The following is a 113,029-nucleotide window of genomic DNA, read 5'->3' on the forward strand; positions in this document are numbered from 1 at the left end:
CTGCTGGCGGCGATCGCGGGAAGCGGCGCGATGCTGATCGCGGCCAGGGGAATCCAGGGAGTGGGCGCCGCGATGGCCACGCCCATGACGCTCGCGATCATCAACTCCACCTACTTCGGCAGGCGGCGAGTGATCGGATTCGCGATCTGGGGCTCGATCATCGGCGGTATGGCCGCCATCGGACCGCTGGTCGGCGGCTGGCTGGTCACCGACTACGGCTGGCGCGCGGCGTTCTGGATCAACCTGCCCATCGGAGCGCTGGTCCTGCTCGGCGCACTGCGAATCCCCGCCTCCCGTGAGGATCGGGCCACCGGCCACGACCCACTGGGCATCGTGCTGATCGTGCTGGGCATGTTCTCCATCGTCTTCGGCCTCATCGAGGGGCAGAAGTACGGCTGGCTCACTCCCCTGCGGGCCGCCGAACTCTTCGGACTGCGGTTCGAGGAAGTCTCCCCCGTGCCCTTCGCGTTCGGCATCGGCATCCTGGCCATAGCCGTCTTCATCCTGCTGGAGCGGCGACGCAGGCGGGCCGGGCGTCCCGTGCTGATCGACCTGACGCTGTTCACCCTGCCCGGCTTCCGCTACGGCTCGATGACCGCGATGATCGTGGCGCTGGGCGAGTTCGGCGTGATCCTGGTGCTGCCGCTGTTCCTGCAGGCGGCGCTCGGGTACAGCGCGTTCACCGCCGGTCTCGTCATCGCCACCCTCGCCGTGGGCACCTTCCTCGCCGGCGGCGCGGTCCCCGCCCTGACCAGGAAGGTGAGTTCACGGACGGTCGTGCAGATCGGCCTCGCCCTGGAGGTCGTGGGCGCCATCGGCCTCGGCCTCTCCCTGGAGGCCGACATGAGCGTGTGGCGGATCGTGCCCTGGATGGTCGTCTACGGCTTCGGCATCGGCTTCGCCACGGCCCAGCTCACCAGCGTGCTGATGGCCGACGTACCCGCCCGGCAGGCGGGCCAGGCCTCCGGCTTGCAGAGCGCGATCCGCCAGGTCGGTGCGGGGCTGGGGGTCGCCATCCTGGGCGGCGTGCTGGTCACCGGACTCGGCTCGTCGGTCGAGAAGACCATGGCCTCCTACCCCGAGCAGGTCCGCACGAGCGTGGCGAACGCCGTGCGGGAGAGCGGTGGCGCGGCCATCCCGGGGCTGAGCGATCCTGCCGTCCACACGGCGGCGGTCGCGGGTGCCACCGAGGCGACCCGCAGGGTGCCGGTCATCACCGGGCTGATCCTGCTGGCCGGGCTCGGCTTCACGTTCCTGCTCCCGCGTACCGCCGCTCCCACCCGGGGCCGTGATGGCGCGGGCGGGGAAGAAGACGGGGAGAATGACCGTGACGGAGCGGGGACGCCCGAGCCGGACGGCGGAGGGCGCCGACAGGAGGTGTAGATGCCAAGGATCAGCGCGGCGACCGTCGCCGACCACCGAGCCAATCAGCACGCCGCCCTGCTGGAGGCGGCACGCGAGATCCTGGCCACGCGGGGTGTGCACGCGCTCACCCCGGCGGCGGTGGGTGCCCGGATCGGCCTGGCCCGATCGAGTGTCTACCGTTACTTCTCCTCCACCGCCGACATCCTCGCCCAGCTCACCGAGGAGGGCTTCCCCCGCTGGGCCGGCCGGCTGCGCGCCACCGTGGCGGCCCCCTCGCCCGGCGGATCGGCCACCCCACTCGACGAGCGGCTTCTGGCGTACGGCAGGGTCGCGCTGGAGTTCGTCGGCAGTACCGACTACGCGCTGGTCCCGGCGGTGCAGACGCTCGGACTGCCGGCCGAGTGCCTGACGCGACTGGAGGAGTTGCACGCGTCGCTCATCGAACCGCTCTGCGAGGTGCTCCGTGAGGCGGGATACGACCACCCCGCCCTGCGGGCCGAACTCGCCTGGGGCGTCCTGCGCGCAGGCACCCGACGCCTCGCCTCGGAGTCCTCCGGCGAGGCCGGCGCGAAGGACACGACCGAGATCATCGAGATCACCCTCGACATGTTCTGCCGGACCCTGCGCTGACCTTCCACTTCACCGGGTGCGCTCCAGCCCTGGTCCCGGTGGTCAGGCGAACAGGGCGCGGCCCCAGTAGTCGCCCGCGTCGCGCACGCCCGGCGGGCAGGCGAACAGGCCGCTGGAGACGTGCTTGATGTACTCGTTGAGGGAGTCCTTGCCCGCCAGGGAGCGCTGCACGGTGACGAACTGCCGGTGCGGGTCGCGCTGGTAGGCGATGAAGAACAGCCCGGCGTCCAGCCGGCCCAGCCCGTCGGAGCCGTCCACGTAGTTGTAGCCGCGGCGCAGGAGGCGGGCACCGCCGTTGTGGGACGGGTGCGCGAGCCGCACGTGGGCGTCGTCGAGGATGAGCGGATTACCGTCGGCGCCCTTCGCCTCGAAGTCGATGGCGTCGAACTCGTTCTTCCCGCCCAGTGGGGCGCCCTCGCCCTTGTCCCGGCCGAAGATCTGCTCCTGCTCGGCCAGCGGCGCCCGGTCCCAGGTCTCGATCATCATCCGGATCTTGCGGGTCACCAGGTAGCTGCCCCCGGTCATCCAGTCGGCGCCGTCGCCGGGGCCCACCCACAGCTGCTCCTTCAGCAGCTGCACGTCCTCCAGCTTGAGATTGGCCGTGCCGTCCTTGAACCCCATCAGGTTGCGCGGCGTCGCCTGCGCGCGCGAGGTCGACGAGGTGCGGCCGAAGCCGAGCTGGGACCAGCGCACCGAGACCCGGCCGAAGCCGATCCGCGCCAGGTTACGGATGGCGTGCACCGCCACCTGGGGGTCGTGCGCGCACGCCTGCACGCACAGGTCGCCACCGGAGATCTCCGGCAGCAACGCGTCACCGGGCAGGTGCGGCAGGTCGGCGAGCGCGGCCGGCCTGCGAGAGGCGAGCCCGAACCTGTCGTCGAACAGCGACCCGCCGAAGCCGACGGTGAGCGTCAGCCCGGAGGCGGGCAGGCCGAGCGCCTCGCCGGTGTCGTCGGGCGGCGCCTCGGGCTGGCCGCCGATCGCGCCGAACGTGCCCGCCTCCTGGCCCTGCGTCATCCGCGCCGCCGCGGCGGTCCACTCCTGCAGCAGCTCGGCCAGCTCCGCCTTCTTGTCGGTCGTCACGTCGAAGGAGACGAAGTGCAGCCGGTCCTGTGCCGGGGTGACGATGCCCGCCTGGTGCTCACCATAGAAGGGGACGGCGTCGGAGACGGCGGCGACCGTGGTGGGCGCCGGCTCGCCGCCGATCCCGCGTACCGCGACCACACCCGCGCCGGCGGCCGCCACACCGGCCGCCCCCATGCCGAACAGTTTCCTGCGGCTGATCCGCTCGCTCACCGAACCCCTCCTCTCATCTGGGACGATCGTTACTTCGCCACCACAGCGGCGATCTTGCTGATCGGTTCGGCGAGTGCGTTGATCGCGTCCGACAGCTTCTTGAGGTCGTCCTTGGACAGCTCGGTGTGCAGCTTCCAGCCGTCGCCCTTCCGGTGCGCGCCGAGCGCAGCCTCGGCCCCGGCGAACTTCTCGTCCAGCGTCTTCACCAGTTCCGGGGCGCGCTCCTCCAGGACGGGGCGGAGCGCCTGGACGGCGGCCTTGGAACCCTGCAGGTTGGCGTCGAAGTCCCACAGGTCGGTGTGCGAGTAGCGGTCTTCCTCACCGGTGATCTTCCCGGAGGCCACCTCGTCGAGCAGGCCCTTGGCGCCGTTGGCGAGCAGCACCGGCGACAGCTCGGCGGAGTTGGACTGCTCCACGATGGTCTTGATGTCGGCCATCAGCTTGTCGGCGATCGGGCCGTCCTCGCTGACGTCCTTCTTGACCCACAGGTCCTTCTCGATCCGGTGGAAGCCGGTCCACTCCTCCCCCTCGGCCACGTCGTTCTCCCGGGCGTCGATGGCCGGGTCGAGATCCCCGAAGATCTCCGCGACCGGTTCGATCCGCTCCCAGTAGGTGCGGGAGACCGGAAAGAGCGCCTTGGACTTCTCGATGTCCTCGGCCTTGACCGCGTCGACGAACTCCTGCGTCTTGACCAGCAGAGTGTCGCTCTGCGACTTGATGTAGCGCTTGTAGCTCGCGGTCGCCCCGGCGAGCTGGGCGTCGTCGCTGAGCGGCTTGTGCTCGCCGGTGACCTTGAGCGGGCCGCGGACGCCCTTGCCGACCATGCCCGGCTTGCAGGCGGTCTCGTAGCTGCCGGTCGGCAGCTCGACGATCACCTCGCGGGTGAGGCCCGGCACGATGTTCTCCACCTCGCCCATGACCCGGTCGCCGGGGGCGTACACATAGAACTCGGTCACCTTGGTGCCACCGTTGGTGATCGCGAACGTCGAGGTGCCCGCGGCCACCTCGGTGACCGCGACCTTGCACTCGGTGTCGGTGGCGGCCACCGCGATGGGGCCGCCCTTCTCCGGTGCGGCGGAGGTGCCCGCGCCCGGGGCTGCGGTGGGCTCGGCGGAGCAGGCCACGAGACCGGCGAGGGCGAGGACACCCGCGGCGACGGCAAGGGAAGTACGCATGATCGTCCTGTTCGGGAAGTCTCAGCCCGCGGGCTGCGGGTCGGTGGAGGGAGTGACGGTCGACGGGGTCGGGCGGTCGCGCCGCGGCCGCAGGAAGAGGATGAGCGTGGGCACCGCGTAGGCGGCCCAGGCCACCGTCTCCAGCACGCTCGGCTGCGGGGTGATGTTGAACATCCCGGACAGCAGGGCGCCGTACCAGGAGTCGGCGGGCAGCGCGCCGCTGATGTCGAAGGCGTAGGTGGACAGGCCCGGCAGGACACCGGCCTCCTGCAGGTCGTGCACGCCGTACTTGAGAATGCCGGCGGCGACCAGGATCAGCAGCAGGCCCGTCCAGGTGAAGAATTTGGACAGGTTGATCCGCATCGCGCTTCGGTAGATGGCCCAGCCCAGCGCGACCGCGGTGAGCAGGCCGAGGCTGATCCCGATCAGCGGGACGGCGGTGGCGGTCGCCCCCTGCACGGAGGCGAAGAACAGCAGCGCGGTCTCCAGGCCCTCACGTGCCACGGCGAGGAAGGCCATCACGACCACCGCGACCGCGCCGACCTCCAGGGCCTCGCTCAGCCTGGCGCGCAGGTCGCCGGAGATCGTCCGGGCGGCACCCCGCATCCAGAAGATCATCCAGGTGACGAACACGGTGGCGAGCAGCGAGGTGACCGCCTCGAACAACTCCTGCTGCCGGTATTCCAGATGGGCGACGGTGAAGGTGAGCAGCGCGCCGAACGCGACCGACAGGACGAGGGCGGCGCCGACCCCGGCCCACACGAGGGGCAGCCGGTCGCGCCGGTCGCTCTTGACGAGGAGCGCGACGAGCACGGAGACGACGAGCGTGGCCTCCAAGCCCTCGCGCAATCCGATGAGGTAGCTGGCGAACACCGTCACTCCATAGATGGGAAGCCTTACCTAAATTAGGGCAGGGCAACCTTACTCTTCGCAAGGAGGTGATTCCCACCGGGGGCCATAAGATATGAACGAGGCGGCGATATCGCGGTATGTGTGCGGTCAAGCACTCATACCGGCTCAGCACGTTCCGGGTGCGGTGGGTGAGCCACCCTCTCCTCCGGAAGGCGGCCCGGTCAGAGATATCCCCACTCGGCGCAGATCTCCCGGAGCTCCTCCGGAACCTCGTCCCGGGCGGGCAGCGGCCGGCCGGGCTGGACCCTGCCGGTTCTGATCTTGTCGCGCCAGTCTCCGATGCCCTTCACGAACTCTCCGTGCTCGTGGTCGCCGTAACGGACCATGCCCGGCTCGTAGTCGATCCCGAGGTGGGCGCAGACTCCGCGCATCTCCTTCTCGGGGGCGGCGACGACTCTCTCGTAGGTCAGGGTGAGCCCGTCGAGCCGCCGCCGCGCCTCGGTGAGGTAGCGCATGTACCGCAGGGTGTGCTGGATCGCCTCCTCCCAGGGGCGTTCCAGCGGATCGGCCTCGTGCCACGACAGGGCGATCGAGGCGGGATGGCGCATCAGGAAGATGTAGCGCGCGTCCGGCCAGCAGGTCGCGAGGCGACGATGGGCGAAGACGTTGCTGGGCGTCTTGTCGACGATGATCTGCTTGCCGCTTCCGGTCAGCTCACGGTGGAGCATGCGATCCCACAGCAGGTGCTCGATGTCGCTGGTGGAGAAGCCGAGCGTCTCCATCGCCTGCCGCAGTGGATCGGTGGTCAGCGTGACCGCCAGCCGTCGTACATGTAGTTCGTGCGGTGCGTGGATCCGGGAATGGCTGTTGAGCATGACCCGCAGCAGGGTGGAGCCCGACCTCACCGGCGACAGCACGAACACCGGCTCGCGCACCAGCCGGTCGAGCTTGGGATCGGCCGGTGGCCGGGGGACGTCGGCGGGTGGTTGTGGCGCCGGAGGCGGCGGTGCGACCTCCCGCCGCACCCTGCTGACGCTGTAGCCCGTCATCCCTTCAAGAGCCGTGTTGACCCTGGTCTTCCATCCCATGGTCGAGCACCGTAGTGACCCCAGGCGTCCGGAAAGTTAACGTGACCTGTGTGTTCACCGTGCCGGGTGGTGCGGTCGGCACCGCACCACCCAGCCGTCCTCAGGTGCGGAACGGACCGGTCACGCAGTAGGTGATCCCCCCGGAGGAGGAACCCGACGTGCCGCGCTGGGAGGAGAAGTACAGGCGATTGCCCGCGGGGGTGAAGGCCGGACCGGTGATTTCCGAGGATCCCTGACCGTTGACGCGCAGGAACGGGGAGACGGTGTCGTTGGGAGTGATCAGGCAGATCTCCATGTTGCCGCCGTCCTCGGCGACGTAGAGGTCACCGAAGGTCGAACCGGTGATGTTGTCCACGCCGGTCAGCGGCGCGGTGCCGGGGCTGACGAGGTTGTCGTCGTAGGCGAGTTCGTAGGTACCGGCGGCGACGTTGACCTGCCAGACCCTGTTGTCGCCCTTGGTGGTGAACCACACGGTGTCGTCCGCGTAGTGGCATCCTTCGCCGCCGTTGAAGGACTTCGATCCGGAGACCTGGCTGCGGGTCGCGGTCGGGGAACCATCGGGATCGGGAACGTTCGCCCAGGTGAAGGAGCCCGAGGTGGCCGAGCCCGCGCACAGCACCTGCAGCGTGCCTGAGGACAGGTCGCCCCAGACGGAGGGGACGAAGCGGTAGAACCGCCCGTTGCTCTCGTCCTCGGTGAGGTAGACGACCTTGCGGACCGGGTCGGCGGCGGCCGCCTCGTGTTTGAAGCGGCCCATGGCGGGACGCTGTGTCGCCGCGCCACCGAAGGGACGGGTCTCGTAGACGTAGCCTCGGTCGACCTCCTCACATGACAGCCAGGTGTTCCACGGTGTCGCGCCGCCCGCGCAGTTCTGCCGGGTGCCCGACAGGATCGAGGCGGCCGAGACGGCGTTGCCCGCCGCGTCGAAGCGGATCGCCGAGGCGCCGCCGCCGGGGTTGATCTCCGAGTTGGACACGTAGATCCAGCCGCTGCCGTCGGCGAAGCAGGCACCACCGTCGGGAGCGCTGTGCCAGGTGTAGGAGGTGCCGGGTACCACCTGGCCGGATCGGGCGACCACCCGGCTGGTGAACCCGGCGGGAAGCTGAATGCCGTTGGCGTCGGCGGCCAGCAGGGGACCATAGGGGCCTGTGGCGTTCTGGGCCGGGGCCGCGAGGGCTCCCTGCCAGAGGCTTCCGGTGAAGGCCAGGGTGCTCGTGCCGAGCACCGAGGCACGAAGGAATGTGCGGCGTTCCATCGACGAACCTCCAGGACGAGGATCAGCAGAACAACTTCCCGAGTGATCTCGACGGTAGGAGCACCGGTGAACGGCTACCCGTGAATCTGGTTAATGAATCATGGCCGACATATGCCGTTTAAAAGGGAAAGAGCGCAATATTCCCATGCAACTCATTCGTCTCGATGGACCCTAGGCCTGCCGGACGAACCCGCCGCAGGCCCGGTGGTTCACCCTCGGCGGGCGGCACGATGGTAGACGCCCGGGGTGATGCCGTAGTAGCGGACGAACCAGCGGGTCAGGTGGCTCTGGTCGGCGAAGCCGGTCTCCGCGGCGACGTCCGCGATCGGCAGGCCCCGAGACAGCAGCCCGCGAGCCGCGCGCAGGCGGACCTGCCGCTGGTACTCGCTCGGCGCCATCCCGTACGCCGCACGAAAGGCCCGATAGAGGGTGAACCTGCTGGATCCGGACAGGGCGGCGAGGGAGTCGGCGGTGTGGTCGGTCCGGTAGTCCTCCTCGAGCAGTTCCGCCGCGCGCCTCGCGAGGCCCGCCGTGCCCCGGCCTCCCGCCCGGAACCTCGGGCTTCTCGTGACGGGACCGCTGAGGGCCGCGCGGCGGACCAGGGCGGGGACGACCGCGTCCAGCAGCTCGTCCGCGACCAGGGCCGGGGCTCCGCCGAGGATCGCTGTGTGCAGACGGCCCAGCCCTCCTACGAGCACCGGGTCGTGGACGACCGGCTCTGCGAACAGCGGCAGCCCGACCGCGCGGTCCGCGACCCCGGCCAGCGCGGCGGAGACGAGCTCGGGGCCGATGTGCACGATCCGGTAGGTGAAACCCAGCTCGTCGGCCGCCCAGCCGTCGTGCGGGTCGTCCGGGTTGAACGCCATCACCATCCCCGGCGTGCTCGTGTGGCCCGCCCCCCGGCAGGTGAACGCCTGCCTGCCGTCGTCGGTGATCCCGAAGGAGTAGGTCTCGTGACTGTGCCGGTGGTAGGTGTGCCGCTCGAAGTGGGCGTGCATCGCCTCCAGCCCCAGCCGGGGCGAGCGCCAGTAGCGCGACCAGTCACCGGACATGGACCCATTCTCGCGCCGCACGAGCGTTCAAGCCCCGGCGAGGCGGTTGCGGCGATGCTGCCTGGCATGCGTTTCGACACGAAGATCGGCATTGTGGTGCGTGCGGACCTCGCCGTCTGGCAGAAGCTCAACGTCACCGCGTTCCTGGCCAGCGGTGTGGCGGGCGGCGGGCCCGAGGTGATGGGCGAACCGTACGTCGACGGGTCAGGCAACCGTTATCTGGCGATGTTCCGACAGCCCGTCCTGGTCTACGCCGCGGACGAACCCGGCCTCGCCGCGGCGCACGCCCGCGCGCTGGCACGCGGGCTGGAGGTGGCCCTGTACACGGAGGAACTGTTCAAGACCGACCACGACGAGGACAACCGGGCCGCGGTGCGCGCCGTGCCCTCCGACAGGCTTCGCCTGGTCGGGCTCGCGGTGCACGGGCCGCGCAACGGGGTCGACAAGGTGCTCAAGGGGCTCGCCCTGCACCCCTGAGCCAAGGCGGAGCCTCCGTCCACACCGCGAGCCCTCGCGGTGTGGACGGCACGGCCACGCGGATCCGGTCCACGGTCCGCCGCCGCGCGGCTCACCCGGTCAGGGCCTGGTGATCTGTGTGGGAGGTTTCCCCTCGGGCTTGGGAACACGGACGGTCTCGGAAGGCTTCTCCCCCATGTTGCGCGCGGTCAGGGTCGGATAGCAGTCGTAATAGCAGTAATAGCTGTCGCAGTAGCGTAGAAAGCAGATCCAGCGATCGTCACCCGTGTCCGAGCAGACCGCCGCCGGTGTGACCTGGGGCGACACGGCGGGCGACCCGGCGTGGGCGGCGGTCATGGGAAGCAGGCCGAACAGGCCGGTGCCGGCCAGAACCGCCCCTGCCAGGCCGATACCGGCACTGCGGATCAAGGTATTCATGACTCTCCCCGGTTACCTATGGAACACAACGCCACCAAAGGTAGTCAAATAAATACACAGAGTCACGTAGCCGCTCACCCTCGTGTCGGGACGCCCTTGAGACCGCAGGCCACATACGGGCGGTCACGACTCGGCTCCCTGGGGGACCTGCGCCGAGCGCCGGGCGATGGAGCGCACGATCTCCCCGGTGCGGACGGCGGTCATGGACAGCAGCGAGGAGGCGATCCCGTGGGTGCCCTCGGTCGCCCCCTGGAGGTAGACACCCCAGGTCCACCCGGGAGCGGTGGCGACCCGGTAGTCGCGCTCCACTCTCAGTTCGCCCTTCTCCCCCGTGAGGCAGTGCTCGCCCGCCTCGCCGAGCAGGTCTCGCGGGTCGCGCTCGCGGTAGCCGGTGGCGCAGACGACCGCGTCGGCCTCGATCGCGCTCACCTCGCCCGTGGGCAGGAAGCACACCCGGACGCGGGCGGTGTCGCCGTCGTCGTGCACACCGAGCAGGCGGGAGGCGTTCAGCATGCGCAGCCGCTGGACCCCGGCGACCTTCTCGGCGTAGGAGCGCCGGTAGAGCTCGTCGATGAGATCGAGGTCCACCACCGAGTAGTTGGTGTTGCGGGAGTAGGCGAGCAGCATGTGCTTCACCTCCTCGGGCGCGGTGAAGAAGTGGTCGACGGCCTGCGGGTCGAAGATGCGGTTGGCGAAGGGGCTGTCGTCGGCCGGCGAGTAGCCGTACCGGGTGAAGACCGCGCAGACCTCCGCCGACGGGTAGGTCCGGTGCAGGTGCTCGACGGCCTCGGCCGCGCTCTGCCCGGCACCGACCACGACAAACCGTGTGGGCTCGCGCCCGCCGAGGGTTTCGAGCCGGGTCAGCAGTTCCTCGGTGTGCCAGATCCGCTCGCCCTGCCGTACCCCTTCGGGGAGTACGGGGTCGAGTCCGACCGCGATCACGAGGTTGCGGGCCAGGCAGGTGTGCAGCTCGTCGCCGTGTTGCACGACGACCTCAAGGGTGTCGTCGTCGTGCGGACGCACCGCGACGACCTCGGAGTCGTAGCGCACCAGGCCGGCGAAGGAGGCCGCGGTCCACTCCAGGTAGTCGTGGAACTCCAGCCGGGTGGGGAACATGGTCTTGTGGTTGATGAAGTCGACCAGTCTCCCCTTCTCCTGGAGATAGGACAGAAAGGAGTGGGGGCTGGCGGGGTTGCGCAGGGTGACCAGGTCCTTGAGGAAGTGGACCTGCATCGTGGCGCCCTCGATGAGCATGTCGCGGTGCCAGCCGAACCTCGGCTGCCTCTCGAAGAAGACCGCGTTCACGCCGGAGCCGTACTCCTCCTCCAGGGCCACCGCGAGCGCGAGGTTGGAAGGGCCGAAACCGATGCCCACGACGTCATAGACCGGGCTCGACATGTTCGCCTCTCACGTGCTGAAGGGGTGGTCCCCCGCGGCCGGGACGGCGGCGGGGGCGGTGTGGAACGGGGGTGTTTCAGGCGGCGTCCGCGGCCTTGGCCGCCTTGGCGAGCTGGGGCACGACCTGGTCGATCACGTAGGGGACCGCGAGCGGCGTCGGTGTGCGCAGCGGCCAGAACGCCTTGAGGTCCAGCGGCACGTACGAGCCGCGCCTGACCACGTCGAGGCCGGCGAACAGCTTGCCGGCCTCGATCTTCCGCTGCGTGGCGGCGTCGTCGTTGTAGTGGCTGAGCAGCAGGTCGACGTCGAGGACCTTCACCTTCTCCATGCTCAGCTCGGCCGCGAAGCCCTCTCCGGGAAGCGCCTTGATCTCTTCGGGCAGCGCGAGCCCGAACTGGCCCAGCAGCTTGACGCTGATGTCGGTGTCGGACTTCATCACGCCGATGTTCCCCGAAGGGAAGACGCTGGTCAGCGCGAACTTCTTACCGGCCAGCTCGGGGTGGGCGGTCTTCACCGAGGCGATCTTCGCCTCGACGTCGGCGACGAGCCTCTCCCCCTCGTCCGTCCTGCCGACCGCCTTGGCGACCTGGCGGGCCACCGTCTGCCAGGAGTCCTCCGCGGGACCGGTCTCGTAGGCGGTGGTCGGCGCGAGCCGGGAGAGATTGGCGTACTCCTTGTCGATGTAGTAGTCGCCGCCCGCGAGGATCAGGTCGGGTTCGAGCGCGGCGATCTGCTCCAGCGAGAAGCCCGCCTCCCCGGCCTTCAGCAGCGTCGGCGCGGTGCCGGAGAGCTTCGGGGCGCTCCAGGGGGTGAGCCCGTCGTCCTGGATACCGGTGAGCTCCGCCATGGCGACGGGCTGCACGCCCAGGGCGAGCAGGGTGTCCTGGTCGGCCTCGCCGAGGGCGACGATGCGCTGGGGGGCGGATTCGATCGTGGTGGTTCCGAGTTTGTGCGTGATGGTGACCGGGAATCCGGGGGCGGCCTGGGCCGCGGGGGCGTTCGCGGCGGGCTGTCCGGCTCCGCCGCTCTCACCGGCGCACGCGCCCACCAGGCCGAGGCCGAGCAGCAGCGTTCCGGTCGCGGCCAGGCGGCGCATCGTGTCGCGCATGGGTATGGGTGTCCTTCCGAGGCCCGAGAGGGCACTAAGAGTTAGGTTAGCCTCGCCTAAGTTAACAAGCTTTGGCGATTGGGGGAAGCGCCTCATTCCAGGTGATTCAGGAGTTCCGCGACGGTCTGGGCCGTCATGAGCGTCGCGACCTTCACTCCGCCGCATCCCGGCTCCCGCCGGATGCGGCGCACCAACCCCATGACGAGCAGCGAGTGCCCGCCCAGGTCGAAGAAGTTGTCGTGCGGGCCGACCGCGTCCACCTCCAGGACCTCGGCGAACGCCCTGCACAGCATCGCCTCGCGGTCGTTGTCGCGCCGAGTCGCGCCACCGCCACCGTCGCCGTCGGCGCCGCCGTGTCCGTGGCCGGTGACCGTACGGGCCGTGAGCGTCACGGGCAGGTCGCTCAGACGCGTCCCGGGGTCGGCCGCGACGGTCTCCAGCACGCCGACGAGCGCCTCGATCATCGTGTCGATCGTGGCCCGGTCGAACAGGTCGGCCGAGTAGTCGACGACCAGATGGAGCCCCTCCCCCCTCTCCCGGAAGATGAAGTCGAGGTCGAACTTCGCCGCGGGCGGGCTGAAGAGCGCCTCCCGCTGCCGCAGCCCGGGAAAGCGCACGTCGCCCATCGACTGGTTCTCATAGCCGACCATCACCTGGAACAGCGGGTTGCGGCCGGGGACCCGAGGTGGCCGCAGGGCCTCGACGAGCACCTCGAACGGCAGGTCCTGGTTGGCGAGCCCGGCCAGGTCGGTGTCACGGACCCGGGCGAGCAGTTCGGCGAAGGAGGGGTCCCCCGAGGTGTCGGCGCGCAGTACGAGCGTGTTGACGAAGAAGCCGACCAAATCACCGGCCGCCTCGTCGGTACGACCCGCGACCGGGCTGCCCAGCGGGATGTCCTCCCCCGCTCCCGTGCGGTGCAACAGCGCGGCGACCGCGCTCTGGCAGACCATGAACATGCTCACCTGGGCATCGCGCGCCAGCTCGCGGAGCCGCCCGACCAGCGGAGGCGGCAGCCGCCTGGTCGTGGACCCGCCGCGCTGGCCGACGGTGGCGGGCCTGGGCCGGTCCACCGGCAGCGGGATCTCCTCCGGCATGCCCGCCAGGGCCCCGGTCCAGTAGGCGAGCTGGCGGGCGTGCGGGCTGCCCGGGTCGGCGGGGTCACCGAGCAGCTCACGCTGCCAGAGCGTGTAGTCGGCGTACTGCACGGCGGGCGGCTTCCACCCCGGCGTGCCGTCCGGCCCCTCGTCCGGCGCCCTTCCCTCCAGCCTCGCGGCGTAGGCGCGCGCCACATCCCTGGCGAACGGCCCGAACGACCACTCGTCGAACGCGATGTGATGGAAGACGGCGAGCAGTAGGTGCTCCTCCTCCCCGTCCGATTCCGCGGTTCCCCCGAACACCTCGGCCCTCGTGAGCTCTTCGGTTTCCGTGAACTCAGCGGACCTCGCGGCCTCCACAGCCTCCACGGCCTCGGCGGACCTCGCGGACCTCGCGGGAATGAGCGCGACTCGCAACGGGATCTCGGTGGCGAGGTCGAACGGCCGCGCGATCACCTCCTCGGGCGAGCAGGTGGTGATCTCCAAGACGGGACGCGCGGCCTCCGGCGGCAGGATCCGCTGGTAGGGCACCCCCTCGTGCTCGGCGAAGACGGTACGCAGGCTCTCGTGCCGCGCCGTCACGTCGCCGATCGCGGCACGCAGCGCGTCCACGTCCAGCTCGCCGCTCAGGTGCACGGCCAGCGGCAGGTGGTACGCCTCGCGCGGCCCGTCGTCCTCGCGCAGGATCTGGTCGAGCAGCCAGAGCCTGCGCTGCGCGTACGACAGCGGGACGCGCTCCGGCCGTTTTCCCGGCACCAGCGGGGGCCTGAGCGTGACACCGGCCCTGTCGTGCAGCCGGGTGGTCAGCTCGGCGACGTTCGGCGCCTCGAACAGGTCACGGATCGCGAGCTCGGCGCGCAGCACCGCGCGGACCCTGCCGACGAGCCGGGTCGCCAGCAGCGAGTGCCCGCCCAGGTCGAAGAAGTCGTCGTCCACGCCGACGCCGGGGACGTCGAGCACCTCGCCGAACAGGGTGCACAGCAGGTGTTCCACGGCGGTCCTGGCCGCGCGGCCCGACCCGCGCGGCCCCTGCCGGTCGGGGGCGGGCAGCGCCCGCCGGTCCAGCTTGCCGTTGACGGTGAGCGGCAGCGCGTCCAGCGTGACGACCGCGCTCGGCACCATGTAGCCGGGCAGCCGCCTCCTGAGTCCTTCGCGCACTCGCGCGGCGAGCGCCCCGTGGTCGCGGGCCGCCGCCGGGTTGTTCGCGTAGGACGCGGGCCCGCGCTCCGGGTCCGCGGGGAGAAAGGCGGCCCCTCCGCCGAAGACGGCGTCGTAGTGGCCGATCTCGTCCGACGGGGTGGTCACCACACCGGCATCGAGCGCGTACATCAGTTCGGGCTCGATCCCTCTCGGGGGGTCCTGGAGCAGCTCGCGCGCCTCCCGGTGCGGGGCGCCGCCCTCCAGCGCGCGCAGCGCGGCGAGTTCGGCCGAAAGCCTGGGGTCGGGGATGGCACGCACCCGCAGCGGCCCGGAGCGAGCGGCGAGGCGGGCCGTCAGGTCCTCCATCCCCGCCCAGTCCACGACCGTGGTCCCCGCGGGCGATGCGGGCGACGCGACCGGACGCGCACCGGTCCGCGGGTCGAGCGGTGCGCCGGTCCGCGCGGCGAAGTTCACGGCAAGGTTCACGGCAAGGTTCGCGGTGGGGTTCGCGGTGGGGTTCGCGGCGGGTGACTTCCAGAGGGTCACGTCGTAGCGGTGCCTGCTGAGCTCGTTGTGGTGGACGCCCCGCTTGGTGCGGATCTCCACCCGCGTGGCCAGGCCGAGGGCGGTGAAGAACGCGGGGTCGAGCAGGAGCTCCTTCTCCATCCGCACGGCCCGGTCGATCGCCGCCGTACCGACACCGGAACCGTCGTCGTCGCCCCGGCCGAGCCGGATCGCCGCGTGCAGGCAGCGCACCGACCGCAGGTCACGCACGTCGCCCACGAACAACGCGCCACCGGGGGCGAGCAGGTCCATCGCGGCGGCGATCACGTCGGCGAGGTATCCGGCGCTCGGGAAGTACTGGACCACGGAGTTGACGACGATCGTGTCGAAGTGGCCCGCGGGCAGGCCGGTGGTGTCGTGCGCGGCCTGGCAGCTCAGGCGTACCGGCGAGCCGGGGCCGAGGTCGGCCCGGAGCTTGGCGATGACGGGCGCCGCGAAGTCGGTGCCCCAGTACTCGTCGCAGCCGGGGGCGAGCCGCGACAGCAGCAGGCCGGTGCCGACGCCGATCTCCAGCACCCGCCGAGGGCCGAGGGCCTCGACACGGGCCACGGTGGTGTCACGCCACTCGCGCATGTGCTCCAGCGGGATCGGTGACCCGTCGTAGCTGCTGTCCCAGCCCGCGAAGTCCTCGGTGTGGACGGCGGTGCCGATCTCGGTGTACTCGGCGTCGTAGATCTGCCGCCACTCGGCCAGGTGCTCGCGCTCGGCGTCGGGCCGCGCGGCTCCGTCGGGCACCACGTAGCCGATGAGGCGCTTCACGCCGGGCACCTCGGTACCGACAGCGACAACGGCGGCCTGCCCCACACCCGGCTCGGCGGCGAGCGCGGTCTCGACCTCCTCCAGCTCGACCCGGTAACCGCGGATCTTCACCTGCTCGTCGGTACGGCCGAGGAAGTCGATGTTGCCGTCCCGGCGCACCCGTACGAGGTCTCCGGTGCGATACATCCGGCCGCCGCCGAACGGGTCGGCGACGAACCGCTCGGCGGTCAGGCCCGGCCGGTCGAGGTAGCCCCTGGCCAGACCCGCCCCGGAGATGTAGAGCTCTCCCGGCGTGCCGGGCGGTACCGGGCGCAGCCAGCCGTCGAGCACGTAGCCCCGGGTGTTCCAGATCGGCCTGCCGACCGTGGGGGTGGCGCTGTCCTCGGTCCCGCCGCCCAGCGTGTTGATGGTGTACTCGGTCGGGCCGTAGAGGTTGTAGCCCAGCACCCCCTCGGCCTCCGCGAGCCGGTCCCACACGGCGGCCGGGACGGCCTCGCCGCCCAGCAGCACGAGCGGCGGGCGGTGCTCGCCGTCCAGCAGCCCCTCCTCCAGGAGCTGCTGGGCGTAGGTCGGCGTCACGTTGACGACGTCGACGCGGTGACGCCGCAGGTATTCGGTGAGCGCCTCGGCGTCGCGCCGCAGCTCCTCGTCGCAGACGTGCACCTCGTGGCCCTCGATGAGCCAGAGGAGTTCCTCCCACGACATGTCGAAGGAGAACGACACGGTGTGCGCGATCCGCAGCCGCCGTCCGGCCGAGGCCACCACCGGGTCGAAGATGTTGGCCCGGTGGTTGAACTGCATGTTGGTCAGACCTCGGTAGGGGGTGACCACCCCCTTGGGACGTCCGGTCGACCCCGAGGTGTAGATCACATATGCCGGGTGCTCCAGCCGTCCCGGCGCGTCCCTGCCGAAGCCGGGCAGTTCCTCGTCCGTCAGCCCGGTGCCGGGCAGGCCCGCCAGCGTCTCCCGTACGGCGGGGTCGTCGAGCGGGATCGAGGCGCCGGGGTTCGCCAGCCCGGCGGCGATGTCGCGGTGCGAGACCAGGCAGACGGGGGCGGCGTCGGCCAGCATGAAGTCGAGCCGCTCGGCCGGGTAGTCCAACTCCAGGGGAAGGTAGGCGGCGCCCGTCTTGAGCACCGCGAACAGCGCGACGACCATCTCGGCGGAGCGGGGCAGGGCGAGGGCGACCACCCGTTCCGGGCCCGCGCCGTGCGCCTTCAGCAGCCGGGCGAGGCGGTTGGCGGCGGCGTCCAGCTCGGCGTAGGTGAGTCGCGTGTCCGGCTGGGAGACCAGGGCGAGCTCGTCCGGGGTGCGCGTGGCCTGCTCGGCGAGGAGTTCGGCGATGGTGAGGTCGGGGACGGACCGTTCGGCCTCGGCCCAGTCGCGGCGCAGCCGGTCGTGCTCGTCGGGCAGGAGCGGGTCGAGCCGGTGGCAGGGGGTGTCGGGTTCGGCGGCGACGGTCTCCAGGAGGCGTACGTACCGGTCGGTGAGACGCCTCGCCTCGGTCTCGGTGAAGGCGTCGCCCCGATACATGACCCGCAGGCCGGCGCCGGGCTCGACGACCATGGTGAGCGGGTAGTGGGTCGCGTCGCGCACCTGACGGCCGGTTACCCGCACGTCGCCGCCGGGGCCGAAGCCGCGTCCGGTGGGCATGCCGGGGAAGTTCTGGAACACGAAGAGGGTGTCGAAGAGGGTCCCGAGGCCCGCCACCCGCTGCACGTCGGCGAGCGCGACGTAGGAATGGTCGAACAGCTCCGAGGTGAACGTCTGCACCCGTTCCAGGACGGTGCGCAGCGGATCGGCCGCCGAGGCGCGCATCCGGACCGGGACGGTGTTGAACAGCAGGCCGACGACGGACTCGACGCCGTCGACGTCGGGGTGGCGGCCGGACACCGAGACGCCGAAGACCACGTCGTCGCGGCCGGTGAGCGCGGTCAGGAGCAGCCCCCAGGCGCTCTCGTACAGGGTGCCGAGGGTGAGGCCGGACTCGCGGGCGCGGGCGTCGAGCCGGGCGGCGAGGCCGTCGGGAAGCGCACGGTGGATCTCCCCCGCGGTGGTGAGGTCGGCGGGCCGGTCGATCAGGTCCGGCCGCAGCAGGGTCGGCTCGTCGAGCCCTTCGAGGGCACGGCCCCACGTCTTGATCGTGGCCTGCCGGTCCTGCCCGTTCACCCAGTCGAGGTAGGCGTGGAAGGGGGTCACGGGCCGGGCGCGCTCGGCGCCGGCGTCGGTGTAGAACTCCAGCAGCGAGGTGACGAGCAGGCCGCCCGACCAGCCGTCCAGCAGGATCAGCTCGGAGGTGAGCACCAGCCGGAAGTCGTCCTCGCCCACCCTGGCCAGCGCGAAGCGGATCAGCGGCGGCTCGCCGGGGACGAACGGCCGGGCGCGCTGGGCCTCGACGAACTCCTCCAGCGCCCGCTGGTCACCGGTCTCGGCGTAGGTCCAGTCGACCTCGAAGCGTTCGGGGACGAACTGCACGCTGCGGCCGCCGTCGGTGCGGAATCCGGCCCGCAGGTTGGGGAACTTCAGCAGCACCTCGCGCGCGGCTCCGGCCAGCCGGTCGGGATCGACCGGCCCCGCCAGGGTCACCACGGCCTGCTGGACGTAGATGTCGCGGTCCCCACCGGCCAGCATCAGGTGGAAGAGCAGTCCTTCCTGCAAAGGCGAGAGCGGCAGCTCGGCCCGCGCCCGCACCGGACCGTCCGCCACGACCTCGGCGGGCGGTCGGGAAAGGTCCGCGACCTTGGCCAGGGCCTCGACGGTACGCAGCCGGAAGACGTCACGGACGGCGAAGGGGAACCCGGCCCGGCGGGCACGTCCCACCAGCAGGGCCGCGCTGATGCTGTCGCCACCGGTGCGGAAGAAGTCGTCGTCGGCGTTGACGCCGTCCCGCCCGAGGGTCTCGGCGACGAGCCGGGCGACGGCGCGCTCGGTGCCGGTTCGCGGCGCCCTGCCCTCGCGGACGGCGGGCTCGGGCAGCGCGCGGCGGTCGAGCTTGCCGTTGGGAGTGCGCGGCAGCCGGTCGAGGCCGACGAGCACGGCGGGGACGAGGTGATCCGGCAGGATCTCTTCGAGCCGGAGCCGCAGCGCGTCGAGGTCGGGTTCGGAACCGGGGTCACCCACGACGTAGCCGACGAGGCGCGGCCCCGAGCGGGCCGCCACGGCCGCCTGGCGCACGCCGGGCTGTGCGGCGAGCACCGCCTCGACCTCTCCCGGTTCGACGCGGAAGCCTCGGATCTTGACCTGGTCGTCGGCCCGGCCCAGGAAGTCCAGGCCGCCGTCGCGGCGGCGGCGCACCCGGTCGCCGGTGCGGTAGAGCCGCGATCCCGGCGGGCCGAAGGGGCTGGCCACGAACCGCTCGGCGGTGCGGGCCGGGTCCTTGAGATACCCGCGCGCCAGGCCGTCCCCGGCGAGGTAGAGCTCACCGACCGCGACCTCGCGGAGCCCGGCGTCCAGGACGTACGCCACGGTGTTGGCGATCGGGACCAGTCCGCCGCCGCCCTCGGCGATCAGGCTGTCCCCGGCCGCCTCCGAGCAGCCGTACAGGTTGACCAGCCGGGCGGGGACCCGCCGGGCCAGGGTGGCGGGCAGCGCCTCGCCGCTGCTCACCCAGGTGGTCACCGAGCCGAGCCTCCCGCTCGGCGCGCTCTTCCCGGGCTCCCGATACTCCCGAGGCTCCTCGGCTTCTCCGACTTCCCCGTTGCGCGCGCTCTCCCCGGGCTCACCGTTTTCTCCGGGCCGTTCGTCGCGTGCGGCCTCCCCCGTCTTCTCCCTCTCCTCGTTCTCCATGAGCGCGGCCAGCAGGCTCGGCACGACCGTCACCAGGTTCACACCGTGGCGGTGGATCAGCTCGGCGAGGGCGACCGCGTCGGTGGCGGTGTCGTCGTCCGCGACGACGACGGTGTCGCCGGCGACGAGGCCGCCGAGCAGCTCGGTGCTGCCGTCGATGAAGGCCGGTGAGCTCTTGGCGACCCGCACGCCGACGGTGGCGAGGTCCGCACCCCAGGCGAGCCGGTTGGCCAGGGCCCGCTGGGTGCCGACGACGGCCTTCGGGGTCCCGGTGGACCCCGAGGTGAAGATCACGTACGCGGGGTGGTCGGGGAGGATCGGAGTCCTCGCGCGAGGCGGGGCGTCCGATGGTGGCTCGTCCACGCCGAGGACGAGCAGGGGCCCGGCGGTGTCGAGCATCAGGTCGATCCTGGAGCGCGGGTAGGTCGTGTCGATCGGCAGGTAGGCCGCGCCGGTCTTGAGCACGGCGAGCAGGGCGACGACGAACTCGGCCGAGCGGGGCAGCGCGATCGCGACGATCTCCTCGGGACCCGCCCCCGCCGCGGCGAGCCGGTCGGCGAGGGCCTCGGCGCGCTCGTCGAGCTCGGCGTAGCTGAGCGTGATCCCGCCGTCGCCACAGACATCACTGCGGACGTCACCGCAGACGACGGCGGTGGCGTGCGGGGTGCGCGCCACCTGCGCCTCGATCCGCTGGGCGACGGTGAGCGGGGCGAACTCGTCCACGGGGCCGGGTCCCGCGAGTGGCCCGAGCGGGGCGCGGAGCGACGACAGGCGCCGCGCCGGATCCTCGGTGACTCGGTCGAGCAGTTCGCCGAGGTCGGCGATCATGCCGGTGACGGTCTCGGCGTCGAAGAGGTCCGTGGCGTAGGCGACGAACCCCTCGATCAGTTCTTCGCCCTCGGCGAAGTAGACGTCCAGGTCGAACTTGACGCCGCCGGTCTCGGGAAGGAACGGTTCCGCGCGCACGCCGGGCAGCCGCAGCCGGACGTCCTCCAGCCGCTGATGGACGATCATCACCTGGAACAGCGGGCTGCGGGCGAGCGAGCGTTCGGGGGCGAGCCGCTCCACCACCTGCTCGAACGGCACGTCCGCGTTGGAGAACGCGGCCAGGTCGGTGCGGCGGACCCGCTCCAGGAGTTCGGTGAAGGTGGGGTCGCCGGTCAGGTCGGTGCGCAGCACGACGAGGTTGACGAACACGCCGACCAGGTCCGCGAGGTCCGCGTCGGTACGGCCCGCGACGGGCGAGCCGAGCGCCACGTCGTCGCCCGCTCCGGCCCGGTGCAGGAGCGCGGCGACGGCGGCGTGCAGGACCATGAAGACGCTGGTGCCGGTCTCCAGGGCGAGCCGTCGCGCCCCGGCCGAAGGCAGCCGGAACGGTACCAGCCCGCCCCGGTGGCTCGCCTCGGCGGGGCGGGGCCGGTCGGCAGGTGGCGTGCTCTCCTCGGGCAGCCCGCGCAGTGTCCGTTCCCAGAAGTCGAGCCGGTCCGCGGGAGCCGGGGACTCGTTCCGCCAGACGGCGTAGTCGGCGTACCGCACGGGCAGCGGCGCCCAGTCGGGCGCGGTGCCCGTCCTGCGGGCGGCGTAGGCGCGTGACAGGTCGGCGAGCAGCGGGGTGAACGACCACTCGTCGGCGGCGGCGTGGTGCTGGAGTATCACCAGCACGGACTCCTCGGCACCGACCCGCAGCAGGGTGGCCCGGATGGGCAGGTCGGTCCCGAGGTCGAAGACGTGCGAGGCGGCCCTCGTCTCGGCCGCGCGCACCCGTTCCTCCGGCCGGCCGCGCGCGTCCACCACGTCGAAGGCGACCTCGAAGGTGTCGAGGACGCGCTGGACCGGCAGCCCGTCGGGGCCCTCCTCCAGCAGGGTGCGCAGCGCCTCGTGCCGGGTGACGACGTCGGCGAACGCGGCGCGCAGCGCGTCGACGTCGACCGGCCCGTACAGGCGCAGGCCCAGCGGCAGCGCGTCGGCGGCCGAGGGGCCGCGCAGGCGTTCCTCGAACCAGAAGCCGCGCTGGGCGGGAGAGGCGGGCACGATCTCGGGCCTGCTCACGTCGCGGACCCTCGGCCGGGTCCCCCGTACCAGCCTGGGCGCGAGCGTGGCGACCGTGGGCGCCTCGAAGACGTCGGCGATGGTGAGCTCGGCGTCGAGCGCGGCGCGCACCCGCCCGGCGAGGCGGGTGGCCAGCAGGGAGTGGCCGCCCAGGGCGAAGAAGTCGTCGTCGATGCCCACGGTGCGCAGGCCGAGGGTCTCGGCGAAGACCGCGCACAGCGCCGCCTCTCGGTCGTCGCGCGGACCTCGGCTCGACACCCGCGCCTCGGGCGCGGGCAGCGCGGCCCGGTCGAGCTTGCCGTTGACGGTACGAGGCAGTGCCTCAAGCCGGACGATCGCCGAGGGAAGCATGTACTCGGGCAGCGTCTCGGCCGCCGTCGCCCGAAGGTCCGCCTCCTCGAGGTCATCGAGGTCTCCGTCCGGCACCACGTACGCGACGAGCCGCTTCTCGCCGGGCGCGTCCTCGCGGACCACGACGGCGGCCTGGACGACGCCGGGGTGGGCGGCGAGCACGGCCTGCACCTCGGCGGGCTCGATGCGGAACCCGCGGATCTTCACCTGGTCGTCGGTGCGTCCCAGGTATTCCAGCGATCCGTCGCGGCACCGGCGTGCCAGGTCGCCGGTGCGGTACATGCGCTCGCCCGGCGGGCCGAAGGGGTCGGCGAGGAAGCGTTCCGCGGTGAGGTCCGGCCTGCCCGCGTAGCCGCGCGCCAGCTGCGTCCCGGCGAGGTAGAGCTCGCCGGGGACACCGATCGGGGCGGGGCGCAGCGCGGCGTCCAGGACGTAGGCGCGGGTGTTGGGGAACGGCCTGCCGATCCCCGAGGACGGCAGCTCGGCGGAGGTCGCCCAGATCGTCGCCTCGGTCGGCCCGTACACGTTGACGGCCGACGCCGCCACCGCGCGGAGGGTGCCGGCGAGCGCCGCCGGAAGGGCCTCACCGCCGACGAGCACCCGCAGCCCGCGCAGCGCGGCCGGGTCCAGCGAGCCCAGCAGTGACGGGGTGCCCTGGACGATCGTCGCCCCGGTGAGCAGCGCGCCCAGCGCCGCCGGGTCACGCACGCTCTCGCGACCGGCGAGCACGACGGTCGCGCCGCTGATCAGCGGCACGTACAGCTCCAGCGCGGCGATGTCGAACGCGATCGTGGTCACCGCGACCAGCCGGTCGGCGGCGTCCAGGGCGAGACGCTCCCTCATGGTGAGCAGGAACGCGGTGAGCGCGGTGTGCGGGACGGCCACGCCCTTGGGCCGGCCGGTCGAACCCGAGGTGTAGATGACGTACGCCAGGTCGCCGCCTCGGACCGGATACGGCTCCTGGCCTGCGGTCGGCTCGGAGGATGTTCCGGGGGGCGCGTCGGGGAACGTGTCGTCCGGTGTCGGCGCCTCGGCGCGGGGGGCGGCGAGCACCGGGGGGACATGGGCGGGGCCGAGCGCGCCGCCCGGCGTCAGAGTCTCGGTTGTCAGCGTCTGGGGTGTCAGCGTCTCGGTTCCCCGTGGGATGAGGGCGGCCGTCTCCGGGGTCGCGATCGCGCAGAGCGGGGCGGCGTCCCGGATCATGTAGGCGATCCGGTCGGCCGGGTGGTCCAGGTCCAGCGGCAGGTAGGCGGCGCCGGACTTCAGCACGGCGAGCAGCGCGACCACCAGGTCGGGGGTGCGGGGCAGGGCCAGGGCGACGACCCGGCCGGGTCCCGCGCTGCGCTCGCGCAGCACCCGGGCGAGGGCCGAGGCCCGCAGGTCCAGCTCGGCGTAGGTGAGCGTGGCCCCGCCAGTGCCCTCGACGGCGACCGCGCCGGGAGTGCGGGCGGCCTGCTCCTCGAACAGGGAGGTCACCGTCGTGTCCTCGACGGGCCGCGCGGTGTCGTTCCACTCCTCCAGCAGGGCCGCCTCGGCCGCACCGAGCAGCTTCAGGTCGGCGATCCGCCGGTCCGGGCGGCTCACCGCGTCGCCGAGCAGCGTCTCCAGATGGCCGAGGAGCGCGTCGATGCGCTCGTCGTCGAACAGCTCGCGACGGAAGGTGGCCTCGACGGTCATCCCCCGGGGCCTGACGAATGCCTCCAGCGACAGGTCGAAGTGGGTGGTGCCGTTGTGGATGTGCGTCCAGCTCGTGGTGACGCCCGGTAGGTCCAGGTCACCGATCTCCTGAGCGAGAAAGAGCAGCATGGTGTCGAAGAACGGCGAGCCGCCGCGCCTGCGGGCGGGCCGCAGCTCCCGCACGATCGTGTCGTAGGGCAGTGTCCGGTGCGCGAACCCCTCGGTGCAGGTGTCGCGGACCCGGCGCAGGACCTCGCGGAAGGTGGGCGCGCCGGACAGGTCGGTGCGCAGCACGAGGGTGTTGCCGAAGTTCCCGGCCAGCCGCTCGATCTCGGTGTGCTCGCGGTTCATCACCGCCGAACCGATCGCGATGTCGGTCGCGCCGGTGTAGCGGTGCAGGAGCACGGCGTGGGCGGCGAGCATCACCATGTACGGGGTGAGGTTCTCCCCGGCGGCCAGTTTCCGCATGCCGTCGGTGACGGTGTCGTCGAAGCGGCGGGCCCTGCGTCCGCCGCGCTCGGAGGCGGTCGCGCCGCGCGGGCGGTCGGCGGGCAGGTCCAGGGGCGCGGGCGGCGGGTCGAGGCGCCGCCGCCAGTAGTCCATCTCCTCGGCCGGGTGCGGGCGGTTCTGCTCCCAGTCGGCGTAGTCGGGATAGTGGACGGTGAGCGTGGGCAGGCCGTCCGGCTCACCGGAGACGGCCGCGCGGTACAGGGCCGACAGGTCCCGTGAGAGCGAACCCCAGGTCATGCCGTCCCAGGCGATGTGGTGCACGACCAGGACCAGGGCGTAATCGTCGATGCCGAGCCTGAGCAGTTCGAGCCGGATCGGCCGCTCTGCGCGCAGGTCGAAGGGGAGCGCCGCGAGCCGCTCGGCGTACGCCTCGGCGTCGTCCTCCACGTGGTCAAGCACCGGCAGGTCGAGGGAGTCGTCGGCGAGGACGCACTGCATCGGCGTACCGTCGTCGTTCTCGTCGTAGACGGTGCGCAGCACGGCGTGCCTGCGCAGGAGCGCGCGCAGCGCCTCGCGGAGCGCCTCGGGGTCGAGCTCGCCCGACATGCGTACCAGCAGGCAGACGTTGTAGGCGGGGCTGGAGGGGAACGTCCGGTGGTGCAGCCACATGCTCTGCTGCGCGTACGACAGCGGGGCGGGGCCGTCACCGGCGCGTGGGGTGATCCGGTCTCTGCCGGGTCCGAGCCCCGCCTCGGTCATCATCCGCCGCATCAGTTCGCGCCGCTGCGCGACGTCCTGCCGCTGTTCCCGCACGCTCAACGTCCTTAGTGGCCGGGGGTCGGGCGCTCTGTCCCGCATCGCGACTTAGGTTAGCCTTGCCTCTTAAATCCACACAAGGTTAGCCTTACCTAAATTGCTGGAAGTTGTCCGGTTTCATAAAGGGGTGGGTTCCTTGTCCTCTGGTGTCCGCACGGATCAGACGCGCACGGAGATAGTCGTCGAGAGCGCGGCCGACCCGTTGCGCCTGGTCACCCACCTGGCCCGGTCCGGGCTGTTCGACCACTACGTCGTGTACGAGCGGCCGGGCCTGTGGACCTTCGCGGGCGGGGTGGCGGGTGAGGTGATCCTCGAACCCGGAGTCGTCCGCAGCCGCTGGCTGGACGCCCCCTCCCCGGCCTCCGCCGGCCCCGGGCACGCGCCGGACCCCCTGGACCCGCTGGACCCGTTGCACGCACTGGACCCGCTCGATCCGGTGGACCGGTTCGACGAGCCGTGGTCGGGCCGACCGGCCGCGGCGCTGGAGGCGGCGCTGCGGACCGCCCCGTGGCCGGTGTGGAACGCCTACGGCTGGATCGCGTTCGAGTTCGCCGCGCTCGCCCCGGCGGGCAGGCTCGCCCACCTGGTCGTGCCGCGCACCGAGGTGCGCGTCGAGGCGGGGCGCGCGCTGGTGGTGAGCGCGGACGCCGAGGAGGCCGAGCGGGTCGCCGAGCTGCTGTCCGGCCAGGTCGTCCCCGGATCGCCGTCGTCGCCGTCGCCGGTCGACGTACGCACCGGCGGCGACCTCTACAGGTCGCGGGTCGCCCAGGCGATCTCCGAGATCGACGCCGGGCTCTACGAGAAGGTCATCGTCTCCCGGCGGCTGCCGATCCCGTTCCCCGTCGACGTCGTCGCGACGTACGCGTGCGGCCGTGCCGCCAACACCCCGGCCCGCTCGTTCCTCCTCGACCTGGAAGGCTTCCAGGCCGCCGGGTTCAGTCCCGAGGTGCTGGCGAGCATCGACGGGCACGGCACGGTGACGACCCAGCCACTCGCCGGCACGCGCGCCTTCGGCCAAGGTGAGAACGTGGACTCGCGGACCCGCCGCGAGCTGGAGAACGACCCCAAGGAGATCTTCGAGCACGCGGTATCCGTACGCGCGTCGCAGGACGAGCTGTACCGGGTGTGCGTGCCCGGCACGGTCCGGGTCACCGGCTTCATGGCGGTGAAGGAACGCGGCAGCGTGCAGCACCTGGGATCAAGTGTCAGCGGTGAGCTGGCGCCCGGCCGCACCGGCTGGGACGCGCTCGACGCGCTGTTTCCCGGCGTGACCGCCTCCGGCATCCCCAAGCCGGCGGCCGTCGACGCGATCGCCAGACTTGAGGAGCCCCGAGGGCTCTACGCCGGAGCCGTCCTCGCTGTCTCACACGACGGGGCGATGGACGCCGCCCTGGTGCTGCGCGCCGTCTACAGCGAGAACGGCCGGGCCTGGCTGCGGGCCGGCGCCGGCATCGTGTCCGGTTCGACGCCGGAACGGGAGTACGAGGAGACCTGCGAGAAGCTCTCCAGCATCGCCCCGTACGTGGTCCCGCGCACCTGAGAAGCGGAGGAGCTCAGCGCAGGCTCGCGGCGAGCTCCTTCTTGCTGATCTTGCCGACCGGAGTGCGGGGGAACACCTCGACCGGCTCGACGCGGTCGGGCCACTTGTATCCGGCCACACCGCGCTCCCTGAGGAACCGCTTGATCTCCCTGAGGGTCGGCGCCTGGTCCCGCACGATCAGGAAGGCGCAGGTCCGCTCCCCCATCACCGGGTCCGGGATGCCGACCACCGCGACGTCGTGCACCGCCGGATGGGCGAGCAGGTGGTTCTCCAGCTCCTCCGCCGAGATCTTGTCACCGCCCCGGTTGATCTGGTCCTTGTCGCGGCCCTCCACGACGAGGTGTCCCGAGGGGAGCACCCGCACCAGGTCTCCGGTCCGGTAGAAGCCGTCGGCGGTGAAGGAGCGCGCGTTGTGCTCCGGTGCGCGGTAGTAGCCGCGCAGGGTGTACGGACCGCGGGTGAGCAGCTCCCCGACCTCGCCGGGGGCGACCTCCGCACCGTCGGAGTCGACCACGAGGATCTCGTCGGCCGGGGACAGCGGCCTGCCCTGCGTGGTGTCGACCAGCTCGCGGGGATCGTCCAGCCGGGTGTAGTTGAGCAACCCCTCGGCCATTCCGAACACCTGCTGCACCGCGCAACCCAGCACGTCGGGAACCCGCTCGGCCCGCTCGGCGGCGAACTTGGCCCCGCCCACCTGCAGCAGCCGGAGCGACGACAGGTCCTCCCGCGACCAGGATGCCGCCTCAAGCCAGAGCAGCGCGATGGGCGGCACCACCGCGCACACCGTCACCCGCTCCCGCTCGATGAGGGGGAACGCCTCGTCGGGTGACCCGGAGGGAGCGAGGACGACGGTGCCGCCCTTGGCGAACACCCCCAGCACCCCGGGGCAGGCGAGCGCGAAGTTGTGCGCGACCGGGAGCACCACGAGGTAGACGGTCTCGCGGGTGAAGCCGCAGACCTCGGCGCTCGCCTCCAGGTTGTAGACGTAGTCGCGGTGGGTGCGCGGGATCAGCTTCGGAAGTCCGGTGGTGCCGCCGGAGAGCAGGAACACCCCCACGTCGGCCGGATCCGGCCGCTCGTACGACACGGGTCCGGAGACGAGGCCGTGATCGGGGGCGGTGTCGCGACCGGGAGCTCGGTCGGAGTCAAGGGCGGAGCCACGGTCGAGGTCGGTGTCGAGGTCGGCGAGGGCGAGGAACTCCTGGGCGTCCCCGTCCACCACGACGTGCTCCACGGCCAGCGAGCGGGCCAGGTCACGGTAGTCGAATCCGCCGTGCGCGTCCGGGATGACATACGCCCTCGCCTCGCTCAGCTCGCACAGGTAACCGATCTCGCTGCTGCGGTGCGCGGGCAGGGCGAGCACCGGGGCGGCGCCGATCCGGACGAGGGCGAGAAAGACGACGACGAACGAGGTGGTGTTGGGCAACTGCACCACGACGCGGTCACCGCGCCGGATGCCCAGTCGCGCGAAACCCGCGGCGGTGCGCTCGGCCCGGCGGTCCAGCTCGGCGTAGGTGAGCCGCTCGTCCCCGGCCACGAGCGCGGTCCGCTCGGGGTCGCCCCCGTTCAGCACGTCACCGAGTGGCCGGTCGCTCCAGTAGCCCTCCGCCAGGTAGCGCGCCGCGACCTCCTGTGGCCAGGGGGTGAATCCCTCCACGGGTCACCTCCCCGCGATCTGGGCCACCGCGCCCGCGACCGGCTCGGCCGGGTCGCCGCCGAGCGCGACGACGTGGTTGGCTCCGTCCACGTGCACGACCTTGGGCCGGTGCGCCCGCACCTCCGCGTCGTCGAAGTTCCCGTACGAGATGATGATGACCAGGTGTCCGGGGTGGACCAGGTGGGCCGCCGCGCCGTTGACGCCGATCACCCCGCTGCCCGCCTCGCCGGTGATCGCGTAGGTGACCAGGCGGGCGCCGTTGTCGATGTCGACGACATGGACCTGCTCACCTTCGACGATGTCGGCGGCGGCCATCAGGTCGGCGTCGATCGTCAGGGAACCCACGTAGTGCAAATCCGCCTGGGTCACGGTGGCACGGTGGATTTTTCCGTTCATAAGGACCCGCTGCACTGGTCTGTCCTCTTTCCCTAAGGTCAACTAAGGTTAGCCTCACCTTATCCACTGTGTTCGGTGAGGAGAACCCCGAAGATGCTGCGCCGTCTGGCCATGGACATCAGCCCGCTCCGGACCAGCAGAGCCTTCCGCGACGTGTTCGTGGCGCGCACCGTGTCGGTCTTCGGGATCGGCATGCTGATGGTCGGGGTACCCGTGCAGGTCTACGCGATGACCGGATCGACCGTGCACGTCGGCGCGGTCTCCTCGGCCGAGGGCTTCGCGCTGCTCGCGGGATTCCTGTGGGGCGGCGTGCTCGCCGACCGGCACGACCGGCGCCGGTTGATGCTCCTCGCGCGCACCGCCGCCGGTATCGGCTTCGCGCTGCTGACGCTGAACGCCTTCCTGCCCTCCCCCTCGCTCGCGGCGATCTACGTGCTCGCCGCCTGGGACGGGCTCGCGACCGGCGTCAGCGTGACCGCGCTGCTCGCCGCGACCCCCGCCCTCGTTCCTCCCGACAAGCTGGTCGCGGCGGGCGCGCTCAACGCGCTGACCGTACGGCTCGGTTCGATGCTCTCCCCCGCGCTCGGCGGCCTGACCGTGTCGGCGTTCGGCGTCGGGTGGAACTACGCGGCAGCGGCCGTGGGAACGCTCGCCACCCTCGGCCTGCTGACGAGGTTGCCCGCGCTCAGACCGGCCGTCGAGGTCACGGAGAACCCGCTCAGAGCGATCGGCTCGGGGCTGCGGTTCGTGGCCTCGCACCGCGTGGTCGGCTCGCTCATGCTGCTCGGCCTGCTGTTCATGGTGGCGGGCGGTATCCCGGTGCTCATGCCCGCGTTCGCCACCCTGCGGCTGGGCGGCGGCCCGGCCACGATCGGCCTGCTCTACGCCGCGCCCGCCTGCGGCGCGGTGCTCGGCTCGGTCACCAGTGGCTGGGCCGGACGGTCACGTGCGCCGGGCAAGGCGCTGCTCGTCGCCTCGGTCTGCGGCTTCGCGCTGCTCGCCTGCCTCGGGCTCGCGACCCACCCGGCGCTCGCCGTCGCGATCCTCTTCGGGTACGGCCTCGTCGCGTCCGTCGAGGAGATCCTCCGCTACGGCCTCATCCAGGCGCACACCCCCGACGGTTACCTCGGACGGGTGAACGCCCTGTGGGCCGCCCAGGAGACCGGCGGCGAGGCCGTCGGCGCGCTCGGCGCGGGCGTCCTCGGCCGCTACCTCGCACCCGGCACCGCGATCGTCGTGTACGGCGCGGCCAGCGCCGCCCTCGCCCTCGGCCTCGCCCTCACGCTCACCGGCCTGCGCGGCGCGACCCTGAAGACCGACCCGCAGGACACCGAACCGGGAAAGGCCCGGTCCGGGGACGCCGAGCCGCGCCGGCCGGGGTGAGAACCGTCCAGGCAAAGGCACCGCGAAGAAACGACTGGAAAAACGACCGCTCTTGCCAGATCGTGAGAAGCGACAGCAAACCCCCCATGTCCCGTGCCGACGCAGGACCGCCGGTGACGCCCGCCCGACGAACCACGGCCCGGCCTCTGGGGGAAACCGCAGGAACGACGAGAGGAAGAACATGGCTCAGACGACCGCCGCCCTCCTGCTGCTCGTCGCCCTGACCGGCGGCACCGCACCGGCGCAGTCCGGCCTGACCCCGGCGGAAACGCCAACGGTCGCCCTCGCACCGGTTTCGGCCGCCGCCCCGGCGACGGGCGCCGTCGCGCGAGGGAGGGCCACCGGTCCGAACCTTCGAGCGTGTTACGACGGAAGGTGCAAGCTCACCATCTCGAAGGCGGTGCGGTTCCGGGTCAGCCCTCGATTCGGCGTCACCCGGCTGTCCGTCTCCTTCGGCCGGGATTTCGTGCGGGTGCGGGCCACCGGTCCCGGTGTCACCTCGCAGGCGGTGCTCGGCCTCCGTTCGACGGGGTCGGTCAACGGCATCGGCGTACGGGTGGTCTCGCTCTCCCGGAACAAGGCGGTGCTGAGGCTTTCCCCCGTCCGCTGACCGCGACGACCATCCCCTCCGCTCGCGAGCGGAGGGGATGGTCGCACCGGAGGCGCGGTCCCGGGCGACCGGCACCGGTTACCGCGCCCCCAGGCGGTCATATCTCGCCTGGGGGCGCGGACCGTCAGCCGGACTCCCTCACACCCAGGCGCTCGGTGAGCTCGTCCTCGGACATGTCCTCGACCATGAGCCAGATCTCGGCGACCGCCTCCAGCCTGCCGGGGACCTCCTCCATCTCGACGAACCGGCGGGCGACGCGCGACACGGTCCGCTCGGTGAACAGCGCCCGCAGCGGGAGCGAGGAGGCGTCGAGTGCCTCGCGCAGTCGTGCGATGACGGTGGTGGCCAGCACCGAGTCACCGCCGAGCGCGAAGATGTCGTCGTGCGCGCCGACCCTCGGCACGCCGAGCACCTCGCCGACGACCCGGGCGAGCACCCGTTCCAGCGCCGTGCCCGGCGCCGTGTAGGGCGTGCCAGTCTCCCATGCCGCCGCTGCGACGAGGGCGGCGAGCGCCTTGCGGTCCACCTTGTTGTTCGCGGTGAGCGGGAGCGCCGCCAGGGGCACCAGGAGGTCGGGAACCATGTGCGGGGGCAGCAGTTTTCGCACGTGGGCGAGCAGTTCCCGTGTCGCGCTCTCCTCGGGCCCCGCCTTTCCCTGCCCGGTCTTCTCCAGGCCCGCCCCTTCCCGCCCCGTCTCCTCCGTCCTTGCCTTCTCCTGCCCCGTCCTCCGCGGCTCCGCCTCCTGGTCCGCCTCCCCGGCGAGCACGACCGCGGCGGCCAGGCGCGAGTCGGCGAGGAACGCGACGGCGCGGCGCACCCGGGGGTGGCTCTCCAACGCGGTCTCGACCTCGCCGAGTTCGATCCGGAACCCGCGCACCTTCACCTGGTGGTCGCGCCGTCCCAGGAACTCCAGCGTGCCGTCGGGCCGGTAGCGGGCCATGTCCCCGGTCCGGTACCAGCGGATGCCCTCGTGGACGACGAACCGGTCGGCGGTGCGCTCGGCGTCGCCGCTGTAGCCGTCCGCGACCCCCGCGCCGCCGATCCACAGCTCGCCCTGCGCCCAGTCGGGGCGGTCACGCCCGGCCTCGTCGACGACCCGGCAGGCCACCCCACGCAACGGGACGCCGTACGGGACCGATGTCCAGTCCGCGGGCACCTCGCCGTCGACCTCGATCACGGTCGAGTGGATGGCGGTCTCCGTCGTACCGCCGAGCGCGACGAACCGTGCCCCCGGCGAGCGTTCCCGCAGCAGCGCGGGCAGGTGCGTGCCGACCCGGTCGCCGCCGAGCAGCACCAGCCGCAGGCTGGGCGCGGGGCCGGTGCGCAGCAGCATCTCCAGCACCGACGGCACGCAGTTCAGCACGGTCACCGACCACCGCTCGACCAGATCGGCCCAGCGAGTGGCGTCGCGACGGTCGTCCTCCAGCGGGATCGCCACGGCGCCGCCGGCCGACCACAGAGCGAACAGGTCGAACACCGACAGGTCGAAGTCGAGGGCCGACACGGCGAGCGACACGTCCGCCTCGCCGACCGAGAACCGCTCGACCAGATCGCCGATCGTGTTCATCGCGGCCCGGTGCGAGACCTCGACGCCCTTGGGCTCCCCGGTGGAGCCGGAGGTGAACAGCACGTAGCCGACCTGGTCGGGCGGGACGGGCACCGGCCCGTCCAGCGGCGCGGGGTGCGTCACGGCCGAGGTGAGCGAGACCACGACCCCGGCCGTCCTGAGGATCCTCTCCCGCCGGACGGCGGGCTGCCCCGTTCCGACGGGCACGTACGCGGCCCCGGCCGCCAGCACGCCGAGCACCGCCACGGCCTGGTCCGGCCCCTTGGGCAGCTCGACCGAGACCCGGTCACCCGGCCGCACCCCTCGCTCCACGAGATGGGCGGCGACGCGCAGGGCACGGTCGGCCAGCTCGCCGTACGTGAGCGTGCCGCCATCGCCACCGACGTCGTCGGCGCCACGAGTGCCGCCCGTGCCATCGCCGCCCCAGTGCAGCGCGGGGAGGCCGGGGGTGCGGCGCGCCCGCGCGAAGAACTCCTCGTGCAGCGTCCGCGCGGGCGGCGGCGGCTGGGCGTTGAGCTCGTGCCGCAGGCGCACCTGGTGCGGCGAGGCTCCGATGCGCAGCGGCTCGCTCCAGTCGGCGTCCGGCGCGCCCAGGCGGGTGATCGCCCCCGTGTAGGCGGCGAACATCGCGTCGGCGACGCCTTCGGGGAAGGCGGGGTCGCGTACGTCCCAGTTCAGCAGCAGTCCGCCGGAGACCTCGGTGACCTGGGCGTCCAGGAGCACCTGCGGCCCCTGCGAGATGATCCACCCCGGCTCTCCGAAGCTGCGCCGCGCCCGGTCGCCGAACAGCTCGCCGAGGTTGAGCGCGCTGGTGTAGACGATCGGCGCGAGCACCTGCTCGCCCCGCGACCTCGACAGGTCCCGCAGCACCTCCAGGCCGGAGTAGTCGCTGTGCTCACCGGCCGTGTGCATCAGCGTCTGAACCTCGCGGGCGCGCTCGGTGAACGGCAGTTCCCTCGACAGGTCGGCCTCAAGCAGGATGGAGCCGGTGAAGTCTCCGACCACGGCGTCCACGTCGGGGTGGATCGGCTCGCGGTGGAACAGCGGCAGGTTCAGCAGGAAGCGCGGGGTCGCCGACCAGGCGCCCATCACCTCGGCGAAGACGGCGGCGAGCGCCATCGCGGGGGTGACGCCCTCGCGGTGGGCGCGGGCGATGAGCCGCCGCCTGTCCTCGGGAGGCAGCCAGTGGTGCTTGCGGACGACGCGGTCGCCCGGTTGCGGCACGACCGGCAGCTCGGGTGGCCCGGACATCTCGCCGAGCCGCTCACCCCACCAGCGCCGGTCGCGGTCGCGTGCCTCGGCGCGCGGGTCGGCGGCGAGGTAGCGCGCGTAGCCGTAGCCGATCGGCGGCAGGTTCTCGCCCTCGTACAGCGCCGCGAGGTCGGCCAGCAGCGTGCGGTAGCTCATCGCGTCGGCGGCGACCATGTCGACGTCCAGATGCAGCCGCGTCGCGCCGGAAGGCAGCAGGCTCAGCCGCACGTCGAAGACCCGGCCCGTCTCGATGGGGAGCCGCTGGGTGGACATCTCGGCGCGCAGCCGTTCCAGCTTTTCTGCGGGATCCGGCACGGCGCGCAGGTCGTGCACCGTGACGGCGGGGCCCGGCCGCTCCGGCAGGATGCGCTGGGTTCCCTCGTCGGAGATCGCGACCCTTAGCATCGGATGCCGCTCGGCGAGTGCCACGACGGCCGCCTCCAACCGGGCGGGGTCGATCTCGCGGCCGTCGAGTTCCACGTAGAGGTGCGCGGCGACGGAGCCGAGCGACTGGCCGGAGTCCCGGCCGATCCAGTAGGCGTGCTGCATGAGCGCGAGAGGGAACGGCCCGTCAGGTTCCGCGTCCTCCCGTTCCGCGGCAGGGGCGGGAACGCCGTCGAGGGCGGCACCGGAGCCGAACCTGGAGCCGTAGCCGGACTCGATCCCGGAATCCGAAGCGGAACCGGCCTTGGTCCCGGGAGCGGACCCGGAAACAGACTCGGAAGCGGAGTTCGGGGACGGAAGCGGGTGCGGCGCGATGGCGCCGCGCTCGGCGAGCAGTTCCCACCACTCGGCCAGCGTGGGCCGCCGCGCGAGTTCGGCGAAGCCGACCTCGACTCCGAGGCGGCGCAGGCGGCCGGTCAGTCCCATCAGCTGGATCGAGTCCATGCCCAGCTCGATGAGATTGTCGTGTGCCTCCACCCGCTCTCCGAGCAGGTCCGTCAGCGAACGGCGCAGTTCTTCCCTGGTCAGCACGAAGCTCCCCTTAAGTCAGGTAAGGCTAACCTAATTTAGAGGCGTTCGGCCGTCAACGCGCGTCTCATCACGACTCGCGGATCCAGGACGCGCGGCCTCTCCGAGCGCCACGGCCCTCAGCACGCCGTCACCTCGAAACACCCGGCCGCTCACGCCCGTCCTCGCACTCCCTCGGTCGAGAGCAGCCAGACCAGATAGACGCCGCCGAGGACCCCGGTGACCACGCCGACCGGCACCGCGACCGGCAGGTGCAACGTCACCAGGTCGCTGAGCACGAGCAGCGTCGCGCCCATCAGCGCGGCCGGTACGAGCTGCGTACCGGGCTTGCGGGTGAGTCCGCGCGCCAGTTGCGGCGCGGCGAGCGCGACGAACGGGACCGGCCCCACCGCCGCGGTCGCCACCGCCACCAGCCCCACCCCGATCACCACGAGCGCGGCCCGCGTCCGCTGGACGGGCACGCCGAGCGCCTGGGCCGCGTCGTCCCCGAGCTCGCCCATGCGCAGCCGGCCCCCGAAGGCCAGCGCGGCCGGTACGAGGACGGCCATCGCCAGGGCGAGTGGCCACGCGTGCTGCCACCCCCTGCCGTTCAGGCTGCCGGTGAGCCAGAACGCCGCCTCGTACGCCTCGCGCAACTCGGCGCGGGTGACGAGATAGGCGTTGAACGCCTCGAGCATCGCGGCCGCGGCGACCCCGACCAGGACCAGCCGGTAACCGTGCACCCCGCCCCGGTAGGCGACCAGGTAGACGGCGAGCGCGGTCAGCACCGCGCCGAGAACGGAGCCGGCCGCGACGGCGACGGCGCCGCCACCGATGACCAGGATCTGCAGCAGCGCGCCGGTCGCCGACCCCGTCGTGAACCCGATGATGTCCGGGCTGCCCAGCGGGTTGCGCGTGATGCTCTGGAAGACGGCCCCGCTCAGGCCGAGCGCCGCGCCGGCGAGCAGGCCGGTGAGCGCCCTGGGCAGGCGCAACGTGAGCACGATGAACTCCGTGGCCCGCTCCCCCCGACCGGTCAGCGCCCCCACCACCTCGGCGGCGGAGACGGGAAAGTCACCGCTGCCGACCACCGCCACCGCCGTCCCCAGCGCGAGGGCCACCAGCGCGGCACACACCATGACGACGCGCGGCTCCCATCGCAGGGACATCGTCCCGACGCGCAGGACACGATTCGTGCTCACAGCTGCGGAACCCTTCCGCGACGGACCATCAGTGCCAGGAGGGGAGCGCCGAGGAACGCGGTGACGAGGCCCGTCTCCAGTTCGCCGGGCGCAGCGACCACGCGCCCCAGGACGTCGGCGGCGAGCATCAGCACCGGCGCCAGCAGCAGCGAGTACGGCAGCACCCAGCGCTGGTCGGGGCCGACCAGCGCCCTGACCATGAAGGGCACCGCCAGCCCGACGAACGCGATCGGGCCCACCGCCGCCGTGGCGGCACCGCACAGCACCACGATCGCGAGCGCCCCCAGCGCGCGGGTCCTGCCCGGCCTGGCACCCAGCGCGCGCCCGGCGTCCTCCCCCAGGGCGAGGGCGTTGAGCGGGCGCGCCAGGAGAAGCGCCAGCACCGTTCCCGCCAGCAGGAACGGGCCGATCCGCACGAAGAGGGCGAGGTCACGCCCGGACAGCGAGCCCACCTGCCAGAAGCGGAAGCCGTTGAAGCTGCGCGGGCTGAGCAGCATCATCCCCGCCGTCAGCGAGCTGAACACCGCGTTGATCCCGGCGCCCGCGAGGACGAGCCGCGCGGGTGTGGCGCCGGAACGGCCGCGCGCCCCGATCAGGTAGACGAGCAGCGCGGCTCCGGCGGCTCCGAGGAACGCCGCCCACACGTAGACGAGGACGTCGTCCACCCGGAAGAGGCCGATCACCGTCACGACCGCCACCGCGGCGCCGCCGTTGACACCGAGCAGTCCCGGCTCGGCCAGCGGGTTGCGGGTCAGCGCCTGCATGAGCGCGCCCGCCAGTCCGAGCGCCGCCCCGACGGCGACCCCGAGCAGGGTGCGCGGCAGCCGCAACTCCTGGATGATCAGCGCGTTCTCCGAGCCGTCCGGGGAGAACACTCCGGCCAATGCCTGGCCTGGCGGGATGTGCTTGGCGCCGATCACGATTCCGGCCAGCACGGCGAGCAGCAGCAGGCCGCCCAGCAGGAACAGACCGGCGAGCCTTTTGGCGAGGTACGCGCTCTTTACGGGATGAGGCACGCGATTAAAGTTAGCCTAACCTAACTCGGGTGGCGAGGGAAAGATCCCGCTCCCCGGGGAGCCCGGCCGGTGACCCGCGAGATCGTACGGCGGCGGCGCTGAGGACCCGCTGAGGATCCGCTGAGGACCTAGGTCCCTACAGGCGAGGTCGTGAGAGGACTACCATCCGAGGCATGATTCGCGTGTTCCTGGTCGACGATCACGAAGTGGTACGGCGGGGCGTGGCCGCGCTGCTGGAGTCCGAGGGCGACATCGAGGTGATCGGCGAGGCGGGGACCGCCGAGTCGGCGGTGGCCCGCATTCCGGCGCTGCGGCCCGACGTCGCCGTCCTGGACGTACGCCTGCCCGACGGCAACGGGGTGGACGTGTGCCGGGAGGTCCGCTCCAGGGTCCCGGATCTGGCCTGTCTGATGCTCACCTCCTTCGCCGACGACGACGCCCTGTTCAACGCGGTGATGGCGGGCGCGTCCGGCTACGTGCTCAAGCAGATCCACGGCTCGGATCTGGTGGGCGCCGTGCGTACGGTGGCGGGCGGCCAGTCGCTGCTCGACCCGCAGACGACCTCGGCCATGCTGGCGCGGCTGCGTGAGCAGGCCGCCCGCAAGGACCCCCTGGAGGCGCTGACGGACCAGGAGCGGCACATCCTGGAACTCATCGGCGAGGGCCTGACCAACCGGCAGATCGGCGAGCGGATGCACCTCGCCGAGAAGACCGTCAAGAACTACGTCTCCAACATGCTGTCCAAGCTCAGCATGGAGCGCCGCACTCAGGCGGCGGCCTTGTCGGCGCGGCTGAAGTCCCGCCGGCAGGATTGACAGGATCTCCGCCCGACGCCGAGGTCACCGGCCTCGGGCGGATCGTCACCGCTTCGGTCGTCGCCACCACTCCGGTCGCGCGGGACGCTCCACCCCGGCCGGGTGCCACGCCGTTCGGGTGTCTCGGTGACGAAGGACCCGCCGTGCGGGTTACCGGACGACCGCGAGGAGAGTGGTGGCGGCCGAGGTGAGGCCGAGGTCGCCGCGTGTGCCCGAGCGTCGTCGCGCCTCCTCGACGGTGATTCCCCGGCCGGCGAGACGCCAGAGCACATCCTGATCCATCGTGACGTGCGCGACGGGTTCGTCCACCGTGTCGCCAGGAGCCATCTGCCATCGACCGGCCTGTCGTGCGACAAACCAGACACCGCCCGCCGAGCCGGTGACGTCGAATCGCATGACCGTGCCCTCGGGACGGGTCTCGGCCCGCAGGGTGTGGGGCAGCGCGCGCAGGAACGTGTCGATGACGGGGCCCAGCAGATCCGGGTCGTCGGCGCCCGGGCGGGAGACGGCATCGCGTATCTGCTGCTGGTGGACCCAGAACTCCGTGTATTCGCGGGCGATGTCGAGCCAGGCGGGACTGGTCAGATCGGTGGCGGCCCAGGACACGTTCAGATCGGCGGGGGCGTCCAGGTCGCGGACCGACCACAGGGCGTCGAGCTCGGGGCCCAGGTGGGCCAGCAGCTCGATCATCACCTGCGGGCTGCATTGACGAAACGCCCGGACGAACTCCTCGTTGACACGTGCCAGGTAGGTGGGCAACGTCTCATCGTCGGCGAAAACGGCGCCGCGGTACCCGTCCCGACCACCCGAGAGCCGACGCAGGTAGTCGTTGAGAACGTGTCCGACGACGTCATGGACATTCCACCCCGGGCAGACCGTCGGCCGCTCCCAGTCCTGCGGATCCAGTGATCCGAGCAGGTCGAGCAGCGCGCGACGTTCGCGTGGGAACAGAGGCCGGGTGTCGATCACGGGACCGAAGATCGTCATGCCGTGACAGTGAACCGTCTCGGCACGACACCTGGCCACAGGTTTTCGCGCCGAGGGCTTCGAGTAGGTTCTCGGCCTCGTCGGGGGCGACCCCGTCGAGCACCGTACCGAGGTGGGCGGCGAGCGCCTCGGTCGCGCTCGCGCCGACGAACACGCCGCCGTCGGTCATGGGGAACGCGATCCCGGCCGCGTTCGCGTCGCCCGGTGCGGCCAGGTAGTCGCTCTCGACCACCCAGGAACGTTCCAACACCTCGTCCCTGCGGCGCGTCACCAGCCACCGGTTCGGCACGGCGGGCACCCGCGTCTTCCCGTCCTCCTGGACGAGCCGGGTCAGCGCGTCCGGAAGCGACCAGTGCAGGTGCACTCCCGGCCCGAGCAGGAAGTCCTGCCTCTCGAAGGGGTCCGGGAGGATCTCCTCGCTGATGTACGGGGTTCCCGGCCGGACGTCCCGTTTCGTCATGAGATCGACATACGGCAACCGGGTGAAATCCACCGGCTCGACGACTCCGACCTCGTCCTTCGAATAGAGCGCCGCCAGACGCACCGGAACCACGAGCACATCAGCCATTACGCCCCTCTCGCCCCACCATCAGACCGACCGCCACACAATAACGATATGTGCAACATTCCAGGAAGGCCGAATTTCGGGGCTGTAACACGGAGAGAGTTTATCCGCAATTACCGAGAAGCCTCATTCACCTATCCAACTCCGAGGACCTGAGCCCTCGACACGTCTCGCCACCTCCCTGAGCTGCATTGACAATTCAGCGTCGCCGATTTTTACGGATCCGCCATTCGCCGATCCACCCTCTACCCATTCATCCACTACAAAAGGGACGAAAGGCCGACCCGCCTTTTATTACCACTTTTTCCGCACGGCGTTACGCATCGCCCCGCGGTTCACCTTCGAGCCCGCCGCCCAGGGCATGACAAAGCCCTCACACCCCATTTCGCGAACGCGCCGGAAATCCCGGCGAACGAGGCGCACCCGCCCATGCGTCATCGACGCGCGCCCACCCCAAAGAGGCCGGAGGGGCACGGCGTCAATGCGTCAGGGCGAAAACGTCACCCGGCTCTCGACTCGTGCGACACCCCGAGGTGCGCGGGGATCGCCGGACTCGCCGGGATCGCCACCTCACGCCACTTCGAACCGGACGGTGCTTCCGTGCGTGGACCGATCCCCACCGTTTCGAGCGCCCTGCGATAGGCGTTCATCTGCTCCTCGGCCGCCCCGGCCCGGCCCCAGAGGTCACCGATCTCACGCCAGAGCCTGGCCGACTCCCGGTCGACGACGGGCGCCCCGGAGGCGCCCGGATCGGTGAGCAGCTCCTGCGCCTTCACCAGTGCCGGGCCCCCGTTTTTGGAGCGTGCCAGAGCCAGTTCGGCCAAAACCACGTGTGCCATCGCCGGCACCGTCCCCCGCACGTCGGCGAGCAGGCCGAGAGCCTGCTCGGCCAGACCGGTGGCGGCCTCCACGTCCCCGGAGCGCAGCCGCACGCGGGAGAGCACGACCAGGCCACGGGCGTGCTCGATCGTCCCGGCCGACAGGCGCGAGAGAATCTCGACCGCCGAGGCGGCGAACTCACCCGCCCGGTCGAGGTCGGCGTCCTCGGGACGCACGGCGGCGATCCATGCCCAGCGCATCGCGCTCTGGACGTGGCGGATGGCCATCCGCGCGGGCCGGCCCGCGGCGACGGCCTCCGCCGCGAGCCGCGCGGCGAGCGACGAGTCCTCCTCCTCCGCCGCGGCCGTACTGGCCCGCCACAGGCTGAGAACCTCCGAGTCGCGGTCAACGGCGTCGGGCAGCGGGGAGATCGCCAGCACGCGCTCGACGTACGCGAAGTCGATCTCGGTCTCGGCGAGCACCGCGGCGAGGTCGAGGGCGAGCTCGCCCCGGTCGAGCCCGAACCGCTCGGCCTGGGCCAGGGCCTCCAGCCCGAGATCCCGGGCACGCATCGTGTCACCGGCACGGTGGTAGCAGCGGCAGAGCGCCACGGCGACGGGAAGGACGGCGAGACGCTCGGGATGCGTCACGGCCTCGTGGCGAAGCCGCTCGTAGACCTCGACCGCCCCCGCCGTGTCCCCCTGGGCCTCCAGCGCGCGAGCATGACCGAAACGCGCCTGCGCCGCGAGCACGGCGCTGTCGTCACTCGCCGCCTTGGCCGTGTCGGCGAAGAGCTCGGCCGCGGCGGCCGGGTCCCCGTGACACAGTTCGAGTTCGGCCTGACGCAGGGCGAGCCCGGTGTCGACGCGCTGGTGCGGCTCGATCCCGTGGAGGAGGAACTCCATGCCGCAGCCGAGCCGGTCGGCGAGCAGGCGCGTGACGACCGGTGTGGGGGTCCGTTTTCCTGACTCGATGAGCGAAACATAACTGTCAGACAGGTCTGGCCCGGCCAACTGCGCCTGGGACATGTGCCTGCTCAACCGCAATCCGCGGATGCGGTCACCGATGGTTGCTTGACCGGCCATCACCAGAGCCGTTCCGTCGGCGGCACGATAAGATCCACGCCCCACTCCTTACGCACGGTTTACTGTCAATTACAGTAGATCGTACTGCTCTTCCTGGCTAGCGGAGCCGTAGCAACTGACCGTTTCGCACAGGTTTCGCAGCGAGTGTCACCGGGGCGAGCGGCACGCCCGCTCGCCCCGGTGCCGGCTCGGTCGAGATCGCACACCGCGCACTCCACGTGACAACCACCCCGACGAGGCCGCCCGGCGGTGCGCACACCGGATCAAGCCTCAGGCACGGGTGAGAATCACCACCGGGATGTCGCGAGCCGTCTTGCGCCGGTAGTCGGCGTACTCGCCGTGGATTCCCACCATCTGCTCCCACAGGGCGGCCTTCTCCCGCGCGGTCGCGGTCCGCGCGACGGCGGTGAACACCTCGGCCTGCACCTGCACCTCGACCTGCGGCAGAGCCACCACGTTGTGGTACCACAGCGGGTGCTCGTCGGCCCCGCCGTTGGAGGCGACGACCACGTAGGCGTCGCCGTCGCGACCGTAGATGAGCGGGGTGCGCCGCTTCAGCCCAGACCTGCGCCCGACGGTGGTGAGCAGCAGGGTGGGCCTGCCGTAGTAGAGGTGCCCCTCCGCGCCGTTCGACTCGACATAGGTGCGAAGGTGCGCGGAGACCCAGTCGGTGGGGGAATCAATGATCTTGTCGCTCATGCCGGACACGCTATCGACCCTCGGCGACATTTCTTGATCCACGCTTCCGGCCGCGCACCGATCCGGCCTCGCCCTCCTCGCCGCCTCGTTCCGCGATGAGGGTCGCCGGCCGCCGGACCGACGCGTACGACGCGACGGGTGGCCCGCCTACGTCGTCCGGTGATCGCCTCTGGCCTGGTCGTGACGCGCACGGGCCTCCATCACCGCGGGCATCTCACCCTCCAGCCACTCGATGAGGTCGAGCAGGCGTGCGGCCGCCTGGGCGCCGAGCGGCGTGAGACTGTACTCGACCTTCGGGGGGATGGTCGGCTCGGCCTCGCGGTGGACCAGGCCGTCGCGCTCCAGTGCCTGCAGGGTCTGGGCGAGCATCTTCTCGCTCACTCCGTCGACCCGGCGGCGCAGGGCGTTGAAGCGATAGGTCCCCTCGTGGAGCGCGACCATGACCAGGATGCCCCAGCGGCCGGTGATGTGCTCCATCGTCTCGCGCGAGACGCATCCGCGCATGAAGACGTCGAAGGTGAGCTGACTGAACTCGTCCTGCGGGATCGCGACCCGGTCGTCCATCCTTCCACCCTACTTTCTCGCCACACCACCCCAAAGAGAGTACTAACTTTTAGTTGGCGCTATCTATTAGTTAGTACTAACCTGGCGGCGAACCCTTCGAGCGAGGAGAAGTGAAATGATCGTTGTCACCGGTGCCACCGGCCGGCTCGGCCGCCTGGTGGTGGACGGACTGCTGGAGAGCGTGCCCGCCGACCATGTCGTGGCCGCCGTGCGGAATCCCGGCAAGGCGGCCGATCTGGCCGCGCGCGGCGTCAAGATCAAGGAGGCCGACTACGAGCGGCCGGAGACGCTCAAGGGAGTCTTCGCGCCCGGCGACACGGTCCTGTTCATCTCCGGCGACGCCGTCGGACGACGACTCGGACAACACCGCGCCGTGGTGGACGCCGCCAGAGCGGCCGAGGTCGCCCGCATCGTCTACACCAGCGTGCTGCACGCCGACACCACGCCCCTCGCACTGGCCGCCGACCACCGAGGCACCGAGGAACACATCCGCGCCTCCGGGATCCCGTTCACCTTCCTGCGCAACGGCTTCTACACCGAGGTCTACGCGGCGTCCGTCCTTCAGGGCGTCGAGCACGGTGTGATCTTCGGCGCCGCCGGTGAGGGCCGCGTCGCCAGCGCGGCCCGAGCTGACTTCGCGGCCGCGGCCGTCGCCGTGCTCACCCGCGAGGAGGACGGCGACAAGATCTACGAACTCTCCGGCGACACCGCGTGGAGCCTGCCCGAACTGGCCGCCGAGGTGTCGGCGGCCACCGGCAGGCCGGTCGTCTACCAGGACCTGCCGCACGCCGACTACCGCCAGGCGCTGATCGACGCGGGCCTGCCCGAGCCGGCGGCGACCATGTACGCCGACATCGACCTCGACATCGTCCGCGGAGCCCTCTCCCCCACCCCGGGCGAGCTCAGCGCCCTCATCGGCCGCCCCACCACACCGCTGCGCGAGTCGGTGGCCGCCATCCTCAAGGAGGCGTGAGCCCTCGCGACGAAGCCGCCGTTCCGACGTGGGCGGTGGGTCCTGCGAGAAGACGGCACCGGCACCGTTGAGCCATCGGGGCCTTCCGGAGGCTCAACAGCCCCGCAGCAGGTCCGCGACGGTGGCGATGCCGTCGGAGACGGCGTCCGAGGTCAGGTTGCCGAATCCGAGGACGAGCCGCGCGGGAGACGGCCGCCCTTCCGGGGGGCCGAGGAGATAACCACTCATCCCGTACAACCCAACGGACCGGCGGCGGGCGGCCTCGACCACGGCACGCTCGTCCGCGCCCGGCGGCAACTGGGCGACCGCGTGGAAACCGGCGGCCAGCCCGCGCAGTTCGACCTCGGGCGCGTGCCGACCCAGCGCCTCGACGAGGGCCGCGCGCCGGGCGGCGTAACGTGGCCGCATATGGCGCAGGTGGCGGTCGTATTGACCTGAGCTCAACAGATCGGCGAGCGCGAGCTGGTCGAAGGCCGGCGAGCCCCGGTCGGCGAACCGCTTCTGGTCCGCGACGTCGGCGGACAGGCGAGGCGGGCAGAGGATCCATCCGAGACGCAGAGCCGGGGCGAGCGACTTGCTCACCGAACCGATGAGCGCCACCCGGTCGGGGGCGAGTCCCTGCAGGGCACCGACCGGTTCGCGGTCGTAGCGGAACTCGGCGTCGTAGTCGTCCTCGACGATCGTCGCGTCGCGGGCGACGGCCCAGGCGATCAGCGCCTGTCTCCGGTCGGGAGCCAGTACGACACCGGTGGGCGACTGATGTGCGGGGGTGAGGAGCACGGCGCGCGCACCGGAGGTCGCGAGCGTGCCGACGTCGATACCGCGCTCGTCGACGGGCACCGCGACGAGGTCGAAACCCAGCGCCGTGGCGACGGCGCGGCAGTCGGGGTCACCGGGATCCTCCACGGCCACGACGCGCACCCCCTCCCCCGCCAACACCCGCAGAACGAGTTGCAGTCCCTGCGCGTACCCCGCGCACACGACGGTGTGGGACGGGTCGGCGGCCGCGGCGCGGACCCGCCGCAGGTAGGCGGCGAGCACATCGCGCAGCACCGGGTCACCGTAAGGATCGCCGTAACCGAGCAGGTCACCGGGCGCATCGCGGCAGGCGCGCCGCAGGGCCCGGCTCCACCGCTCGCGGGGGAAGCTCGACAGGTCGGGCACACCGGGCCGGAAGTCGATCCGAACGGGCCCGGTGAACGCGGTGGACTCGGGCGGCAAGGAGAGGGAGGACGGCACGGCGGGCACGGGCTGTGGCTCGGCCACCGGCGGGCGGGCCTCGGCCGCCACGCGGGTGGCCGAGCCGCCACGTGTGACGAGGTAGCCCTCGGCCTGTAGCTGCGCGTAGCACTCGGTCACCAGGCCTCGGGAGACGCCGAGGTCGCGGGCCAGGACGCGTGAGGAGGGGAGCCGCTCCCCTGCTGCCAGCCGACCGGCGCGGATGCTCTCGCGCAGCGCGCGTTCGAGCTGCACACGCAGTGGTTCCGGCCGGTTCCTGTCGATACGCAACAGGAGTTCGGGCCCCGAACCGGTCCACTCGATCGACATGAAAGCGGACCTTACCGCTGAGCCGGTTCCGCTCTAGGGTCGGCCCATGGATCACCAGAAGGGCGCCTCCGCGGAGACTCCCGGCGGCATGGGGCCCGCGGGGAGCGACGGGGAGACCCGCAGGAGCGGCAGGGATCTCCAGAGGGTCTGCGAGGAGACATCGAAGGACGCGGGAAAGAGGCCGCGGGACGGCACCGGCATCCTGAACCGCCCGATGGTCCTGTTGCTGACCGCCTCGCTCGGTGCCCTCGGCGGCTTCTACCTGCTGGCGCCCGTCGTCCCCCTGTACGCGGCCACATCCGGCGCGGGCGGTGTGGGAGCGGGCCTGTCGACCGGCGCCATGATGCTGGGGACCGTGCTGACGGAGTTCGCGGTGCCCGCGCTGCTGCGTGCGCACGGCTACCGGACGGTCATGGGACTGGGCCTGTTCCTGCTCGGAGCACCCGCCCTCCTGTTGCCCGCGTCGGCGTCGATGCCCCCGCTGCTGGGGATCTGCCTGGCACGGGGTGCCGGGCTCGGGCTCGTGGTGGTGGCCGGTGCGGCCCTGATCGCCGAACTGGTTCCCGCCGATCGGCGCGGCGAGGGACTGGGACTGTACGGGGTGGCCGTCGGGGTCCCCTCCATCGCCTGCCTGCCGCTGGGACTCTGGCTGAGCGAGCACGTCGGCTACGGGCCCGTCTTCGCCGCAGGGGCGGCGCTGTCACTGCTCGCGCTGGCCGCCGTTCCCGGTCTGCCCTCCCGTCGAGCGCGGCCCCAGCGGCACGAGGAGGGGCACGAGGGCAACGGCCGAACTCGGCGCGGGCCCGCCGTCCTCCGCGACGGCGGGATCGCCAGGCCCGTGCTCGTCTTCGCCCTGGTGACACCGGCGGCCGGTGTCCTGCTCACCTTCCTCCCGCTGGCCGCACCGGGGCGGTCACGCGATCTGGTCGCGGTGGCCCTGCTCGTGCAGTCCTGTGCCACGCCGTTCGCGCGCTGGGCGGCGGGCCGGTACGGCGACCGCCACGGTTCCGCCCGTCTGCTGGCCCCCGCCGTCCTGGCCGCCGCTCTCGGCACGGCCGGACTCTTCTGGGTGGACAACCCTGTCGCGATGATCGTCGGCATGGGGCTCTTCGGGGCGGGATACGGCATGGCCCAGAACGCGACCCTGGCGCTGATGTTCGAGCGTGCCCCCGAATCCGCCTTCGGCCAGGTGAGCGCGACCTGGAACCTCGCCTACGACGCCGGGCTCGGCGTAGGCGCGGTCGGGTTCGGGTTTTTGGCAGGACCGGTGGGCTACCCTGCGGGATTCGCCGTCACCGCCGGCGTGCTGCTCACCGCACTCGCACCCGCCCTGTACGACCGGGCGAGGCACATCCCGGTGAAAAAACACGAGACACGACGACATGACCCGCGTCAGGAGAGCGATGACCTCCCGCCCGCCACGGGAGACACGCGTCCATCGGCGAGGGTTTCAACACCCGAGCCCTGACGACCAAGGCGTGACAACGGGGGCCCGGCGACACGGGTTCCGGCGACAAAGGGGAAATCTCGTGGGAATGGTTCTGCTGAACATCACGATGTCGATCGACGGCTTCGTCGCCGGCCCCGACGTCAGCGTCGAGCGCCCCATGGGTGAGGGCGGCGAACGGCTCCACGAATGGCTGTTCAACGACGACGCCGACCGGGAGGTGGACGCCGGGGTGCATCGGGACCTGTCCGCCTCGACGGGTGCGGTGGTGTTGGGCAGGCGGACCTTCGACGTGGGCGTGGGCCTGTGGAAGGACACACCGTTCCCCGCGCCGTCCTTCGTGCTCACCCACGAGGATCGGGAGGAGCTGTCCATGACGAGCGGGACCTTCACCTTCGTCTCCGACGGCCTCGAGAGCGCGATCCGGCGGGCTCGGGAGGCGGCGAGGGAGAAGAACGTCCTCGTGATGGGCGGGGCGGACATCGCCGAACAGCTCGTGAGAGCCGGACTCGTGGACGAGATCCAGCTCCAGCTCGCACCGGTGCTGCTCGGGACGGGCGTCCGGCTCTTCGACCGTCTGGCCGGTGACCACGTCGAACTGGAGAGGACCTTTGTGGCCGGGTCGGCACGCGTCACGCATCTGCGGTTCCGCGTGCTGAGATAAAGGAGGGCGCCGCTGGAACCTTCCGTCCATCAGGGCTCCGTTACACGTCAGGCTCCTGCTTCGCGCCGGTGGGAGCCTCCCCGTCGTTCGCGGGCACCTCGGGGAAGTTCCGTCCCCACCACGCGTTCCAGCGGGATTCGAGATCGGCGAACGCGCCGTCGTCGAGGCCGTATGTGGTGAGCACCATCATGGCGGCGCCCCCCGGATTGGCGGGCGAGGGCGGGTTCTGCGCGGCGACCAGCAGGCCGTCGCCCCAGCCGTCGACGGTGAGACCGAGCTGGTTGGCCGAACGGAACCGGACCTGACCGCGCAACGTCTCCCCGGCGGGGGCCCGCAACTCGTACGGGCTCGCCGGAGGCAGCCCGGCGACCGCGGCGAGGCCGGTGGCCTCCAGCACCGGTGTGGCCGCCGCACCGGAGAGGAAGACCGTGCGCCGGTCGGCGTCCGGGTGCCGTTCCAGGGCGAACGCGAGCTGGTGGACGAAGGTGATCCAGCCCTCACTGATGTCGTCGTAGTAGTCGTCCCACTCGGGGTTGTCACCTCGCGGAGCGCGGGTCATCCGCAGGTGCGTACGGCCGCCGAGGTCGGCCAGTTCGAACAGGTCGCCACCCTGGACCTCCATGCGGCGCTCGGCGGCCGACTCCACGACGTTCTGGTGGTAGATGACCTCGATCTCCTCGTCGAGACCCTCGAAGTGCCAGCCGTGCCAGCGTCGGATCAGCTTGGGGTCGCGCAGCGCGTTCCACACGTCGTCGACAGGTGCGGCGATGGTGACCTCAAGGGAGAACGGCTCGTCTGTCATGGGATGTCTCCAACGTGGGAACCCCGGGCCATGGGCCGGGGAGGGGATGTCAGCTGCTGGTTTCCGGCGCCTCGGGGACCGAGGGCCCGTCTCTTTCCGGCGTGTCCGAGGTGTCGTGCCCGCCGGTTTCCCGCGGGCCGGGCGCCGGATGTCCACCGGCGACGAGACGGTAGGGCCGCCCGCCGGGAGTGTCGAAGCGTGCCGCCACCTGTGAGAGAGCGTCGGCGAGCGCGTCGGTGAAGTCGTGCACGTCGCCGGGCTCGGCGAAGCGCACCCGCGCCTCAAGGGTGAACGTCAGCAGCCGGACGCCCTTCCGGTCGGCGGCGGCGGCCATGCGAGTGACGTCGCGCACGGTGTCGGCGGCCACCTCGACGAGATGCTCGGCGGCGTACTGGTCGGCGACCCGGCAGAACCCCTCGGCCACCTCGGCGCCCCCGTCGTCACCCCCCTCACCGCCGCCGGTTCCGTCCGCCTTACCGGCTTCGTCGGCTCCGTCGGCTCCGTTTGGTGAGGTGAGCACGCCGGGATCGACGAGGAAGGCGTTCGCGGTGACCCTCATGACGCGCTCGACGAAACCGCGCCGTGGGCGCTCTTCCACCAACTCGATCAGCCCGGCCTCCTCCAGCACCCTGAGGTGGTATCCGACCCGCTGGCGCGGCAGCTCCAGCTCGATCGCGAGCTGGACCGCGGAGGCGGGCTCGCGCAGGCGGGCGAGAAGCCGCCGGCGGATCGGGGTGAGCGCCACGCGCAGCCGGTCGGGCTCGTCCATGAGTGTCATCTCGGTCGGCGTCACGACCCCATGGAACCATTAGACAAATTAATCTGTCAATTGGCGGATCGGCCGGCCGCCACCACAAGGAGTCGCGATCACATCGGCGGCCGGCCCAGTCGTCGCCGCCCGGTGCGCGTCAGTCGTGGCGCGGGATGCCGGAGACCTCGTGATCGGCGTGGAAAAGAGCCTCACCGATGAGCGCGCGGACATGGGCGTCGCGGGCCCGATAGAGCACGCGGCGGCCGTCCCTGCGGGTGCGCACCAGTCCGGCGAGGCGGAGTTTCGCCAGGTGCTGGGAGACCGAGGGGCGCGCGACCCCGATCGCCTCCGCGAGCGAGCCGACGTCGTACTCCCCTGACGACAGCAGCCACATCAGGCGCAGCCTGGTGGCGTCACTGAGCATCCGGAACGCCTCGACGGCGGTCTCCACCTGAGCGCCGGTGGGTTGCTCCTGCGACGACTTGTCACCTGATTCATTGTCGCGTGCATACATGACTACATATACTCCGGGAAAAGCGCATCGGCCGCAAACGAGGTAGCCATGTCCGACCAGCAGGACGCCGGTTCTCCGTCCCCCCGCGAGTCCACCGACTCCGGCTCTCCGCACGATCAGCGCCACAAGCCCGCGCACGGACATGGGCATGGGCATGGGCATGGGCATGGGCACGATCAGCGCCACGAGCATGGACACGGACACGGATCCGTCCATGAACACGGACATGAACGACAGGGCCCCGCCGGTCGCCGGTTCGTAAGGCTGCTCTCACGCGCCGGCCACGCCCTCACCCCGCACAGCCACGACAGCGCGGGCAGGACCGACTCCGCCCTGGAGTCCAGCAGTCGCGGGTTGCGCGTGCTGGCCGTCTCCTTCGCCGTGCTCATGGTGACCGCCGTCCTCCAGGCGGTGGTCGTGGCCTTCTCCGGTTCGGTCGCCCTCCTCGGTGACACACTGCACAACGTCACCGACGCGCTCACCGCGATCCCCCTCGCGATCGCCTTCTTCCTCGGGCGCCGGGCCGCCAGCCGCAGGTTCACCTACGGCTACGGCAGAGCCGAGGACCTGGCCGGGATCGTCATCGTTCTGATCATCGCCGCCTCCGCCGCGCTCGCCGGGTACGAGGCCGCGCGGCGCCTGGCGGATCCCCAGGAGGTGCGGGCGCTCGGCTGGGTCGCCGCGGCGGCGGTGATCGGCTTCGCGGGCAACGAGTGGGTGGCCCGCTACCGGATCAGGGTCGGGCGCCAGATCGGATCGGCCGCGCTCGTCGCCGACGGACTGCACGCCCGCAGCGACGCCCTCACCTCGCTGGCCGTGCTGCTCGGCGCGGGCGGTTCCGCGCTGGGCTACCCGATCGTCGACCCGATCGTCGGCCTGCTGATCACGGTAGCCATCTGCTTCGTCCTCAGGGACGCGGCCCGCGCGATCTACCACCGGCTGATGGACGCGGTCGATCCGGCCCTGGTCGATCACGCGGAGCGGATCCTGGCCGCCACCCGCGGCGTGCGGCGAGTGGGGTCGGTGCGGCTGCGCTGGGTGGGCCACACGCTGCGCGCCGAGGTCGACATCGTGGTCGGTGAGGACCTGTCACTGCTCCAGGCGCACACCGTGGCGGTGGAAGCCGAGCACCGGCTCATCCATCACCTGCCCCACCTGGGTGCCGCCACCGTGCACGCCGACCCGGACGACGGGGAAGGCGCCGATCACCACGCCGTCCTGGTCGGACACCGGCACCGGTAGGCGCTCCGTACGAGCGGCCCGCGGTTCCCGAGCCAAGCTCCCTCCCCGCGAAGGTGCGGGCGGGCCGATGGAGCCTTGCCCGCGCGAGCCCGGCGCGGGAGTGGTCCTCACCGGCTTCGGCATCGCGAAGGCGGACGTACCCATGCGAGCCCGGCGCGGGAGATGTAGTCTCACATGATCACCGTCGCGGCCCGTGGACCGGATCGGCCCGGCCGCAAGCCGTGGCGGCTCACCCCCCGATCCAGGAGAAGCGGCTGCGTTGGCCGATCACAGCAGAGGACGCCCCGGCTGGTTGCACGTCGGCCCGCTGGAGGCGCGGTTGACCCGCACCTGGGAGCCTGGCACGTTCCCACCGGCGGAAACGCTCCTCGCGATACTCACACTGGCGGCCGTGCCGCAGGCTCTCGCCACCCGCCTGACCACCCACCTGAGCGGCGGCATCGTGGTGGGTCCCGGGTCGGTGCCCGACCTTCCCGGCTTCGAGTGGCTGCGCGGTGTCGCGCTGCCCCTGCAGGCGGGCCACTGGGAGCGCAGCGCGGGTGTGTACGATCCCCGGCAGCGGCGGATCGGGGTGGGGAGCGCGCCTTCGCCCTCGGTGTCGGTGTGCGGGCACGAGATCGGCCACGCCACCGACCACATGGACCGGCTTCCCTCGCACTCGTCCTTCTGGACCGGCCTGCACGCCCGCACCCGTGACCGTCTTCGGCCGCCCTACCGCGACGACGTCACCGAACTGTTCGCCGAGGCCTTCGCCTGCGTGCTCACCCGCAGGGCCACCCGGCTGCTCCACCTGATCGGCGAGGAGACGGAGGCCGAGCAGGTGTACCACCGGCTGTCCGGGCAGTACGGCATCGGCTGACCGTGGGCGTGCCACGACCCCCGGAGCTATGCTGAGCGAACAGCGGTCAGGAGAGACGAAGGGAAGGCCACGCGATGAACGTGACCATGCTGCCGGGGGGCACCCTCCGCGTCCCCGCGACGACCACGCTGGACAACGGCACCAAGGTCGACGGCACCCGTGACATCGGCCGCGACGACCCCGAATACCCCGACTGGCTGCCCCTCGCTCAGGACGAGGACGAGCAGCGCCGCCGCGACGTCGAGGAGCGCGACTCCGACCGTGAGATCCTGACCCGCTGGCGCACCCGCCGGAGCGCGTGATCCCACCCATCGCTCGCCCCCTGTGCGCGAAACCGTGCGCGAACCGGCCTGCGGCACCTCCCGTGACTCCGCTGTGAACGGCCACGTGCCGCGGATCTCGCGCTGGTTGCGCACCCGCCCCGCCCGAGCGGGCCGTACCCGCGTCCTGGCGGTCGAGGGACGTTCGGGGTCGGGCAAGTCCACCCTCGCCACCGCCGTGGCCTTGGAGCTGGCCGCGCCCGTCGTACGGATGGACGACCTCTATCCCGGATGGGACGGCCTGCGGGGAGGGGCCGGCGCGCTGGTCGAGTGGGTGCTGCGGCCGCTGAGCCTGGAGCGGCCCGCGCGATGGCGGCGCTACGACTGGGCGGACGGCGGCTACGCCGAGTGGCACGAGGTCCCGGTCACCGAGATCCTGGTTCTCGACGGCACCGGCTCCGGCGCTCTCGCCGCCGCGCCGTACCTGAGCGGCCTGCTGTGGCTGGAGGCGTCCGACGAGATACGCAAGGCCCGCGCGCTGGAGCGCGACGGCGATCTCTACGCTCCGCACTGGGACCGCTGGGCGGCCCAGGAGGAGCTTTTCCACGCCCGCGACGACGTCCGTGCCCGCGCGGACCTGACGATCGCCACCACCTGAGGCGCGGGGAAGCCGGACCGCCGCCCCCGCCGATGTTCGTCGGCCGGTGCGGGCCGAGATCCACACCTTGCAATCGCACACGAAGTACGATCGAATGAACACGAAAGGGTTCCGGAACGGCCCCGTGCGATCATTCGATCACCCCGGTCCCGCCGAGCGCGAGACGTGCGGGGGCTCATCCGCCGCATCGAGGCCGACACCGAGACCACCGGCGCAGGACCGTTACGAGGAGAACCTGGTGACCACGTGGATGCTGCTCGACTACGGCGAGGTCATCTCCACCTCGCAGCCGCCCGGCGCGACGGCCGCGATGGCCGAGCTCATCGGCCAGGACGAGGTGACCTTCCGCGACCGCTACTGGCGCCACCGCGACGCCTTCGACCGCGGTCAGGCCTCCCACTCGTACTGGAGCGGGGTCGCCGGCAGGACGCTCACCGAGGACGATCCGCTCGTCGCCAAGCTCGACGCGGCCGACGTCGAGAGCTGGCTGCACCTCAACCCGGAGAGCCTGCGCGCCATCGAGGAGCTCGCGGGACACCACGGACTCGCCCTGCTGTCCAACGCCCCCGAGCCGCTGGCGGCCGCGATCGACGACGCCCCCTGGGCCGCGGCGTTCACCCATCGCTTCTACAGCTGCCGCCTGTCGCTGTCCAAACCGGACCCCGCCATCTTCGGTGAGGTCCTGCGCCACCTCGGCGCCGCCCCCGGCGACGTCACCTTCATCGACGACCGCGCCGTCAACGTCAACGCCGCGGCGGCGCTCGGCATCAACGCCGTCCTCTACCCGGACTGGCCCCCCACCCCTCGCGCGAGCTGACGTCCGACCGCTCCCGTCCGACTTCGCCGTCCATGCCTCCCTCGCGAGCCGATGTCGGCCACACCTTCGACCTCGATCTCACCCCGGTCCGTCGCCGCCGCGCGAACCGGCGGGTTCGCGCAGGGCCTTGTACAGGGCGATGTGCCGCTCGGCGGCCGAGCGCCAGGTGTGCCGGGCGGCGAGCAGGCGGCCCGCGGCCAGGCGCGCGGGGTCGTCTCCGGCCAACGCCGCGCCGATCTGGTCGGCGAAGCCCGCGGGGTCGGCGGCGAAGCGCGCGGCACTCCCGAATACCTCGCGCAGGACCGGCAGGTCCCGGGTGACGAGTGGCACGCCCGCCGCCAGCGCCTCCATCGCCGCCAGGCCGAAGCCCTCCTTGAGCGAGGGGAAGGCGAAGACGGCCGCGGAGGCGACCAGCGACGGCAGCTCCTCGTGACCGACGGGCCCCAGGACGACCGGCTCCACGCCGAGGGCCGCGGCGCGCTCGGCCCACCGGACCCGGTAGTCGCGATAGTCGAACAGGGTCTCGCCCCCGGCGATCACCAGTTTCAGGCCGGGGTCTCCCGCGGCCAGCGACGCGTACGCCTCCAGCAGGTCCAGCGAGCCCTTGCGCGGCTCGATGCCGCCGACCGTGAGCACGTAGCGTCCCAGCCGGTCCCGCCAGTGTCCGTCGCCGCGCGCGGTGGCCTCGGCGAACCGGTCCGCCTCGACGCCGTTGGGGATGACCGTCGCGGTGATTCCCCATCCGGCGGCGAGCTCGGCGGCGACGGCGCGCGAGACGCAGACGTGCGCGCGGGGTTCGACGATGGCGCGCTCGTGGCAGGCGGCCAGCTCGGGGGTGGTGAAATGGTCCAGGTGGTGAACGGTCCGCACGCATCGTTCGACCGCGTTGGCGCTGATGCAGTCCTGCGCGTGCACGATGTCGTAGCCGCCGGGGGTGAACGCCTCGCGCAGCGCGGAGATCGAGCGCAGCACCCGCTCCCCCACCGTCTCGTCCACCACCTCGGGGAAAGGCACCACCACCGACCGCACCGCGGGCGCCACAGGCCGGAAGAACCCCGCGTCGCCGCCGCGGCCGAGCGTCCACACCGTCACGTCCTGACCCGCCTCCGCGAGCGCCTCGGCGAGGTTGAGGGTGTGCACGACTCCGCCGCGCGGCTTGGTGGAGTACGTCAGCAACGCGATCCTCAGCACGGAAGGCGACGCCACGGCGTTCGCCGACCCCGCCGACCCCACTGCCTCGGCCGGGTTCGCGCTGCTCCCGGTGGTGGCGGTGATGTCGGTGATGTCGGTGCCCGGCGTGCGCGTGCCGCTCACGAGGCTCCCCGGTAGCTGCCGGGCCTGCGCTCGTCGAGGTGGCTCAGCACCCGCCGCGCGGTGGCGATCTCGGCGGCGACGTCCACCTCGGCGACCGCCAGGCCCGCCTTGGACCAGGTGCGGGCGAGGATGTCACCCCCGGGACCGACCACCTTGGCCTGGCCGAGGAAGCGCATGCCGCCCATCGCGCCGGTCTGGTTCGACGAGGCCAGGATGACCTGGTTCTCGGCGGCGCGGGCGCAGTCGTAGAGGTCGAAGAGGCGCGACTGGCGGTCCTGGGCCATCCGGGGCGCCCGGTTGGTGATGCTGGTCGGCCAGGCCGACAGGCAGGCGACGATCTGCGCCCCGTCCAGGGCGAGGCTCCGCGCCGACTCGGGGAAGGTCTTGTCGTAGTCGATGAGCATGCCCACCCGGCCGACCGGGGTGTCGAAGGCGTCGAAACGCTCGCCGGGCGCGTACGCCGCGATCTCCCCGGCGGGCAGGTGCACCTTGCGGTGGCGTCCCAGCACGCCGTCCCCACTGACGCACGCGGCGCTGTTGTACCTGCGGGTGCCGTCGGCCTCGCAGTAGCCGACGCACACCACCATCTCGGCGGCCAGCTCGCCCACCCGCTTGATCAACGGGTCGTCGGGGTCGAGCGCGGGGGGCAACGCGTCGGGGTCGGGGTGGCGCAGGTCGGCGAGGTAGCCGCCCAGCGCGGCGTCGGGCAGCACCAGCAGCCTCGCCCCCGCCCTGCGCGCGTCGTCGATGAGCTTCGCGATGCGCCGCAGATCGAACTCCAGGTCCCGGCCGAAGTGCGCGGAGGCCGCGGCTATGCGGATCACGGTTCAGGATCCTCCCACGGCGAGCGCGGGGCGGTAGGCGTCCGGACGGCGGTCGCGCAGGTGGCCCATGGAGCGGCGGGCGGTCTCCAGCGCCGCCCGCACGTCCAGTTCGGCGACCGCGACACCGCCCGGCACGCCGGTACGGGCCAGGACCTCCCCTCCGGGGCCGACGACCTTGGCGCTGCCGACGAACCTGAGAGCGCCGAAGACCCCCGACTGGTTGGCCGACAGCCACACCACCTGGTTCTCCAGGGCTCTGGCCTGGTCGAAGAGGTCGAACCTGCGGGTCCAGCGGTCGTCGGCGAGGTCGGGCGCGGGGTCGGTCCTGCTGGCCGGCCAGGCCGACGCGCACACCACGATCTCGGCACCGTCCAGGGCCAGCGCCCGCGCCGACTCGGGGAACGCCTTGTCGTAGCAGATCATCATGCCGAGACGGCCGATCGGGGTGTCGAAGGCGGAGAAGGAGTCACCGGCCGCGAACAGCGCGTCCTCGCTGAGCGGCTGGTGGACCTTGCGGTGATGGCCGAGCACCCCGTCGCCGTTGACGCAGACCACGCTGTTGTACCTGAGAGGGCCGTCGGCCTCGCAGTAGCCCGCACAGACGACCATGTCGCCCGCGAGCGCGGCGAGCCTGCGGATCTCGGGTCCTGCGGGGTCCAGGGCCGGCGGCACGTCCCGAGGGTCGCCGTCCATGCTGAGCAGGTAGCCGCCCAGGCAGGCCTCCGGCAGGGCGAGCAGCCCGATCCCCTCGGCCCGCGCGGCGGTGATCAGTTGCTCGATGCGGGCGAAGTCGCCCTCCAGGTCGCGGTCGAACGGCGCCGCGACGGCGCCCATGCGTAGCTTCACGTTTCTCCTTCACGGAGTTCTGCGGGTTCTGCGGGTTCTGCGTATCCCGCGGGTTCTGCGGCCGTACCCAGCCCGGTCACCGGGCCGGTGATCACTTCGATCAGCTCCCCGTCCGGCCAGCGCAGCCGTACTCCCCCGCCGGGAACGAACTCGCCGCACACGGCACCGGAGGCGGGACCGGCGTCGAGGCCGGGACGTCCTGGACGCTCGGCGGTGAGCATCGCGAAGCCGGGAAAGCAGGTCAGCCAGTCGCCCATGCTGACCGCGCCGGGCCTGGGCACGGCGGCGACGTCGAGGACGGCGCCGCAGCCCGAGGCCTCGGCGAGCATGCCGAGGGTGCCGGCGACTCCCGCCATGGACACGTCCTTGGCGGCGGCCGGGCGGGCGGCGGCGACGGCTCCCAGCATGGCCCGCAGCTGCGGGGTGCGGCGGTGCGTGGTGGAGTCCCACTGGCGGCCCGTGTAGCCGGGCCGCCACCCGCCGCCCAGGTCCGCGGTGAGCCACACCCGGTGTCCCGGCCGCGCCCCGCCGCCGGGAACCGGTTCCCTGGCGCGGCCCAGCGCGGTGACCGAGAGCGCCGCCGGCACGCCGAGCTGGGTGTGACCGCCGAGCACCGGCACCTCGTACGCGTCGGCGGCGCGGCGCAGGCCCGCCAGGACCCTCGCCACCGCCGAGGCGTCTCGCGCGCCGACCGCGTCCAGCAGCCCGACCGGCTGCGCGCCCATCGCCGCCAGGTCGTTGAGGTTGACCAGCACCGAACACCAGCCCGCCCACTCCGGGTCGCGCTCCACCATGGACGGCAGGATCGCGTCGCAGGCCGCCACCAGGTCGCTGCCCGGCACCGGGGCGCCGTCGTCGCCGACGAAGCCGGGGCCTCCGGGCGCGAGCCCGGCCAGCAGCGTCCCGAGGTCGCTCTTGGTGGCCGCGACCAGCGCGGCGATCCTGCCGACGGGCCAGCGCATCAGCACGTGCGGCAGGCCCGCGACGGCGAGGGGACGTACCCGCCGCCAGCCGAGGCGGGTGAACATTCGCTCGGCGCCGGCGCGTACGGTGGCCTCGAAGCGCAGCGCCCCGGCCGCCTCGGCCCGCGCACACGCGGCGCGCACCAGCGCGGGGCCGATGCCCGCGCCGTTGCGCTCGGCCGGATCGACGGCGAGCCGCCCGCCGCTCCACCACCCGATGTCGGGGCCGCCGGTGGCCGGCCCGAGCCGGACGCCGCCGACCACGGCGCCGCTCCCGTCCCTGGCGACCAGGACGACGGTGCGCGGGTCGTCGTCGCGGTCGTCCAGGTCGTGGCCGCTGAACACGTGCTGCTCGGTCACGAACACCCGGTGCCGCAGCGCCCGGTAGGCGGCCAGCCCGGCCGCGTCCGCCTCCTCCACGATGAAGGAGGGCGCGCGGCTGCCGAGCAGCACGTCGCAGACCGGCTCGGAAAGCCGCGATCCGCGGCCGGGAGCGGTACGGCCGCCCGGCCCCGAACCGCCGCTCAGGACGGGGGCGACCGCGAGATCGGAGACGAGGCTCACGGGCGCCTCACCCGCCCGCGGCCTGGAGCGCGCTGCACGCGCCGCACGCGGCGCAGCCCGCCCGCTGGTCGGCGCCCGACATGCCCGCCTCCCGCAGCAGCGCTGCGACGCTCTCGGTCACCCTGCCGACCACGGCCGGGTCGGGGCCAGGCACCCCCTCACGGCCCGCGAGGGTGTCGCGCATCGGGCGGAACGGCACGACGAACGGGTACACACCGCGCTCGACGAGCCGCGCGGCCCCTGCCACCAGCTCGTCGGGATCCTCGCCGAGACCGACCAGCAGATAGGTGGAGACGCGGTTGCGGCCGAAGACGCGTACGGCCTCGTCCCACGCCTCCTCGTAGGCCGACATCGGCACCTCGGACTTACCGGGCATCCAGCGGCGGCGCACCTCCTCGTCGAGGGACTCCACGTGGATGCCGATCGCGGACGCGCCCGCCCGCCTGAGCTCGCCGATCCAGGCCAGATCGGCCGGCGGCTCGCACTGCACCTGGATCGGCAGGCCGGGTACGGCCTCCAGCACGGCCCGTACCGAACGGGCCAGGACGCGCGCTCCCCGGTCGGGGCCGCCGGTGGTGCCGGTGGTCATCACCATCTGCCGCACCCCGTCCAGGCGCACCGCCGCCTCGGCGACCTCGGCGAGCTGCGCCGGGGTCTTGGCGGCGACGGTGGCGCCCGAACGCAGGGACTCCTCGATCGCGCAGAACCGGCACCGCTCCGCCTCGCCGTAGCGGACGCAGGTCTGCACCACGGTGGTGGCGAGCACGTCGGCGCCGTGCAGCCGGGCGATCCTCTCGTACGGGACACCGTCTGCGGTCACCAGGTCGTAGAAGCGAGGACGGCCGACCGCGCGGACGGAGGCGCCCAGATCGGTCTCGCCCAGCCACAGCCTGCCGTCCCTGACGGCGTACGGACTGGCCGGGTTGAGCGGGATCGCGGCGTTGGCCCCGTCGAGGACCAGGTGTCCGTCGTCGCTGGGTCCCGCACCGCCCGCGCGGCGCACCGGGGCGTCCACCCGGACGCCCATGATGGCCACGTCGACTCTCGTGCCGACACTCACCGCTGCCCCCTCAGAACATGTAGGTCGAGTTGATGATCGCGCCCTTGCGGCCGTAGTGGATCAGCGCGTCCTGCACGTCCAGCGGGTGCGTGGGGATGACGCCCTCGATGAGGTCCTCCTCGCGGGCGCCGTGCAGCGACAGGCCGAACCGGCAGCAGTAGACCTTGCCGCCCTCCTCGATGAACGTCTTGAGCGAGTTGTTGATGTTGTGCTCGCCGGGGAAGGCGGAGTTGCCCGTGGTCGGGAAGCCCCGGGTGGCCAGGCAGTTCAGCGAGCCCGGGCCGTAGAAGTAGATCGCGGACTCGAAGCCCTTGCGCAGCGCCCTGGTCGCCTGCAGGATCGCCACGAAGCTCACCGACGACTCGTGGGCGATGCCGTGCACGAGCGTGAAGTACGACTCGCCGTTCTCCGCCTGGTAGTCGGGGAAGACCTTGGTGCCGCCGTAGAGGCTGGAGCCCTCCGGCAGGGAGGGGTGCGGGATCTCGGTGAGGCTCTGCTTCTCGAGGTCGGTCAGTTCGGTCATGGGTCTCTCCTTGTCAGCCGTACAGTTTCTCGAAGGTGTCGTGGAAGGCCAGGCGGGCCAGTTCGCCGTCGCCGGCGGCGGCGGCGAGACGGGCGCGCTCGCCCGCGTAGTCGCCCCACGGTTCGTCGCTGGCGAACAGCACCCGGTCGTGGCCGATGCCGCGCCGGTCGATCTCCTGGGCCAGCCATCGGGGCGTGAACCCGATCGCCCAGGAGAGGTCGGTGTAGACGCGCTTGCCGGCGGCGATCCAGTCGAAGAACCGCGAACCGGCGAGCTTGATGTGGCCGCTCATGCCGCCGCCGAAGTGCACCAGGTGGATGGCGACCTCGTCGCCGTACCACTCGACCAGGTGGCCCACCTCGTCGATGTCGGAGGCGGCACCCGGTGAGGTGTGCACGTGCACCACCAGCCCGTGCAGCCGGGCGGTGGCGAAGACGCGGTCGAGCGCGGGTCTGCAGGCCGGGTCGGTGGGGCGCCCGCCCAGCAGGAAGCTGAGCTTCAGCGCGCGCACGCCGCTCTCGGCGGCCAGCGCCAGCGCCTCGGCCGTGCGACGCTCGTCCTCGGGGCGCGGCGAGACCCACAGGCCGCAGCGGATCCGGTCGTCGCGGCCCGCCGCCTCCAGGCAGAGCTCGTTGAAGGCGAACGCGATCCCCGGATCGGGCACCCCGTAGTTGGGCATCACCAGGGCGCGTTCGGTGCCCTCGGCGTCCAGGTCGGCCAGCAGTTGCGCGACGGTCGCGCGGGCGGTCGTGTCGGGGTTGACCGGCGGCCCCCCGTAGAACGGGTGGGCGGGCAGCACCCCGAGGTGGCGGTGGGCGTCGAAGACCATGTCAGGTTCCCAGCAGCTCGGGGTGGACGAAGTAGCCGAGCGACGCCGGTTCCGCGGCGCGCGGGGCGGGTACCGGCCTGCCGGCGGCGGCGATGTGCCCGGCCAGGTGCTCGGCGTCGGCCGCCACCCCGGAGAAACGGCCCGAGCCCCAGGTGTGCTGCCAGGGCAGCCCGAGGAAGTACAGACCGGGGACCCGGGTGACACCGCGCTCGTGGGTGGGGTAGCCGGTGCCGTCGAAGACCGGCACCCTGATCCAGCCGTGGTCGCGGCGGAAGCCGGTGCACCAGACGACCGAGGTGATCCGCCCCAGGTCCAGGGAGTCGGGCTCGGAGGCGGGCTGCCAGGGCGGGGTGTAACGCCTCTCGCCGGGGGCGGAGATGCCGTGCGCGGCGATGAAGGCGTCGATGGAGTCCTTGACGCTCTCGCAGACCGCGTCGGCATGGTCGAGGTTGCGCCGTAGGTCGGGGGCGAACCGCGCCCTGCCGCCGGTCCTCTCCTCCGCGGCTTCGGCCGTTCCCGCGCCGGTCGCCGTGTCGTTCTCGACCGTGGTCAGCCTGCCGTACAGGCTCATCCCCTCCAGGGCGAAGGCCCGCAGGTCGATGTCGCGCCCGCCGTCGCGGCCGGTCACGTAGTGGTTGGCGCGGGCCCGGACGGCGTCGTGGTCGTCGAAGGAGTCGATGGGCCGGTCGTAGTAGCCCATCAGATCCAGCCAGGCCACCACGTCCCTGCCCCGGTAGAAGCGGGCGACCCGGGGCGCGCCGCCGACCGACAGGTGCACGCGCCGCCCGGCCAGGTGCAGGTCCTCGGCGATCTGGCACCCCGACTGGCCGGTACCGACGACCAGCACCTCACCCGGAGGCAGCAACTCGGGATTGCGGTAGTCGGCGGAGTGGATCTGCGTCACGTGCGCGGGGAACCGCTCGGCCACCCGGGGGATCACCGGGACCTGGTAGGGGCCGGTGGCGACCACGACCTGGCCCGCGGTGACCGTGCCCCGGTCGGTCTCCACCCGAAACCCCCGCCCGTCGGGAAGGAGCCGGGTGACGTTCACCCCCTCCAGCACCGGTGGGGAGAAGGAGGCCGCGTAGTCCTCCAGGTAGCCGACGATCTGGTCGCGGAGCATGAACCCGTCGTGGTCGTCGCCCGGGTAGGGGAACCCCGGCAGGCGGCACTGCCAGTTGGGCGTGACGAGGCAGAAGGAGTCCCAGCGCCGTGCGCGCCACTCGTGGCCCACGCGGTGACGCTCCAGCACCAGGTGGTCGACGCCGTCCCTGCGCAGGCAGTGGCTCATCGACAGGCCCGCCTGGCCCGCGCCGACGACGACCACCTCGTGGTGACGGCCGTTCACCGCTCGAACCTCTCGACCGTCACCATGCCGGCACCGGCGAAACCGGCCGCCTTCCTCTCGATCTCGGCGACCTGCCTCGCCGCGGCCGCGCACCCGAACCCGTACCTCTCGCGTACGCGCTCACCGGCCGCCTCCAGCGCCCTGCCGCTCAGCGAGACGAATTCGGCGATTGGGTACGATTGTTCGGGATGAAGAAAGTCCTCAATGATGAGCGATGGGGAATAACAGCGTTGTTGTGAACCATCGGGCCATCTGACCTGGAAATACATCTCAGGCATACGAGTCTCCACAGGGGAAAGCGGCCTTATCCGAATCGGTGCGCCTTTACCGCTGACGACAGTTCAACCGCTGGAAATTGCCGACCCGTTTCATCCGGAACAAAACGCGATGACCGTGGTCACACCAACTTCTCCACCGGTTAACAGTGAGGCGCCGGTCGGCATCGCGTCATGAGTCTCCACCGGCCCCCTCACCCCCGATTAGCGGCGCGCCGGGAAGGGGAGGCCTCAGGTGATGCCGATCGGGGGGCGCGGAGCCGGAGGAGCCCCGGACTCGCAGCGACATCGATCTTCTCAGCGGGAGAATCCCATGACTGGACGCGTATCGGCCCCGGGCGACCTCGGCCGCCGGATCGCCAGGCGACGCGAGGATCTCGGCCTCACCCGGGACAGGCTGGAAACCCTGGACAGGGACGAGTGCCTGCGGCTCATCACCCCCGGCGGAGTGGGGCGTATCGCCTTCGAGGAGATCGGCGGGCCGGTGATCCTGCCGGTCGACTACGCCCTGCACGGCAGCTCGGTGATCTTCCGCACCGCTTTCGGCGGCCCGCTCGACGACGCCCTGCGCACCGGGGCCCAGGGGGTCGAGTCCAAGGTCGCCTTCGAGGTCGACCGGATCGACGACGCCGGCCGCGAGGGCTGGAGCGTGCTGGTGCGCGGCGGGATCCACCACGTCTCCTCGGAGGAGGACCGCGCCGCCCTGGCGGCGCTGGGCGTCCGGCCGTGGACGGGGGGCGAGCGGGAGCCGTACGTGAGGATCGCCGCCACCGAGGTCACCGGCCGTCGCATCCGGCGGCGCGACCCGTGACCCCCGCCGAGCCGGCCCCGCCGTCCCAGGAACCGCCCGTGATCCCCGCCGGGTCCGGCCCTTCGGCTCACCGGCCGCCCGTGATCCCCTCGGAGATGGACGCCTGGGTCGTCACTCACCCGGGGCCGATCTCCTCGCGTCCCCTGCGGCCGGTGCGCGTCCCCGTCCCCTCCCCCGGACCCGGTGAGGTGCTGGTCCGCGTCGAGGCATGCGCGGTCTGCCGCACCGACCTGCACCTCGCCGAGGGCGATCTCCGGCCGCGACGCCCGAGGACCACGCCAGGCCACGAGGTCGTGGGGCGGGTGGTGTCCGCCGCCCCCGACGCCGTGCGGCTCGCGCCGGGCACCCGGGTGGGGGTGGCCTGGCTCCGCTCGACCTGCGGGCACTGCCGCTACTGCCTGCGGGGTGCGGAGAACCTCTGTCCCGGTTCGACCTACACCGGCTGGGACGCCGACGGCGGCTACGCCGAATACCTGACCGTTCCCGAGGACTTCGCCTACCCGCTCCCCGGCGACGTCCCCGCGGAGAAGCTCGCGCCGCTGCTGTGCGCGGGGATCATCGGCTACCGGGCCCTGCTCCGCAGCGACCTGCCACCCGGCGGACGGCTGGGCATCTACGGCTTCGGCGCCTCGGCGCACCTGACCGCGCAGCTCGCCCTCGCCCAGGGGGCGACCGTGCACGTGCTGACCCGCTCGGCCAAGGCCAGGGAGTTGGCCGTCGCCCTGGGCGCGGCCTCGGCGGGCGGCGCCGCGGACGCCCCGCCGGAACCGCTGGACTCGGCGATCCTGTTCGCCCCGGCGGGCGAACTGGTGCCGGTCGCGCTGGCCGCCCTGGAGCGGGGCGGAACCCTGGCGGTCGCGGGCATCCATCTCAGCGACATCCCGCCCCTGACCTATCAGCGGCACCTGTTCCAGGAGCGCACGCTGCGCAGCGTCACCGCCAACACCCGCGCCGACGGCCGCGCCTATCTGGAACTGGCGACGCTCCACCCACCCCGGGTGACGACGGTGCCCTATCGGCTGGCCGAGGCCGACCGGGCTCTGGCGGACCTGGCCGGGGATCGCGTCGAGGGCGCCGCCGTCCTGATGCCCTCCCACTCCGACCCCTGACGCGATGCTCACCCCCGTACGGGGGTGAGCATCGGCGCGAGCACTCCTCGCGGGTCTTTTCCGCCGCTCGGGCTGGATTCAGTCGGCGGGCCTGCCGAACCAGCAGGAGAGGTGGTCGTCCAGGTCCTGCTGGTCGTCGCCGATCCAGGCGACGTGGCCGTCGGGACGCAGCAGGACGCACGGGACGTCCAGTTCCGCGGTGGGGTCCGCGAGGTGATCGACCCGGTCCGACCAGCCGCCGACGGTGAGGCGTTCGGTACGGTCCAGCAGCAGGCCACGGCCACGATGCAGCAGACCGTAGAGGTGGCCCTGTTTCACGTCGAGGTCGTGCATGCGGCGGCCGAGCAGGTCGGGGCCTTCGCCGAAGTCGTAGCGGATGCCGGTCGCGGTGATCTTTTCGGTCAGGTGGCGGTTCACCTCGTCGAAGTCCATCAGTTCGGTGAGCAGCCTGCGCACGGCCTGCGGGCCCGGTTCGGCGGACAACAGTTCCGTCTGGGCACGGGTGTTGTCCAGCACGTCCTCGGCGACCGGACGACGTTCGGCCTGGTAGCTGTCCAGCAGCGCCTCCGGGGCCCACCCGCGGATCTGTGCGGCCAGTTTCCAGCCGAGGTTGAACGCGTCCTGAACGCCCAGGTTGAGGCCCTGCCCGCCGATGGGGGGATGGATGTGCGCCGCGTCGCCGGCCAGCAGCACCCGCCCGACCCGATATCGTTCGGCCAGCCGGGTGGCGTCTCCGAAGCGGGACATCCAGCGCGGGGAGTGCACGCCGAAATCGGTTCCGGCGATGGCACGCAACCCCTGTTTGAAATCCTCAAGGGTGGGCGGTTGCGCGCGGTCGCCGACTTCCGGCGCGGGGACCACGACACTGTAGATCCCTTCGCCGAAGGGCCGGAGCCAGAACGGCCGATGGGTCTCGCGGACCTCGGCCATCCTGGCGGCGATCTCCTCCTGCGGCATGCCCACTGCCAGCTCGCCCATCAGGGTCTCGGTCCGCGAGGGCTCGCCGGGGAAGCCGACATCGAGCAGCTTGCGCACCGTGCTGCGCCCGCCGTCACAGCCGACGAGGTAGCGCGAACGCAGCCGCGTGCCGTCGGCCAGCTCGACGGTCACCCCCTCGTCGTCCTGCTCGAAACCGGCGACCGCGCACCCGCGCCGGACCTGCGCGCCCAGTTCGATCGCGTGCTCTGCGAGCAGGCGCTCGATGACCGGCTGTGGGATGCCCAGCAGGTAGGCGTACGCGGAATCCAGGCCCTTGGGCGCGGGTTTGGGGATGGCGGCGAAGAAACCGCCGGCCGGACGTCGTCTTCCGTGCTGGAGCATGCGCTCCAGCAGTCCGCGCATCGCCATCAGCTCGAGGCTGCGAACATGCAGACCGACTATGCGGACGAACGACGTGGGCTCGATCTCCTTCTCCAGGACGAGTACTCGCACATCGTGCAGTCGCAGTTCGGCGGCGAGCATCGCACCGGTCGGCCCGCACCCGGCAATGATCACATCGAAGGCGTGGGACGCGCGATCGGTGCCGGGGGCCGGCGACCGGAGAACTCCGGGAACGTCGCCCGCCGCGGAGTCACGCTCGGCACCGTCGTTCGGCTGCGGCTCGGCGGTGACCTGCTGAGAATGCATAGGTATTGCCTTTCGGGAGTGCCTTGTCCAAGCGGCGCTCCCGGCGACACCTACCTCGATCGCCCGGCCGTGACGGGAAGGGGGAGCACCCACGTCGATACAGCGTTCATGGGGCTCACCTCCTCAGGTGGTGTCACGGTCAGCCGTAAGTTACAAGCCCGAGCGTCATCCCGTCCATTCCTTATTTCTCACCGCCTCGCCATCACCTCACCGTCGGTAACTCTCATCGGATGGCTTAATCGGGGCAGGGTGGAGAGGTACCAACCGATTTTCAAGAAGGAGCTCCCATGCAGACACGCCGCATCGGCGATGTCCAGGTCAGTGAGATCGGTCTCGGCGGAATGCCGATGTCGATCGAAGGGCGCCCCGACGAGCAGCGTTCGATCGCGACGATCCACGCCGCGCTGGAGGCGGGCGTGACGCTGATCGACACCGCGGACGCCTATCACCTGGGCGCGGACGAGGTCGGCCACAACGAGTCCCTGATCGCCCGCGCGGTCGCCGGTTACGGGGGCGACACGTCCGACGTGCTGATCGCCACCAAGGGCGGCCATGCGCGCCCCGGTGACGGCTCGTGGACCCTGAACGGCTCGCCCGACCACCTGAAGAAGGCCTGCGACGCGTCGCTCGCGCGTCTCGGCGTCGAGGCCATCGGGCTCTACCAGTTCCACCGCCCCGACCCGAAGGTTCCGTACGCGGAGTCGGTCGGGGCGATCCGCGACCTGCTGGACGCGGGCAAGATCCGCTTCGCGGGCGTCTCGAACGCCGACCCGGACCAGATCCGGCTCGCCAACGAGATCCTCGGCGGGCGGCTGGTGAGCGTGCAGAACCAGTTCTCGCCGTCGTTCCGCTCCAGCGAGCCCGAGCTGGAGCTGTGCGCGGAGCTGGGCATCGCGTTCCTGCCGTGGAGCCCGCTGGGCGGGATCTCGCAGGCCGGCGAGCTGGGCTCGCGGTTCGCCGTGTTCGCGGACGTCGCGCGGGCGCACGGGGTGAGCCCGCAGCGGGTGTGCCTGGCGTGGATGCTCGCCAAGGCGCCGGTGGTGATCCCGATCCCGGGTTCCTCTCGTCCGGAGACCATCCGCGACTCGGTCGGTGCGGCCGACGTGAAACTGTCCGCCGAGGAGCTGGCCCGCCTCGACGCGGCCTGACGAGACACGCTCGGGCGTCGGGAGCGGCACCCGCGTGTGCCGCTCCCGATGCCCGTCCGATAGGCCCGTGCCTGCGATGCCGCTCCTGCCGGGCACGTCCGGCATACGCTCACCAGCTCGTATCCGCTCGTATCCGTGAGGCCGGTCGGGACGAACCGTCGTCCCGACCGGCCTCACGCGTTCTCGATCATCGAACGCGCACGGTGGGCCACTAGGAGGAATAGACCTCGAAGGCGGAGAGCTGCCCGGCGGGCCAGCCGGTGTTGCCCGTGATGTTCAGCCGTACGTACCTTTTCGCCGTCGCCGGGAAGGTGATGGTCACGGTGTTGCCGGTGGCCGGGTCGAAGACGTGGCCCCGCGACGGCACCACCGTCTCGAAGTCGCCGCCGGACGAGGCCTGCACCGACAGTGTCTGGGTGCGCGTGCCCCAGGCCGCGGACGGCGGCAACCTCAGCACCAGGCGCCCGACGGAGACCTGGGCGCAGAGGTCAACGGTGATCGACTGAGGGAAGGTGTGGTTGGCGCTCTCCCAGTAGGTGTTCGCGTCGCCGTCGACCGCGTTGGCCGCCACGTAGTTCTGGGTGACGCTGCTCGCGCTGACCACCTTGTTCCTGGCCAGGTCTCCGGTACCGGGAGAGCATCCGGGTGGGGGCCCGGTCGTCGCGGTCACCGTGCCGGAGGGCGGCGAGGTGTTCTGCGCGGCGTCCCTGGCGACCACGTAGAAGCTGTAGGAGGTCGACGGCGTGAGACCGGTGACGGTGAACGACGTTCCCGTGGTGCTGCCCACCTTGACGTCGGTGGCGCCCGCCTCGCGGTAGACGTCGTAGCCGGTCACCCCGACGTTGTCGGTGGCCGCGGTCCAGCCCACCGTGATGCTCGTGCCGGAGGCCGGGACGGCGCGCGCGGCACCCGGCGCGGTCGGGGGCTGGGTGTCTCGCGTGCCGCCGGTCCTGCGGGTCTCGAACTCCGTCGCCCAGTACTTCGTCCGGTCCAGGTAGGCGGTCTCCGCCGCGGTCCCCGTCCTGCCGTAGGCGCCGTCGAAGGTCTGGTAGCCGAACCCGCCCGGCGGGGTGGAGTCCGCGGGCTCGATGGAGCTGCCCTCGTGCCACTCGTTGAACGAGGTGATGGAGACCCAGGTCGGCAGGCCGCCCTTGGCCGGGTCGAGGGCGTTGGACCACTCCAGGTCGTAGGTGGCACCGTTGGCGCGGCCCAGGGTCGGGGTGGTGTTGCCCGGCACCGCGCGGTCGTCGATGTAGCCGGGAGCCACCGAGGGCGCCCAGATGAGGTTGTTCCGCTTGGCGTACGCGCTCGCGTTGGCCCAACCGGGCGCGGTGGCACCGGCGATCCCGTCGTAGGTGTACATACCGGAGAAGTGCGCGATCTTCGACGTGTCGGTGGTCTGGGCGAGCACGATGTTGCCCGCGGTGACCTGGTCGAGCGCGGCCCAGTCGGTGATCTTCAGGCTCTCGAAGACGTAGAACGCCGCCCGATCGCCGTGCTCGGCGTCACGGTAGAAGGCCGGGTGGGAGCCGTAGCGGGTGTTGATGTAGCGGATGTCCTCGACGGTGGAGGCCGCCGTGCGCCCCTCGTACGGCTCCAGGTGCCAGGCGACCTTGACGCCGTACCGCGCGGCGGCGTCCATCACGCCCCGGGTGAGCCTGTCCTCGAAGCTGTCGCGACCCCACCAGCTGTAGACGATGACGCCGACCCCGGCCTGCTTGATCCACTGCATGTGCCTGGTGACGGCGCCCGCGTAGTCGCCGGAGTCGTAGGCGCCCAGGCTGGGGTACAGGTCGGCGCCCACGTCGTTGGGCGGGGTGCGTCCGCCCTGCTGCCAGTGCCGCCACTCCCCGCTCGTCTGGGGGTTGCCGTACCAGGAGTAGTAGAAGAGATGGACGTTGGAGGACTGCTCAGGCACGGCCGCGCCGCGTGCCGGGAGCGGTGTCTGGGCTCCGGCCCAGCACAGGGTGGCCAGCAGCAGCGCGAGGACGATCTGGGCGCGTCGCCCGGTATGGCGTAAGCGGCTGACAGATTGATCGGATGTCTTCATCGGCTGACCCTTCGTCACGCGAGGCCGGATCGCCGCGGTCGACGTGACATGCGGTCGCCGCGATCCGGCCGGTGGGGGGGGCGGAGAGACTGCCGCCGTCACCGACGGAGATCGGCGAACGGCGCTGCGAACACCATAGGATGACAGGCAGATGTCTGCAATGTTTCTACTTATTTTCGCAAAAATACGCCTTCATCATGGCTTTATGTGACGCGAGAGCCGACAAGGGGAGATGAGGACGCATGGAGCAAAACACCGACCTGGAACGGTCCGATGTTTCACTTTCCCGAATCGCCGCCGGAAAACAGCCGGAAGGAACGGGGAGAGCACAGAACCACTGCCCCCGGTGTCGGAAACCTGTGGTTTTTCGCAGGTGAACTCGGAGGGATCTCCCAGTGGTCCGGACGAGGCGACGTACGTAGCGTCGACCGGTGCCCGAATTTAAGATCATCAATGGCCCCCTCCCCCGACATCTCCCGACGGTCCGCGCCGTCACGCTCGCGGCGCTCCTCCTGACGGCGGTGACGACCTTCGCAGGTACGAGCGCCACCGGGGAGACCGGAGAGAGCCCGAAGACCCGCGAGGCCGAGCAGATCGGTCCCGCGTCCGTCGACCGTTTCGTGAACGCCTACCGGGAGGCGACCGGCCTGCCGGGGGTCGCGGTCGCCGTCACCAAGGGGGACGAGGTCGTCCACGTCGCCGGTTACGGCCGTACCGCCTCCGGTGATCCCGTCACGGCGGACACCCCCATGGCGATCGCGTCACTCAGCAAGTCCTTCACCTCCCTGGCCGTCATGCAGCTGGCGGAGAAGGGAGTGGTCAGGCTCGACGAGCCGGTACGCGTCCGGCTCCCCGAGTTCGTGATGGCCGATCCTCGGGCGGCGCGCATCACCGTCCGCCAGTTGCTGGACCAGACCTCGGGCATGGCCGACGAGGCCTTTCCGGAAAGAAGCCTGCCCCAGCCCCGCTCGCTCCGCGAGGCCGTCGCGCGGCTGAGAGACGCGAGGCTGGCCGCCGCCCCCGGAACCCGGTGGAGCTATCACAACACCAACGCCCAGGTCGCCGCTCGGCTGGTCGAGGTCGTGAGCGGCACGACCTTCGCCGGTTACCTGCGACAGCACGTGTTCGGCCCGCTCGGCATGCGGAACAGCACCACGATCGACACCGAGCGCGACCTCCCCGCGAGCGCGCGGGGCCATCTTCACCTGCTGGGCGCAACGCTCGCCGTTGCCGAGCCCTCGGGGTTCGGCAACGGCTCCGGCGGGGTGATCAGCAGCGCGAGGGACATGGCCCGGTGGATGATCACGCAGAGTGGCGAGGGAACAGGTCCCGGCGGCGTGCGTGTCGTCTCCGCCGCGAGCGTCGCGGAGATGCGCACCCCGTCCAGGGTCAACGACTCCTACGCCCTGGGCTGGTCGCTCGGCACGACCGCGAAGGGCTCACCGGTCGTCGGACACGGCGGCGACCTGCTCACCGCGACGGCCCAGCAGACGCTCCTTCCCCGGTCGGGGTACGGCATCGTGGTCATGTCCAACACCGGTACGGCGTACGGCGACAGCGACGCCGTCGCGGACGCGCTGGTCGCCATGGCCGAGGGAGAGGAGCCCGAGGCGCCCCCCTCGGTCTCCCCCTTCCTCGTCATCGATCTCGCCATGGCGCTGGCCGCCGTCGCGACGCTTCTCATGGCGGGACGCGGGCTGGCCCGTTCCCGCCGGTGGGCCGGCCGGTACGCCGGCCGCCCGGTGTGGCGCGCGGCGGTGCGGCTGCCGCCGTACGCGGCGCCGGGGGTGCTGTGCCTCACGATCACCGATGTCTTCGGAGTGCTGGCCAGGGGAAAGGACATCACCTGGATGCAGGTGACCTATCTCTACCCGTCCTTCATGATCTGGCTCGTTCTCGCCACCGGGGCGTGCGCGATCCTGGTCCTCGTACGGATCGGCCATCTGGTGCGGACACGCCGCACGCCCTCGCCCGGCTCCGGGGAAGGCGATCACAGCGCCGCTCAGCCGTCCAGACCTTCCAGATAGCGCAGGACGGCCAGGACGCGCCGGCTGTAGCCGGGGGTTCGCGACAGCCCGAGCTTGTCAAAGATCGCGTTGATGTGCTTCTCCACCGCGCTCTGGGACACGTGCAGACGCTCGGCGATCGCGCCGTTGACAAGGCCCTGGGCCAGTTGCTCCAGTACCTGGGTCTCCCGCCGGGTGAGCCTGCTCAGCGGGTCGGCCCGGGTGGTGCGGACGAGCAGCCGCCTGACCACCTCCGGATCGAAGACCGCCCCGCCCGCGCGGACCCGCTCCAGGGACTCCAGGAACTCGCCCACCTCGGTCACCCGGTCCTTGAGCAGATATCCCAGCCCTTCCGGGGTTCCGGCGAGCAGCCGGGCGGCGTAGGCCGTCTCGACGTACTGCGACAGCACGAGCACGCCGACGTCCGGCCACCGCTCCCGGATCGTCAGTGAGGCCCGCAGCCCTTCGCCCGCCTGTCCCGGCGGCATGCGCACGTCCACGATCGCCACGTCGGGGCGGTGCTCGTCCACGGCACCGAGCAGCCCCGCCGAGTCGCCGACCGCCGCTACCACCACGTGCCCCGCCTCCTCCAGGAGGCGGATCAGGCCCTCGCGGAACAGTACGGAATCATCGGCGAGGATCAGGCGCATGACCGCTCCTGGCGTTCGGCCCCATCGCGGGGCAGGGTCGCCGTGATCCTGGTCGGGCCACCCGAAGGGCTGTCCACCTCCAAGGCGCCGTCCAGCGCCAGAACCCGCCGCTCCAGCCCGGACAGCCCGCCACCCGCGGGATCGGCCCCGCCCCTGCCGTCGTCGGTGATCTCCACGGTCACCGTGTGCTCGTCCTCGCTCAGAACCACCAGGACGCCTTGGGCTCCCGCGTGCTTCGCGGCGTTGGCGATGGCCTCGCGGGCCACGAAGTAGACGGCCGTCTCGATCTCGGAGACCGGGCGTTCCGCGAGGCCGTAGCGGACGGTCACCGGCACGCCCGCTCGTTCCGCCACCCCGGCCAGGGCCGCGCGCAGGCCCAGCTCGTCCAGAGCGGCCGGGTAAACACTCCAGGCCACGTCGCGCAGTTCGTCCAGGAGGCGGCGCGATTCCGCGTACGCCTGGTCCACGAGGGCGGCGACCGCGGCCGGGTCGGCGCCGTGCCGCGCCCTGCCCAGCAGCATTCCCAGGGCCACGCCCCTCTGCTGGACGCCGTCGTGCAGGTCGCGCTCGATGCGGCGGCGCTCGTCGTCGACGGCCCGCACGACGCCGCTACGGGTGACGGTCAGTTCCTCGATGCGGCGGCGCATCGCCTCCCGCTCCCCAGGGCCGGCGCAGTACGCGGCCAACCGCCGCTCCGCCGTCACCGTCGCGGCGCCCCACAGCGCGGACAGCCCCAGCAGGACCAACCCGTAGACGGTGCCCAGCGGCCCGCTGTCGACCGTCAGACGCACGCCGGGGTATCGCAGCGAGACCGGGGACGACGCGCCGGAGAGGAGTTCCCCGACACCGCCGTACAGGAAGAGCAGGCCGACGAAGAGGCCGGCGAAGGTCAGATAGCTCGCGAACGTGCCGAACGTCGCCCGCAGCGCGAGGTAGCCGACGCCACTCCCGACCGGCACCCCACCGGTGTCGTATCCGAACCACGCCGCCAGCCGGGCGCGTTCCAACGCGACCAGCCATGCCATCCCCACCTCCGCGAACCGCCGGGCGGCGCGTCGGCCCCCGGACCACGCGGCCAGGATCACGAACAGAACGGCCGCGACGCACAGGAAGCCCAGCTCGGCGAGGCCCGTCACGGCCCCTGCGGCCAGACCGGTGACGCGCCGGGCCGCCCTCGCGGCCGGTGTCCCCGCCCGGGCGGGACGAGGCAGCGGCCGCGGCGTGGTGTTCGTCATCGGCGTCGTCGACATCAGACGAATTGTATTGACCTTCCTCTGAGCCCTTCGGAGCCCGAACACCACGCGGGTGATCATCACAGGATTGAATGCCTGCATAAAACAGCCCAAAAACCCCACATGCACGAATTCGCGTTGACCGGCCACTGGGGATTGGCCATATTTGCGCAATGATTCGTCCACGTCCCCTCGCGGGAGCGATCCTCGCGTCCGTCCTGCTGACCGGCTCCCTCGCCGCCCCCGCCACCGCCTCGGCCCAGGAGACCGTCGCCGTCTCCTCCACCGAGGCCGCCGCACGACCCGGTAACGGCAAGATCCTCTACAACCGCATCAGCGGCGGCCGGGGCAAGCTGAAGGTGAAGAACGGCACCGGCAGGGACGCCGTCGTCACGCTGGTCCGCGGCAGGTCCAAGGCGATCAGCGTCTACGTCCGCGCCCGGTCCACCGCCACCGCCACCGGTGTGCGGGACGGCAACTACACCATCTTCTTCACCTCCGGCCACCGGTTCAACACCTCCCGGGGCAGGTTCGCCCAGTCCCCCTCCTACCAGCGCTTCACCGACCGGCTGAGGTTCACCACGACCACGACCAGCTCGACCATCGGGACCCTCACCCTCAACCCGGTCAGGGGTGGCAACGCCAGGACGACCGGCGTCAACCCGAACGACTTCCCGTCCTGATCCGACCCGATCCTGTCCGCCCCTTGTCCCCTCCTCGCGGACTCGGTCGGATACGGCGGACTCAGTTCCCCGCTCCCCCACCCGTACGTCCATCACCACGGCAACACCCGCAGCGTCGCCGGTCACAACCGCAGGGCCGCCTTTCCCCCACGGGGAAAGGCGGCCCTGCGCCCGTTCGGAGGTGGAAAGGGACCCAGCACCTGTAGGCAGCGGAGCCGATCAGCTCCCGGCGAAGGACGCGACGGCGAGCCAGGCGACGCAGCACACCCTCGCGGGACGTACCTTGAACTGCACAGGTTGTTGTATCCGACCAGACCTGGGGAAGGTGTGAACGCCATGGAAGCCGCTACCGTGGAAGGCACCGTTGAGGTTGTCGAGGCCGAAGAAGAGCTCGTTCTGACCGACGACGACGAGGCGCCCGCAGCCCTGGAAGCGAGCGTCGGAGCCAGCACCGACCCCGTCAAGGACTATCTCAAGCAGATCGGCAGGATCTCCCTGCTCAACGCCGAGCAGGAGGTCGAGCTCGCCCGGCGCATCGAGGCAGGGCTGTTCGCCACCGAGCGGCTCAACGACGGCGCCCGGCTCCAGCCCGACGTTCGCGCGGAGCTCGAATGGCTCGCCGAAGACGGCCACCGGGCCAAGAACCACCTGCTGGAGGCCAACCTGCGCCTGGTGGTGTCGCTGGCCAAGCGCCACACCGGCCGGGGCATGCTGTTCCTGGACCTGATCCAGGAGGGCAACCTGGGGCTGATCCGCGCCGTGGAGAAGTTCGACTACACCAAGGGATTCAAGTTCTCCACGTACGCCACCTGGTGGATCAAGCAGGCGATCACCCGGGCGCTCGCCGACCAGGCACGCACCATCCGCATCCCCGTTCACATGGTCGAAGTGATCAACAAGCTGGCGCGGGTGCACCGGCAGATGACGACCGACCTGGGCCGCGAGCCCACCCCTGAGGAGCTGGCCGTGGAGCTGGAGATGACCCCGGAGCGGGTCGTCGAGGTCCAGGGATACGGGCGGGAGCCGATCTCCCTGCACAGCCCGCTGGGCACCGAGGGCGACAGCGAGTTCGGCGACCTCATCGAGGACTCCGAGGCGATCACCCCCGAGGACGCGGTGGCCTCCGCGCTGCTGCAGGAGCAGTTGCACACCATCCTGGACGCGCTGTCGGAGCGTGAGGCCGGGGTGGTGGCGATGCGGTTCGGGCTCGGTGACGGGCGGCCCAAGACCCTTGAGGAGATCGGACGCGCCTACGGGGTGACCCGCGAGCGCATCCGGCAGATCGAGTCCAAGACCATGACGAAGCTGCGCCACCCCTCGCGCTCGCGGGCCCTGCGCGACTATCTGACCTGAGCGCCCCCGGCCGGCCCGCGTCCGCACAGGCCGGTGACGCTCAGCCGGCCGTACGGGCGACGAGGGCGGTGACCGTCTCCTCCAGGCCCGACGGCGGCCGCCCCAGCAGGCGCGCGAGGTCGGAGCCGGTCGTGGCGAGGGCACCGGCGCGCACCGCGGGGAACACGCCCCCCAGCCAACCGGCCTCCGCGTCGGTGATCTCCCGATGCTTGATCGGCCTGCCCAGAACACGGGTGAGAACCTCGGCGAGCTCCGGATAGGTCCACAGCGGACCGAGCAACTCGTAGGTCGCGTTCTCGTGCCCGGAACCGGTGAGGGCGGCACTCGCGGCCAGCGCCAGGTCACGCAACCTCGCGGTGTTGAGCGGCCGGCCACCGGTGGAGGAGGTGATCTCACCCTCTTTTCCCGCCTGGACAAGCGCAGCGCCCAGGAACGCCTCGGAGTAGAGGGCGTTGCGCAGCACGGTGTAGGCCGGACCCGCCTCGCGGAGCGCCCTCTCCGTCGCCGTGTGGTCGGCGACGGGGCCCCGGCCGTCCTCCGCGCCCACGGCGCTGGTGTAGGCGACGCGGCGCACCCCCGCCCGGACGGCGGCCTCGACGACGGTGCGGTGCTGCCGCACGCGGACTCCGGGCGTCATGTCCGGCCCGGACACCAGGAGCAGCACCTCGATCCCGGCGAGCGCGGCGTCGACGGACGCGGCGTCGTCATGATCACAGTGCCGCACCTCGACACCGCCGCCGAGCAGGTCCTCCGCCTTCTTCGGGGTACGGGCGAGCGCGACGAGGTCGCGGGCGGGGACCCTGGCGAGCAGGTCCTCGATGACGAGCCTTCCGAGATTTCCCGTGACACCGGTCACAGCGATCATGGTCAACGGCGTTTCCTCTCCTCTTCCGCGGCTTCCCCGCGGCCTTTCCACGGGTTTCCCGCGAGCCCTCCCGGACTCCGCACCCGTTCCGCGCGGACGGCCCCGTCGACGGCCCGTCGACGGCCGGGAGATGCCCGGGGAGCGTACCGGCGAAGGCGCACCGGCCGCCTCGGATTTAATTCCCGCCACGACGAGCCCCGCGGCACGAAGGATCGCCGGACCGAACGGACACGCCGTCTCGGGAGCGGGCCACCACCCGCGCCCGGCGAAGGGAGCCGCCGTCTCCCGCCGTGGCGCGTCCTTCAGGCTTCCCTGGCACCCGAGGGAACGACCTTGCCGAGCCCCCAGGCGACGAGGCCGGTGATCGCTCCGACGATCACCCCGGTGAAGACACTGCTCACCGCGGCGAAGAGGCGCAGGATGAGGGACTGTACCGCCGGGTCGACGTCGCCCAGGTTTCCACCGAGTACGGGCGGGTTGTCGCCGAAGGCGGCCTCCCAGAGCACCTGATGTCCCACGGCCAGGAAGACGCCGTAGAACAGGCCCACGACGAGGAGGGTGAGGAAGGGGTTGGGTACTCGTTTCCAGAGGACGACCGCGATCCATACGACCGGCGGCACGAAGACGAACAGGGCGTTCACGAAGGTGCCCTCGTGGATGATGTCCAGGTCGTGAAGCACGACCCGGGGCGCGGCGAGAAGAGCGAGGCCGATCACGGCGATCAGGGGCAGCCCGAGCGCCGGGCGCCTTCGGGCGAGCGGCCCACGCGGCGAGGTGTTGTGAGAGGTCATGGCCTCAAACTAGAAAGCGCGAGGGGCGTGGCACATCCGTGTCCGATCTCGACACCCGTACGTCGGAAGGCGACTTTCCGTGTCGCCTCACGTGGACTGTGGAGCGCCACGACGGCGCCGTAGGGTGGCTGCGTGGTCGAAGAACGGCGTGTTCAGGCACGAAGAAAACTCCCGCCCTGGGCGGTCGACGCCCTGATCGGCGTGGGTGTCACCCTCGTGCTGTCGATCGTCATCTCCGCCGGCCAGGGAGGACGGCAGAGCCCGGACCCGATCGCCCATCTGTGGGCCGTGGGCCTGGGGGCGCTGATGCTCGTCCGGCGACGCCACCCGACGGCCGTGCTCGCCGTCACCGCCCTGGGTTTGTTCGCCTACTACGCCGCCGGTCACCCGGCTGTGGGAGTGGCCGTCCCCGTCGCCGCGGCGCTGTTCTCGGCGGCCGAGTTCGGCCGGCTCGTCCACGCCGTCGTCACCGCCACCGTCGTGATCGCGGTCTCGCTGTTCTTCCGCCTCATCGAGGGTGAGGACTTCTCGTTCGTCGTCGGCTACGAGCTGGCCGGGCACGTCCTGCTCATGGCCGCGGCGATCGCCCTGGGAGACGGCCTGAGGTCGAGAAGGACCGTGCAGGCGGGGGCGAGGCGGATCGCCGAACTCACCGCCCAGCGCTACCGGCAGGAGGCCGACGCCCGACTTCACGCCGAACGCCTCGCCATAGCGCGAGAGCTGCACGACTCGATCGGTCACACGACCTCCGTCATCTCCCTGCACGCCGATGTCGCCCGCGAGTCGCTCGGCCACGACGAGGCACGGACCCGGGCGGCTCTGGATCTGATCAAGTCAACCAGCACGCGCACGATGAGCGAGCTGCGCAGGACCGTCGCCCTCCTCCGCACCCCCGGCGAGAATCCGAGGTCGGTCCTCTCACTGTCGAGCGTGGGCTCACTGCGTGAGACGGCCGCCGCGGCGGGGATCGACCTCGACCTCGAGATGCGCGTCACCACCGAGCTTCCCGCGACGGTCGACGCGTGCGCGTTCAGAATCGTCCAGGAGGCGGTCACCAACATCGTCAAGCACTCCCGCGGCACCCGCGCCCGCGTCGTCGCGCTCGACGACGGAGCGGTCCTGCGCCTGTCCGTGACCGACGACGGCCCCGGGCAGGGCCCCGACAGCGGAGCGGGGCACGGCATCGCCGGGATGCGCGAGCGCGCGGAGACGCTCGGGGGCACCCTGACGGCCGGACGCGAGTCCACGGGTTTCACCGTCCGAGCCGTCCTTCCACTGGAGCAGACATCATGATCAGGGTGGTCATCGCCGACGACCAGGAGCTCGTACGCGCGGGCCTGCGAGCACTCCTCGAAAACGATCCGGACATCACCGTCGCCGGAGAGGCGTCCAGCGGACGCGCGGCGCTCTCCCTCGTCCGGGAGCTCCGCCCGGACGTCGTGCTCATGGACATCCGCATGCCCGGTATGAACGGACTCGAGGCGACCGCGGCCATCCGCGCCGACGGCTCCCTGGACGGCTCACGGGTGCTGATCCTCACCACCTTCGACGACGAGGAGGACATCGTCGAGGCCGTCACGCTCGGCGCCGCCGGTTACCTCCTCAAGGACACTCCGTCGGAAGACCTCCGCAAGGCGGTGCGCACGGCCGCCGAAGGGGGGAACGTGCTCTCCCCCGCGATCGCGCGGCGCGTCATGGAACGCCTCGCCCGAGCTCCGAAACCACCCGCGCCCGACCCTCGGCTCGCCACCCTCACCGAAAGGGAACTCGCCGTCCTGACCCGGATCGGGTACGCCGAGACCAATGACAGGATCGCCGCGGCCCTCTTCATCAGCCCGGCCACCGTACGCACCTACGTCAGCCGGATCCTGACCAAACTCGACGCGCGGGACCGCACGGCACTCGCCGTCATCGCTCACCGCTCGGGCCTCGGCACCGGCGAGTAGCGGCAGGCGAGACCTCGCGCTCAGTTCGCGGGTGTGGACGTCACGTCGGGGAGCCTCGCCGGGGCGGTGTCGTGCACCTGCTGGAAGATCACCGAAGTGCGGAAACCCGCGATCTCGCGGCGCTTGCTGAGCCGGTCCAGCAGGAAGGCGTGCAGGTGGTCGAGGTCCTGGACCGCCACGTGGAGAAGGAAGTCGTCGCCACCGGCCAGCACGAAGACGCTGAGCACCTCGGGCAGGGCGCTCGCCGAGTCCTTGAAGGTGTCGATGACGGTGCGGCTGAGCGGGCGTACCTGCACGGAGACGAGAGCCTGGACGCCGCGGTTCAGGGCCGCGGGGTCGATGTCGGCGTGATAGCCGCGGATGACCCCGCGGCGGGTGAGCGCCCTCACGCGTTCCAGGCAGGTCGAGGGCGCGATCCCGAGTTTGCGGGCCAGCTCACGATTGGACTGCCGCGCATCCGTTTGGAGAAGCCGGATGATCTCCGAATCAAGTTCGTCCATGACCGGTATTTTGCCGGTCGTTCCAGCCATACGTTCGATCGGAACCCTGAGCCGCGACCGGATATCCGATTCTTGGACCCGGACACCGATCACATGAAGGGATCGTCATATGCCAGGGTTCGACCATGAGCAGGTCGCGGTTCACACGGGGCCGCGCTCCGGCCTGCCCGTCATCGTCGCCGTCCATTCGACGGCGCTCGGCCAGGCGGTCGGCGGGTGCCGGATCTGGAACTACCCCGACTGGCGGGACGGCCTCTCCGACGCGTTGCGCCTGTCGGCCGGCATGACCGCCAAGTGCGCGGTGGCCGGACTGGCCAACGGTGGCGGCAAGACCGTCGTCGCCGTCCCCGAAGGGGTCGAACTCGATCCGGTCCGCCGCCGTCACGTGCTGCACGACGTCGCGGACGTCATCGCCTCCCTGGACGGCAGGTACGCCACCGGCCCGGACGTCGGGACCGGCCCGGCCGACATGGCGGTCATCGGCGAGCGCACCCCCCACGTGTTCTGCAGACCCGCGCGACAGGCCGGCAGCGGCGACTCCTCTCCGCACACCGCGGCCGGGACGCTCGCCGCGCTGCGCGCCGTCGGCAGGCGGCTCCACGGCACCCCGAGCCTCACCGGTCGCCGTCTGGCCGTGATCGGCCTGGGCAACGTGGGCGAGAAGATCGTCCGCCTGCTCGCCGCCGAGGGAGCCGAACTCCTCGTCGGCGACATCGATCCCGGCAAGCGGGCACTCGCCGACGAGGTCGGCGCCACCTGGGGCGAGCCCGCGCAGGTCGTCACCGCGGACGTCGACATCCTGGTGCCCGCCGCCCTCGGCGGCGTCCTCACCGAGGAGATCGTGCCCGGCCTGCGGTGCGCCGCCATCGCGGGGCCCGCGAACAACCAGCTCACCACCCCGGCCGTCGCCGACCTGCTGCACCGCCGCGACATCATCTGGGTGCCCGACTACGTCGTCAGCGCGGGCGGGGTGATCCACGCCCTCACCGTCGAACTCGACCGCGGAACCGCCGACGAGGTGCTCGCCCGCGTCCAGAACATCGAGGACACCGTCACCACCCTGCTCGCCACCTCGGAGCGCACCGACACCACCCCCGCGCGGGCCGCTTCCGAACTGACCCGGCTCCGCCTGCGCGCGGCCGCCGCCTCGCGCCGTTCCGGGCCCGGCTTCGATCGAGGTGGACCAGGTCACGAGGCCTTCACGCATCCTGGTAAGGGAGATGCAGGCCACGCTCGAAGAAGCTCTCCAGCACCATGATGGTTCGCGTCCCGACCACCCCCTCGATCTCGAAAAGCCTGCGCAGCACCTCCTGCAGTTCCCTGGTGCTCGCCGTGCGCACCTTGACCAGCAGTGACGCCGGTCCCGCGATGACGTGCGCCTCCTCGATCTCGGGAATCGCGAGCAGTGCCTCGCCCGACGCGCCCATCCATGCCTGCCCCTCCACGAGCACGAAGGACAGCACACCTCTGCCCGCGGCGACGGGATCGACCTCGATGGTCGTCCGCCGGATCAGCCCTCGTTCGCGCAGCTTGCGCACCCGTTCGTGCGCGGCGCCGCTCGACAATCCCACCTCGGCCCCGAGCGCGGCGTAGGACCGACCGGCGTCGTCCTGAAGGATGCCGATCAACATCTTGTCAATCCTGTCCATCGCCGTATCATATTCTGCGATCAAGGAGGATTACATGACGGAATCCATTGCCGCGGAGTTCGAGGTGCTCGACGAGCGGTTCGCCGACGTCGGGGGCGACAAGCGGGTCGAGCGGATCCACCACGGTTGCCGGTGGGCCGAAGGTCCCACCTACGTCCCGGCGGGCCGCTATCTGCTGTGGAGCGACATCCCCAACGACAGGATTCTCCGCTGGGACGAGATGACGGGAAACGTGGGTCCCTTCCGCGCTCCCGCGGGCTACACCAACGGTCACACCCTTGACCGGCAGGGCCGGCTGATCTCCTGCGAGCACGGCGCCCGGCGGGTGACCCGCACCGAGCACGACGGCTCCATCACCGTCATCGCCGACCGCTGGCAGGGCAAGCGCCTCAACAGCCCCAACGACGTGGTGGTCAGGTCGGATGACTCCGTGTGGTTCACCGACCCCAGGTACGGCATCGCCAGCGACTACGAGGGCCACCAGGCGGAGAGCGAGATCGGCAACGATCAGGTCTACCGTCTCGCCCCCGCCACCGGAGAGATCACGGCGGTGGCCGACGACTTCGCCCGCCCCAACGGCCTCGCCTTCTCGACGGACGAGTCCCTCCTCTACGTCGCCGACACCCAGCGCGGGCATCTGCGGGTCTTCGAGGTGCGGGGCGCCGCCCTGGAGAACGGCAGGGTGCTCGCGGAATGCTCGGCGGGCGGTCTCGACGGGATCAGGCTCGACACCGCCGGCCGGATCTGGGCGGCGACGCACGAGGGAGTGCACTGTTTCGCCCCGGACGGCACCTTGATCGGCAAGCTCAGGCTTCCCGAGAAGACCTCCAACCTGGTCTTCGGCGGCCTCAAGCGCAACTGGCTGTTCATGACGGCCTCCACCTCCGTCTACGCGATCATGACCAACGTCCGCGGAGCGTGACCTTCCGAAAGCGGGACGGCGATCGGCTCGCGAATGCGACCGATGCGCCGGGAAGCCTGGCGGAGTCACCGGGAACACGAGGAGAACATCGAGTTCGACGGGGCGCGTCCCGCCCTCCGACCTCGTAAACTCCGTAAACCCATCGAAATGGATCGACGCATCCGGACCGGTGGCGCCGCGCCGCGTTTCCTTCCGGCCCGAAGGCCGGAGTGTCCACCCCGGAGGTATTCGATGCACGTCCCCCAGGACCCCGGGTCCGAGGCGACGCCCCTCCAGCCTTCCGGCCCGCCGCCTCACCGGCCCGGTGTCCCCGACCCGTCCGGCGCGTACGGTCCGCCATCGGGCGCGTACGTTCCGCCCGTGGACCACTTCCCGCCCTCACCGAGGCACGAGCCCTGGATGGTGCCGGCGCCGCCCGGCAGCCGCTACGACCTGCTGGCGCGCACCCGCCTGCACGCCTGGTGGCGACCGGTGCTGGGCACGGCCGCGGGACTCGCGGGCCTCATGCTGGCCGGACTCGCCGTCATCCTCGGCGGTGCGACGCTCGGCGTGATCGTGGGCGCCGAGATGGGCGGATCCGAGGAGCAGATCTTCACCGATCCGGTGCTCGACCTGGGGATCAACCTGCTCTCGATCGCGGTCGTCCTGCCGATCGTGTACGGCGTGGTGGCGTGGATCCAGCGGCGCCCGCCCGGCACCCTCTCCTCGGTCGTCGGCCGCCTGCGGTGGCGGTGGATGGCGCGATGCACGGCGGTGGCGATCGGCGTCGTGGTGCTGGGCCAGGCCGCGGTCGCCGTCACCTACGTCGCCACCGGCGAAGACCTCGGCGAGCTGTTCGGCTGGGTCGGCTGGGAGCGCTTCCTGCCCGTTCTGGTCGTCACCCTGCTCCTGGTGCCCTTCCAGGCCGCCGCCGAGGAGTACGTCTTCCGGGGATGGCTGATCCAGGCGTTCGGCGCCTTCCTCTCCAATCCGTGGCCGGGCATCCTGCTGAGTACCGCCGCCTTCACCGCGGTGCACGCCTACGTCGACTGGGGCATCGTCGACGTCTTCGCCTTCGGTGCGCTGATGGGCTGGCTCGCGGTGCGGACCGGCGGCCTGGAGGCGGCCATCGCCCTGCACGTGGTCAACAACGTGCTGGCCTTCGGGGTCAGCGGAGCCGACGGCAGCCTGCCGGAGGCACTGAAACAGGGGTCGGTGCCCTGGCAGACCCTGGCGGGAACGGTCGTGCAGCTCGGCCTCTACGCGATCGTGGTCCTGGCCATGGCGAAGAGGCGGAGGATCGAGACCGTCTCCCCATGACTCCCCGTGCGTGACTCCCCGTGGGCCTGGTTTCCCCCGCTTCCTCTTTGAGCGCAACCCCGCCGATCCCCGCACCGTGTCAGAACGGCACGTCCCCCGATCGCCCACCTTCGGGCGCCGACACCCTGTCGTCCGCGTGGAAAGCGGTCGGCACCACGTACTCCCATCCCTCTCGCCAGTCGAACGGCGCGTCCACCAGTTCCTCCAGCTCGCGGCCGTCGAGGAGGTGGTCCAGCGCCCATCTGTTGGCGGAGTGGGAGATCACCAGGACACGATGACCGTCCCAGGCGGCCGCGAGGTCACCGAGGAAGTCACGGGTCTGCTCCACTACCTGGCGGTAGCTCTGCCCGCCCGGCCACGGGATGTCGATGTGACGTGACCGCTCGTCGGCGAGCCGGATGACCGGCATGCCGTTGAGTTCGCCGTAATCGCACTCGCGGAGCCGCGCGTCTTGATGGATCGGGATGTCGGAGCCACCGAGGGCGATCTCGGCGGTCTCGACGGCGCGCCCCAGATCGGAGACGAACACGGCCGAGATCGCGTCATCACGACGGCGTTCCCCGAGTTCACGGGCGAATTCACGACCGCGCGGCGAGAGCGCGCCGGGAAGCCAGCCGGTGGCGATTCCCGCCTCGTTGTCGGTGCTGATCGAGTGCGTCTCGTAGACGAGCTCCACCGCCATCGCGAGACCTCCAAGATCTCCCGTCCGCCACACCGCCGGCGGCGGACCAACTGATCACGACTTCACACACCACGAAATCATCCGGGCAAGGACCGGCGAGAGACCTTCCGGGCGTCCGTTTCCGGACACTTCCATATCCGGCGCCGCGCCCGTACGGCCGATCCGAGCGACGCGTCCGAGCCGCCCTCCAGCGCTTCTTGACATCTTATATGCCAACTTGGCTATATTGCTGAAGTGGCAACCACATTCGAAGTACTTGCCGAGCCCCGGCGCAGGGAGATCCTCGATCTGCTCCGTACCGGCGAGCGTCCCGTGGGCGACCTGGTGGAGCGGCTCGCACTGACCCAACCGACGGTGTCGAAACACCTGAGGATCCTGCGCGAGGCGGGCCTGGTCGAGGTCAGGCACGACGCGCAGCGCCGGTGGTATCGACTGCGGCCCGAACCGCTCGCCGAGATAGCCGCCTGGCTTGAGCCCTACCGGAGCATGTGGAACGAGAGCCTGGACTCGCTCGAACGCCGCCTCGACGCCATGCCGGAAGAGATCTAACGAGACCCAAGAAAGGGCGACATAGTGGAAGAGCGATTGGCGACCCTGCGAACCGTCGGCGACCAACCGGTGCTGCGCTTCGAACGACGGCTGGCCCACTCCCCCGAGAAGGTCTGGAAAGCCGTCACCGACCCGGCCGAGATGGCCCACTGGTTTCCGGCGGCAGTAGAGAGCGAACCGTCCGTCGGTGCGGCGATGCGCTTCACCTTCGAGGGCGAGGGCGACCCCACTCACGGCCGGGTCCTGGAGTTCGACCCTCCGAAGGTGTACGCGTTCCGCTGGAACCAGGACGTGCTGCGCTTCGAGCTTCTCCCCGACGGGCCCGGCTGCCTGCTCGTCCTCACCCACGCGCTGGGAGGCGGCTGGACCGGCAGGCTGACCGCGGGCCGCACCGCGGCGGGCTGGGACCTCTGCCTGGCCGCGCTGCTGTCCAGGCTGGACGACGAGCCCTTCGAGCGGCCTCCGGGCTGGAGGAGCCGGATCGCGGACTACGTCGAGATCTTCGGCCTGGCCGAGGGGGAGACACGAAAGAGCGGAGACGACCACCTCGTCAGGTTCGCGCGCGACCTGATCTGGAAGCCCGTCGAGGAGGTGTGGAACATCCTCGTCGCGGGGGAAACACCCCGCCCTGGCGCGGAGCCCCCGGCGTGGTTCACGACCCCGCATGTGCCCGCGGGTTCTGTCACGCAGGCCGGAGCGCCGCGCGCCCTGGAATACGAGTGGCTCCATGAGGGCGAGCCCGCGGGACGGGTGCGTTGGGAGTTGGCGCACGACCCCGCACAAGGCACCCGGGTCGAGCTGACACAGACGCTTCCCGCCCGGCTGGCCGATCTCCGCGCGACGGCGCTCGCCGCCTGGCAGGCGCACCTGGAGGCGTTCTTCGCCACCGTCCAGGGCGAGACCCCCCACCCGCCGCAGGGCCGCGTCGAGGAGCTGCGGAAACTGTACGAGCACCGCCTGGGCTGACATCCGGACGTGGCACCGGACACCGGAGGCGGGGGGGAATCGCCGCCGCGCCGTGGTGAAGCGTCCAAGCTCATGGACCGTCTTCGAGCCCGGGACCCCTCACGGGAACCCACCCGCACCCGGCGTCCCGCGTCGAGCGCCCGCCCCCGGGCGGTTCACAACAGTCGTCTCTGCACGACGTCGGCGATGACCGTGGTCACGACCTTGCCGACCTCTCCCTCCTCGGGCGGGGCGCCCGCCCGCCCGGCGAACATCAGGTGCCCGGCCCCGACCAGTGAGATCGCGAGCGAGTCGACGTCCGCGTCGACCGCGATGCGGCCCAGCTCGCACTCGTCGGCGAGGTAGGAGGCGATCATGGCCACGGCCTCCGCCATGACCGGGACTCCGTGGGGCGGCCCGGCCTGGCGCAGCCGGGCGCGCAGTTCGTCGCGGAAGACGATGAGGCCGACGATCGACACGGTGACCGGGTCGAACAGTTCCCTCAGCGCGCCGGTGAGGTTGGCGGCCACGGTGCCGGTCCCCGCGGAGTCGCGTAGGGCGGCGGCCTGGTCGCCGATTCCAGCGATGCGCTCTCGCACGAGTTCGGCGAGGAAGTCGTCGAAGTCGGCGAAGTGCCGGTGCAGGACCCCCTTGGCGACGTCCGCCTCTGTGGTGACCGCGCGGCTGGTCAGCGCGTTCGGCCCGTCCCTGAGCAGGACGCGCTCGGCGGCGTCGAACAGGTGCCTGCGCGCGTCGCGGATGTGCACCCCGGTCGGCACAGCGTGCCCCTCCCTCTCTTGACGGCCTTCACTCGATTGACGAGTGGGCATGCGCCCACTAAAGTGGGCGCATGCCCACTTTATCGCGGGAACAGCCCCGCCCTTCCGGTAAAGAGTCCCACAACGCCAGGCGGATGGCGGAGTCGTTCGGAGTGGACGCCGAACGCTACGACCGGACCCGGCCCCGCTACCCCGACGCCCTGGTGGAGCGGATCGTCGCCGCCGGCCCCGGACCCGATCTCCTCGACGTCGGGTGCGGCACCGGCATCGCGGCCCGGCAGTTCCAGGCGGCCGGTTGCCGGGTGCTCGGGGTCGAGCCCGACACGCGGATGGCCGAATTCGCCCGGGGCACCGGGGTCGAGGTGGAGGTCTCGACGTTCGAGGCCTGGGAAGACGCGGGCCGGACGTTCGACGCGGTGGTCGCGGGCCAGACCTGGCACTGGGTGGACCCGGTCGCCGGCGCCGCCAAGGCGGCACGGGTGCTGCGGCCCGGGGGCAGGCTGACGGTGTTCTCCCACGTGTTCGATCTCCCGCCCGCTCTCGCGGAGGCCTTCGCCACGGCCTACCGGCGGGTGGCACCCGACTCGCCGCTCGACCTCCAGTCGCAGAAGCGCCCCTCGGACCCCTACCAGGCGCTGTTCCCCAGGTTCGCCGACGGGGTGAGGGAGGCGGGCGGGTTCGGCGAGCCGGAGCGGTGGCGATTCGAGGAGGAGCACTCCTACACGCGCGACGAGTGGCTGGACATGGCGCCCACCAGCGGCGCCCTCACGCTGCTTCCGGCGGACCGACTGGCCGAGGTGCTGGAGGCCGTCGGGACCGCCATCGACGCGATCGGGAGCGGTTTCTCCGTGCCCTACACCACGCTGGCGATCACCGTGACGCGCACCGGCGCCGCCTGATCCGGCTTGCAGGACGGGCCGGGACGCTGCCCGGCCGCCGGAGCCGGCACGGGATTGACCCGGAAACCAGGGAAAAACCAGGAAAACGGCGAACGCCCCGGCTCGCCCCCCGAAGCCGCCTGTGAACGCGTTCGCCGAAGCACATTCACCGGCGGGGCGAGGTGTCAGCGTCCGGAACCCTCGGCGATCCTCGGCAGATCCCGCCAGGCGACGCCCGGGGGCGGGGCGGTCGCGCAGACGACGTAGCGGTGCGGGGTCAGGGCCGACATGCGGCCGGGCAGCAGGCTCAGGCAGGCCGAGTGCAGCGCCTCCGGAGTGGTCTTCGCCGACGTGAAGCACACCAGCCGATGCCCGAACCGTTCGTCGGCTTCCGCGGTGACGACCGTTTCCGCGAGGCGGGCCGCCGCGTCGCCGCCGGCCGTCCGCGCGAGCGCGTCCCTCACCAGGCGTTCGACCTCGGGGAGGTGGATCCAGCATCCGTCGACCAAGAGCCAGCCTTCGTCCCGGGAAACCGGGACGACGCCGGTGAGGGCGGTCAACTCGGTCAGCGGCACGTCCCGATCGCCCGCCTCGATGAGCAGCCGCGCGATCCCCTCGCCGAGGGCCCGCGCGTCGTCGCGGGGCAGGCAGCGCGGGTCGGCCCACAGGGTGACGTCGAGTTCGCCGTGCAGCCGGTGGACCCAGAGCGAGGCGCGTGTGGGCAGGGTGGCCGGTGGAAGCCAGACCGAGTGAACATCCTGACCGCTACGGCCGACCCGCGCGCCCCTGCCGGGGACGCTCATGTCGTTGAACACGAGATCCCTGGCGAAGAAGAGACCGCGCTCCCGCTGGACGTCCTCCATCACCCGGATGAGGGCGTCCGAGTCGAAGCGGCTGTTCCGGTACGCGGCCATCGCCGCCGAGCGCGCGCCGCGCAACACGGTGTCGAAGCCGTCCTCGCCGATCTCCACCGGGATCAGCGCGTCCTGGGCGAGCGGTCCGACGTACTCGCGCAACTCCGGCCGGAAGCGGTTCGCCGAGATGGACAGCACGACGACCGTCCGCAGGCGGGCCCGCACTCCGGCGAGTGCCGCCAGGGCCGCCAGCACCGCCGCCGACGGGCTCGCCCCGGTACGCGCGGAGATCCGCCCCAGCGCCCCGGCCGCCGGGACCGAGCGCACCCGCAGCCGGGGAAGCAACCAGTCCGTCTCGCCGTCCACGGCGACCGTGAGCGTGGACCGGGGCACCCCGCTCAGGTGGCCCTCCCAGTAGCGCAGCGCCGCCTCCGCCCGCCGTAGACCGGCCGGGGTGCGCTCGGCCGCCGCGACGTCGAGCGGCTGCGGCGCGGTCACCGGCGCGAGCGGTTTACCGAGGAGAAGTTCGTCCCACTCGGTGAGCAGTACGGCCAGCCCGGCCGCGTCCGTCGCGCTGTGCGTGGTCACCAGGACGACCTGCCGGGGTACGCCACCGGAGGTGATCACGGCGATCCGGAGCGGGATCTCCTCGGCCGGCGCGAAGCGCGTCCCGTGCAGCCGGCGCGCGACCTCCTCCGCGAGGTCGGCGTCGGGCGTCTCGGCGCGGATCCGAGCCGGTCCCCCGCCCTCGGCTCCCTCCGCACCATGCGCTCTCCCGTCCTGGGCTCCCCTCGTGCCCCGCGCCGCTCCGCTCTCCACGCCCTCCGGCCCGCCGGCCCATCCGCTCTCCACGTCCTTCTCGCTCACCGGAGCGTCCGCCCGGTTTCCGGCTGCGTCCGCTCCGGCCGAGAGCTCGCCGGTTTCGTGGACCTCGACGGTCACGCCTCCCTCGGCCAGAACCCGCTGGAGACCGTCATGGAAGGTCGTGCGCAGGGACTCGTGCCGGGTCACCAGCCCGATCACCGCCTTGGTGATCACGGCGAGCGTCGTGCCCGGCTGGAGCGCCCGCACGACGCGGTAGTTCATGTGCTCCGGCGGGTCGGTGAGCATGCAGCGGACCATGTTGGCCTGCCCCGTCGTCAACGGGCCGTGCCGCGCCCTCAAGCCGGAGAAACGTACGGCGAAGGAGTGCTCCGGGAGGTCGGGCCGGTGCGGGAGCCGGAACCGTTCCTGCCTGGACGAGAGCGGTCGTGCCACGGGGAGCCGCCAAACCGGAAAGTCCGTTATTGAAAAGTTTACTTACAGTTTCGGAGGTGACGTCAGTGAATCACGTCCACGGGAAAGGCGGCAACCCCCCGTGGGTCGCCACCGGCCCCCCGTTCCACACCCGCGACGAGCGAACGGAGATTCCGCCGCCCCTCACTGTTACGCCGGAAACATGAATGTCAGGGAAGGATCTCTGCCAGCCACGCCGACTGCGCGGCGAGGTGGTGCGCCTGGCCGCCCTCGTGGCCGTTCCACTCGTACACCAGGACCTCCTTCGTGCCGCCGTAGTGGTTCACGCAGGCGTAGACGCCGGAGGGCGGGCAGATCTCGTCGCGCAGGGCGACCCCGAAGTGCGCCGGGCAGCGCGCGTCCCTGGCGAGGATCGCGACGTCGAAGTAGGCGAGCGTGGCGAAGGCCTGGTCGACGAGACGGTGATGCGTGTGACACCACGTCACCAACTCCGGGAACGGCCCGTCCGTGGCGACCTGCGTCGATCGCTTGATGTGACACAGGAACGGCACGTTGGGCATGGTGGCCGCCACGTCCGTGCGCAGCGAGGCGGCGACGAGGGCGAGCGCGCCACCCTGGCTCGTGCCGGTGGTCACCAGGCGGGCCGGGTCGGCGCCGGGCAACTGGGCCGCGGCCTCCACCGCGCGGACCGCGTCGGTGAACAGCCGCCGGTAGTAGTAGTGGTCCCGGTCGGGCAGCCCGTCGGTGAGGAAGCCCGGTACGTGCGGTCGCCCGGAAGCCCCCAGGTCGGCGGTGTCACCCGTCCGCCACGCGCTGCCCTGGCCCCGGGTGTCCATGATCAGGTGCGGGTGCCCGGCCGACGACCAGTACAGCCACTCGTGCGGCAGTCCCCGGCCACCGCCGTAACCGACGTACTCGACGATGGTCGGCAGGAGCCCGGCCCGGTCGCGCGGAACCAGGTACCACGCTTTGATCGGGTGCCCGCCGAAACCCGCGAAGGTGACGTCGTAGACGTCGACCGTACGCAGCGGGGTGTCCCGCACGAGTTCCGCCCGCACGTTCAGCGGAAACTCCTCCGCGGCGGCCAACGTGGCCGCCCAGAAATCATGGAGATCCGCCGGGGGGACGAGTTTCGGGCGGTAGTTTTCGAGTTGCTCCACGGCTATCTCGGTGAACATCTCGGGGTTGCTCAAGTTCGACTCCGGGTGGCTTGGGTCACATCGATTCGAGCGGCCGTCGAGAATCACGTCTTCCAACGGGCCGCAGGCCCAGCCACCATAGCGGCCGGACGAGAAAGCCCGGCAGGTGGCGTCGAACAGGGGACGGCTCACCGTCAAGGCACTGCGGCCTCCCGGATACGGCAGGTCTCCGTCGCGGGTCAGGCGGAAGGCGGAGAGGCCTCGCCGCGGCTGTTGACCTCGGCCGCGATCCGGTTGGCGCGCCGGCCGATCAGGAGCAACCCGCCGACCAGGAGCGTGAACTGCAGGGCGATGATCGCGTAACCGACCGCCTCCGGGAGGTCGAACAGGGCGGCGACGACGACGGAGACCGCGAGCACCAGCCCCACGGCCGTCGCCAGCCGGCGCATCGGCGCCTTCGCCCACGCGTGCGCGGCGTTCCACGCCTCGCGGGAGGCGAGGGTCTGCCGGGTGCGAAGGCCGGCGAGCTGGTTTCGGGTGTCGGTCGCGCCGGATTCGTCGTGGAACGGGATCAGTAGGAGCGCGAGCGCGGGGAGGGTGAGGACGGAGGTCATGATCACCGGGTCCATACCCGGATGCTACCCGCCCCAGCCCTGCGGTCATGAACGTCGGCAGGGCGGCGAACCGCCGTTGGATGGCCATGCCATCATGAGCAAATATGAAAAATGCGTCATTTTGGAATGATGTTGACCGTCACCTGATCCGCTACGGCGCGACGTTCACCCCGAAGGTCATCGAACGGGCGGCGGGGTCGTACGTCTACGACGACGCCGGGACGGCGATCCTCGACTTCACCTCGGGTCAGATGAGCTCGATCCTCGGGCACTCCCACCCCGACGTGGTCGCGGCGGTCTCACGGTCGATCTCCTCGCTGGATCACCTGTACAGCGGCATGCTGAGCCCGCCCGTCGTCGACCTGGCCGGCCGGCTCGCGTCGACGCTTCCCGAAGGCCTGAGCAAGACCCTGCTGCTGAGCACCGGCGCGGAGGCCAACGAGGCCGCGATCAAGATGGCCAAGCTCTACACGGGCGGGTACGAGATCGTCTCCTTCGACCGGTCGTGGCACGGCATGACCTCGGGTGCCTCCTCCGCCACCTTCTCCGCCGGTCGCCGGGGATACGGCCCGCCCATGCCGGGCAACCTCACGCTCCCCACGCCGAACGCGTACCGATCCCCCTTCCGTCACGCGGACGGGTCGTACGACTGGGAGGCAGAGCTCGAGTACGGGTTCGCCCTCGTCGACCAGCAGTCGTCGGGAAGCCTGGCCGCGTGCCTGGTCGAGCCGATCCTGTCCTCCGGCGGGATCATCGAGCTCCCGGCCGGATATCTGCGGCGGCTGAAGGAGATGTGCGCAGAACGCGGGATGCTGCTGATCGCGGACGAGGCCCAGACCGGACTCGGACGCACCGGCGAGATGTACGCCTTCGAACGCGACGGCGTCGTCCCGGATCTCCTGACGCTCTCCAAGACCTTGGGGGCGGGCCTGCCGGTGGCGGTCGTCGTCACGTCGGCGCGGATCGAGGAGGTCTGTCACGAACGCGGGTTCCTGTTCTTCACGACCCACGTCTCGGACCCGCTCGCGGCGACCGTCGCGCTGACCGTGCTCGACGTCATCGAACGCGACGGCCTCGTGGCGCGGGCAGCGGTCCTGGGCAAGCAGCTCAACGAGCGGTTGCTGGACCTGCGTGACCGCTTCGAGGTGGTCGGCGACGTCCGCGGCCGCGGGCTTCTGCAGGGCCTGGAACTGGTGACGGACCGGCCGAGCAAAACCCCGGCGGAGGCGCTCGGAAAAGTCGTGACCACGGCGTGCCTGGAGCGCGGGCTGCACGTCAACATCGTCCAGCTTCCGGGGATGGGGGGAATCTTCCGGCTCGCACCACCGCTCACGATCAGCGACTCGGAACTGCACGCCGGACTGGACATCCTCCAGGCGGCCCTGAAAGCGGTCGTCTCAGGAAACGGCGGGTGACCACAGATCACGACATATCTGGATAGGCGCTGATTCGCCGATGTGCCAGGGCTCACCGGAGACGACCGTGCCCGACGAGCACGACGGGCGCGTTCCCCACCCCAGGGGGTGGATAACGTGGCGCCCATGAGTCGGGGGCATCATGGATGAGGTGAGGGCCGAGGATAGCGCGCCGGTGGATGCCGTGCTCTCGGGCGACGATCGGGCGTTCACCGAGCTTGTCGAGCGTCATCGGCGGGAACTGCGGGTGCACTGCTATCGGATGCTCGGCTCCTTCGAGGAGTCGGAGGATCTGGTGCAGGAGACGTTTCTGCGGGCGTGGCGCGGACGCGGGACCTTCCACGGCCGTTCCACCGTCCGCGCGTGGCTCTACCGGATCGCGACGAACGCGTGCCTGGACTTCCTCGACCGGAACCCCCGCCGTCCGCGACCTCGGGACGCGGGATCGGCACGGCCGCCGCAGCCGGGCTCGCCGCCGTCCGAGGTCCGATGGTTGCAGCCCTACCCGGATGAGCTGCTGGAGCCGGTCGCGTCCGACGGCATGGAACCGGACGCGGCCGCGGTCGGCAAGGAGACCGTCGAGCTGGCGTTCCTCGCCGCCATCCAGCATCTGCCGCCCAGGCAGCGGGCCGCGCTGATCCTGCGCGACGTGCTCGGCTGGTCCGCGAAAGAGACCGCCGCGCAGCTTGAGATGAGTGTCGACTCGGTCAAGAGCGCCCTGAAACGAGCACGATCGACCCTGAGGACCCACCTTCCGGAGCGACGTCTCGAATGGGCGCCGTCGACGGCTCCGACCGCTCAGGAACGAGAACTGCTGCGACGCTTCATGGACGCCCACGACAAGGCCGACCCCGCCGCCCTGGCGAAGCTGCTGAGCGAGGACGCGCGGATGACGATGCCTCCGCTCCCGTTCTGGTTCTCCGGTCGCGACGCGATCGAGTCCTTCGCCGCACACGCCTTCGGCCCGGATTCACCGCTGTATCGAGGACGGTGGCGCAGCATCCCCACGCGGGCGAACCGGCAGCCGGCTGTGGCGGGCTACATCCGGCTGCCGGGTGAGTCCGTCTACCGGGCTCAGGCGCTCAATGTGCTGAGGATCGCGAACGGTGAGATCTCCGAGATCACCGTCTTCGAACCGCACCTGCTGGCCGCGTTCGGACTGCCGCCGACGCTGCCCCCGACGCCACCTCCGGGCGGCGCGCCCTCGGACGGTGACCCCTTTTGGGAGCCTCACCCGTCTTAACGGTGGACGACCTCGATGAGCGGGGTCGACCACCGTTGGGGAGCACACTCGATGACGATCGACGAAGACGTGACGCGTTTTTCGGAGGGACCGTCCGGCATGACCACCTACGTGTTGATACCCGGCGCCGCGGCCGACTCGTGGTACTGGCACCTGACGGCCGCCGAACTGCGTGCGCGCGGTCATGACGTGGTCACGCCCGACCTTCCCTGCGACGATGATTCGGCCGGGTTCTCCGAGTACGCCGACGCGGTGGTCGATGCCGTCGGCGACCGTACCGACCTCGTCGTGGTCGCCCACTCCTTCGGTGGATTCACCGCGCCGCTGGTGTGTGAGCGGATACCGGTCGAACTGCTGGTGCTGGTCTCGGCCATGATCCCGGTGCCGGGCGAGCCGCCGGGTGACTGGTGGGGCAGCACCGGCTGGGAGCAGGCAAGGCGAGAGCAGGACGAACAGGACGGCCGGGCACCGGACGACGAGATCGCCTTGTTCCTTCACGACGTCCCGCCCGATCTGGCCGCGGAGGCCCTGAGAAGGAGGCGCGACCAGTCGGCCACCCCCTTCGACGCCCCGTGGCCGCTCGCCGCCTGGCCGGCGGTGCGGACGGTGTTCCTCCTGTGTCGTGACGACCGCTATCTGCCCGCCGATTTCATGCGCCGCGTCGTCAAGGAGCGCCTCGGCCTGGTCCCCGACGAGATCGACGGGGGCCACAACGTCGCGCTCAGCCGCCCCGCGGAACTCGCCGACCGGCTTGCGGCCCATCGCCGAACGTGAGCCGTGCCGGTGTCACCGTGACACCGGCACGGTAGCGAAGGCCACGGCGTCCGATCACGCGGCCGGCGCCCGCCCGGGGCAGGTCGCCTTCCCCCGAATCCGGAAAGGGACAGGCTCTCAGCGGCGGACCGCGGTGAACAGGGCGTAGCTGATCTGCGGGATCTGCCCGAAGCGCCGGTATATCTCCCCGCAGACGGCGAGCTGCTCGGCGATCTCGCCCCCGAGTCGCATCACGGAGGCCGGGAGGAGGTCGTCCACAAGCCGGAAAGACCTGCCGACGTTTACCCCTATGTCATGGAATATCTCGATCTTCAACCCGGCCCGGTCCATCTCCTCGTAGAACTCCTCGATGGTGGGCACGAAGTGCACGTGGAAGCCGCGGGAGAGGTCCTCCATGGCCTCGGCGGCGTCGCCGGTGAGAGAGTCGAGCAGATACCACTCCCCTACCACGAACCGCCCGCCGGGACGCAGCACCCGGGCGATCTCGCCGAGGGCCGCCGCCGGGTTCTCCATGTGGAGAAGCGACTCGATGGCGTACGCGGCGTCGAAGGAGGCGTCGTCGAAGGGGAGCCACATCGCGTCGGCGAGCTGGAAGTCCGCCCGCCCCTGCCCCTGACCCGCCTCGGGGCGGGCCTCGGCCAGGTGCACCTGGTACTCGCTCAGGGTGACCCCGGTGACGTGCACGTCGCGCGCGGTGGCGATGCGTACGGCGGGCCTGCCGGTGCCGGACCCCACGTCCAGGACGCGCTCCCCGGGAACGACCTCCAGGCGCTCGGCCACCAGGTCGGTGAGGTGATCCGTCGCCTGGGCGGCGGGCGCCTCGTCGTGCTCGTCCATCCAGTAACCGACGTGCAGATTGCCGCCGAACGCGTCGGCGCGGGAGTCGGTGAGCGGGTCGCGCGTCTCGCCGGTCACCTCGGGCGAGAATTTTTCCTGACGGGTCAATGGCCAACCTGTCTCTCGGGGACGGTCTGCGTGAAACTCCGTACCGGGAAGGCTCCACGAAAGACGCGCCTGCCCGGGAACATGCCGCCGGGTGAGACCGCACGGTCACCCGCGACATTTCCTGGAAATCCAGGACTAACGTGCACCGTGCGATGTTCTCGGCTCCACCGCACTTCACTTCGTGCGGTCGCCAGATTACTCAGGCCGCACTTGGGCGGGCGCCGGGCCGCCACCGCCTTTTCGGTAAACCTTCGGCCAGGAGACACCTACCTCGCGCGGACACCGAGGAGACTCCCTTCGACGCCCCTCGCACCGGGAAGCCCACCCCTCCCACCCGGCCGGTTCTTCCCGCGACACCGGCCACCGTCCCCGGCCGGCCGGCTCTCCCCGGGACTCCGGCGTCGGGCTCAACCGGCCTTGCCGTCCGTTCCCGCCGCCTCCAGGAGCACCAGTGCCAGCCTGTCGGCGGCGTCGACGCGGCCGAGGGCTCCGGCGGCCCCGGCCATCGCGGCACGGGCCCCGGGGTCGCACAGCAGGGCGTCGAGCTCGGCCAGGAGGTGGTCGGCGGTGGGACCGTCCTCCAGGAGAGCACGAGCGGCGCCCGCCTCGGCGAGGTAGCGGGCGTTCTGGCGCTGCTCGTCGGCGGCCGAGGGCACCAGGGGGATGAGAACGGACGGCTTGCCCACCGCGGTCAGCTCGGCGACCGTGCCCGCCCCGCTGCGGGAGACCACGACATCGGCCGCGGCGAACACGTCGGCCAGCTCGGCGCCGACGTAGGGCACCGGACGGTAGCGGTCGCGCAACCCCACGGGAAGCCCCGCGGCGGTCCGGGTGAGCTGCGCGATCCAGCCGGGGCCGCACTGGTGGATCACCTGCGCGCGGGCGAGCAGGTCGGGCAGGATCGCCTCGACCATGGTGTTGATCTGGCGGCTCCCCTGGGCGCCGCCGGTCACGTAGACCAGGGGCAGGTCGGAGGAGAGCCCGAAGTGGCGCCGTCCCGCGTCGACGTTGCCACGCAGCAGGTGCGGACGGACCGGGTTGCCGGTGACGACGGCCCGGTCGCGTACCCCCGCGGGCAGGTGCTCGATCGAGGAGGGATGGGTCAGCGCGATCCGCCGCGCGAAACGCGACAGGATGCGGTTGGCCAGGCCGAGGGAGGTGATCTGCTCGTGCATGACCAACGGCCGGCCCAGCACCCGCGAGGCGACTCCCAGCGGCACGCACACGTACCCGCCGGTCGACAGCACCACGTCGGGGCGATGGCGGGCGGCGATGCCGAACGCCTGGAACACGCCGACCGGGATCCGGAACATGTCCGCGAGGTTGGTCGCCAGCTCTCGCGGGTTGGGCGAGCGCCTGAGCTTCCCCGCCGTGATGGCGCGGAACGGGATGCCGTGCTCCGCCGCGACGCGGGACTCCAGGCCGGCCTCCGTACCGACCCAGAGCACGTCCAGGTCGAGCCCTCGCGCGGCGGCGTGGTCGCGCAGGGCCTCGACGGTGGTCAGCGCGGGGTAGGTGTGACCACCGGTCCCGCCTCCGGTGACGAGCAACCGCAGGGTCCGGCGATTTCCGGCCTCCATATGTGTATCCATCCTTCCGATGTCACGATGTTCCGTGCCCGCCCCTGCCCGGTACCCTCTCAGGTCCGTGCTCGATCCGCGCCCGGTCCACGTTCAGGGCCGCGCCGGGCCGGAGTGCTCAGGGGCCCCGGGCACGGTACCCGAGGTCCCCGCGAAGATCCACTTTGCCCTTCGTCACCGCACGGTCGCGCCCCGTGGTTTCCGACACGCCCGTCATCCGGGAGCGTCGCCCGAACGGCCATCAGAATTCGTGGTGATGAGTACGGTATGTGACATGGATCTGACGGGTGAGCATTTCTCCGGGGCGTCGGAGCGTCTCGGTGACGCGTTGAAGGTGCTCCGGCAACAGGCCGGGGCCGGCGCGGAGGCACTGAACTATTTCGGCGACCTCACGGAGGAGTTGCACCCGATCGGATCCTGGTTACGTCGACCGGCCCAGGCCGGAGAGTGGCCGCACCACATCATGCCTCCCGTCTACGGTCTGCTGTTCGCGCAGGCGTGGTCGCTGGCGTTTCCCGGCGAGACGCCCTCGGTCTTCCCCGACGGGGCGGAGCGCACGGAGTCGGGGTGGATCGTGCACCGGGCCACGATCTGGTTCGGCGACACGTACGTTCCCGGCGGGCTCGACGTGAAGGCTCCGCTGATCGTGATCGGCGGGCTGGCGGTGGAAGGGCTTCTCGACGACGGCGACGCCTCGGAGAGCTACCTCGCGGTCACCGGCGACCTGCGTGCCCGCGCGATCCACAGCGCGGCCGACCACCTGGTGCTCGGCACGGTCGCGGCGGGAGTGATCTTCTGCTCGGGCAACGACGGGGTCCTCGTCGTGGGCGGGGACATCGTGACGGACCTGTTCGTTCCCGCCGAGCACGCGTACGAGCACTACGGCCTGCTGCGGGCCGGAGTCATCGGTGCCGGTGACCGTGCCGACATCGTGGCCGAACGGCTCGCGCCGTGGCTGCCCTCGGGGTACGTCCGTCTCGGCGGGTACGGCGCGCCGGTGGACGGATGGCGTGTGCTGCAGGAGGCGGCCGCCGGGCGCTCACCGGTGCTCGCCCAGCCCCGGCCGGTGATACTCCCGCCCCCGGCGCTCCTTCTTTCGGCCCTGGCCGCGCCCACCGGGGTGGAGGAGCTCGACCTGTCGGGCAGCCGTCTGCACCGCATCCCCGAGGACATCTCGGCCCTCACCTCTCTGACTCGGCTGGACCTGGAGCACACACCGCTGACCGGCCTGGACGGCATCGAAGGCCTCCGCACCCTGGAACACCTGTCGATCAGGAACACGCCCGTGCGGTCGCTCGCCCCGCTTCAGGCGCTGAAGGACCTCCGCCACCTGGACGTCTCCTACTGCGACGACGTCCAGGACTGGGGTGTGCTCCTCGACCTGCCCACGCTCGGCACCCTTGTCGCGCACGGCTGCGCCCTCCCCTCCCACGTACGCGCCCAGCTCGTCACCAGGCTCGGAGAGCGGATCATCGGGCAGGGGCCGGGCCCGATCGGCTGACCGGCGCCCAGCCCGGGAGCGGAGCCGTGCGCGGACGCACCGGCGGCCGCCACCGGCTCGCGGCGTGCGGCGGGACGGGCGAATCCGCCCCGGGGAACAGCGGGAAGCGTCCCGTCGATTGAATTTCCCCGTGGGGAATGGGGATCCAGGTCTTGCATGACAGGCTCCGTCCACCTAACGTCACGTGTCACGTTAGGAAACTTTCCTAATAAAGAGCCACGATCTGCCCCTGTCCCCCCACGCAAGGAGCGATGATGCGGCGCACCACCCCAGCCCTGGTGCTGACCGGGCTACTGACGTTACTGTTCACCCTGATCGTCCCCTCCGTCGCCCACGCGGACACCGCGACGTTCACCAAGGCGCAGGATTGGGGCAGCGGCTACAGCGGCCAGTACACGGTCAAGAACACCGGAACCGCCACACTGAACGGCTGGACGGTCTCCTTCGACCTCCCGTCGGGCACGAGTCTCGGAACATACTGGGACTCCCTGATGACCAGCAGCGGCAGCCGGTACACCTTCAAGAACCGGGAGTACAACGGCACCCTCGCCCCTGGGGCGAGCACCACCTTCGGCTTCATCGCCTCCGGTTCCGGCTCGCCGGTCAACTGCACACTCAACGGCGCCCCCTGCGGCGGCGGGCAGAACCCCGGTGACACCACGCCGCCGAGCGTGCCGTCATCCCTTCGCAGCACCGGCACGACCTCCTCCTCCATCAGCCTGGCCTGGAACGCCTCGACCGACAACAGCGGCACGGTCAAGGACTACCGGGTCTACGAGGGCTCCGCCGTGGTCGCCACCGTGACCGGCACGACCGCCACGATCTCCGGACTGGCGGCCTCGACGACCCACACCTACACCGTCACCGCCCGCGACGCCGCGAACAACGAGTCGGCGAAGAGCGCGTCCGTCACGGCGACGACCCAGGCGGGCGGCGATGGCGGCACGCCGGTCGCGGCCAACGGGCAACTGCGCGTCTGCGGCACCAAACTGTGCAACAAGAACGGCAAGCAGATCCAACTGCGCGGCATGAGCACCCACGGCCTGCAGTGGTACCGCCAGTGCGTCACCACCGGCTCGCTGACCGCGCTGGCGACCGACTGGAAGGCCGACGTCGTCCGCCTGTCCACGTACGTGCAGGAGGACGGCTACGAGACGAACCCGCGGGCGTTCACCGACCTCGCGCACACGCTCATCGAGCAGGTCAGCGCGCAGGGCATGTACGTCATCGTGGACTGGCACATCCTCACTCCCGGAGACCCCAACTACAACCTCGCCCGAGCCAGGACCTTCTTCACCGAGATCGCCCAGCGACACGCCGCCAAGCCGAACGTCATCTACGAGGTCGCCAACGAGCCGAACGGCGTGAGCTGGGGCACCATCAAGAGCTACGCCGAGCAGATCATCCCGGTGATCCGGGCGCAGGACCCCGACGGGATCGTCCTGGTCGGCACCCGCGCCTGGTCGTCGCTCGGGGTGTCCGAGGGCGCCTCGGAGACCGAGGTGACGGGCAACCCGGTCAACGCCACGAACATCATGTACACCTTCCACTTCTACGCGGCCTCGCACGGCACCGAGTACCTCAACACGCTCTCCCGCGCGGCCGACCGCATCCCCATGTTCGTCACCGAGTTCGGCACGCAGAACTACGCCGGGGAGGACGCCAACGACTTCACCATGTCCCAGCGCTATCTCGACCTCATGGCGAGCAAGAAGATCAGCTGGGTGAACTGGAACTTCTCCGACGACCACCGCTCCGGCGCGGTCTTCAAGACCGGTACGTGCAACGCCGGAGGCCCCTGGACCGGCACCGCCCCCTTGAAGGAGGCCGGCGTCTGGATCCGTGACCGGATCCGCACCGCCGACGACTTCTGACCGGACAGGACCAGGAGGAACCCGCGGGAACCCAGATGATCGGAGGGGGTCGGCACCTGAGCCGACCCCCTCGCCCGAAGCATTCCGGATGAGGTAACCGTCAGGGCGGATCGGAAGCCCGACGCCGGAGAACACCGGCCCCGACCACGAAACAACGGGATATCGGTTTTCCGTCGGCGAGGGTTTCCTGCCAGCATTGGGAGATGCTGAGGATCGGGCAGGTGGTGCTGGGCGTCACCGACACGGACCGCGCCGTCGGGTTCCGGACGCGGGCGCTGGGCTACGTGCCCCGCGAAGGCCAGGCCTCATCGACCTCGGTCACGGCTGAGTGACGAAAACCGCGTTCGTCCATCACCGGGGGGACTTCCTTCATGCACGCCATGCAGTACGAGATCGGGCTGCCCGCCGACTACGACATGGGGATCATCCGTGAGCGGGTGGCGACCAGAGGGCACGCACTCGACGGTTACGCCGGGCTGGGGCTCAAGGCGTACCTGGTCAGGGAGCGGGGCGTCGACGGTTCCACGGTCAACCAGTACTCGCCCTTCTACCTGTGGAGTTCCCTCACCGGCATGAACGGCTTCCTGTGGGGCGGAGGCGGTTTCCAGAACATCGTGCGAGACTTCGGCAGGCCCGTGATCCGGCACTGGATCGGCGCCGGTTACGAGCGGGGGCCTTCGTCGGAGACCGTCCCCCGCGCGGCCTCGCGCCGCACCGACCCGATCCCCGCCGACACGGACCCCGCCACCGCGGTCGAACGGGCACTGGCCGAGTTGCGCCGACACTCCGGCATGGCGGGCGTGCACTCCGCGGCCCTCGCCGTCGATCCCCGGCACTGGGAACTGGTGCGCTTCACGCTGTGGGAGCACGAGGTCGCCGCCGACGAGGAAGAGACCGCCTATCGAGTGCTGCACCTCTCGACGCCACACCTGGGCGACATCGCGACGGGCCGCCACTGGTAGGCGGGGGTGAGCGCCTACGCGACCCCCGCGGGTGAGCGGTCGGTGGCGATGCGCAGGGCGAGTCCGCCGAGCACGGCGCCCATCAGGTAGCGCTGCACGCGCATCCAGGTGGGCCGCCCGCCGAGGAAGCTCGCGACCGAGCCCGCGGTCAGCACGATCAGCGCGTTGACCGAGAGGGCGACGACGATCTGGGTGGCTCCCAGCAGCAGGCTCTGCGTGCCGACGTCACCGCGTGCGGGATCGACGAACTGCGGCAGCAGGGACACGTACAGGATGGCGATCTTGGGGTTGAGCAGGTTGGTGACCAGCCCCATGGAGAACAGTCGTCGCGGCGGGTCGGCGGGAAGGGCGCCGGGCGCGAAGACCGGCCGGGCGCCGGGCCGGATCGTCCTCCAGGCCAGCCACAGCAGGTACGCGGCGCCCGCGAGCTTGATCCCGGCGTAGAGGGCGGGCACCATCGCGAAGATCGCGGCGATCCCGGCCACCGCCGCGAGCAGGTAGACCAGGAAGCCCGCCGCGACACCCGCCAGCGAGATCATTCCGGCCAGACGCCCCTGCGTCACCGACCGCGACACCAGATAGATCATGTTGGGGCCGGGGGTGAGCACCAGGCCGAGGGCGACCGCGGCGATGCCCGCGAGGGCGCTGACAGAGATCATGACCACATCATCGGCCACCTTCCCCGTCAAAAGAATGGCCAATTCCCGTGATTGGCATTAAAAGGGCGCCGCAGGCTCACTCTTGGGTCTTCCCCGACAACCCGCTGATCGATCCAGAGCTGGTCGACACAGGGACCCGTCTGACGCCGCTCAGCGCCAGGCGCCGGCGCGGGCGTTCGGGTGCGCGCGGGTGGTGTTCAACGACGGGCTGCGCGCCCGCACCGACGCCCACCGGGCGGGCCTGCCCCGGCCGCCCGTACCCTGAACGCCGCGCGAGGCCGCCATGACCGGCTCCGGCCACGCGAAGAGCGATGCCCCGGACCCCGGCCTCGCGGAAACGCCCTCGCTCCTGTCGCACGGAAACCCACACACCCGGACCTCCGCCTTGCGGAAGTGACGTCTCCCACTCCAACCGTCACGGGAACGACGGGCTCAGGCTTCGAGGAGACGGATGTCGCGGGAGGTCGCCTCGGGGGCGACGAAGTCGAGCATGCGCGCCCCCTCCACCTCCAGATCCGCCCGCTCCCGCTCGCTCACCGGTGCGAAGAGCTCGACCTCCATGATCGCCTCGCCCCGTTTTCGCGTCACCTTCCACATGCCCCGTACGAAACCGTCGACCAGCACCGTCGCCTTGATGATGCCGTTGACGGTGAAGATCCGCCCGCGGTACTCCTCCTCCGCGATCCGGGTCCTGGTCCGCTGGGCGAACGACAGCAGCGTGTTGTCGAACTCCGACAGGTAACGCACCAGGGCGGGAGTCCCGGGGTCCGGGCGCGAGGCCTCCGGCAGGTCGAACACCTCCGCGCCGTCCTCGGTCGTGAAGGTCCGCAGGCCCATTCCCCGGACGATCTCCCCCAGCCGGGTCATGCCCGACCACTGCTGGACGTCCATCACCGTGGCGGGACCGTAGGCGGCGAGGTAACGGCGGATCGCCTCCTCCGCGGAGACGCGGCTGGGCCGCTCGTCCTGGGAACGGCCCAGCCACGCCTCGGCGGTGGTGTGGGCGGCCTGCCCGCCCACCCCCCAGATCCCCCTCGGCGGGACCTGGACCAGAGCCAGTGTGTTGCGCACCCCGGCGACCAGGTCGGAGGCGGGAGCCTCCGGCCACCGCTCCCGCAGGAGCGCGCCGAGTTCGCGGAAGGTGAGGGGGCGCTCCTCCACCAGCTTCCGCCCCGCGGCGGCGAGCTCGTCCAGGTCCACCTCCGCCAGGCTCCTGCCGTGCGCGGGACCGCGCAGGCCCCGCGCCAACATGGGGCCGAGCAGCGGGCGCAACGCCAGGCAGTCGTCGGCGGTGACCAGGTGGATGGTGGAGCGCATCAGCGACAGCCGCACCACCAGGCGCTCGTTGATCAGCCGGGCGAGATCGTCGTGGGCGAACCCCGACAGGCGGGTCCACAATCCGATGTAGGGAGGATTCGGCGCCTGGGCCTGCATGCCGTACAGATGCCGGACCGCCTCCAGTGCGGACAGCTCCGCACGGGCCAGCAGCAGCTGCCGCTCCAGCGTGGCCCGGTTGAGCGCGCGCCGACTGAGCACCTCGGGCATGCGTGTCCTCTCGTGACGCGTCACGATGTCGCGGCCCCGGGGCCCGACGACCCGTGATGTCCGTTCGCGGATCCGCGCCAGGATATCGCCGGCATCCGACAAAACATCCCGGGTGATCAGAGGGTCGGTGGCACCCACACGTACGGCGTCGTCGTCGTGATCGCCTCCAGGCCCAGCCTGGCGAGGATCGGGCCGCTGTCGCCGGAGGCGTCCACCTGCACCAGACGGAAGCCCCGCGCCACCGCCAGCTCCGCCCGGTACGACACCATCGCCCGGTAAACGCCCCTGCCCCGCCACTCCTTCAGGGTCGAACCGCCCCAGAGCGAGGCGAAGTCGGTGCCCTCGTGAAAGCGCGCCCACGCCGCGCACACCACCTGTCCGTCCGCCTCGGCGATCACCACCGCGCACGGATCCCCGGGCCCGGCGAGGTCGCGCTCCAGCATGCCGGGCAGCCAGCCGTGGTCCGCGTCCCAGACCGTCTCCTCCAGCTCGCGGATGCGCTCCAGGTCGTCCCGCCCCGTCACCTCGCGCAGCCGTATCCCCGCGGGCGCCGCCTTGGTGTCGGCCAGCTCACCGGCCTCGCCGACGAACACCGTCTCCCGTTCCCCCGGCTCGAACCCGGCCGCCGCGAGCCGCTCGGGCAGGTCCGCGGGCAGGTCGTAGCCGTGGTACTTCCACTCGACCTCGCGTCCGACCCGGGTGAAGAAGTCCCGCTGCCTCGCGATGAAGGCGTCCAGTTCGGCGCCCGCCAGACCACCCAGGTCCCGATATGTCAGGAAACCCTGGCCGTGACCGTTCGACACGGTCCTCAGCAGCGGCCCGATCCGCTCGGCAGTGCGACCCGGCATCGGCCTGGCCCGCAGCTGCTCGTCGTACGCCCTGAGATAGGCGGAAGCCCGTGATGAAATGTTCATTGCGAACAGCCAACCACACACTCATCGCCCTCGACATGCCCATGGGCCTGGACACGGTCTGCGGGTTCCTGTTTCATCCCGGCTCCTTTACAGCGTAGATTCCGACAGGCGGCCGCTAGGATCCGCATGGTGAGCGTGCCAGCCGTCCCCGCCTCGCCCGGCCCGTCCATCGAGCCCGCGCGAGATCCCTATCGGGTGTATCTCGACTCCCTGACCAGCGCGGAGTCCCGCCGCACCATGCGCGGCTGCCTCGACAGGCTCGCCGCGCTCGTCTCCGGCGACGAGGTCTCCTCGGGCGCCGGTCAGCCCTGGCACCTGCTGCGCTACGAGCACACCGTGCGCATCCGCGCCCTGATGACCGAGCGCGGCTGGTCTCCGTCGTACGTCAACAAGCACCTGGTCGCGCTGCGCAGGGTGCTGCGCGAGGCCTGGCGGCTCGGCCTGATGACCGCCGAGGAATACCAGCGCGCCGCCGACCTGCCGACCGTCGAGCACACCCGCCTGCCCGCGGGCCGGCACGTGCCGCCCGAGGTGGTGGGCGCCGCGCTCGCCGCGTGCGACCGCGACGACTCACCGGCGGGGGTCCGCGACGCCGCCCTGCTCGCGGCGCTCTACTCCACCGGTTGCCGCCGCGCCGAGATCGCCGGGCTCGCGCTCACCGACTACGACCCCGGATCGCGCTCGCTGCGGGTGCGCGGCAAGCGCGACAAGGAGCGACTGGTCTACCTGACCACGGAGGCCCTCGCCAGGATGGAACGCTGGCTCGCGGTGCGAGGCCGCCCCGCCGGCGCCCTGTTCTGCCCCATCAGCAGGCTCGGGCGACTGCGGATCAGGAACGGCGGGCCCGCCCCCATGACGGGGCAGGCCGTCGCCGACATCCTGGCCAGGCGCCTGGCCGAGGCGGGGGCCTCAGCGCGCACCCCGCACGACTTCCGGCGCACCTTCATCGGCGAGTTGCTCGACGCCGGGGTGGACCTGGCCACCGCGCAGGCTCTCGTCGGCCACTCCTCCCCCGCCACCACCGCGCGCTACGACCGCCGCCCGGAACGGCGTCGCCGCGAGGCCGTCGACAGGATCACCCTTCCCGCGCCCAAGCCTCTCTGACCACCGGCGAAGGTCCGCCTCCGGAGAATGGTCCCCCTCGTCCGGCCCTCGGCCACGGCCCGGGCGAAAGCCGGTCCGCACCGGTTCTCGCCCGGTCGAAGGCCCGTCGAAGACCGATCCGCGTCCGTCCGGGGGCCGGCACGGCCACCGCCGACACCCCCTCTCACGGCACCGTGGCCGAGATCTGATCCCGACACGTTTCACCGGGCGCGCCGTAACTGTCGGTGGCGACCCCTACTATGAGCCACCTCAAGGAGGGATAGCCGCTCATGGTGGACGCACTGCGGGTTTCGCTGCTGGTCACGACCGATCTGCCGCCCGATACCGACCTGAAGGAGTTCGGGCGCCTGCTGGCTGATTCCGTGCTCACGCTCCAGCGGGACGAGGCGACATATCCCGCGCTCCTGCGTGGCGGGGTGTTCTGGCTGGACCGGCCGCTGCCGCCGTCCGACGACGGGCTCCCCCACGCGGCGGCCGAGGAGTTGCGGTTCGCGGCGCTGCTGGGCCATCTGTCGGTGGCGCGCCCACCGGGTTCGGCGAGGGAGACGGTCGCCGACGCGGGCCGGGCGATCACCGCGGCCGTCGCCGCCCGGTACGGCGACCTGGGCAGCCCGCCCGCCGTGATGGCGATCCGCAGCGAGGACGTGCGTGAGCGGACCCCCCGTTCGGCCATCCTCGTGGGATCGGAGACGGCCGTGGCTCCCTTGCCCGAGGCGGTGCCGTCCCTGAGCGCCCCCGCCTGAGCGGAGTGCCCGGCAGGCCGTCAGGCCGGGGAAGTATCACCCCGCTCAGGAAGAGCCTCGAGGAGCTTTGACCTGCGGATCTTCGGGGCCCGCGGCAGCGTGGGACACGCCGGTGGCCTCAAAGCGGAATAACCAGCGGCAGACGTCGGTTAGAGTGATCGTGCCGATGTGGTTTGTGTCCCCCGGGCCGCAAATTACCGCCTTCACGGAATACCGTTCGGCTGGAGCCGTGTTGTGCCTCTCGCCGAGGAGGCGACCGCCACATCGGCACCAAACGTCACGCCCCGCGGGCCCCTCCGGCCCGCGGGGCGTTTCTTTTCCCCCCTGCTCCCTTCGCGCCTGGTGAGCGGTTTCGTCGGACTCGTCACGGAAAGGCACGACGGTGTTGGAGGAGGGCTACAAACCTGTGAGCTCCGCTTGTGTGGGTGCGTACAACCGTTGGCCGTCGGGCCACCGCCTAGTGTTGGGTAACCCGTCCCATGAGGAGAGCCCGTGCTCTATCGCCTGACCAAGATCGTCAGCGCTCCGATGCTGCACCTGCTCTGGCCGACCACGGTCACCGGACACGAGCACGTCCCCGTCTCGGGTCCGGCCATCATGGCCTCCAACCATCTGTCGATCCTCGACTCGACCTTCCTGCCGCTGGTGCTCAAGCGCCAGGTGCGCTTCGTCGCCAAGGCCGAGTACTTCACCGGCAATCCCGTCACCGCCATGTGGATGCGCGCCACCGGCCAGATCAGCATCGACCGGCAGAGCCCCACCTCGGCCCAGGACATGCTGGACGCGGCGGCGGAGGTGCTCAGGAAGGGTGAGCTGTTCGGCATCTATCCGGAGGGCACCCGCTCCCCCGACGGACGCCTCTACCGGGGCAAGGTCGGCGTCGCCTGGCTGGCCCTGGCCACCGGCGCGCCGGTGGTCCCGGTGGCGATGGAGGGCACCGGGGAGGTTCTGCCGATCGGAGCGGCCAGACCCAGGCTGGGCCGGGTGAAAGTACACATCGGCAAGCCGATGACCTTCAGCGGCTCGGAGACGAGCGCGCGTGACCGGCGCAGGGTGACCGACGAGATCATGTTCGCGATCCAGGAGCTTTCCGGCCAAGAGTACGCGGCAAGCTACGCACCCAGCCGTTCACAGACCAAATGATCTTTTATGGGCATATGTCGCGTTAACGCACGCTAGGCTGCGGCCCTTGGGCGAAAAGATCTGGGGGGATCAGGTGGCACGGGGCAGAACGATCGCGATCACGTCGGCAGCCGTCGTCCTGGTGGCGGGGGCCGCAGGGGGCGGCGCCTGGTGGTACCTGCACACCAGAGGAACCCCCCAGGAGACCGCGGAGCGGTTCGTCGGCGCCTGGCAGCGCGGCGACCTGGCGGGCATGCGCGCCGAGCTGGGAGCGCCGGACCCGGCGTTCCCAGCGGCGTACGAGAACATGCGCAAGGCCCTGGCGGTGCAGAGCACCGCGGTGCGGCTCAACGGGGTACGCGAGACCGGGGACGGCACGGGACAGGCCGCATACACCGCTACCCTGAAGCTCAAGAACATCGGCGAGTGGAGCTACTCCGGCAGCGTCGACCTAGCGGTCGTCGACCGGCACTGGCGGGTCAAGTGGTCGCCCAAGGCCGTCCACCCCGACCTGACCGCGAACACCGCCTTCGCGCTGAAGACGAAGTGGCCGGAACGGGCCGCGATCACCTCGGCGAACGGCGGCCGCATCGACGGCTCCGACTCAGGCGGCTCGGTGCAGCAGATCGTCGGCTACCTGGAGAAGGCCACCGCGAAGAGCGTCGCGAAGCTGGGCGTGCCCTACAAGGTTGGCGACGCGGTCGGCGCGAGCGGACTGCAGCACACCTTCCAGAAGCGCCTGGCCGGCACCCCGGACACCGAGATCGAACTCGTCGGCCCGGACAAGAAGACGGTCAAGACGCTCGACACGATCAAGGGCGAGGCCGGCAAGGATCTGGAGACCAGCCTGGACACGCGGGTCCAGCGGGCCGCCGTCGAAGCGGTCCGCGACCTGAAGAAGACCGCCGCGCTGGTCGCGATCAGACCCTCCTCCGGCGAGATCCTCGCGGTGGTGAACAACGTGGGCGGCTTCAACCGTGCCCTGGACGGCAACTACCCTCCCGGCTCGACGTTCAAGGCGGTCACCACCGTGGGACTACTGGCCGAGGGAATGAGCCCTCGCGATCGGGTCACCTGCCCCAAGGACGTCACGGTCGGCGGTCTGCCGATCCGCAACTCCAACCACGCCGCCTACGGTTCGGTGTCGCTGTCCGACTCCTTCGCCTACTCCTGCAACACCACCATCGCCCCGCTGGCCAAGGAGCGGCTGAACGCCGACAAGCTGCTGAGCACCGCGGAGCTGTTCGGTTTCAACAAGCCGCTCAACATCGGCGTCGCGGCCGCCAAGGGCAGCTTTCCCAAGGCCGAGAGTGACGCCGAACTGGCCGCGGAGTCGTTCGGCCAGGGCCGGATCACCGCCAGCCCGCTGATGATGGCCTCGGTCGCCGCCGCGCTCGCCGACGGCACCTGGCGTCCACCGACCCTGGTCCCCTCGCTCAAGCAGGAAGTGCAGCCGCAGGCCCTTCCCGAGGAGGTCATGCCGAGCATCCAGCAGATGATGTCCGCGGTCGTGACCAAGGGCACCGCCAAGGACGCGGGCCTGCCCCGGGGCACCCGGGGAAAGACCGGGACCGCCGAGTACGGCGAGCAGGGCGACCTGAAGACGCATGCCTGGTTCATGGGTTTCCGCGGCGAGGTCGCCTTCGCGGTGATCGTCGAGGAGGGCTCGGGCGGCGGCGCGGTCGCCGCCCCGGTGGCCGCCGACTTCCTGCGCGCTCTCGGCTGATCTCGCGCGAGCCGTCCGTTGCCGGACCTCCGGCCGCACCCCGCCCGGCAGCGCCGCCGATCCGGCCGTTCGCGCCTACCCGCCGGAGCCGTACTCCGCCTTCGCGAACCCGCCGCTTGAGCACACGCCGCGACCGGCCGCCGACCGGGCCTGCGCGCCGCCCGCCGTCTTCACTCCGAACGCCCGGAGTGCTCCGAGCGTTCGGGCGATCGCGACATCGACCGGCGGACGAAGGTGGCGGCCCCCATCACAACGGGAGCGCCGCGACCGCCTCGTGACGTAGCACCATGATGAGGAGCGTGGCGATCAGTGTCGCGATCAGCAGCCAGCTGAACATGATGATCACCGTCGAGCGGCGGAGACGCCAGGAAGACCGCCTCCGCCCTTTCCTCGCGCCACGCCTGCGGCCGCCGCCCTCCTTGCGCTGGACGCGCTCGTTGAACGACTCCAGCCGCGCGGCGAGTCGTGGATCCTCGTCGATGAGGTGCCGCTCGATCTGCAGCAGCATGCGCTCCTCGTCTTGTGACCAGGCCATGCATCACCTCCCCGGAACGCAAGCCGTGTGCGGACGTTCTGCCCAATCGTGAAGATCATTATCCTTTCCGAGAGCCTCGATTTACCCGTTCTTTTCGTGGACGCAATCTGAGCACGCGATCATGCCCTCTCACGGGGGCGATACGGCGCCCGCAGAGGTGTCGGGCGATTCCCAGCCTTCTCCGCGATCTCGACATTCCACCGCCCTGACCTTCTCCTTCGCGCCACCCGGCAGGTCGCTTGACGCCGCGTCCACGTCCCCGGCGGCGAGGATGGTGCGCCGGTGAGCGAGAGCGCTTGGCCGGGCCTCCCACCGACCTCGCGAGAAGGGTGGCGATCTTCGCGCCGGTGACGTCCCAGCCTCCTGCGGCGACTCACCACAGGAGGCGGGGACGTCACCGGCACGGTCCGTACCGGATCGTCACGCGGTGCGGGGACATCACCGGCACGGCCCGCGCCGAGCCCGGTTCAGTCGAGCGGGGCCGTCACCGTTCCCGCGCCGACCGTCTTGCCGCCCTCGCGGATCGCGAAGCCGAGACCGGCCTCCAGCGCCACCGGCCTGCCGAGCTCCACGGTCACCTCGACCGTCTCACCGGGCAGCGCGAGGCCGGTGTCCCCCAGGTCCATCCGGCCCGGTACGTCGGTCGTCCGCAGGTAGAACTGCGGCCGGTAACCCGTCGCGACGGCGCCGCTGCGCCCGCCCTCCTGCCCGGTCAGGAGGTAGACGCGGGCGGTGAAGGCGCGGTGGGCGCTCTGGGAGCCGGGTGCGGCCAGCACCTGACCGCGCCGTACCTGCTCGCGCCGGACCCCGCGCAGCAGAAGCGCGGCGTTGTCACCGGCCTCGCCCCGCTCCATGGTCTTGCCGAAGGTCTCGACCCCGGTGACGACGGCGGTGAAACCCTCACCGAGCCCGACGGCCTGGACGCTGTCGCCGACCTTGACCGTGCCGCGCTCGATCGCCCCGGTGACGACCGTGCCCCGCCCGGTGACGGTGAGCACGTTCTCCACCGGGAGCAGGAACGGGGCGTCGGTGTAGCGGACCGGCACCGGGACGTGGTCGTCGACCGCCTGGAGCAGCGCCTCGACCGACGCCGTCCACTCCGGGTCTCCTTCCAGCGCCCGCAGCCCGGAGACCCTGACGACGGGCACGTCCAGGTAGCCGTGCTCGGCGAGCAGCTCCCGCAGCTCCAGCTCGACGAGGTCGGCCAGCTCCGGGTCGGCCCCGTCGGACTTGTTGAGCGCGACCACGACGTGCTCGACGCCCACCCGCCGCGCGAGCAGCACGTGCTCGCGGGTCTGCGGCATGATTCCGTCCAGCGCGGACACCACCAGGATCGCCCCGTCGAGCTGCGCCGCTCCCGTGATCATGTTCTTCACGTAGTCGGCGTGGCCCGGCATGTCCACGTGCGCGTAGTGCCGCGTGGCCGTCTCGTACTCGACGTGGGAGATGTTGATCGTGATGCCCCGCGTCGCCTCCTCGGGAGCACGGTCGATCCGGTCGAACGGCACGTACCTCGCGCCGCCCCGCTCGCTGAGCACCTTGGTGATGGCCGCGGTGAGCGTGGTCTTGCCGTGGTCGACGTGTCCCATCGTGCCGATGTTGAGGTGCGGCTTGTTCCGCACGTAGGCCTGCTTGGCCATGACTGTTCTTTCCCTCGATGCTCGCCTGTGGTGGCGACCCGTGCTCGGCCGACCCCTCCCCGCCGGGTCACCCGGGACTCACGGGAAGGGGTCAGCGCTCCGCGCCGTCGAGCCGCGGTGCGGCGGACATCGGGGCACGCTCCGGCGCGCCCGCGGTGGCGGGCGTCGCGAGGGTGGCGTGCCGGAACATGCGTTCATGGTCGGGTACGGCCGGATGGGACCGCAACCGGATTTCCGGCCCGGTGCGCGGCGAGCGGGCACGGCGGCCGGCGCCGCTTCCGGCGGCCGGAGCACAGGACTTCGACATACGACCCGGCATCCGGCGGGTCCCATCACGACATCCGGACACGCTCCGCGCCCAACAGGACACGGAGCGTGGATGATTGGTGCCGGTAAAGGGTATTAAACCGCCTTGAATGCCTAATCGAAGGCATCGTCCATCAAGCACAACGGGGGAACGATGACGGACGCCAAGGAAGCCAAGGATTCCAGGAACAAGGCCGCGAAGAGCTCGGGGAAGAGCAAGAAGGCCGCGATCAAGGCGACACGAGCGGCGAAGGAGGCGAGGAAACACTCCGGGCAGCCCGAGGTCAGGGTGCCGGAGGCGGAACCCGCCCACCCGGGTGGGCGGTCGGTCCAGTAGCCGGGGGCGTGAGACCGTGATCGGGTGTCGGGGTGGAACCCCCGACACCCGATCACGGTTTGGCGCGATGTCCGCCGACGGTCCGCGGACGATTCTCGCCCATGAGCGACGATTCCATCCCGTCGCGGGAGTCACCTCTTCCACCGGCGCCAAAACCTCCGGCCCGGTGGCGACACCTCATCGGCAGACGGCTTTCCCGATGACTTCCGGTGACTCAAGACGACGTCAGGAGACGAAGATGTCCGCGCAGAAGCCCGCACAACCGCTTGACCACGCCTTCACCGCACCCATCGAGAAGGACGGAGCCTTCGCCACCTTCGTGACCGTGCCGGACTCCGCCCAACTCCTCGGCACGAGGCGGGCTGTGAAGGTCGGCGGGACGATCGACGGCCACCCGTTCACCGCCACCCTCATGCCGTCGGGCGACGGCCCGCACTGGCTTCCCATCAGGGCCGCGCTGTGCAAGCTCATCGGCAAGGACCAGGCCGGCGCCGAGGTGACGTTCCACCTCGACCGGCGGTTCAGCTGACCCCCGGGCGGAGCGGCGGACCTGTGCCGCCCTGAGAGAGGCGCCCGAGTCCTGGTCGCGAGTCCGGGCCGGCCTCCCGTGACGCGCCGACGGATCGGCCGATGCCACGGTGCCGACGGGCGTGCGTCGTCCCGGCGGGGGGACCGGCTCCTCGGCCTGCTCCGGGCTCAGGGCAGTGACGCGGGCAGTCCGAAGGCGACGAAGTGGCCGGGGTCGACGAACGAGGTGATGTCGGCGATCCGATCGCCGCGCAGGGTGAACACGTTGATCGACCAGGCGAGGTGCGCGGCGGCGCCCTCGTCCCAGAGGTAGCAGCCCACTCCCGGCTGGCCGTTCGCGCCGACCGGGAGGTGCCGCCAGCTTCCGCACGTCGTCAGCGGGACCCGCACGGCGAAGTCGGTGACCGCCTCCAGACCGCGGTACCAGTGCGCCATCGGCGGCATCGACCAGGTGACGTCCTCGGTCAGCAGCGCGACCAGGGCGTCGGTGTCGCCGCGTTCCAGCGCGGAGGAGTAGTCGGCGACGATCTCCCGTACGCGGGCGTCTCCGATCTTCCGCAACGTCGGCTGCTGCGTGCGGGGGAAGACCTTGTCCGCGACGACCCTGCGCGCTCGCGCCAGGGCGCTGTTCACCGACGTGGTGGTGGTGTCCATCGTGAGGGCGATCTCCGCGGCGGAGAAGCCGAGAACCTCGAACAGCAGCAGTGCCGCCCGCTGGTTGCCCGGCAGGTGCTGCAGGGCCGCGACGAAGGCGAGTTCGACGGCTTCGCGCTGCTCGTAGCGTGTGTCCGGGCCCACGGGGGCGTCGGTGAGACCGGCGTCGGGATAGGGGCTCAGCCAGGCGACGTCGGTCAGCGGGGGGTCGCCGAGCACGGCGCGGTCGCTGGAGGGGCCGAGGTCGACGGGCAGTGCCCGCCTGCCCCGGGCGCCGACGATGTCCAGGCAGGTGCGGGTGGCCACGGTGTAGAGCCACGAGCGCAGCGAGCTTCGGCCCTCGAAGCGAGCGAGTCCCCGCCAGGCCCGCAGCAGGGCGTCCTGCAGGGCGTCGTCGGCGTCGTGGGTGGAGCCGAGCATGCGGTAGCAGTGGGCGTGCAGTTCGCGGCGCAACGGCTCCACGAGACGGGTGAACGCCGCGTCGTCCCCGGCACGCGCCCGGACCAGGTCGGTGTCCCCGTCTGTGTCCCCGTCTGTGTCCCCGTCGCGAGCCGGATCGCTGCCCCCGTCGCGGCCCGGGGCGAGGTCCTCGTCCCGGGCACGCGTCCGCGCCGGATCGGCCTCCCCGGCACCCTCCACCGTCATGTCCGCGAACCGCGAAGAAATTTCCCTCACGAGCGACGATTCTGCCCCACGCTCGTAGTCTTCACTTCGACCGAGCACCACAGCACCGTTCCAGACTGTTCCAGGAGGTCGCGATGAGCCGCACCACCGTCACCACCGGGTCCCTCAAGGTCCCCGGCGCCACACTCCACTACGAGGTGCGGGGGCAGGGCCCTCTCGTGGCGCTCGTCGGCGCCCCGATGCACGCCGATCACTTCGCGCCGCTGGCCGGCCTGCTCGCCACCGACCACACCGTGCTCACCACCGACCCGCGGGGCGTCAACCGAAGCTCCCTCGACACCCCCGGCCATGACTCGACCCCGCAACTGCGCGCCGACGACCTCTCCCTGCTCCTCGCCCACCTCGACGCCGGCCCTGCCGCGGTCTTCGGCTCCAGCGGCGGCGCCGTCACCGCGCTGGCACTCGCCGTCGCCCATCCCGAGCGGGTGCGTACCGTGATCGCGCACGAGCCCCCGCTGAACCGTCTGCTCGACAACCCCGACGAGCGCGACGCGGCGGTCGAGGACATCATCGCCACCTACGTCTCCGGCGACGTCGCGGGTGCCTGGACCAAGTTCATGATCAATGCGAACATCCCGCTGCCCGACTTCGAGGAGTCCGCCGACGGCACCGCGGAGGCTCCGGCCGAGCCCGATCCGCAGCAGGCGGCGGACGAGCGCTTCTGGTTCCTGCACGAGATGCGCGGAACCACCCGCTGGCAGCCCGACATCGCCGCACTGCGGGCCGGGTCGCCCCGCATCGTGGTCGGCATCGGGAAGGAGTCGGCAGGCCAGCTCTGCGACCACGCGTCGACCGCGCTCGCCTCCGCGCTCGGCACGGAGCCGACGTACTTCCCCGGTGGCCACATCGCCTTCCTCGACGACCCCGAGGGATTCGTCCCCCGGCTGCGCGAGGTCCTGCGGGGCGACTGAACGACGATCGAACGACGACGGCCGT

The 113,029-nt window shown here is 71.3% G+C and carries 97 protein-coding genes and 2 pseudogenes (1 of these 99 cut by a window edge); 45 read left to right on the top strand and 54 right to left on the bottom strand.

The window, feature by feature from the left end; all coding sequences use genetic code 11:
* Window positions 1–1,383, top strand: partial view of an MFS transporter gene (locus ACFY3V_RS19605; protein ID WP_362901475.1) — the 3' portion only. 270 nt of this gene lie to the left of the window's left edge; the window shows 1,383 of its 1,653 coding nt (coding positions 271–1,653); its start codon lies beyond the left edge, outside the window; its stop codon occupies window positions 1,381–1,383.
* Window positions 1,384–1,995 (top strand): helix-turn-helix domain-containing protein, encoded by a 612-nt coding sequence (locus ACFY3V_RS19610; RefSeq protein ID WP_362901473.1) that lies wholly within the window; start codon window positions 1,384–1,386, stop codon window positions 1,993–1,995.
* A gap of 42 nt (window positions 1,996–2,037) precedes the next feature.
* Here ACFY3V_RS19610 and efeB read toward each other — a convergent pair whose 3' ends face one another.
* The 6 genes from efeB to ACFY3V_RS19640 all read right to left on the bottom strand — a co-directional run bounded on the left by efeB (window position 2,038) and on the right by ACFY3V_RS19640 (window position 8,713).
* On the bottom strand, window positions 2,038–3,291 hold the full coding sequence (gene efeB, locus ACFY3V_RS19615) for an iron uptake transporter deferrochelatase/peroxidase subunit (protein WP_362901471.1): 1,254 nt from the start codon (window positions 3,289–3,291) through the stop codon (window positions 2,038–2,040).
* Window positions 3,292–3,320: 29 nt separating this feature from the next.
* On the bottom strand, window positions 3,321–4,466 hold the full coding sequence (gene efeO, locus ACFY3V_RS19620; protein ID WP_389775031.1) for an iron uptake system protein EfeO: 1,146 nt from the start codon (window positions 4,464–4,466) through the stop codon (window positions 3,321–3,323).
* Window positions 4,467–4,487: 21 nt separating this feature from the next.
* Window positions 4,488–5,339: an iron uptake transporter permease EfeU gene (gene efeU / locus ACFY3V_RS19625; RefSeq protein ID WP_362901467.1), complete on the bottom strand. Its 852-nt coding sequence runs from the start codon at window positions 5,337–5,339 to the stop codon at window positions 4,488–4,490.
* A gap of 200 nt (window positions 5,340–5,539) precedes the next feature.
* Window positions 5,540–6,406 (bottom strand): sulfotransferase, encoded by an 867-nt coding sequence (locus tag ACFY3V_RS19630; protein WP_362901465.1) that lies wholly within the window; start codon window positions 6,404–6,406, stop codon window positions 5,540–5,542.
* A 100-nt stretch (window positions 6,407–6,506) separates the two neighbouring features.
* Complete coding sequence (locus ACFY3V_RS19635; RefSeq protein ID WP_362901463.1) at window positions 6,507–7,661, bottom strand: alkaline phosphatase PhoX; 1,155 nt, start codon at window positions 7,659–7,661, stop codon at window positions 6,507–6,509.
* A 209-nt stretch (window positions 7,662–7,870) separates the two neighbouring features.
* Entirely contained in the window at window positions 7,871–8,713 is an 843-nt protein-coding gene (locus ACFY3V_RS19640) for an AraC family transcriptional regulator (protein ID WP_389775035.1), read from the bottom strand.
* 66 nt (window positions 8,714–8,779) lie between these two features.
* Between ACFY3V_RS19640 and ACFY3V_RS19645 the strand changes: the two genes are divergently transcribed.
* Complete coding sequence (locus ACFY3V_RS19645; protein WP_389775038.1) at window positions 8,780–9,190, top strand: DUF2000 family protein; 411 nt, start codon at window positions 8,780–8,782, stop codon at window positions 9,188–9,190.
* Window positions 9,191–9,289: 99 nt separating this feature from the next.
* On the opposite strand, the gene ACFY3V_RS19650 is transcribed toward ACFY3V_RS19645, so the two are convergent.
* From ACFY3V_RS19650 to ACFY3V_RS19665, 4 genes are all read right to left on the bottom strand, one after another.
* Window positions 9,290–9,607, bottom strand: coding sequence for a hypothetical protein (locus ACFY3V_RS19650; RefSeq protein WP_389775040.1), 318 nt, complete (start codon window positions 9,605–9,607; stop codon window positions 9,290–9,292).
* A gap of 123 nt (window positions 9,608–9,730) precedes the next feature.
* The gene (locus tag ACFY3V_RS19655) at window positions 9,731–11,005 is read right to left on the bottom strand and encodes a lysine N(6)-hydroxylase/L-ornithine N(5)-oxygenase family protein (RefSeq protein WP_389775043.1); all 1,275 of its coding nucleotides are present in this window, start codon (window positions 11,003–11,005) and stop codon (window positions 9,731–9,733) included.
* Between the two features lie 76 nt (window positions 11,006–11,081).
* Window positions 11,082–12,113, bottom strand: coding sequence for an iron-siderophore ABC transporter substrate-binding protein (locus ACFY3V_RS19660; protein WP_389775045.1), 1,032 nt, complete (start codon window positions 12,111–12,113; stop codon window positions 11,082–11,084).
* A 92-nt stretch (window positions 12,114–12,205) separates the two neighbouring features.
* The gene (locus ACFY3V_RS19665) at window positions 12,206–24,841 is read right to left on the bottom strand and encodes an amino acid adenylation domain-containing protein (RefSeq protein WP_389775047.1); all 12,636 of its coding nucleotides are present in this window, start codon (window positions 24,839–24,841) and stop codon (window positions 12,206–12,208) included.
* A 94-nt stretch (window positions 24,842–24,935) separates the two neighbouring features.
* Between ACFY3V_RS19665 and ACFY3V_RS19670 the strand changes: the two genes are divergently transcribed.
* The gene (locus ACFY3V_RS19670; protein ID WP_389775050.1) at window positions 24,936–26,339 is read left to right on the top strand and encodes a salicylate synthase; all 1,404 of its coding nucleotides are present in this window, start codon (window positions 24,936–24,938) and stop codon (window positions 26,337–26,339) included.
* A 13-nt stretch (window positions 26,340–26,352) separates the two neighbouring features.
* Here the strand turns inward: ACFY3V_RS19670 and ACFY3V_RS19675 are convergent, their stop codons facing one another.
* On the bottom strand, window positions 26,353–27,996 hold the full coding sequence (locus ACFY3V_RS19675) for a (2,3-dihydroxybenzoyl)adenylate synthase (protein WP_389775053.1): 1,644 nt from the start codon (window positions 27,994–27,996) through the stop codon (window positions 26,353–26,355).
* Window positions 27,997–27,999: 3 nt separating this feature from the next.
* On the bottom strand, window positions 28,000–28,407 hold the full coding sequence (gene panD, locus ACFY3V_RS19680; RefSeq protein ID WP_389775056.1) for an aspartate 1-decarboxylase: 408 nt from the start codon (window positions 28,405–28,407) through the stop codon (window positions 28,000–28,002).
* Between the two features lie 78 nt (window positions 28,408–28,485).
* On the opposite strand from panD, the gene entS reads away from it, so the two are divergent.
* Together entS and ACFY3V_RS19690 are read left to right on the top strand one after the other, a co-directional pair.
* Window positions 28,486–29,775 carry an enterobactin transporter EntS gene (entS, locus tag ACFY3V_RS19685; RefSeq protein WP_389775063.1) on the top strand — a complete coding sequence of 430 codons (1,290 nt, stop codon included), beginning with the start codon at window positions 28,486–28,488 and terminating at the stop codon, window positions 29,773–29,775.
* Window positions 29,776–29,956: 181 nt separating this feature from the next.
* Entirely contained in the window at window positions 29,957–30,385 is a 429-nt protein-coding gene (locus ACFY3V_RS19690; protein WP_362901441.1) for a hypothetical protein, read from the top strand.
* Window positions 30,386–30,509: 124 nt separating this feature from the next.
* Here ACFY3V_RS19690 and ACFY3V_RS19695 read toward each other — a convergent pair whose 3' ends face one another.
* The 3 genes from ACFY3V_RS19695 to ACFY3V_RS19705 form a co-directional block, all read right to left on the bottom strand.
* Window positions 30,510–34,178, bottom strand: a complete 3,669-nt coding sequence (locus ACFY3V_RS19695; RefSeq protein ID WP_389775067.1) for an amino acid adenylation domain-containing protein — start codon at window positions 34,176–34,178, stop codon at window positions 30,510–30,512.
* Window positions 34,179–34,327: 149 nt separating this feature from the next.
* Complete coding sequence (locus ACFY3V_RS19700; protein WP_389775070.1) at window positions 34,328–35,356, bottom strand: FecCD family ABC transporter permease; 1,029 nt, start codon at window positions 35,354–35,356, stop codon at window positions 34,328–34,330.
* Window positions 35,353–36,372: a FecCD family ABC transporter permease gene (locus tag ACFY3V_RS19705; protein ID WP_389775073.1), complete on the bottom strand. Its 1,020-nt coding sequence runs from the start codon at window positions 36,370–36,372 to the stop codon at window positions 35,353–35,355. Before ACFY3V_RS19705 ends, ACFY3V_RS19700 begins: the two co-directional genes overlap by 4 nt.
* A 173-nt stretch (window positions 36,373–36,545) precedes the next feature.
* Here ACFY3V_RS19705 and ACFY3V_RS19710 point away from each other — a divergent pair, with 173 nt between their 5' ends.
* Entirely contained in the window at window positions 36,546–37,187 is a 642-nt protein-coding gene (locus tag ACFY3V_RS19710; protein ID WP_350947273.1) for a response regulator transcription factor, read from the top strand.
* Window positions 37,188–37,337: 150 nt separating this feature from the next.
* Here the strand turns inward: ACFY3V_RS19710 and ACFY3V_RS19715 are convergent, their stop codons facing one another.
* The 5 genes from ACFY3V_RS19715 to ACFY3V_RS19735 form a co-directional block, all read right to left on the bottom strand.
* Window positions 37,338–38,156, bottom strand: a complete 819-nt coding sequence (locus ACFY3V_RS19715) for a maleylpyruvate isomerase family mycothiol-dependent enzyme (protein ID WP_389775290.1) — start codon at window positions 38,154–38,156, stop codon at window positions 37,338–37,340.
* Entirely contained in the window at window positions 38,038–38,742 is a 705-nt protein-coding gene (locus ACFY3V_RS19720; protein ID WP_389775077.1) for a hypothetical protein, read from the bottom strand. The genes ACFY3V_RS19715 and ACFY3V_RS19720 overlap by 119 nt, the downstream gene beginning before the upstream one ends.
* Window positions 38,743–39,239: 497 nt before the next feature.
* Window positions 39,240–40,643, bottom strand: a complete 1,404-nt coding sequence (locus tag ACFY3V_RS19725) for a helix-turn-helix domain-containing protein (protein WP_389775080.1) — start codon at window positions 40,641–40,643, stop codon at window positions 39,240–39,242.
* 270 nt (window positions 40,644–40,913) lie between these two features.
* Entirely contained in the window at window positions 40,914–41,342 is a 429-nt protein-coding gene (locus ACFY3V_RS19730; protein ID WP_350947270.1) for a nitroreductase family deazaflavin-dependent oxidoreductase, read from the bottom strand.
* A gap of 147 nt (window positions 41,343–41,489) precedes the next feature.
* Complete coding sequence (locus ACFY3V_RS19735; RefSeq protein ID WP_389775085.1) at window positions 41,490–41,906, bottom strand: winged helix-turn-helix transcriptional regulator; 417 nt, start codon at window positions 41,904–41,906, stop codon at window positions 41,490–41,492.
* 115 nt (window positions 41,907–42,021) lie between these two features.
* On the opposite strand from ACFY3V_RS19735, the gene ACFY3V_RS19740 reads away from it, so the two are divergent.
* Window positions 42,022–42,879, top strand: a complete 858-nt coding sequence (locus ACFY3V_RS19740; protein ID WP_389775088.1) for an NAD(P)H-binding protein — start codon at window positions 42,022–42,024, stop codon at window positions 42,877–42,879.
* A gap of 93 nt (window positions 42,880–42,972) precedes the next feature.
* On the opposite strand, the gene ACFY3V_RS19745 is transcribed toward ACFY3V_RS19740, so the two are convergent.
* A complete protein-coding gene (locus tag ACFY3V_RS19745) occupies window positions 42,973–44,427 on the bottom strand; it encodes a PLP-dependent aminotransferase family protein (protein WP_389775091.1) in 1,455 nt (484 codons plus the stop codon).
* A 46-nt stretch (window positions 44,428–44,473) separates the two neighbouring features.
* Between ACFY3V_RS19745 and ACFY3V_RS19750 the strand changes: the two genes are divergently transcribed.
* Window positions 44,474–45,895 (top strand): MFS transporter, encoded by a 1,422-nt coding sequence (locus tag ACFY3V_RS19750; RefSeq protein ID WP_389775094.1) that lies wholly within the window; start codon window positions 44,474–44,476, stop codon window positions 45,893–45,895.
* 67 nt (window positions 45,896–45,962) lie between these two features.
* Window positions 45,963–46,538: a dihydrofolate reductase family protein gene (locus tag ACFY3V_RS19755; protein ID WP_389775293.1), complete on the top strand. Its 576-nt coding sequence runs from the start codon at window positions 45,963–45,965 to the stop codon at window positions 46,536–46,538.
* A 40-nt stretch (window positions 46,539–46,578) separates the two neighbouring features.
* Here ACFY3V_RS19755 and ACFY3V_RS19760 read toward each other — a convergent pair whose 3' ends face one another.
* The 3 genes from ACFY3V_RS19760 to ACFY3V_RS19770 form a co-directional block, all read right to left on the bottom strand.
* Window positions 46,579–47,340, bottom strand: a complete 762-nt coding sequence (locus ACFY3V_RS19760; protein ID WP_362901420.1) for an SRPBCC domain-containing protein — start codon at window positions 47,338–47,340, stop codon at window positions 46,579–46,581.
* 49 nt (window positions 47,341–47,389) lie between these two features.
* Window positions 47,390–48,133, bottom strand: coding sequence for an ArsR/SmtB family transcription factor (locus tag ACFY3V_RS19765; protein WP_389775098.1), 744 nt, complete (start codon window positions 48,131–48,133; stop codon window positions 47,390–47,392).
* A gap of 115 nt (window positions 48,134–48,248) precedes the next feature.
* Entirely contained in the window at window positions 48,249–48,605 is a 357-nt protein-coding gene (locus tag ACFY3V_RS19770; protein WP_350947263.1) for a metalloregulator ArsR/SmtB family transcription factor, read from the bottom strand.
* A 360-nt stretch (window positions 48,606–48,965) separates the two neighbouring features.
* Between ACFY3V_RS19770 and ACFY3V_RS19775 the strand changes: the two genes are divergently transcribed.
* The 5 genes from ACFY3V_RS19775 to ACFY3V_RS19795 all read left to right on the top strand — a co-directional run bounded on the left by ACFY3V_RS19775 (window position 48,966) and on the right by ACFY3V_RS19795 (window position 52,441).
* Window positions 48,966–49,847 (top strand): cation diffusion facilitator family transporter, encoded by an 882-nt coding sequence (locus tag ACFY3V_RS19775; RefSeq protein ID WP_389775296.1) that lies wholly within the window; start codon window positions 48,966–48,968, stop codon window positions 49,845–49,847.
* Between the two features lie 259 nt (window positions 49,848–50,106).
* Window positions 50,107–50,706: a hypothetical protein gene (locus ACFY3V_RS19780; protein ID WP_389775102.1), complete on the top strand. Its 600-nt coding sequence runs from the start codon at window positions 50,107–50,109 to the stop codon at window positions 50,704–50,706.
* A 74-nt stretch (window positions 50,707–50,780) separates the two neighbouring features.
* Window positions 50,781–51,008: a hypothetical protein gene (locus tag ACFY3V_RS19785; RefSeq protein WP_350947260.1), complete on the top strand. Its 228-nt coding sequence runs from the start codon at window positions 50,781–50,783 to the stop codon at window positions 51,006–51,008.
* A gap of 22 nt (window positions 51,009–51,030) precedes the next feature.
* Window positions 51,031–51,624, top strand: a complete 594-nt coding sequence (locus ACFY3V_RS19790) for a hypothetical protein (RefSeq protein ID WP_362901410.1) — start codon at window positions 51,031–51,033, stop codon at window positions 51,622–51,624.
* A gap of 238 nt (window positions 51,625–51,862) precedes the next feature.
* A complete protein-coding gene (locus ACFY3V_RS19795) occupies window positions 51,863–52,441 on the top strand; it encodes an HAD-IA family hydrolase (RefSeq protein ID WP_362901408.1) in 579 nt (192 codons plus the stop codon).
* 78 nt (window positions 52,442–52,519) lie between these two features.
* Here the strand turns inward: ACFY3V_RS19795 and ACFY3V_RS19800 are convergent, their stop codons facing one another.
* The 9 genes from ACFY3V_RS19800 to ACFY3V_RS19840 are packed head-to-tail and all read right to left on the bottom strand — an operon-like array spanning window position 52,520 to window position 60,980.
* Window positions 52,520–53,755, bottom strand: coding sequence for an MSMEG_0565 family glycosyltransferase (locus ACFY3V_RS19800; RefSeq protein WP_362901406.1), 1,236 nt, complete (start codon window positions 53,753–53,755; stop codon window positions 52,520–52,522).
* On the bottom strand, window positions 53,752–54,579 hold the full coding sequence (locus tag ACFY3V_RS19805) for a carbon-nitrogen hydrolase family protein (protein ID WP_389775107.1): 828 nt from the start codon (window positions 54,577–54,579) through the stop codon (window positions 53,752–53,754). Before ACFY3V_RS19805 ends, ACFY3V_RS19800 begins: the two co-directional genes overlap by 4 nt.
* Window positions 54,580–54,582: 3 nt before the next feature.
* Complete coding sequence (locus ACFY3V_RS19810) at window positions 54,583–55,425, bottom strand: carbon-nitrogen hydrolase family protein (RefSeq protein ID WP_389775110.1); 843 nt, start codon at window positions 55,423–55,425, stop codon at window positions 54,583–54,585.
* Entirely contained in the window at window positions 55,422–56,951 is a 1,530-nt protein-coding gene (locus ACFY3V_RS19815; protein ID WP_362901402.1) for an MSMEG_0567/sll0787 family protein, read from the bottom strand. Before ACFY3V_RS19815 ends, ACFY3V_RS19810 begins: the two co-directional genes overlap by 4 nt.
* A 7-nt stretch (window positions 56,952–56,958) precedes the next feature.
* A complete protein-coding gene (locus tag ACFY3V_RS19820; protein ID WP_350947253.1) occupies window positions 56,959–58,011 on the bottom strand; it encodes an MSMEG_0568 family radical SAM protein in 1,053 nt (350 codons plus the stop codon).
* A gap of 10 nt (window positions 58,012–58,021) precedes the next feature.
* A complete protein-coding gene (locus ACFY3V_RS19825) occupies window positions 58,022–58,534 on the bottom strand; it encodes an MSMEG_0572/Sll0783 family nitrogen starvation response protein (protein ID WP_350947252.1) in 513 nt (170 codons plus the stop codon).
* 13 nt (window positions 58,535–58,547) lie between these two features.
* On the bottom strand, window positions 58,548–59,363 hold the full coding sequence (locus ACFY3V_RS19830) for an amidohydrolase family protein (protein WP_350947251.1): 816 nt from the start codon (window positions 59,361–59,363) through the stop codon (window positions 58,548–58,550).
* A 1-nt stretch (window position 59,364) separates the two neighbouring features.
* Window positions 59,365–60,711 carry an MSMEG_0569 family flavin-dependent oxidoreductase gene (locus ACFY3V_RS19835; RefSeq protein WP_362901397.1) on the bottom strand — a complete coding sequence of 449 codons (1,347 nt, stop codon included), beginning with the start codon at window positions 60,709–60,711 and terminating at the stop codon, window positions 59,365–59,367.
* Entirely contained in the window at window positions 60,708–60,980 is a 273-nt protein-coding gene (locus tag ACFY3V_RS19840) for an MSMEG_0570 family nitrogen starvation response protein (protein WP_350947249.1), read from the bottom strand. The genes ACFY3V_RS19835 and ACFY3V_RS19840 overlap by 4 nt, the downstream gene beginning before the upstream one ends.
* Window positions 60,981–61,299: 319 nt before the next feature.
* Between ACFY3V_RS19840 and ACFY3V_RS19845 the strand changes: the two genes are divergently transcribed.
* Together ACFY3V_RS19845 and ACFY3V_RS19850 are read left to right on the top strand one after the other, a co-directional pair.
* Window positions 61,300–61,797, top strand: coding sequence for a pyridoxamine 5'-phosphate oxidase family protein (locus tag ACFY3V_RS19845; protein WP_350947248.1), 498 nt, complete (start codon window positions 61,300–61,302; stop codon window positions 61,795–61,797).
* 95 nt (window positions 61,798–61,892) lie between these two features.
* A complete protein-coding gene (locus ACFY3V_RS19850) occupies window positions 61,893–62,906 on the top strand; it encodes a zinc-binding alcohol dehydrogenase family protein (RefSeq protein ID WP_389775117.1) in 1,014 nt (337 codons plus the stop codon).
* Window positions 62,907–62,984: 78 nt separating this feature from the next.
* Here ACFY3V_RS19850 and rox read toward each other — a convergent pair whose 3' ends face one another.
* Window positions 62,985–64,532: a rifampin monooxygenase gene (gene rox, locus ACFY3V_RS19855; RefSeq protein WP_389775120.1), complete on the bottom strand. Its 1,548-nt coding sequence runs from the start codon at window positions 64,530–64,532 to the stop codon at window positions 62,985–62,987.
* 287 nt (window positions 64,533–64,819) lie between these two features.
* Between rox and ACFY3V_RS19860 the strand changes: the two genes are divergently transcribed.
* Entirely contained in the window at window positions 64,820–65,680 is an 861-nt protein-coding gene (locus ACFY3V_RS19860) for an aldo/keto reductase (protein ID WP_362901387.1), read from the top strand.
* A 211-nt stretch (window positions 65,681–65,891) separates the two neighbouring features.
* On the opposite strand, the gene ACFY3V_RS19865 is transcribed toward ACFY3V_RS19860, so the two are convergent.
* On the bottom strand, window positions 65,892–67,730 hold the full coding sequence (locus ACFY3V_RS19865; RefSeq protein WP_389775124.1) for a discoidin domain-containing protein: 1,839 nt from the start codon (window positions 67,728–67,730) through the stop codon (window positions 65,892–65,894).
* A gap of 431 nt (window positions 67,731–68,161) precedes the next feature.
* Between ACFY3V_RS19865 and ACFY3V_RS19870 the strand changes: the two genes are divergently transcribed.
* Window positions 68,162–69,757: a serine hydrolase domain-containing protein gene (locus ACFY3V_RS19870; protein ID WP_389775127.1), complete on the top strand. Its 1,596-nt coding sequence runs from the start codon at window positions 68,162–68,164 to the stop codon at window positions 69,755–69,757.
* Here the strand turns inward: ACFY3V_RS19870 and ACFY3V_RS19875 are convergent.
* Window positions 69,733–70,386 (bottom strand): response regulator, encoded by a 654-nt coding sequence (locus ACFY3V_RS19875; protein WP_389775130.1) that lies wholly within the window; start codon window positions 70,384–70,386, stop codon window positions 69,733–69,735. The two genes, ACFY3V_RS19870 and ACFY3V_RS19875, sit on opposite strands and share 25 nt — an antisense overlap.
* Complete coding sequence (locus ACFY3V_RS19880) at window positions 70,377–71,636, bottom strand: sensor histidine kinase (protein ID WP_389775133.1); 1,260 nt, start codon at window positions 71,634–71,636, stop codon at window positions 70,377–70,379. The genes ACFY3V_RS19875 and ACFY3V_RS19880 overlap by 10 nt, the downstream gene beginning before the upstream one ends.
* Window positions 71,637–71,791: 155 nt before the next feature.
* Between ACFY3V_RS19880 and ACFY3V_RS19885 the strand changes: the two genes are divergently transcribed.
* Together ACFY3V_RS19885 and ACFY3V_RS19890 are read left to right on the top strand one after the other, a co-directional pair.
* Window positions 71,792–72,301, top strand: a complete 510-nt coding sequence (locus tag ACFY3V_RS19885) for a hypothetical protein (RefSeq protein ID WP_389775136.1) — start codon at window positions 71,792–71,794, stop codon at window positions 72,299–72,301.
* 393 nt (window positions 72,302–72,694) lie between these two features.
* Window positions 72,695–73,654: pseudogene (locus ACFY3V_RS19890) on the top strand (RNA polymerase sigma factor); the annotation flags it as partial.
* Window positions 73,655–73,694: 40 nt separating this feature from the next.
* On the opposite strand, the gene ACFY3V_RS19895 reads toward ACFY3V_RS19890, so the two are convergent.
* Together ACFY3V_RS19895 and ACFY3V_RS19900 are read right to left on the bottom strand one after the other, a co-directional pair.
* Complete coding sequence (locus tag ACFY3V_RS19895; RefSeq protein ID WP_389775299.1) at window positions 73,695–74,519, bottom strand: NAD(P)H-binding protein; 825 nt, start codon at window positions 74,517–74,519, stop codon at window positions 73,695–73,697.
* A gap of 302 nt (window positions 74,520–74,821) precedes the next feature.
* Window positions 74,822–75,310: a hypothetical protein gene (locus ACFY3V_RS19900; RefSeq protein WP_389775138.1), complete on the bottom strand. Its 489-nt coding sequence runs from the start codon at window positions 75,308–75,310 to the stop codon at window positions 74,822–74,824.
* 132 nt (window positions 75,311–75,442) lie between these two features.
* On the opposite strand from ACFY3V_RS19900, the gene ACFY3V_RS19905 reads away from it, so the two are divergent.
* Together ACFY3V_RS19905 and ACFY3V_RS19910 are read left to right on the top strand one after the other, a co-directional pair.
* Window positions 75,443–76,603: a sensor histidine kinase gene (locus tag ACFY3V_RS19905; RefSeq protein WP_389775141.1), complete on the top strand. Its 1,161-nt coding sequence runs from the start codon at window positions 75,443–75,445 to the stop codon at window positions 76,601–76,603.
* Window positions 76,600–77,256 (top strand): response regulator, encoded by a 657-nt coding sequence (locus ACFY3V_RS19910; protein ID WP_389775144.1) that lies wholly within the window; start codon window positions 76,600–76,602, stop codon window positions 77,254–77,256. The genes ACFY3V_RS19905 and ACFY3V_RS19910 overlap by 4 nt, the downstream gene beginning before the upstream one ends.
* A gap of 20 nt (window positions 77,257–77,276) precedes the next feature.
* Here the strand turns inward: ACFY3V_RS19910 and ACFY3V_RS19915 are convergent, their stop codons facing one another.
* The gene (locus tag ACFY3V_RS19915) at window positions 77,277–77,756 is read right to left on the bottom strand and encodes an Lrp/AsnC family transcriptional regulator (RefSeq protein ID WP_362901375.1); all 480 of its coding nucleotides are present in this window, start codon (window positions 77,754–77,756) and stop codon (window positions 77,277–77,279) included.
* A 109-nt stretch (window positions 77,757–77,865) separates the two neighbouring features.
* Here ACFY3V_RS19915 and ACFY3V_RS19920 point away from each other — a divergent pair, with 109 nt between their 5' ends.
* Window positions 77,866–79,014, top strand: a complete 1,149-nt coding sequence (locus ACFY3V_RS19920; protein ID WP_389775148.1) for a Glu/Leu/Phe/Val dehydrogenase dimerization domain-containing protein — start codon at window positions 77,866–77,868, stop codon at window positions 79,012–79,014.
* On the opposite strand, the gene ACFY3V_RS19925 is transcribed toward ACFY3V_RS19920, so the two are convergent.
* On the bottom strand, window positions 78,956–79,405 hold the full coding sequence (locus ACFY3V_RS19925) for an Lrp/AsnC family transcriptional regulator (protein ID WP_362901371.1): 450 nt from the start codon (window positions 79,403–79,405) through the stop codon (window positions 78,956–78,958). The two genes, ACFY3V_RS19920 and ACFY3V_RS19925, sit on opposite strands and share 59 nt — an antisense overlap.
* Window positions 79,406–79,439: 34 nt before the next feature.
* On the opposite strand from ACFY3V_RS19925, the gene ACFY3V_RS19930 reads away from it, so the two are divergent.
* Window positions 79,440–80,327 carry an SMP-30/gluconolactonase/LRE family protein gene (locus ACFY3V_RS19930; protein WP_389775151.1) on the top strand — a complete coding sequence of 296 codons (888 nt, stop codon included), beginning with the start codon at window positions 79,440–79,442 and terminating at the stop codon, window positions 80,325–80,327.
* Window positions 80,328–80,687: 360 nt separating this feature from the next.
* Window positions 80,688–81,626 carry a CPBP family intramembrane glutamic endopeptidase gene (locus tag ACFY3V_RS19935; protein ID WP_389775154.1) on the top strand — a complete coding sequence of 313 codons (939 nt, stop codon included), beginning with the start codon at window positions 80,688–80,690 and terminating at the stop codon, window positions 81,624–81,626.
* Between the two features lie 79 nt (window positions 81,627–81,705).
* On the opposite strand, the gene ACFY3V_RS19940 is transcribed toward ACFY3V_RS19935, so the two are convergent.
* Entirely contained in the window at window positions 81,706–82,308 is a 603-nt protein-coding gene (locus ACFY3V_RS19940; RefSeq protein WP_389775157.1) for a histidine phosphatase family protein, read from the bottom strand.
* Between the two features lie 234 nt (window positions 82,309–82,542).
* On the opposite strand from ACFY3V_RS19940, the gene ACFY3V_RS19945 reads away from it, so the two are divergent.
* The gene (locus ACFY3V_RS19945; RefSeq protein WP_362515601.1) at window positions 82,543–82,857 is read left to right on the top strand and encodes a metalloregulator ArsR/SmtB family transcription factor; all 315 of its coding nucleotides are present in this window, start codon (window positions 82,543–82,545) and stop codon (window positions 82,855–82,857) included.
* Between the two features lie 36 nt (window positions 82,858–82,893).
* A complete protein-coding gene (locus ACFY3V_RS19950) occupies window positions 82,894–83,823 on the top strand; it encodes an SRPBCC family protein (protein ID WP_362901363.1) in 930 nt (309 codons plus the stop codon).
* 155 nt (window positions 83,824–83,978) lie between these two features.
* On the opposite strand, the gene ACFY3V_RS19955 is transcribed toward ACFY3V_RS19950, so the two are convergent.
* Window positions 83,979–84,581, bottom strand: a complete 603-nt coding sequence (locus tag ACFY3V_RS19955; protein ID WP_362901361.1) for a TetR family transcriptional regulator — start codon at window positions 84,579–84,581, stop codon at window positions 83,979–83,981.
* A gap of 71 nt (window positions 84,582–84,652) precedes the next feature.
* Between ACFY3V_RS19955 and ACFY3V_RS19960 the strand changes: the two genes are divergently transcribed.
* Window positions 84,653–85,480, top strand: a complete 828-nt coding sequence (locus ACFY3V_RS19960) for a class I SAM-dependent methyltransferase (RefSeq protein ID WP_362901359.1) — start codon at window positions 84,653–84,655, stop codon at window positions 85,478–85,480.
* 164 nt (window positions 85,481–85,644) lie between these two features.
* On the opposite strand, the gene ACFY3V_RS19965 is transcribed toward ACFY3V_RS19960, so the two are convergent.
* The 3 genes from ACFY3V_RS19965 to ACFY3V_RS19975 all read right to left on the bottom strand — a co-directional run bounded on the left by ACFY3V_RS19965 (window position 85,645) and on the right by ACFY3V_RS19975 (window position 89,317).
* Window positions 85,645–87,570, bottom strand: a complete 1,926-nt coding sequence (locus tag ACFY3V_RS19965; RefSeq protein WP_362901357.1) for a hypothetical protein — start codon at window positions 87,568–87,570, stop codon at window positions 85,645–85,647.
* 188 nt (window positions 87,571–87,758) lie between these two features.
* Window positions 87,759–88,742 (bottom strand): acetylxylan esterase, encoded by a 984-nt coding sequence (locus tag ACFY3V_RS19970; RefSeq protein WP_362901355.1) that lies wholly within the window; start codon window positions 88,740–88,742, stop codon window positions 87,759–87,761.
* Between the two features lie 185 nt (window positions 88,743–88,927).
* Entirely contained in the window at window positions 88,928–89,317 is a 390-nt protein-coding gene (locus ACFY3V_RS19975) for an SdpI family protein (protein WP_362901353.1), read from the bottom strand.
* Between the two features lie 89 nt (window positions 89,318–89,406).
* On the opposite strand from ACFY3V_RS19975, the gene ACFY3V_RS19980 reads away from it, so the two are divergent.
* The 3 genes from ACFY3V_RS19980 to ACFY3V_RS19990 all read left to right on the top strand — a co-directional run bounded on the left by ACFY3V_RS19980 (window position 89,407) and on the right by ACFY3V_RS19990 (window position 92,734).
* Window positions 89,407–90,717, top strand: coding sequence for an aspartate aminotransferase family protein (locus ACFY3V_RS19980; protein ID WP_362901351.1), 1,311 nt, complete (start codon window positions 89,407–89,409; stop codon window positions 90,715–90,717).
* Window positions 90,718–90,868: 151 nt separating this feature from the next.
* Window positions 90,869–91,960: an RNA polymerase subunit sigma-70 gene (locus ACFY3V_RS19985; RefSeq protein WP_389775164.1), complete on the top strand. Its 1,092-nt coding sequence runs from the start codon at window positions 90,869–90,871 to the stop codon at window positions 91,958–91,960.
* Window positions 91,961–92,011: 51 nt separating this feature from the next.
* On the top strand, window positions 92,012–92,734 hold the full coding sequence (locus ACFY3V_RS19990; RefSeq protein WP_362901347.1) for an alpha/beta hydrolase: 723 nt from the start codon (window positions 92,012–92,014) through the stop codon (window positions 92,732–92,734).
* A 117-nt stretch (window positions 92,735–92,851) separates the two neighbouring features.
* On the opposite strand, the gene ACFY3V_RS19995 is transcribed toward ACFY3V_RS19990, so the two are convergent.
* Window positions 92,852–93,649, bottom strand: a complete 798-nt coding sequence (locus ACFY3V_RS19995) for a methyltransferase domain-containing protein (RefSeq protein ID WP_362901345.1) — start codon at window positions 93,647–93,649, stop codon at window positions 92,852–92,854.
* Window positions 93,650–94,086: 437 nt separating this feature from the next.
* The gene (locus ACFY3V_RS20000) at window positions 94,087–95,259 is read right to left on the bottom strand and encodes a UDP-N-acetylglucosamine--N-acetylmuramyl-(pentapeptide) pyrophosphoryl-undecaprenol N-acetylglucosamine transferase (RefSeq protein ID WP_362901343.1); all 1,173 of its coding nucleotides are present in this window, start codon (window positions 95,257–95,259) and stop codon (window positions 94,087–94,089) included.
* Between the two features lie 274 nt (window positions 95,260–95,533).
* On the opposite strand from ACFY3V_RS20000, the gene ACFY3V_RS20005 reads away from it, so the two are divergent.
* The 5 genes and pseudogenes from ACFY3V_RS20005 (at window position 95,534) to ACFY3V_RS20025 (ending at window position 99,596) form a co-directional block, all read left to right on the top strand.
* Window positions 95,534–96,760 (top strand): leucine-rich repeat domain-containing protein, encoded by a 1,227-nt coding sequence (locus ACFY3V_RS20005; RefSeq protein WP_389775169.1) that lies wholly within the window; start codon window positions 95,534–95,536, stop codon window positions 96,758–96,760.
* A gap of 254 nt (window positions 96,761–97,014) precedes the next feature.
* Window positions 97,015–97,380: pseudogene (locus ACFY3V_RS20010) on the top strand (cellulose binding domain-containing protein); the annotation flags it as partial.
* A gap of 51 nt (window positions 97,381–97,431) precedes the next feature.
* Window positions 97,432–98,634, top strand: coding sequence for a cellulase family glycosylhydrolase (locus tag ACFY3V_RS20015; protein ID WP_389775303.1), 1,203 nt, complete (start codon window positions 97,432–97,434; stop codon window positions 98,632–98,634).
* Between the two features lie 203 nt (window positions 98,635–98,837).
* Window positions 98,838–98,966 (top strand): hypothetical protein, encoded by a 129-nt coding sequence (locus ACFY3V_RS20020; protein ID WP_362901341.1) that lies wholly within the window; start codon window positions 98,838–98,840, stop codon window positions 98,964–98,966.
* A 39-nt stretch (window positions 98,967–99,005) separates the two neighbouring features.
* On the top strand, window positions 99,006–99,596 hold the full coding sequence (locus ACFY3V_RS20025) for a DUF4865 family protein (protein ID WP_389775173.1): 591 nt from the start codon (window positions 99,006–99,008) through the stop codon (window positions 99,594–99,596).
* Window positions 99,597–99,610: 14 nt separating this feature from the next.
* Here ACFY3V_RS20025 and ACFY3V_RS20030 read toward each other — a convergent pair whose 3' ends face one another.
* Window positions 99,611–100,255, bottom strand: a complete 645-nt coding sequence (locus ACFY3V_RS20030; protein ID WP_362901337.1) for a LysE family translocator — start codon at window positions 100,253–100,255, stop codon at window positions 99,611–99,613.
* Between the two features lie 190 nt (window positions 100,256–100,445).
* Here ACFY3V_RS20030 and ACFY3V_RS20035 point away from each other — a divergent pair, with 190 nt between their 5' ends.
* Window positions 100,446–100,520, top strand: coding sequence for a hypothetical protein (locus tag ACFY3V_RS20035; protein WP_362901514.1), 75 nt, complete (start codon window positions 100,446–100,448; stop codon window positions 100,518–100,520).
* A 167-nt stretch (window positions 100,521–100,687) separates the two neighbouring features.
* Here the strand turns inward: ACFY3V_RS20035 and ACFY3V_RS20040 are convergent, their stop codons facing one another.
* Window positions 100,688–101,800 carry a winged helix DNA-binding domain-containing protein gene (locus ACFY3V_RS20040; protein WP_389775176.1) on the bottom strand — a complete coding sequence of 371 codons (1,113 nt, stop codon included), beginning with the start codon at window positions 101,798–101,800 and terminating at the stop codon, window positions 100,688–100,690.
* 116 nt (window positions 101,801–101,916) lie between these two features.
* Window positions 101,917–102,714: a GNAT family N-acetyltransferase gene (locus ACFY3V_RS20045; protein WP_362901333.1), complete on the bottom strand. Its 798-nt coding sequence runs from the start codon at window positions 102,712–102,714 to the stop codon at window positions 101,917–101,919.
* A 126-nt stretch (window positions 102,715–102,840) separates the two neighbouring features.
* Between ACFY3V_RS20045 and ACFY3V_RS20050 the strand changes: the two genes are divergently transcribed.
* The 4 genes from ACFY3V_RS20050 (at window position 102,841) to ACFY3V_RS20065 (ending at window position 107,409) form a co-directional block, all read left to right on the top strand.
* Window positions 102,841–103,818 carry a tyrosine-type recombinase/integrase gene (locus ACFY3V_RS20050; RefSeq protein ID WP_389775180.1) on the top strand — a complete coding sequence of 326 codons (978 nt, stop codon included), beginning with the start codon at window positions 102,841–102,843 and terminating at the stop codon, window positions 103,816–103,818.
* 269 nt (window positions 103,819–104,087) lie between these two features.
* Window positions 104,088–104,561 (top strand): hypothetical protein, encoded by a 474-nt coding sequence (locus ACFY3V_RS20055; RefSeq protein WP_350947214.1) that lies wholly within the window; start codon window positions 104,088–104,090, stop codon window positions 104,559–104,561.
* A gap of 492 nt (window positions 104,562–105,053) precedes the next feature.
* Window positions 105,054–105,704, top strand: a complete 651-nt coding sequence (locus ACFY3V_RS20060; RefSeq protein ID WP_362901329.1) for a lysophospholipid acyltransferase family protein — start codon at window positions 105,054–105,056, stop codon at window positions 105,702–105,704.
* Window positions 105,705–105,750: 46 nt separating this feature from the next.
* Window positions 105,751–107,409 carry a penicillin-binding transpeptidase domain-containing protein gene (locus ACFY3V_RS20065; protein ID WP_389775184.1) on the top strand — a complete coding sequence of 553 codons (1,659 nt, stop codon included), beginning with the start codon at window positions 105,751–105,753 and terminating at the stop codon, window positions 107,407–107,409.
* A 247-nt stretch (window positions 107,410–107,656) separates the two neighbouring features.
* Here the strand turns inward: ACFY3V_RS20065 and ACFY3V_RS20070 are convergent, their stop codons facing one another.
* Together ACFY3V_RS20070 and tuf are read right to left on the bottom strand one after the other, a co-directional pair.
* Window positions 107,657–107,944, bottom strand: a complete 288-nt coding sequence (locus ACFY3V_RS20070) for a DUF3040 domain-containing protein (RefSeq protein ID WP_350947211.1) — start codon at window positions 107,942–107,944, stop codon at window positions 107,657–107,659.
* Window positions 107,945–108,411: 467 nt separating this feature from the next.
* Entirely contained in the window at window positions 108,412–109,584 is a 1,173-nt protein-coding gene (gene tuf / locus ACFY3V_RS20075; RefSeq protein ID WP_362901324.1) for an elongation factor Tu, read from the bottom strand.
* Window positions 109,585–110,044: 460 nt separating this feature from the next.
* Here tuf and ACFY3V_RS20080 point away from each other — a divergent pair, with 460 nt between their 5' ends.
* Entirely contained in the window at window positions 110,045–110,227 is a 183-nt protein-coding gene (locus ACFY3V_RS20080; RefSeq protein WP_362901322.1) for a hypothetical protein, read from the top strand.
* A gap of 238 nt (window positions 110,228–110,465) precedes the next feature.
* Window positions 110,466–110,756, top strand: a complete 291-nt coding sequence (locus ACFY3V_RS20085; protein ID WP_350947208.1) for a DUF1905 domain-containing protein — start codon at window positions 110,466–110,468, stop codon at window positions 110,754–110,756.
* A 167-nt stretch (window positions 110,757–110,923) separates the two neighbouring features.
* On the opposite strand, the gene ACFY3V_RS20090 is transcribed toward ACFY3V_RS20085, so the two are convergent.
* A complete protein-coding gene (locus ACFY3V_RS20090; RefSeq protein WP_389775189.1) occupies window positions 110,924–112,084 on the bottom strand; it encodes a sigma-70 family RNA polymerase sigma factor in 1,161 nt (386 codons plus the stop codon).
* Window positions 112,085–112,167: 83 nt separating this feature from the next.
* Here ACFY3V_RS20090 and ACFY3V_RS20095 point away from each other — a divergent pair, with 83 nt between their 5' ends.
* The gene (locus tag ACFY3V_RS20095; protein ID WP_389775192.1) at window positions 112,168–113,004 is read left to right on the top strand and encodes an alpha/beta fold hydrolase; all 837 of its coding nucleotides are present in this window, start codon (window positions 112,168–112,170) and stop codon (window positions 113,002–113,004) included.
* Window positions 113,005–113,029: the final 25 nt, after the last annotated feature.

It is taken from the genome of Streptosporangium sp. NPDC000095, assembly GCF_042899335.1.
Lineage (GTDB): Bacteria > Actinomycetota > Actinomycetes > Streptosporangiales > Streptosporangiaceae > Streptosporangium.

Excerpts from the sequence above, each read along its gene's own strand:
- ACFY3V_RS19610 (WP_362901473.1), top strand. The coding sequence starts at position 1,384 with ATGCCAAGGATCAGCGCGGCGACCGTCGCCGACCACCGAGCCAATCAG.
- efeO (WP_389775031.1), bottom strand. The coding sequence starts at position 4,466 with ATGCGTACTTCCCTTGCCGTCGCCGCGGGTGTCCTCGCCCTCGCCGGT.
- ACFY3V_RS19630 (WP_362901465.1), bottom strand. The coding sequence starts at position 6,406 with ATGGGATGGAAGACCAGGGTCAACACGGCTCTTGAAGGGATGACGGGC.
- ACFY3V_RS19635 (WP_362901463.1), bottom strand. The coding sequence starts at position 7,661 with ATGGAACGCCGCACATTCCTTCGTGCCTCGGTGCTCGGCACGAGCACC.
- ACFY3V_RS19640 (WP_389775035.1), bottom strand. The coding sequence starts at position 8,713 with ATGTCCGGTGACTGGTCGCGCTACTGGCGCTCGCCCCGGCTGGGGCTG.
- ACFY3V_RS19645 (WP_389775038.1), top strand. The coding sequence starts at position 8,780 with ATGCGTTTCGACACGAAGATCGGCATTGTGGTGCGTGCGGACCTCGCC.
- ACFY3V_RS19650 (WP_389775040.1), bottom strand. The coding sequence starts at position 9,607 with ATGAATACCTTGATCCGCAGTGCCGGTATCGGCCTGGCAGGGGCGGTT.
- ACFY3V_RS19655 (WP_389775043.1), bottom strand. The coding sequence starts at position 11,005 with ATGTCGAGCCCGGTCTATGACGTCGTGGGCATCGGTTTCGGCCCTTCC.
- ACFY3V_RS19660 (WP_389775045.1), bottom strand. The coding sequence starts at position 12,113 with ATGCGCGACACGATGCGCCGCCTGGCCGCGACCGGAACGCTGCTGCTC.
- ACFY3V_RS19665 (WP_389775047.1), bottom strand. The coding sequence starts at position 24,841 with ATGCGGGACAGAGCGCCCGACCCCCGGCCACTAAGGACGTTGAGCGTG.
- entS (WP_389775063.1), top strand. The coding sequence starts at position 28,486 with ATGCTGCGCCGTCTGGCCATGGACATCAGCCCGCTCCGGACCAGCAGA.
- ACFY3V_RS19690 (WP_362901441.1), top strand. The coding sequence starts at position 29,957 with ATGGCTCAGACGACCGCCGCCCTCCTGCTGCTCGTCGCCCTGACCGGC.
- ACFY3V_RS19710 (WP_350947273.1), top strand. The coding sequence starts at position 36,546 with ATGATTCGCGTGTTCCTGGTCGACGATCACGAAGTGGTACGGCGGGGC.
- ACFY3V_RS19720 (WP_389775077.1), bottom strand. The coding sequence starts at position 38,742 with ATGGCTGATGTGCTCGTGGTTCCGGTGCGTCTGGCGGCGCTCTATTCG.
- ACFY3V_RS19725 (WP_389775080.1), bottom strand. The coding sequence starts at position 40,643 with ATGGCCGGTCAAGCAACCATCGGTGACCGCATCCGCGGATTGCGGTTG.
- ACFY3V_RS19730 (WP_350947270.1), bottom strand. The coding sequence starts at position 41,342 with ATGAGCGACAAGATCATTGATTCCCCCACCGACTGGGTCTCCGCGCAC.
- ACFY3V_RS19735 (WP_389775085.1), bottom strand. The coding sequence starts at position 41,906 with ATGGACGACCGGGTCGCGATCCCGCAGGACGAGTTCAGTCAGCTCACC.
- ACFY3V_RS19740 (WP_389775088.1), top strand. The coding sequence starts at position 42,022 with ATGATCGTTGTCACCGGTGCCACCGGCCGGCTCGGCCGCCTGGTGGTG.
- ACFY3V_RS19745 (WP_389775091.1), bottom strand. The coding sequence starts at position 44,427 with ATGTCGATCGAGTGGACCGGTTCGGGGCCCGAACTCCTGTTGCGTATC.
- ACFY3V_RS19750 (WP_389775094.1), top strand. The coding sequence starts at position 44,474 with ATGGATCACCAGAAGGGCGCCTCCGCGGAGACTCCCGGCGGCATGGGG.
- ACFY3V_RS19755 (WP_389775293.1), top strand. The coding sequence starts at position 45,963 with ATGGTTCTGCTGAACATCACGATGTCGATCGACGGCTTCGTCGCCGGC.
- ACFY3V_RS19760 (WP_362901420.1), bottom strand. The coding sequence starts at position 47,340 with ATGACAGACGAGCCGTTCTCCCTTGAGGTCACCATCGCCGCACCTGTC.
- ACFY3V_RS19770 (WP_350947263.1), bottom strand. The coding sequence starts at position 48,605 with ATGTATGCACGCGACAATGAATCAGGTGACAAGTCGTCGCAGGAGCAA.
- ACFY3V_RS19785 (WP_350947260.1), top strand. The coding sequence starts at position 50,781 with ATGAACGTGACCATGCTGCCGGGGGGCACCCTCCGCGTCCCCGCGACG.
- ACFY3V_RS19825 (WP_350947252.1), bottom strand. The coding sequence starts at position 58,534 with ATGACCGAACTGACCGACCTCGAGAAGCAGAGCCTCACCGAGATCCCG.
- ACFY3V_RS19830 (WP_350947251.1), bottom strand. The coding sequence starts at position 59,363 with ATGGTCTTCGACGCCCACCGCCACCTCGGGGTGCTGCCCGCCCACCCG.
- ACFY3V_RS19840 (WP_350947249.1), bottom strand. The coding sequence starts at position 60,980 with ATGTATTTCCAGGTCAGATGGCCCGATGGTTCACAACAACGCTGTTAT.
- ACFY3V_RS19845 (WP_350947248.1), top strand. The coding sequence starts at position 61,300 with ATGACTGGACGCGTATCGGCCCCGGGCGACCTCGGCCGCCGGATCGCC.
- ACFY3V_RS19850 (WP_389775117.1), top strand. The coding sequence starts at position 61,893 with ATGGACGCCTGGGTCGTCACTCACCCGGGGCCGATCTCCTCGCGTCCC.
- rox (WP_389775120.1), bottom strand. The coding sequence starts at position 64,532 with ATGCATTCTCAGCAGGTCACCGCCGAGCCGCAGCCGAACGACGGTGCC.
- ACFY3V_RS19860 (WP_362901387.1), top strand. The coding sequence starts at position 64,820 with ATGCAGACACGCCGCATCGGCGATGTCCAGGTCAGTGAGATCGGTCTC.
- ACFY3V_RS19865 (WP_389775124.1), bottom strand. The coding sequence starts at position 67,730 with ATGAAGACATCCGATCAATCTGTCAGCCGCTTACGCCATACCGGGCGA.
- ACFY3V_RS19875 (WP_389775130.1), bottom strand. The coding sequence starts at position 70,386 with ATGCGCCTGATCCTCGCCGATGATTCCGTACTGTTCCGCGAGGGCCTG.
- ACFY3V_RS19880 (WP_389775133.1), bottom strand. The coding sequence starts at position 71,636 with ATGTCGACGACGCCGATGACGAACACCACGCCGCGGCCGCTGCCTCGT.
- ACFY3V_RS19885 (WP_389775136.1), top strand. The coding sequence starts at position 71,792 with ATGATTCGTCCACGTCCCCTCGCGGGAGCGATCCTCGCGTCCGTCCTG.
- ACFY3V_RS19895 (WP_389775299.1), bottom strand. The coding sequence starts at position 74,519 with ATGATCGCTGTGACCGGTGTCACGGGAAATCTCGGAAGGCTCGTCATC.
- ACFY3V_RS19900 (WP_389775138.1), bottom strand. The coding sequence starts at position 75,310 with ATGACCTCTCACAACACCTCGCCGCGTGGGCCGCTCGCCCGAAGGCGC.
- ACFY3V_RS19910 (WP_389775144.1), top strand. The coding sequence starts at position 76,600 with ATGATCAGGGTGGTCATCGCCGACGACCAGGAGCTCGTACGCGCGGGC.
- ACFY3V_RS19915 (WP_362901375.1), bottom strand. The coding sequence starts at position 77,756 with ATGGACGAACTTGATTCGGAGATCATCCGGCTTCTCCAAACGGATGCG.
- ACFY3V_RS19920 (WP_389775148.1), top strand. The coding sequence starts at position 77,866 with ATGCCAGGGTTCGACCATGAGCAGGTCGCGGTTCACACGGGGCCGCGC.
- ACFY3V_RS19925 (WP_362901371.1), bottom strand. The coding sequence starts at position 79,405 with ATGGACAGGATTGACAAGATGTTGATCGGCATCCTTCAGGACGACGCC.
- ACFY3V_RS19930 (WP_389775151.1), top strand. The coding sequence starts at position 79,440 with ATGACGGAATCCATTGCCGCGGAGTTCGAGGTGCTCGACGAGCGGTTC.
- ACFY3V_RS19940 (WP_389775157.1), bottom strand. The coding sequence starts at position 82,308 with ATGGCGGTGGAGCTCGTCTACGAGACGCACTCGATCAGCACCGACAAC.
- ACFY3V_RS19960 (WP_362901359.1), top strand. The coding sequence starts at position 84,653 with ATGCCCACTTTATCGCGGGAACAGCCCCGCCCTTCCGGTAAAGAGTCC.
- ACFY3V_RS19975 (WP_362901353.1), bottom strand. The coding sequence starts at position 89,317 with ATGGACCCGGTGATCATGACCTCCGTCCTCACCCTCCCCGCGCTCGCG.
- ACFY3V_RS19980 (WP_362901351.1), top strand. The coding sequence starts at position 89,407 with ATGAAAAATGCGTCATTTTGGAATGATGTTGACCGTCACCTGATCCGC.
- ACFY3V_RS19990 (WP_362901347.1), top strand. The coding sequence starts at position 92,012 with ATGACGATCGACGAAGACGTGACGCGTTTTTCGGAGGGACCGTCCGGC.
- ACFY3V_RS20000 (WP_362901343.1), bottom strand. The coding sequence starts at position 95,259 with ATGGAGGCCGGAAATCGCCGGACCCTGCGGTTGCTCGTCACCGGAGGC.
- ACFY3V_RS20005 (WP_389775169.1), top strand. The coding sequence starts at position 95,534 with ATGGATCTGACGGGTGAGCATTTCTCCGGGGCGTCGGAGCGTCTCGGT.
- ACFY3V_RS20020 (WP_362901341.1), top strand. The coding sequence starts at position 98,838 with ATGCTGAGGATCGGGCAGGTGGTGCTGGGCGTCACCGACACGGACCGC.
- ACFY3V_RS20025 (WP_389775173.1), top strand. The coding sequence starts at position 99,006 with ATGCACGCCATGCAGTACGAGATCGGGCTGCCCGCCGACTACGACATG.
- ACFY3V_RS20030 (WP_362901337.1), bottom strand. The coding sequence starts at position 100,255 with ATGATCTCTGTCAGCGCCCTCGCGGGCATCGCCGCGGTCGCCCTCGGC.
- ACFY3V_RS20040 (WP_389775176.1), bottom strand. The coding sequence starts at position 101,800 with ATGCCCGAGGTGCTCAGTCGGCGCGCGCTCAACCGGGCCACGCTGGAG.
- ACFY3V_RS20045 (WP_362901333.1), bottom strand. The coding sequence starts at position 102,714 with ATGAACATTTCATCACGGGCTTCCGCCTATCTCAGGGCGTACGACGAG.
- ACFY3V_RS20050 (WP_389775180.1), top strand. The coding sequence starts at position 102,841 with ATGGTGAGCGTGCCAGCCGTCCCCGCCTCGCCCGGCCCGTCCATCGAG.
- ACFY3V_RS20055 (WP_350947214.1), top strand. The coding sequence starts at position 104,088 with ATGGTGGACGCACTGCGGGTTTCGCTGCTGGTCACGACCGATCTGCCG.
- ACFY3V_RS20070 (WP_350947211.1), bottom strand. The coding sequence starts at position 107,944 with ATGGCCTGGTCACAAGACGAGGAGCGCATGCTGCTGCAGATCGAGCGG.
- tuf (WP_362901324.1), bottom strand. The coding sequence starts at position 109,584 with ATGGCCAAGCAGGCCTACGTGCGGAACAAGCCGCACCTCAACATCGGC.
- ACFY3V_RS20080 (WP_362901322.1), top strand. The coding sequence starts at position 110,045 with ATGACGGACGCCAAGGAAGCCAAGGATTCCAGGAACAAGGCCGCGAAG.
- ACFY3V_RS20085 (WP_350947208.1), top strand. The coding sequence starts at position 110,466 with ATGTCCGCGCAGAAGCCCGCACAACCGCTTGACCACGCCTTCACCGCA.
- ACFY3V_RS20095 (WP_389775192.1), top strand. The coding sequence starts at position 112,168 with ATGAGCCGCACCACCGTCACCACCGGGTCCCTCAAGGTCCCCGGCGCC.